This is a genomic window from Mucilaginibacter sp. BGA-UO-ETr-C110, assembly GCF_059567985.1.
In genome coordinates, this window is the sequence record NZ_JCAQPB010000002.1 from 1,382,949 (window position 1) to 1,498,291 (window position 115,343).

A 115,343-nucleotide genomic window follows, 5' to 3' on the forward strand; every position below is an offset into this window, starting at 1 on the left:
AACCGAAAAGCTCATGGGCAGCGAAACTTTTGATCTGAAGTTTCTGCAGGATCATTACCCGGCGGCTTATAGTATCGATCGTACCCAAGGTGCTAACCCCATACGGCAGGATCTGGATAATTTGAAAGATGCAGGTTCGTTGTATGGTAATATTATCTATCACAAAGCGCCCATCATGATGCAGCAACTGGAGCTGCTCATGGGGAAAGAAAAATTCAGACTGGGGATACAGGAGTATCTAAAGAAATATGCCTACGGCAACGCTACCTGGAATGATCTGATCGCTATTTTGAGTAAACACACCACTACCGACCTGTACGCCTGGAATAAGGTTTGGGTAAACCAACCCGGTCGACCGGTACTTGACGAAAAGATCATTTACACCGGTGGTAAGATCAGTAATTTTACCATCACCCAGCATCCTGAATTTGGCGCCATGCGTGTTTGGCCGCAATCATTCAACGTAACCATGGTTTACCCACTCTATACTAAAAACATCGCGGTGAATATGAAAGGTGCCAGTATCGATCTGAAAGAAACTGTGGGCCTTGATAAGCCATTGTATATGATATTTAATTCAAATGGGATAGGGTATGGCTTGTTCCCGGTAGATAAGGGGAGCACGGATAGTTTATACAGGATCAATAACCCTTTACAAAGAGCGTCGCTATACATATCGGCTTATGAGAATATGTTAGAGGGTCGTTACTTTAAACCACAGGAGCTGCTGAACATTTTTTCGAAAGGATTAGCTTTAGAAAAAGAAGAAACTAACCTGAGGTTGTTAACCGGTTACATCGGCAATATTTATTGGGAGTTTATCACACCTGCGGATAGAAATAGAATAGCATCTAACCTAGAGGAAAATTTATGGTCGGCATTACAGCAGCAGGAGAAACCGAATAATAAAAAGGTGCTTTTCAGGGCATACCAGGATGTTTATTTAACAGAGGCTGCTAAAAAGAATATCTATACCATCTGGCAGTTGCAAAAACCGCCGGTGGGTGTAAAGTTAAATGAGGATGATTACACCTCTCTGGCACTAAGTATAGCCCTAAAAGATGATTCGCCGACCGGCGTATTACAGATGCAAGAGACAAGGATAACCAACGCAGACCGTAAAAAACGATTGGAGTTTTTAATACCCGCCTTATCTTCAAATGAACAGGAGCGTGGCGCGTTTTTTAACGGACTTAAGGATGTGAAGAACCGACAAAAAGAGGCCTGGGTAACCACAGCTTTGGTTTACCTGCATCATCCTTTAAGACAAAAAACATCTGAAAAATACCTGGCTAAAAGCCTGGAAATGGTTGAAGACATACAAAGAACCGGGGATATTTTCTTCCCTCAATCTTGGCTGCAGGCCGTTTTTGGTTATTACCAGGATAAGCAGGCCGCTAAAACTGTTAATGATTTTTTAAACGCCCATCCTCATTACAATCCAAAGCTCAAAGCCAAAATACTACAGAATACAGACAATCTATTAAGAGCGCAAAAATTGTTATAAAGATCCGGGTGGGGTACCCTTTTTAAGGGTACTATTCCGGATAAACAGGAACGACATCAATGCACCTAAAAAAGCAAGCGAAGCGGATAGCTGCATCACCCGGGCATAAACACTGATAAAACCGGAATGATACAGCTTTTTAATAGCCTGCTGATCATGGGCATTAAAGCCTGCCGGGACTTTGGCGTCGCCCAGATTAGTGGCCTGTGCCATCACTACCTGTTTTTGTTTTTCATTTAGGGGGATATTCTGAATTTCCTGTTGCAGTGCACCAGTGAAAAATAAAACGGCCAACGCGCCTAAAATAGCGTTGGCGAAAACATTGGCAATACGTGTAAGGGCATTGTTCACGCCGGAAGCCGTTCCAGAAAAATGATCACTGACCGAACCCATAACCGCGGCCGTAAGCGGCGCCACCGTGAATGACATACCCGAACCGAAAATGATAATACCCGGAAAAAAGGTAGTCCAATAATCTGCGGGGCCATTAGTTTGTTTGACAAAGGATAAGATCAGCAAGCCAGCACCCGCCGCTGCCGGGCCGCCTATTAATAACAGTCGTGGGCCGTGTCTATCAGCAAGGCCACCTGCAAAACGTGCCATCCCGATCATCAGTATGGTAAAAGGCAGAAAGGTAAGGCCGGATTGTAACTGGCTATAACCCTGTACCTGCACCAGGTTGAGCGATAAAAATAACATCCCCGCGCTGAGCCCCGCATACAGAAAAAAAGTAAGCAGGTTAACACCGCTAAAAGTCATGTTAGTAAACAGTTTTAAGGGCATCATGGGGTGCTTGCTTTTACTTTCAATAAGAATAAAAGCGGTCAGCAATACTATACCTGCTGTTAACGTAATGTACACCTGCCAATGGCCAAATCCCATTGCAGGAGCTCGTAAAAAGCCGAAAGTAAGCGAAGCAAGACCCAATACTATGGCGATAGCCCCCGGAAAATCAAGGGCCTGATCAGCTTCTTCATCGCGACTCTCTTTTACCTTAAACCCAAGGATCAAAAGAGCTATAATACCTATCGGTACATTAATAAAAAATATATAACGCCACAAACCGGCATCGCCAAAAGCCCCACCCAAAATGGGGCCGCCCAAAGTAACCACCGTGGTAAAAGCCGACCAGGTGCCGATAGCTTTGCCCCGTTCTTTTTCATCAATAGATGAGGAGATCAGAGACAAGCTACCTGGGATCATCAGTGCACCGCCAATGCCCTGCAACATCCGGCAGGCGATGAGTATTTTAACATCGGGAGCAAAGCCGCAGGTTGCTGAGCCGGCGATAAAAATAAAAATCCCGGCCATAAAGATCTTTTTTCGGCCGAGCTTGTCGCCCAGGGCACCGCCTATCATGATGAGTGCAGCCAGCATCAACAGATAAGCATTCAGGATCCAAAATAGATCGGTACCGGTGGCATTCAGGCTTTGTTGCAGGGATGGCAACACCACATTAAGGGCGGTGCTATCAATAAAAGCCATAGCCGAGGCCATGATGGAGGAAACCATGATCCATTTGCCGGCAGAACTGCCCAATGCTACTGTTGCCATAGAAATAGGTTATATGTAAATGTAACAAACAGTAACCACAAAATGATTGAGTATTGTTGCAATCAGCCCCTTATTATGGCGCAATAACACCCTGTGTGCTAAAGTTTTTATACGGAATTTTACTGAACAGACATCTCAATAAAATCAATATGGAAAATTACCATAATGCAAGTATTGCGGCAATAAGTAAATTGATAAAGACTAAAAAAGTATCGCCGGTGGATCTTGTCGACGCTTGTTTGCAGCGAATAGAAGCGTATGATACCCAACTGAATACTTTTATAACCGTTTTGGGTGATGAGGCCAGGAAACAGGCCAAAATAGCTGCAGAAGAAATCAATCGTGGCGAATGGAAAGGGCCACTTCACGGCATTCCGGTAGCGGTTAAAGATTTTTACGATACGGCGGGCATCAGAACAACGGCAGGTTTTGTGCATTTTAAAGACCGTATACCCCAAAAAGATGCGGAGTTAGTGCAGAGACTAAAAGAAGCAGGCGCTGTATTGATAGGTAAAACCAACATGCATGAGCTGGGTATGGGAACCACATCGCTGGTGAGCTGTTTTGGTCCGGTCCACAATCCCTGGAATACCGAATTTATTGCCGGGGGATCATCTGGTGGTTCGGCAGCAGCGGTTGCCGCAGGGTTTTGTTATGCTACCATTGATACCGACGCGGTTGGCTCATGCAGGTTACCGGCGGCGTGCTGTGGCGTTACCGGTTTTAAATCAACCTACGGTCTCATTAGCGGCAAGGGGATCCTGGAAGGTGAGCAAGCCGACGAAACCATTATTAAACTGAGTCACGTTGGTATTACTACCCGTTACGCGGAAGATGCTGCTATTTTATTGAATATCCTTTCCGATCAGCAGCAGGCTACAGACTCAAGCGATCACAAAAGGATGACGATAGGATTTGTATCAAATTATAAGGTAAGCGATAAGGTAAATGCGGTATACTTTCAGGTTAAGGAAAAGTTTAACTCGCTGGGTTATCGTATTGCTGATATTTCGCTCCCTTTTGAATCAGCCTCATTTAGCATAGCTACAATTGATCGGGACCGTAAAACTATTTCTGAGCAGCTATTTAAAAATGTCGATGTGGTAGTTTTGCCGACACTTACCGATCAGGTTCCGGATATTCAATCGGCACAGGCAAAGGGGCCAATGATTCTTTCGGCGGACAATACTTTTTTCTTTAACTATTATGGCTTACCCGCTATCAGCATTCCCTGTGGTTTTGACGGAAATGGTATGCCGCAAGGTTTACAGATAGCTGGTCCTTGGGGAGGAGATAATAAGGTGCTGGAAGTTGCACATGTGTATGAGCAAGCGGCTAAGTGGAATGAAAAACATCCATTATTATAAAAGCAAAAATCCCTTAGCATATACTAAGGGATTTTTGTTGTCGCTACTTAACGGCCCACTCATGTATGCCGGAAGAATTATCCACAGGTAGCTGGATTTCCATTCTTAAGGCTGTGGTGTTAACCGGTTCAAAGGTTACTGTGTTAAAGCCATCTTTGCTGATGGTATATGGCGTAGTGTTTTTTACCGGTACCCATTGACCATCTTTTAGATACAATATTTTGTACGATGCCGGTATGCGGCAGCCACCCCATGGCCCATCATCAAACCAATAAACTTTTGATTCGCTGACTGTATGCGTGGTATCAAAATCGTATTGAACATACTCGCTGGTATTTTTGGCTGGCCACCAATGCAGGTAAGGGTAGTTGGTATCCTTAGAGTCGGCAGGTTCATATTGATCTTTGATGGCTGCGTACATCCTGGTGTTTTTTAAGGATGATGTTACCTTGCTGGTACTTGCTATGGTTGGTGCAGGTTTGGGTCGCGCAGCCGAAGCCTCGTAAGGGATCCATACGGTCATTTCGCTTGGTCCGCGGTTTGCCCAGGCATAGTAGGGAATAGCTTTTACCTGTTGGTTAGCTTCGATCAGTTGATCGCTGTTTAACTGGCGTTTAGTGCTTTTACCATCTGTGCTTATCACATCAATGCCATTTAACAGATCTGCATGATAATTTGCATTGGCAATAGCGTTTGTATCAACCATAATATTTTGTACCAGGCTGTCTTTATTATCAGGACCTTCCAAACAGTATACAACCGGGCCGCGTTCAAATGCAAAACGGCTTTTATCATCCTTAACCAATGAGTTGGCTAATACTTTTTCTGTTTTCATAGGCAGTAAAAGAGAAACCTGATCTCCCTTTTTCCAGGCCCGTTTTAATACCGCGTAGCCTTTTTCAGTAACAAATGATTGAGGTTTGCCGTTGATAGATAAAACAACCGGCAAGGTTTTTTTATCCATAAAAGTGTACAGATTACCCGGTACCGGCTCTTGTTTAGCCCAACCCGGTATGCGTATCCTTAAGGTAAACTCAAGGCTTTTCTCTGGATTAACCGTGATGTCAACTTTACCTTTCCATGGATAATCGGTAGTCTGCACAATGTTCACATTGCCCGAAGCCAATTTGATATTGCTGGAGTTGCCCATGAACAGATTGATATACAAATCGTTTTTGTTTTTGGCATAAACATAGCCCGGCAAGGATGGTAAAAAGCGGGTCATATTGCTGATACAGCAGGCACAGCTGATCCACGCGCTGCGCTGGTGCTGCGACATAGATGCCAGCGGATTGGGATAAAAGAAACGGTCACCACTTAAAGAAACACCCGAAAGCAGGCCATTATAAAGCGTTCTCTCCAGCACATCGATATATTTTGAATCGCCATGTAGCAAAAACATCCGGTTGTTCCAGTACACATTCCCAATAGCCGCGCAGGTTTCGGCATAGGCCGACATATTTGGCAGCTGATAAGCATCTCCAAAAGCCTCGCCATTACCGGTTGCGCCTATACCACCCGTGATATAGAGCTTTTTGTTGACTACATCACCCCAGATATCATCAATAGCGGCTAAATATTTGGTATCACCGGTTAAGGCTGCAATATCTGCCATGCCGGTGTACATGTAAGCCGCCCTTACAGCGTGCCCTTCGGCTTCATGCTGGTCGACTACTTTTTTGTTGGCTTGATTGTAGGCGTCGCCCTTAGGGCCACGTACATCCAGGAAAAATTTGGCCAGGTCAAGGTATTGCTTGTTGCCGGTAACCCGGTACATTTTTGATAGACCAATTTCTACTATCTGGTGCCCGGGATATTCTTCCAGCTTACCCGGACCGAACACCTTAACCAGCAGATCGGCGTTTTTTATGGCGATGTTGAGTAATGTACGTTTACCGGTAGCCTGGTAATGAGCAACAGCGGCTTCGTATAAATGCCCGCAATCATACAGCTCGTGGCTCAGCACTTCCTCTTGTACCCAGCGTTTGGCGCCAATCCATTCATGCGGTTTTTTGGCATTTACCGTACGGAAGGTGTACAGATAACCATCCGGTTCCTGGGCAGCGCCGATAATACTGATCAGCGTATCAATATATTTATCCAGCTGAGGGTTCGCTTTGTTTTGCATGGAGTAGGACGCCCCTTCAATAGCTTTATAAACATCGGTATCGTCAAATGGAAACTCACTTAGCTTATCGCCATCCAGTTTTTTTGCAGCTCTTAAAAAGTTATCCATGCGGCCGTTTGCCTTGCATTGTGCCAGTACATAAGGGATGGTAACATTGGCATTAACCTCCATTTTGGGTTGCCAGAAATTATCGTTCACGTGAACGCTGGTAAACGCCACAGGCTGTATAGGATAATCTTTTTGCTGCGAAAATAGCTGACTGGTAAATGCTATCATGGACAGTGATAGCACACAGGCTGCTTTTCTTTTATTGATCATATGCTTAATTTCTTCTAATCGATTAATTTAATTTTTTACCATCCTGCTTCCATAAACCGGGCCCGCGCTATTGTCTTTTTTGGGAAGTAGCTTAATAGTTACTTTTTGTTTGCCTTTGGTGAGCTCAATCGGAATGATATAGCTGATATCGTAAAAACGGCTTTCTTTATACTGGTTCAGATCTTCGGTGGTCAGTTTTACGCCATCAACCAATATGTCAAAAGTACGACCCCGGTTGTCCATTCCCCAATAAGTATTGATGAGGGTATTTTGGGAATTGGCATCAACTTTCATCTCGTATTGCAAGTAACCACCGTTTTCTGTCGACCTCCATTTTTTCTGATGGTCTTCGCCGGTAGTAGCATTTTCACCGCTGAAGTTATGATCGCGCTCGGGCTGCATTTCGCCAACACGTAAAATATCGGTAGTGCGGGCTTCCAGCTCCTGTTGTTTTTTCTTTTGCTCATCGTAAGCTTTTTGCTGTACAACCCAGGCCTGCGGTGTAAATACATCCCAATAAACGGAATAATATTCGTTTTTGGTTTGATTGAAAGGGATCAAAGTAACTTCTTCTGGTTTTGAAATGTTTACCGTACGGAAGCTTAACTGTTTTTTATCAACCATTTGCAACCACTGGTTAGGATCCGTCTCGCTGGTTACAAAAACAGGTACACCTTTCAACGGATCAGGCTCGGTAGTGCCCAAAACGCCGGCCAGTAGCACCGGACCGTAAAAAACAGCCCGCCTGTTAACGTTATCGGGCATGGCTTCGGTATAAAGTTTTTCGGGTGTTGTAAATTTAATTTTATCGTTATTGCTCCATTTACGGGTTAAAACAAAATAGCCTTGCGCATTGGGGCTAAGTTGCTGCTGTTTGCCATTGATGCTGATGCTTGCATTGCTGGTCCATTTGGGTTTACGGATACGGATAGTCATGATAACCGGCTTTTGGGTATTAACAGTAAAAGTGATATGATCATCGTTAGGGAAATTGCTTTCCTGTTTCACTGACAGTCCTTTATCTTTCCAGTTTAGTACCGATGGAATAAACAAGTTTACATAAAGACTACCATCAGCGCCCCTGAAATAAATGCTTTCGTTATACTTTACATGGTTTTCCATACCCGAGCCCACGCAGCAGGTAAAATCATCAAAAGGAGTGCTGTAGTGTTTTGTTCCGCCCATTCTGAGTGGTACAAAATAACACATCATACCATCCTGATGGTTTTGCGAGGCAAGGATGTGGTTATACAAAGCCTTCTCGTAATAATCCATCAATGCTGCCGATGGCGCTACCGCAAATAAATGACGGGTGAGCTTAAGCATATTATAGGTATTACAGGTTTCAGTGGTATTATCTGTCAGTTTATCATTCAGCTTATCCGGATCGCTCAGGTACTCATAGTTGCTGTTTCCGCCGGTGGCATAGGAGTGATGGCCTGTAACCGTTTCCCAAAAGAAATCGGCAATGGTTTTATCTTTTTTATCGCCGGTAAGCTCGTACCGCCTCGCACTGGCAATTATCTTAGGTATTTGTGTATTGGAGTGCTTGCCCGGCAAAACATCCTGCTGTTGGGCCAACGGATCTAAAATGCGTTTGTCGTAAAATTTGTACGATAGATCAAGATATTTCTTATTGCCGGTAATAGCATATAAATTGGTAAGGGTTTCTGCCATGCCTCCATATTCGCACAATAACATTTTCTGCAATTTATCATCGTCCAGGTTTTTAATGGTTTCGCCTGTCCAATCGGCCATGCCCTGGCATATTTTAAGCGCCTGGGTATTATGGCCATATAAATAGGCGTCCAAAAGGCCCCCCATAACTTTATGCACGGTGTACCAGGGCGACCAGCCCCCATTTAGATCAAAACCCCGGGAACGGATATCGCCTTTGGCAACTTCCGCCCATATCGTGTCTTCTTTAGGGATAGCGCCAACGTAGCCTGTTTTACGTGCGGTTTGGCATTCATTAAGTTCGGTAACTATATAGTTTATCCGTTTTAAAAATTGAGGGTCGCGGGTCGAAGCGTAATGCATGGAAATGGCCGACAGGTAATGCCCCAAAGTGTGGCCTGCCAAACCCGATGATTCCCAGCCTTCATACAGTTTACCCTTAGGTTTTAAGCCAGAATGGGAACGAAACCCGGATAATAAACGATCCGGCTCAATAGATAACAGGTAAGCGGCATCAACCTGCATCGCCTGTTTAAACGGGCTTTCCAGTAGTTGAACATCTTTTAAATCAAATGAATAAGCCTGTATCGCTACAACGGGTTTTATTTTTATCCGGCTATCCTTCCATTCAGGCACATATGATTGAGCCTTTACGCTTATTGCAGTTGTAAAGCAAATGATAAAGGATAAAGTCCATTTCATTAACAAAGCTGCAGAATTTGTGTGATTATAACAATTAAACATATAAAGTAAAGTTACCCGGATATCCTGAATAATTATTGATGATATTTTGCTGGTGATAGCCGGATTTTAACCGGTTTAGGATACTATACTGTTAGTTAACGGGCTATTTAATAATAAGTGCTGTATTTAAGGGTGTAAACAGATCTTATGGTGTTGTTATATTTAAAATGTTGTGATTTTTATAGGGTTTTATTTTAATAATGATAATATATGGGTAGTTGTGGTGAATTTTTGCTAAAAAATTAGCTCTTGGGGTAAATATTTTTACATGATCTGAAGAATCAGACTTAATTAATAATTTTTTAACCCCAAAAATTAATTTATGAAGCTAAAACGATTACTCAAAAGGCTTGTTTTGCTCTTTTTAGGCATTTTTGTATTTGGTTATAATGCCAAAGCACAAATAATTACATTAAAAGGGAAAGTATCAGACGAAAAAGGCCTGTCTATACCAGGTGCGTCTGTTAAAATAAAAGGTACGCGTAAAGGTACCATCACCAATACCGAAGGTATATTTACTATTGATAGTAATGGCCCTGTTATTCTCAGTGTCTCTGCTATTGGTTATACCGCAAAGGAAGTTAAAGTAAGCAACACCAACAATGTTAATATTATTTTAGCCGAGGACAGTAAAACACTCAGCGAAGTAGTAGTTACCGCGTTGGGGATTAAGCGCGACAAAAAAGTATTAACCTACAGCAGCCAGGAAATCAAAGGCTCAGACCTGGTACAGGGTAAAGATCCTAACCTGGTTAATGATATAGCCGGAAAAGTATCCGGTGTACAGATCACCAGCTCATCAGGTAGCCCAGGTAGTTCAACGCGTATAGTCGTTCGTGGTGCATCATCGTTTTATGGAAATAACGATGCATTAATGGTTGTTGACGGTATCCCGATCGATAACAGTGAAACCGGGAACCTCAATTCAGGGCCCGGCTCCAGTAGGGTAGCCGATATAGACCCTTCCATAATTGAAAATATCAACGTGTTAAAAGGTGCCGCGGCTACGGCTTTATATGGTTCGTTGGGTGCAAACGGTGTTATTATCATTACTACCAAAACAGGCTCAACCAATAAAAAACCAACCATTAATTTTACTTCTGATTTCTCCTTCGAAAACCCGCTGCTGCCGCAAATACAAAGCAAATATGCCCAGGGTACCAATGGTATTTATTATAATGGTGATGATATGAAAACCAGTACTTCCTGGGGCCCATTGATGGATACTTTAAAAATAAATGGTCAAGCGGCAAAAAAGTACAACCAGTCCGATCTGTTTTTTAAAACCGGACATACTTATAATAATGTGTTTAGTGTAAACGGTGGTGGGGCTGCTTCTAACTATTATGTATCTTATTCTAATTTTAATCAGCAGGGTACGGTGCCAACTACTAAGTTTCTGCGGAACGCGATATTTGCCAAATACAGCGCCCAGATCCTTCCAAATTTAACTACAACATTCCAGTTAAATTATACCAATTCGCAAAATAACCGCTTGCCCGAAGGTTATGCTTTAGAGAGCCCCGTATGGACTATTTTTACAGCCCCGATATCATACAACCTGCTACCTTATGAAAATGCAGATGGCACCCAGCGCTTGTATCGTTACTCCAGGAACAATCCTTACTGGGTATTGGATAATATTTCCAATAAATCAGGCGTAAACCGTTTTCTGCCGACCTTTTCTGCCGATTATAAACCATTAACATGGTTAACTGTAACTGAAAGATTTGGCGCCGATGTGTATACTGAACAGGATAGATACCATGAAGCTGCCCAGTCAGTATCTAACCCCACCGGGCGTATTGTAGTTAACAATACCAATTTCAGACAATTTAATAATGACCTGATAGTAAGCGCTAATCATCAGTTTGGTGATTTTAATATTGATGGCGTTATCGGGAACAATATTTATTCCCAATATACAGAAACTGCTTATGCCAATGGTGTTGGGCTTTCGGTAGCCGATTTGGATAATATCAGTTCGGCTTCAACGGTTACTTTTATTGAAAACCAATATAATATCCGGAAGATAGGCTTTTACGCGCAGTCAAATATTGATTATAAAAAATTCCTGATCCTGTCACTAACCGGCAGGTATGACGGAAGCTCGGTACTATCAACAGCGCATAATTTTTATCCTTATGGGTCTGTAGCTACCAGCTTTATTTTTTCTGAGTTTTTCTCCAAGGAATTTCAGGATATCATGAACCTGGGTAAAATCAGGTTATCCTATGCCACAGTGGGCGGTAGTAATGTGGGCGCTTATTCCCTTACCACGCCATACTACAGTCAAAGTAAAGACTACATTATTCGTAACATTTCATTCCCTTATCAGGGACAATCGGGCTTTTTATTGAGCCCTACGCTGGGTAACCCCAATTTAAAAAACGAACGGATAAATGAGTTTGAAGCAGGTTTTGAAACCGGTTTTTTTAATAACAGGATAAGTTTAGAGGCATCTTATTTTGCCAAAAAAACAAAGGATGGTTTGATTCCGGGGGTGAGTATTGCACCATCTACAGGTTATAATGGCACAACTGTAAATACCGGGATAATGCAAAACCGGGGTATTGAACTATTATTGAACGTGGCGCCAGTAAAAACAAAGGACTTTACCTGGAACGTGACCATTAACTACAGCCGTATCCGGAATAAGGTTCTGGCTATTGATGGCGATCTGCAACAGATTGGAAATGGCTTTACTACCATTATTGTAGGTCAGCCTTACGGAACCATATATGGTACACGCTATGCCCGCACCGCACAAGGGCAGTTACGCATTGATGCCAGCGGATTACCTTATGCTGATGCCGATCAGGGTGTTATAGGTAATATTAACCCCGATTGGACGGGTGGAATTGCCAATAATATCAGGTATAAGCAGTTTAATTTCAGTTTCTTCTTTGACGTTAAAAAAGGCGGCGATATCCAGAATAACGTGGATGGGTATGGCTATTTTTACGGAACACCTAAAGTAACCGAAAACAGGGGGCTAAGGGTGGTTCCGGGAGTGAGCGATGCAACGGGACAGGCTAATACCGTTGCTGTTGACGGACAGGCTTATTATCAGCGTATAAACGGCGTAACCGAATCTGTAATACAGGATGGTACCTATATTAAATTAAGAAACGTAAGCCTGGGTTATACTGTAAAACCATCGTGGTTAAGAGGTAGCCCTTTCAAAGCAGTTAACTTTAGCGTAACCGGGCGTAACCTGTGGATATACGCGCCACACTTTACTGGCGGCGATCCTGAGGTAAGTTCGTTCGGTTCATCAAATGGTTCGCAGGGTATTTATTCCTTTTCTGTACCCACATCAAGGTCTATCGATTTTAGCATGAAGCTTACCCTTTAATCATCATTTATCAAATAAAAATATCATGAAAAAAATATCAATGATTTTAATGTCATGTATCCTGATAAGTGTTTCAGGTTGTAAAAAATATATTGACGTAAATACCAATCCCAATCAGCCTCTTGATGTAGCCGAAGCGCAAATGCTTGCTCCGCTTGAGGTAGCTATATCATCAAAATTATATGCGGGCAATGCTGCCGTAATTGTGCAGGAATATATGCAGGTGGCCGCGCTGAACCAGGTTGCACCCAATGCAGGCACTTATTTAATGTATAATACGGATATTAATGATGACTGGAATACACTTTATGTAACCTGCTTAAATAACCTGGTAACGCTAAATGCAAAGGCCGTTGCCGACGGAAAAACAAACTATGCCGGTATTGCCAAGATCCTGACCGCCTATTGCCTGGGCACCGGAACAGATCTTTGGGGTGATATCCCGTACTCGCAAGCTTTTAAGGGAACTGCTAATTTTACACCAGTATATGATACCCAAAAAGATATTTATACTACTATACAAAGCTTGCTGGATGGAGGTATTGCTGACATTGCCAAGAACGGCACTATAACTCCGGGTGGGGATGATTTCTTTTACGCTGGCGACATGAGCAAATGGACAAAGCTGGCTTATACCTTAAAAGCCCGTTATTATCTGCACCTGACCAAAGCGCCTGGGTATACAGCTGCCACACAGGCGCAGTTGGCACTTACCGCGCTTACAAATGGTATGCAATCAAATGACGATGATTTGAAAATGGCCTACGGCGGCGCTGCCGGTGCAGAAAATCCGTGGCAACAGAATTTTATATCAGCCAGCACTATTGTAATGGCTAGCACCGCGGTTAATGGTTTTAAAACACGTAATGATCCGCGTTTAACCATTATGGTTGCCCCTGCAACCGCTACCGGTTTGTATACAGGGTTAGATCAAGGGTTAAACACTATTGGCCAACTGGAAGAATACTCGCGTCCGGGAAGCTTTTATGGCGCTGCAGGGGCAAGTAATTACATTGTAAATTACTCCGAAGCCTTGTTTATAAAAGCCGAAGCCACGCTTATACTTTCTGGTTTTAGCAGCGCGCAGTCCATTTATCAAAGTGCCGTATCATCGCACATGACAAAACTGGGGGTTAGCACAACTAATGCGAATACTTATATAGCTTCAAGGCCTTTGACTAACGCTAACGCGGAGCAGCTGATCATCGAAGAAAAAGGGATAGCGAATTTCCTTTCACTGGAAAACTTTACCGATTTCAGGCGTACAGGCTTCCCGGTATTGCCTGCGGTTAAAAATGCTTTATCAGCTATGCCGCGTAGGGTGCTATATCCGCAAACAGAAATTATATCAAACCCGCAACCTCAGCAAAGCGCTAAACTAACCGACAGGGTTTGGTGGGATGCCCAATAGGTATCGGAACAAACAGAAACTGGGCCTTTTATCCTGCTAATTAATTTAGTATATTTGTATAGGTAACGGCCCGGATGTATGTAAAAAATGCACCCGGGCCGTTTTAGTTAAGCTCCAAAAGGCCCCAAAATAGGCTGTTTTTAATGTAGTTATCTGATTATCAATATTTTAATACTTTTTAAAGTGAAAAAAACGTGTTAAAATTTGTTAAAAAGTGTTAAAATTGATGGTTTTGAGTAAGTTTTTGGCAGTTTTTGAGCCGTTTTCACCCCAATTTCGGCCTAAAAAGTGTTAAAATTGAAGCTTTAAAAAGTTTTATGCATCATGATTTATCACGATAGCGGTATTAAAAATGGTTTTGTTAGATAAAATATGGTTAGTACCTGTTAAATTACTGGCCTATTAATACTTGTTACAACGCTAATTTTGTAAAAAAAACATTTAGAAATGATAACTTTTGATTGGAAAGGCGTACTACCCGCCGTAACTACCAAGTTTACTAATAATGATGAATTAGATTTTGAGGCTTTTGATATCAACTTAAATGCCCAACTGGAAGCCGGCGTTGACGGATTTATACTGGGAGGCTCTTTAGGCGAAGCAAGCGTATTAAGTGATCAGGAAAAATATGACCTGCTTGCCCACACCGTGGCCTTTGTTGATGGTAAAGTACCTGTAATATTGAATATCGCGGAGCAAACAACCAAAGCGGCTGTTACCTGCGCGCAAAAAGCGTTGGATAATGGCGCTGATGGTTTAATGTTATTGCCACCAATGCGTTACAACAGTGAGGAGCGTGAAACTTTAACCTATATCACTACCATTGCAAAAAGCACGGAGTTACCTATCATGATCTACAATAACCCTGTTGATTATAAGGTAGAGATCACCCTGAATATGTTTGAGCAGCTTGCAGCTTATGATAATATACAGGCGGTAAAGGAATCAACCCGTGATGTTTCAAACGTTACCCGGATGATCAACCGCTTTGGCGACAGGTTTAAAATATTAACCGGTGTTGACCCCCTGGCTATGGAAAGCCTGGTTATGGGCGCCAATGGCTGGGTAGCCGGCCTGGTTGATGCTTTCCCTAAAGAAACCGTGGCTATATACCGTTTGGTTAAAGCCAAAAGATATGATGAAGCACTGGCTATTTACCGTTGGTTTTTACCGGTGTTGGAGCTGGATATCCACCCTAAACTGGTACAATACATTAAGCTGGCAGAAGTGGCTACGGGTATAGGTACCGAAAACGTACGCGCCCCGCGTTTACCTTTAGTGGGAGCAGAGCGTGAAAAAGTTCAAAAGATCATCAGTGATGCGCTTGCTGTTCGTCCGGTATTGCCTGTAGGTAGCTGGGGTAAAATAAGTGAGGTTGCGATATAATACAACATATGGCCAGTAAAACTTTTTTCTGTATAGATGCACATACCTGCGGTAACCCCGTAAGGTTGGTGGCTGGGGGAGGTCCAACTCTGAAAGGCGACAATATGAGCCAAAAGCGCCAGCATTTTTTGAAGGAATATGATTGGATCAGGACGGGCTTAATGTTTGAACCCAGGGGGCATGATATGATGTCGGGAAGTATCCTGTATCCACCTCATGATCCCGAAAATGATGTGGCGGTTTTGTTCATTGAAACCAGTGGATGTTTACCTATGTGCGGCCACGGTACTATCGGCACCATTACCATTGCTGTGGAAGAGGGGTTGATACAACCCAAAGTGCCTGGCATTATCCGCATGGAAGCTCCTGCTGGCCTGGTTTTAATTGAATACAAGCAGGAAGGCAAAAAGGTTACCTCCGTAAAGCTCAAAAATGTGGCTGCTTACCTTGCCGCCACAGATCTGCAGGTGGAGTGCCCTGATTTGGGTATGCTCACTATTGATGTATCCTACGGTGGAAATTACTATGCTATAGTTGATCCGCAACCAAATTTCGGTGGGATCGAAAATTATACTGCCGGGCAATTGATTGCCTGGAGCCAGGTGTTGCGCAAACGTATCAATGAAAAATATACGTTTGTGCATCCACAGGATCCTACCATCAATACCTGTACGCATATCCTTTGGGCCGGGGCTACATTATCTGCTGATGCCACAGCCAGGAATGCCGTATTCTATGGCGATAAGGCTATCGACAGGTCGCCTTGTGGCACCGGTACATCCGCCCGTATGGCGCAATGGCATGCTAAGGGGAAACTACAGGTTGGCCAGCCATTTATACATGAAAGCATCATTGGCAGTAAATTTACGGGTAGGGTTGAAGAGGTGGTCAAAATCAATGATATTGACGCCATTATTCCGAGTGTAGAAGGCTGGGCCAAAGTTTATGGCTACAACACCATCAAGATTGATGATGATGATCCTTATGCACATGGTTTCCAGGTGATATAACCTGTTTTATTTAAAAAAATCTAATAGTTCAAAATACATTATGGCTAAAGTGCTGATTATTGGTGGCGGGATCGTAGGCCTGAGTTCTGCTTATTATTTACATAAAGCCGGGCACCAGGTTACCGTGGTTGACAAAGGGGATATGACCGACAATTGCTCCTACGGAAATGCCGGTATGATTGTACCAAGCCATTTTATACCATTGGCCACACCAGGTATGGTAAGTCAGGGTATCCGCTGGATGTTTAGCAGTAAAAGTCCGTTTTATGTAAAACCTTCGCTAAATCCGGAATTAATATCATGGGGGCTTAAATTTCTGAAAAAGGCCAATGCGGCGCATGTAGAAAACTCGGCTATTCCTTTAACAGAACTTTCCTTGTTGAGTAAAAAGCTTTATCAGGAGCTGAGTAAAGAACCGGATTTTGAATTTGACCTGGTTGAAAAAGGCATCCTGATGTTTTATAAAACCGAAAAAGCCGGGGAGGAAGAAGCTCACATGGCCGAAAAAGGACGACAGTTGGGGTTAGATATGAAGATGCTTACTCCGGCCGATTGTATGAAGCTGCAACCCAAGCTTAATCTGGATGTATTAGGCGCTGTACATTATGCTTGCGACGCTCATCTTTCGCCCAATAAGTTAATGGCTGCTTTATTAAAGTATTTACGAACTGTAGGCGTTAACTTGATTACCAATAAAGAGGTTACAAAAATTGAAACTTCCAATGGCAAAGTAAGCCGGGTATGGTCATCCGGTGAAGAGTTTACAGCCGATGAATACGTAGTGGCGGGTGGCTCATGGTCACCCTCGATAGGTAAATTGTTAGGATTGAAAATTCTGCTGATGCCGGGCAAGGGTTACTCCTTTAATGTTCAGGATGATGCCGAAGTAATGCAGATCCCGGCCTTACTGGCCGAAGCCAGGGTTGCCATTACGCCCATGAACGGCGGTTTACGTTACGGCGGAACCATGGAGCTTGACCGGATCAATAACCGGGTGAATATGAATAGGGTAAAGGGTATAGTAGAATCTGTACCTCAATACTTTCCGGGACTTAAGCCAGCCGTTCCGCAGCAAAAAGATATATGGTTTGGCTTTAGGCCATCCTCAGCCGATGGATTACCTTATATTGGCCGCAGTAACAAGTACCCAAACCTTACCATAGCCACCGGGCATGGTATGATGGGTTTAAGCTTAGGCGCTGCAACAGGTTTATTGGTGACTGAAGTTATTTCGGGCAAACCAACATCCATCAATATCAATGAATTTGCTCCCGATCGGTAAGGCAGATTCAAAAAATCCTTACTATTTATACTTTTATTGGGGAAGTATCCGTTAATAGCCTGTTTATAATTGTTTAATTAACAGTTATAAACAGGTGTATTTGATATTCAGTAGTGCATATTTTAAAATTGTTTATTTAACAATTAAAAATAAATTGATGATCCATTTTTAAAGCAATTTTTATCTCCCTATCACAATAAATTATCAAATAGTAACCGGATATTATCCTATTATGCTCAATTATTAGTTTTTTAAGTTAAGTAAATGTAAATTCAAGAAGAATTAATTCATATCAAGATGAAAGTTTTACAATTTACCATCCCGTTGCCCCACGATAAAAGTGTGATAGTAGAAAAAGTTTGTCTGCCCCATCATTACCCATATCTACACCGGCATAAAGAGATCCAGATCACCTGGATAAAACAGGGTGAGGGAACTTTGATAGCTGGAAATAATATGCATGATTATTCGGCAGGGGATGTGTTTTTTTTAGGCGCCAACTTGCCTCATGTATTTAAAAGTAATCCTGAATATTTTGCTCAGAACACCAATAAACAAGTAGAAGCGTTAACTATATTTTTTGACCCGGAGGGGACTCTGGCCTCTTTTTTTGATCTGCCGGAGATGACCCATGGCAGGATCTTTATGCAGCAGCACCAGCAGGGGTTCAAAGTTCCTGTTGATAATGCCGATGAAATCTCACAAATAATGACCACCCTAAAAAATGCTTCAGGCTCCGATCAGCTTGTGCAGTTTTTATATCTGCTTAAGGGATTAACTAACATCAAAGATAAATTGGATCCATTATCCACCTATGGCAACCTCCCGGGCATCACCGAAAACGAGGGCATACGCATAGGGAAGATCTATAATTTTATCATGCTGCATTACAGTGATCCCATTACACTGGAGGACGTAGCCAAGGTAGCCTATATGACGCCGGAATCATTTTGCCGCTATTTTAAAAAGCATACCGGTCATACTTTTGTATCATTTCTAAATGAGATCAGGATCAATGAAGCCTGTAAAAAACTCATCGCCCATAAATTCGAAAGCATCAACTCCATTGCCTACAAATGCGGGTTCAACAGCATAACAAATTTTAACCGGGTGTTTAAGTACGTTATCGGTAGTTCACCACGCGGCTACATGGATACTTATAACAATAACCTGATAAGCCTGAACAGGGCCGCCAGCTAATAATCGCCAGAGAAAAATTTGCGTTCACCTTACCCTTTAATAAATAAACAGTGTTTACAACTCTTACCAAAAGCTATTTCATACTTCTAATTACACTTTGTTTAACTATAACGGCCTTTAAGGGTAAGGCGCAAACCCCCAATAATCTTTACGAACAAACCAGCGAAACGGCCGGCTTGGTTATCCGGTATGGGCAGGATATTAGCGCTATCAAAGATTTCTACTCCCCATATAGCGTTAACGAGCATGCCGAATATCAGTATAAAATTGATGTGCTCAATTCGCCCGAACAGCGGAAAAGATTGACAGAAGTTAATAACGATTATTTAAAACAGCTTGATCAAACGGACTTTTCTGCACTGAGTATATATGGTAAGGTTGATTATATACTGCTTAAAAAGAAGATCAATTTTGAATTGCTTGGTTTAAAAAAAGAAGATGAACAGTATAACCAGATCACTAAATATATTTCATTTGCTGATGGGGTCTATGCGCTGGAACAAAAACGGCGTCGCGGCAGTTACGTGGAGGGTGAAAAGGTAGCTGATGAACTTAATAATATACTAAAAGAACTAAAAACGGACTCCCTGGCCTATCATAATCTCCCTGGTTTAGATATGCCTCTGGCAAAAATGACCAAGGATGCATTACTGGGCTTAAAAGGCAGGTTAAAGGATTTTTATAATTTTTACAATACCTTCGACCCCAATTTTACCTGGTGGGTGCCCGAACCATACAAGGCCCTGGATAAAGCATTGCAAAAATATAGTGACCTTGCTTTGAGTAAAGGCAAAATTAACACTACTCAAAAGCCAGATAGCAGTGGTATAAAAGGAGTGCCGATTGGCAGGCAGGAATTGATCAATCAGTTACAGGCCGAAATGATACCCTATACTCCCGAAGAGTTGATTAAACTGGCGAACAAAGAGTTTGCCTGGTGCGATAAGGAAATGCTGAAGGCATCGCAGGAAATGGGCTTTGGCAACGATTGGAAAAAGGCGCTCGAAAAGGTAAAAAACAGTTATGTGCCTGTAGGGCATCAACCGGAGTTGATCGTGAAGTTGTATAATGACGCTATCAGCTTTATTAAAGAGCGTGACCTGATAACCATACCACCGCTTGCTGAAGAAACCTGGGGAATGGTGATGATGTCGCCGGAAAGGCAGTTGGTAAACCCTTTTTTTACAGGAGGGAAGGAGATCAGTATTTCGTACCCGACCAACACTATGCAGCTACAGGACAGGTTGATGAGCATGCGCGGTAATAACCCTTATTTTTCCAGGGGAACGGTACAGCATGAGCTTATCCCGGGTCATAACCTTCAATATTTTATGAATAGCCGGTACAAAGCATACCGTCAGGATTTTACCACTCCTTTTGCCATAGAGGGATGGGCATTATACTGGGAGTTGCTGCTCTATGATAAAGGTTTTGCTAAAACACCTGAAGAAAGAGTTGGTATGCTGTTTTGGCGGATGCACCGCTGTGCAAGGATCATATTCTCACTCAATTATCATTTAGGTAACTGGACACCACAACAATGCATTGACTTTTTGGTAGACAGGGTTGGGCATGAAAGGGCCAACGCCGAAGGTGAGGTAAGAAGATCATTCAAGGGCGATTATAGTCCGCTTTACCAGGTGGCTTATTTGTTGGGAGGTCTGCAACTCATGGAACTTAAAAAAGAGATGGTGGATAGTGGTAAAATGAGCTATAAGCAATTTCATGATGCGGTTATCAAAGAAAATCTTATTCCTGTTGAAATGTTAAGGGCCACGCTAATCAATCAATCTTTAAATAAAGATTTTACTACCAGCTGGAAATTCTATGATTTTAATAAATAACACTATACTAATCATCATCCCTCATTAAAACACTGACCGTTTAGTTATATGGATAACAGCACCTCGTTTAAACCATCACTAAGGCTGATTGATGCTACTATGCTGGTAGCCGGTAGCATGATCGGTTCGGGAATTTTTATTGTAAGTGCGGATATTACCCGTAACGTAGGCAGTGCAGGCTGGTTGATATTAGTTTGGCTCATCACCGGCTTTATGACCCTGACAGCGGCCCTGAGCTATGGCGAATTAAGCGCTATGTTCCCCAGGGCCGGCGGCCAATATGTTTATCTAAAAGAAGCCTACAGCCCCCTAGTTGGTTTTTTGTATGGATGGAGCTTTTTTACGGTGATACAAACTGCCACCATAGCAGCGGTTGGTGTTGCCTTCGCGAAGTTTACGGCTTACCTGCTGCCGCAGATCAGTGAGGACCTGGTGGCCATTGATCTTGGTTTTATAACCATATCGCCTGCCCAATTGCTTTCTATTTTGGTTATTGTGCTGTTAACCTATATCAATACCCGGGGTATCAATAGCGGTAAAATAGTGCAAACCATATTCACTATGGCTAAACTGCTTAGTTTATTGGGTTTAATTGTTTTTGGCTTGTTTGCCCTAAAGGCTTCTGTATGGAACAGCAACTGGCATGATGCCTGGAGCATACACCGTTTAAAAACTGACGGATCTATCGCATCGTATACCACAATAGCCGCACTGGGTGCTATTGCATCTGCTATGGTGGGCTCCATATTCAGCAGCGACTCCTGGAACAACGTAACTTTTATTGCTGGCGAAATAAAAAATCCGAAAAGGAATATTGGCTTAAGTCTAGCCCTGGGTACGCTCATTGTTACCGTAATATACATTTTAACCAATATTATGTATACAGGCGTTCTGTCGTTGCATGATATTGCTGTGGCAGAAAAAGATAGGGTAGGTGTTACCGCGTCACAGCAGATCTTTGGAAGCTCTGGTACCATAATTATAGCCTTGCTCATCATGGTATCCACCTTTGGCTGCAATAATGGCCTTATCATGTCGGGCGCCCGTGTATACTATTCAATGGCTAAAGACGGATTGTTTTTTAAGCGGGTAGGTACACTTAATAAAAATGCAGTCCCCGGATTTGGCTTATGGCTGCAATGCATTTTTGCCTGTTTATGGAGCCTAAGCGGCAAATATGGCGATCTGTTGGATATGATATCATTTGTAGTGGTTGTATTTTATGTATTGACCATTGGTGGTATATTTATATTGCGCAAAAAAATGCCCGGTGCTGAACGGCCATATAGAGCTTTTGGATACCCCGTTTTACCATTTATTTACATGATCATGGGGCTGGCATTCTGTCTGCTCCTCATTAAGTATAAACCTCAATACACCTGGCCAGGGCTGATCATTGCGCTTGCCGGTATACCCGTATATTATTTTATTGGCGGTAGTAAGCAGAGAACGATCTGATCTATCAATTTACCAAAACATACCATACAGTAAAAAGCTGACCTCCTGAAAAGACAGACAGGGATAGTGGATCCTTGAGCTATGGCTACATTAGCTTAAACCATTATAATGCTATACGATGAAGTTGACTCATATCTCTGTTTTAGAGACTGAATTGAAAACTTCCATCGTAAGGCTATTCCGTAATCTATTTTAATGAAAAACACCATCAGCAAAGTTTTTGGAGGATCTATCATCATTGGATTGATGTGCATTTGCACGCTAAGCTCTTTTCACAGTCAGAATAAACAGGAAATAACGCCCCCAGAAGATCAGCCAACGCCCCGGATTGTCAATATCGTCAATTTTATACGTTTACTGGAACCCCGTGATGCAGCGATTACAGAGGATGTGTTGTATCAGACTGTGGTTAAGCAAGTGGAGATCATGAAAAAATACAAGCTCGGAGGCACCTTTTTATTACAATATGACGCCCTTATTAATCCCAGATATCAAAAACTACTGAAGACTTTACCCCGCGACTCTTTTGAGATAGGAGCTTGGTGGGAAATTCCCCAACCCCAGGTAGAGAAGGCCGGATTACAATGGCGCGGACGATATCCCTGGGATTGGCGTGCTAATATTGGTTTCTCAACCGGTTACACACCAAAGGAGCGTGAAAAACTGATCGATGTGTACATGACCGAATTTAAAAAGATCTTTGGATATTACCCCAAATCGGTGGGTTCCTGGTTCATCGACAGTTATAGTTTGAATTACATGTATCAAAAGTACCACATTGTTGCCTCCAGCAATTGTAAAGATCAATACGGTACAGATGGCTATACTTTGTGGGGCGGTTATTGGAACCAGGCTTATTATCCAAGTAAGATCAACTCATATATGCCTGCCCAAAACGAAAAGAATCAGATCCCGGTGCCGATCTTCCGGATGCTGGGATCCGATCCTATACGCCAGTATGATAACGGCCTGGGTACAACCCGACAGGGCGTGGTAACATTAGAGCCCGTTTATAAATTCGGCGGAGGGGATTCTACCTGGGTCAACTGGTTCTTAAAATCGTTTACAGAAGATAAGTGCCTTGGGTTTAACTATACACAGGTGGGGCAGGAAAATTCTTTTACCTGGGACGCTATGGCTAAGGGGTTCGAGATCCAGATGCCTTTACTGGCCCGGTTGAGGGATGAGCATAAGATCAGGGTTGAAACTATGGAAACATCCGGGCGCTGGTTTAAAGAAAAATATAAAGTTACCCCGGCTACTTCATTTGCAGTAAGTAAGGATATCGAAGGCAGTGACCTTAAAACAGTGTGGTTCAATAGCCGTTTTTACCGGATCAATCTGCTATGGGAAAATGGTAATCTTCGTATTCGCGATCTGCATCTTTTTGATGAAAGCTTTCCCTCTGTTTATACCAAACAGGTAGCGACATCTAATGAATGCTCCTTTTTTACCTTACCGGTAATCGATGGGTATATTTGGAGCAAGCCTAATCAAATAGCTGGCTTAAGGTTAAAAGTATTAGTTGACGGTCAGGAAGTATTGATAAAGGGGAAAGATCCGGTATACAGCCAAACTCAATCCGGTCACTTACATGTATCCTGGCCATTAACATCTGTCAAGGGATCTTTTGAGATGGATATGGATGAAAAACAACTGAAAATGAGCTTAACTAGCGACCATCCCTATACTTGGTATTTTGATATGACTACCGCTACAGATGCAAAATTACCTTTTGAAAAAATGACTGATAACCAGATCGAGTGCGGTTTTGAAGGTATGGAATATATTTTTAAACCGATCAAAGGTAGTTTTTCAGAACCAGGGAACGGGGTTTTGTTCCGCTTAAAGCCCCAAATGAATACTATTCTTTTTGATCTTTCTGCCATCAAAAAGTCTTGAATTTTAAAGTTGTAACCTTATGTTCATCAAAAAAATACAAATTCTTTTCATTTATTCCCTGTTCGTTTTTTCGTTTACCCGCAGCATGGCGAAAACGACAATGGAAGAAGACAAATCGATCACCTTAAGTAATGCTCATATGTCAATGATAATTAACTATGGGGATAAAGCCAGCATTACTTCGCTTATTGTTAATGGGCAAAAGGTGGTTAGCGGAGTGGATGGTGCCTTTACATCGGTAAAGGTTGGCAGCATCACTTATTCTTCTTTGCATTTGAAAGGCAAACCGGTATTAACACGTTCTACGGCTGGCATCCGGATCAGTGGAATCAGCTATGGTGGTGAAGGGCTGACCATTAATGAAAATTGGATCTTCCTGAAACAAAAGGATGGCATTAAATGGGGTATTGAAAGATCTTTTTCAAAAGGGGTGAAGGTAGAAGAGACAGCTATGCCTGTTATTAATTTTGATAATATCAACACCTGGGAAGGTGCTTACCAGGGCTATGGTGGTATTGCCTGGTTTTACCTGTTTAATGAAAAACTATGTACCTATGGCGTTCATACCCGGTCATCAAGCTTTTGGAACAGTAAGACCGGGAATGGGTTAAACATTACTTTGGATGCGCCTGGTAAAGAGGTAGCAATGAAGTACACACGTACCAACGAAGACAAATTGGCTTATACCATTACTGTTGCTGATCAGGAAATGCTACCCCGCACAGATAGTGGAACCAACCGACGGCGGTTTATCAGGAAAGCTACAGATGTATGGGCTCCTTTTAATATAACCAGTGGCAAAAGCGCGCAAAGTTTAACATTCAGCTATTTTGATTATCATGAAAAGTATGGCAGGGGTAAACTTGTGGGTATAAACGGTGATCAGATGAATGCTGTATTGGGTACAATTGCCCGCATTGGTGTTATTGATTCACTCCATTTTGGTGGAAATAGTTGGGCAACACCCTATGGCCCGATATGCCTGCACGAACAATATATTGGCCAACTAGGCTTAGGTATTAACGACCCCAATTATCTTAACGGATATGAAAGCTGTCTTGATTTTTACCGGGATCACGCGATAAAGCCTGATGGACGGGTTTATCCGCGCTGGGCATATACCAATGAAGATGCCATGCCCAACCAGTGGAACAAAGATGGTTTTTATGAAGCCCAATGGGGTATACTAATGGATTCAAATCCGGATTTTGTTACCAATGTGGCCGAATTATATGACATGACCGGTGATCAAAAATGGGTAAAAACGCACCAGCTTTCCTGCGAAAAGGCCTTGGACTGGATCCTGAAAAGAGACAGCAACGGCAATGGCCTGGTTGAAATGATGACCAATGTTACAGGGCAAAAACAAAGTAGCGACTGGATAGATATCATTTGGGCATCCTATGAAAATGCTTTTGTGAATGCCAAACTTTATCACGCCCTGGTAAAATGGGCAACCGTAGAACGTTTGCTTCACAATTCGGTTAAAGCGGGTCAATATGAAGCCTTCGCGGCAAAACTCAAAGTAAGTTTCAATAAACCCACCACTGCGGGTGGTTTTTGGGATGAAGAAAAGAAATGTTACGTTCACTGGCGGGATAAGGATAACACCATACATGGCCGTAATATGGTTACCCCGGTTAATTTTATGGCCATCGCCTACGGTATTTGTGAAGATCGCCCCCGGCAAAAGCTTATACTGGATAATATAGAAGCACAAATGCAGCGGGAAAAACTTTTCTTCTGGCCATTAGCCATGACCTCTTACACCCCCGACGAAGGAAAGGAATATCAGTTCCCGTTTCCTGAATATGAAAACGGTGATCTGTTTTTATCATGGGGATCTTTAGGGGTTAAAGCCTACGCAGGCTATAACCCTGCTATAGCCATTAAATATGTAAAAAATGTATTGGCGCAATATGGTAAAGACGGGTTGGCTTACCAGCGGTATGGCCGTTTGAAACAGGATGGCCGGGGCGATGATATATTATCAGGTAACAGCCTTTCCATCGTGGGTTTATACCAGGCTATATATGGTGTAAGCCCTTTGTACAACCGCTTTTATCTCGAGCCTCATATCACGCCGGAGCTGGCGGGTACCCAACTGAAATATAATTTCAGAGGCCAGCGCTTAACCATAAATCTGGATAACGATAGTTACTCTGTATCCAACAAAACATTTAAGGTGATAAGCCCTGAAAATTTTGGTTTTAACGCCACTGTTAATCAATTGTCCTATTTTAATGGCGACAATCCACACGCAGCACTGCAGATTACCACAGATAAGCCCTTTACATTAAAGCTAAATAATTGGGGGAAAAAGAAAATAGAGTGGCAGCAGAGCATAATCAAGCTATCACCAACACCACTTACTTATCTCATCAGTCAGCTAAGTCCCAACACGCTGTATGTGATTTCTGTTAATGGACGTCTTTTACAAAAAGCAAGCAGTAATAGCAATGGAGAGCTGCTGGTGCATTACAAACCATTACATATAAAAGAGAAAATAAATATAGATGCCGGGTAGATAGATACCGTTACCGGTATAACGGGCCAATATAGTATTTATCGAAAAAAATTGATCGGCGCAAAAAAAACAATCTTATTATGAGTTAAATTTCTATTTTGTACTAACAAACATTTAAGTTTATAGGCAAACTATCTACTATGTCTTTTCCTCATTATAAGCAACCTGACCAAATGGACTGCGGTCCTACTTGCCTGCGGATGATCACCAAGCATTATGGTCGTAATTTTACGATACAAACCCTAAGGCGGCTTTGCGAGATCAATAAAGAAGGAGTATCCTTATTAGGTATCAGTGATGCTGCCGAAAAAATCGGCTTTCGGTCTATAGGTGTCAAGCTAAATGCTGTCCAACTAAAAGACGCCGAACTGCCTTGTATCCTTCATTGGCGGCAAAATCACTTCGTAGTATTGTATAAGATCAAAAACCATAAATACTATTTAGCTGATCCTGCCGACAGTTTAATAGCTTTAAGCGAAGCCGATTTTAATCGTAATTGGGAAAGTGACAAAGAAAGTACCGAGGGAATTGCCCTCTTACTTTCGCCTACACCAGTCTTTTATGAGCAGGAAGACGAAAAAGGCAGCGAAATCAGATGGTCGTTCCTGTTACGATACCTTATTACTTACCGCAAGCTGGTTATCCAACTACTGTTTGGCCTGGGTATTGGCAGTTTGTTACAGCTTATTGCTCCTTTCTTAACACAGTCAATAGTTGATATTGGTATCAATACCCGCAATCTTAATTTCATTTACATCATTCTTTTTGCGCAAATAGCACTCATCATAGGCCGGGTCAGCGTCGACTTTATCAAATCATGGATATTGCTGCATATCAGCACCCGGGTAAATGTGTCCATCCTTACCGATTTTTTGATCAAGTTGATGAAACTGCCCATGAGTTTTTTTGATACCAAAATGACCGGTGACATTATGCAGCGCATGAGTGACCAAAAAAGAATCGAAAGCTTTTTAACAGGATCCACATTAAGTACCATATTCTCCATGTTTAACCTGTTCATTTTTTCGGTGGTGCTGGCTTATTACAACGTAACGATATTCTTTGTATTCGCTGTTAGCAGTATATTATATACTGCATGGATAGTGCTTTTTTTAAAACGACGCAGGACGCTTAATTATAAAAGTTTTGAAGTATCGGCCAAAAACCAGAGCAGTATAGTGCAGCTGATAAGTGGCATGCAGGAAATCAAACTAAACAACTGCGAACAGCAGAAACGATGGGAATGGGAACACATTCAGGCGCGTTTGTTTAAGTTCAATGTGAAAACCCTTGCCCTGAGTCAATATCAGCAGGGCGGGGCTACCTTTATTAACGAAGGCAAAAATATACTGATCACTTTTTTAAGCGCCGAAGCGGTGATCAGCGGCAATTTAACTTTAGGAGCCATGGTTGCTGTGCAATATATTGTTGGCCAGTTAAATAGTCCTATTGAACAATTATTAGGCTTTATCCAGGGGTTCCAGGATGCCAAGATCAGTCTGGAACGTTTGAACGAAATTCACCAGATGGATGATGAGGAACCCGTAGACAGGGAATGGAGTCATTCCCTTCCAGAAAATAAAAGTTTATCCATTAGCAATCTCACTTTTCGGTATCCCGGTGCCGGGAACGAGCCGGTATTGGAAAATATAGACATGGTCATTCCTGAGGGTAAAACTACGGCCATAGTAGGCATGAGTGGCAGCGGAAAAACAACCATATTAAAACTACTCCTGCGCTTTTATGAACCCCAAAAAGGAGATATTAAAGTTGGTGGGCAACAGATCAGTAATATTGGTTTTAAAACCTGGCGCAGCGGATGCGGTGTTGTTATGCAGGATGGGTTTATTTTTTCCGACACCATAGAACGCAACATCGCCGTAGGTGATGATTATCCGGATAAAGCTAAATTGCGACATGCCATAAAAATAGCCAACATTCAGGACTTTATTGACGGGCTTCCTTTAGGTCTGAATACCAAAATAGGTTCTGAAGGAAATGGCATCAGCCAGGGACAACGCCAGCGGATGCTGATCGCCCGTGCTGTTTACAAAGATCCGCATTATATATTTTTCGATGAGGCCACCAACGCATTAGATGCCAATAATGAAAGGGTGATCATGAATAACCTGAATGAATTTTTTGAAGGACGTACCGTGGTCATTGTAGCCCATCGGCTAAGTACGGTGAGCAACGCCGATAATATTATCGTATTGGATAATGGGCGTATCATTGAACAGGGAACACATCATCAGTTAACCGCGCTTAAAGGTGATTATTATAAATTAGTTAGAAATCAATTGGAATTGGGGACTTAAGATCAGATGTGCAGATTACAAAAATTTAGATTATAAATCATCCTTAAATCTTGTTCATCATCAGTGAAATCATAATAATAACAACCATGCCAATAGCCCATATAAGCAATAACGAACCTGTCAGACATACCGACGATATGCAGGATATTATTACTACTGTACCCTCGTGGATATTACGCTGGGGTATCACCCTGTTTTTTGGTATTCTGATACTGATAGTTTCCCTGTCGGCGTTGATAAAATATCCAGACATTGTTAAAACAAAGCTTAAAATAGAATCACCAAATTCACCAAAACCCGTGGTTGCTAAAGTATCCGGGAAATTGATCAAACTATTGGCGAAAGAAAATGCCACCGTTGTTACAGGACAGGCATTAGCCTACATGGAAAGTACAGGTGATCACGATAAAATTTGGCGCCTGGCCATAAATTTAAAAGAATTGCAAACGCAGGTATTGCAAAACAAACCGGTTAGCCAGGTGCTTTTTTCGCAATCTGATAATATTCAGTTTGGCGAGCTGCAATCGGCTTATCAGATTTTTTACCAGGAATATTTGAATTATAAATCGGCTATTAATGACGGGTTTTATTTAAAAAAGAAGGGTTTTCTGCAAAATGATCTTTTGGATCTGGCCAAACAAGTTGAACAATTAAATCAGCAAAAGCAAATTCAGCAGCGCAGTTTTGTTATTGCTGATGATGATTACAAAATGCATAAAAAACTGGAGAAGGAGAGGGTTGAGACCCCCGCCGAACTGCGTCAACAGGAAAGTAAATATCTGTCGCAAAAATCCCCTTTGGTGCAAACCGAATCGGCTTTGATCTCTGCTAATAACAATTACTCTGCCAAGGAAAAGGAAATATTGGAGTTGGATAACCAGATCAGGGAAGAAAAGGCTAAATTTTTACAAGCGCTCAACAGCCTGATCAGTCAGGCCGAAGATTGGAAAAGCAAATATATTTTAATAGCAGCTCAGTCGGGCAAACTCTCGTACGCAGGGATTGTTCAAGAAAACCAGGTACTTAACCTGGGTCAGGAAGTTTTTTACATAAATCCGGGCAATGAAGCATTTTTTGGGCAAATGTCCATCCCTCAGGATAATATGGGTAAGATCAAAGAAGGACAGGAAGTATTGGTAAAACTAAGAAGTTTTCCCTTTGAGGAGTATGGCATGATCCGGGGTAAAATAAGTTATATTGCAGATGTCCCATACAAAGACAGTGTTTTTGTTTCTAAAGTTGATTTTAAAATACGAAACGCATCGGATATGAAAAGACCGATCCATCTTAAACAGGGGATGATGGCTGATGCCGAGATCATAACACAAGAGGCCACCATCCTGCAAAGAATAAGCCGGAGTATGTTTAAAATGATTGATAATAAGTAGTGCCTGTCTAAAAATTCCTTTTAAATTCTAATAGGACTAATCAGTATGAATTGCCGTTGGTTAGTGATTTATGTAAATTGCCCCGGTATCATACCCGGAAATATATTTTGAAGGAGCCAAACCATAAAGGTTACTGAAAGATTTGGTAAAATAAGCAATAGAATTAAACCCAACCTTATATGCAATTTCTGAGATATTATAGCTCGTTTTGATAAGCATTTCGGCTGCTTTTTTCAAACGGATGATGCGGATAAACTCTTTGACTGACTGACCTGATATGCTATCAATTTTCCGGTAAAGCTGCGCTCTGCTCATTCCAATGGCTTTGGCAAAATCATTTACTCCAAAAGTCGAATCATCAATGTTTTCCTCAACAATCCGATAGGCCTTTTTAATGAATTTAATGTCTGCGGGGATTATATCATAGCCATGTTCATTTAAGAAGTTTCTGCTTAATATCCTGCGTGTATTGATCAGATTTTTGATTTTTACAGGCAGGATATACGATGATAATGTTTTTGATATATAATCGTCACAACCGCATTCCAATCCTTCTAGTATTTGCTGGTCCGATGTGTTATCAGTGAGTAACACCACTGGAATATGACAGGTTCTGGCGTCATCTTTAAGCTTTTTACATAATGCAATCCCATTGATATGTTGCGCAGAAACATCAATTATAATGATATCTGGTTTTTTTGATGCCGCGTCTTCAAAGCCGTCGTCACCACATGCAGAATGGATAAGGTCGTACGTATCCATAAACATGTTTTTAACGAACAGGCTTTGTTGTGGATGGGTTTCAATAAAATGCAACACGGCTTTTGTACTGGATTTGTAATTGCGCATGCCGGCTTCATGATCAAAGCGCAGATGTGTTTCTGATTTTGAAGAATTGATGTCCATGTCTGATGCTTTTCTATGATGAATGCGTATTGCTTTATACCAGCAATATTGTTGTAGGCTGATTCCGGTAAAAAATAAATAGGCTGTGAACCTGATGTTATAATTGGTTTATCCTGCCCTGGTAACAATTAAAATCCCAGGTAGCTTGGTTGGAAATAAAATTACACAGACAGCTGGTCATTAATGTATATATATACACCCACAAATGTTAATGTTATTTTAACTTGTTTATTTTCAGCTTATTATAATATTTCTATTTTTCGTCAGAGGTTTTGTTGTGTTGAATTATTCAAAAAAGTATATCTAATTTTACCTGCCTATCAGAAGTTTACAGCAATGTCTCAGAAGAATATATTGAATGTTCCCGTTTTAATGTTATGTCTTATTATCCTTACAGGTTGCTCGAAAACAGAGTCGCCTCAAAACGACATACGGGAGGGAATGTTGGCTGCCGTAAATAAATTAAGACACGAGGGATGTACATGTGGTGACATATACATGCCGCCGGTTGGAGAATTAAAGTGGAATGCCTCCTTAGCAACCGCAGCCGATCAGCATGTAAAGGATATGGTGAGCAATAACTATTTCAGCCACATTGCGCCCGATGGCTCATTCCCTATTTTAAGAGCTCAAAAAGCGGGTTACACAGGTTTATATGTTGGTGAAAACATCGCACGTGGATATACAACCATTGCCACAGTGGTTAATGGCTGGAAGAATAGCGAAGAACATTGCAAGGCCATGATGGATACACTTTACTTAGACATGGGCGCCGCAAGATTAGATGACTACTGGGTGTTGGACTTTGGAAGAAACCAATAGTTATATATTATAAAAGAGGCATTCGGAGATATTAGTGTAAATAATTGAGAAACTGGTACAAACCTCAAGGCGTTTCGGCCATATATATTTGGTATTAATTAACCAATTAATTAATACCTCAAAATTACTTTATGAAAAAAACTCTTTGTATGCTGCTAATAGCGGCATTATTTACTGCTACTGCGTGTAAAAAAACTAATGTAGAACCAGCAATGGTCAATGGGCAGGTTGAAGCCAATTGGTCTTCCTCGGCTCAGTATGCTTCCTGGCAAAACGGTGGATATACTGTGTATAATAATATTTGGGGCAGTGGAGCTGGTTCGCAAAGCATTTGGGCCAACTCTTATAGCAACTGGGGAATATGGGCCAATCATCCTAACACAGGAGGTATTAAGTCTTATCCCAATTCGACCAAATATGTGGGGGTAGCGCTCAGCAGTTTGAACAGCTGTACCAGCAGTTTCAATGTGACCATGCCATCCAGTGGCGCATGGGAGGCTACATATGATATATGGGATAGTAATAATCTTTATGAAACCATGTTATGGATGAATTATACAGGTAATACCGATGGTAGCGGAAATGTTAAACCAATATCATATAACTGGAGCGCCGCGGGTAACCCGGTACCAGTATATACCAATTTATCGATCGGAGGTCAAACCTGGAACGTTTTCAGGGGTAACAACGGAAGCAATGACGTTTTTTCGTTTTTAAGAACGAGTAAAACAAACTCAGGTACAGTTGATGTGAAAGCAATTCAAAACTGGATAAAGGGCAAGGGCTGGTTTGGTAATATTACTTTAGGTAATGTGCAATTTGGTTTTGAGATCACCTCATCCTACGGAACCAATGGTGCAGGGTTGAATTTTACAACAAACAGCTATTCCGTAAGTTATAACTAATACGGTATATATAGGGGGTTATTTAAGCTATACTTTAAAAATTCATTAATGATCATGGCCGGTAGCGGCCATGATCATTTTTTTTACAGGTTTGGATGAATTAGATTTATAAATATTGTCCAGAGTATTTTTTGGATTTATATATTCAAAATTCGATATTTACGGAAGCCATATCTGAGAAATCTTCTATATATTACAAATAGACCATTTTCTATTTAATTGAATTTTTATGAATACCCCGATCTTCCGAAACTCATGAGGTATAAAATATCTTTATGTGTTCTTCTTATACTTTTTATAAGCCGTCATGTTTCCGCTCAAAGGGAACAATATCAATTTTCTCAGCTTAGTATTGCAAATGGGATGTCTCATAATCAGGTAACCTGTATTTATCGGGACAATAAAGGGTTTATGTGGTTTGGGACGCTATCTGGCCTAAACAGATACGATGGTTATAAATTCAAAATATTTAAGCATAATGATCATGATCCCGGGTCTTTGGATGATGATTTTATTGTGCGTGTTTTTGAAGGGCCATCTCATCAATTATGGGTACAAACACATAACGGGTTAAATATTTATGACCCCTTAACAGAGCACTTTGAACATAATGTATTAAAGAAACTATCATTTTTTTCAATACCTGATAGTCTGATCCGCACGATCAAAAAAGACCATTTGGGTAATTTTTGGTTTTTACCTACTAATCTTGGTGTTTATAAATTCAACGCTGTTACGAAAAAAGTAACACATTTTGTGCATAAGAGCGGTGATACAACTGCTCTTTATTCAAATGCCACTACAGATATAGCAGAAGATAGTTATGGTGACTTTTGGCTGGCACAAAGTGGTGGGGTACTGGAGAAATTAGATCACAAATCTGGTAAGATCACCCAAAGAGTTTATAATATCAGCAAGTTAAATCCCTATGAAAAAGTTAATTTGAGATTATTTATTGATAAACAGAACGATTTATGGGCGTTTGATACTAGTAATCCGGTGGGCGTATATTATATCTCTCCCTCAAAAAATGAATTTAAACATATCGATAAAAGCTCTCCCTCCAATCCCCTTAATGCAGATCTTATTTCAGACATCATACAGGATGATAAAAACATGATATGGATAGCCACTGATCACGGTGGTATCGATATTTTAAATAAAAGTGATTTTAAAATACAATACCTGGTAAATCGGGAAGATGATAGTAAAAGTTTGGGGCAAAATAGTACCATATCTATTTACAAGGATAATAGCGGGATCATTTGGGTCGGGACGTACAAACAGGGGGTAAGTTATTATCATGATAACATTATCAAATTTCCATTATATAAACATCATTTAACAGACCCGCATGGTTTAGCTTATAACGATGTAAACAAGTTTGCTGAAGATGATAAGGGCAACTTATGGATAGGAACCAATGGAAAAGGCCTGATCTACTTTAACCGGCAGACCGGGATTTTTACCAGCTACTTACATGATGCTGCAAATACCAACAGTTTGGCCAATAATGTTATCGTTTGTTTATGGATGGATCATCAAAAAAAGTTATGGATTGGTACCTATTATGGCGGCCTGGATTGTTATGATGGTAAAACTTTTACGCATTATAGGCACAAGAGCAATGATGAATCCAGCTTATCTGACGATAGGGTATGGGAACTCATGGAAGACTCCTCCAATAATCTTTGGGTAGGTACTTTAGATGGGGGGCTGAACCTGTTAAACCGCGAAAAGAATATATTTTTACATTATAAAGCCGATCAGCCTAACTCAGTTTCCTCTAACTATATTTCTGGTTTAATTGAAGATGAACATCACGATATATGGATCGCTACTTCAATGGGTGTATCAGTAATGCTTCACCAATCGCATCGATTTATATATTATCATCATAGTGATAAGGATAAGAATAGCTTGATAAACGACAATGTAAATAACCTTACCGAAGATTCACGTCACTTAATCTGGCTGGCGACGCGCGAGGGGCTGAGCATATTCAATCCGGCAACTAAAAAATTCACCAACTTTAAAAAAGATGATGGTTTACCTGATAATACCATCCTGGATGTATTAGAAGATAATAACCATAATATGTGGATCAGCACCACGAATGGTTTATCAAATGTTATTGTAAAAAGTACAAATAATAATTTAACGTTCAGGTTTGTTAATTATGATGAAACGGACGGTTTACAGGGGCGGGCGTTTAACGAGAATGCATCGTTAAAAACCACAGCCGGTGAGTTGATCTTCGGTGGTCCCAATGGTTTTAATCTGTTTAAACCTTCAATTATTAAGTCCAATAAAACAATACCTGGTCTTGTATTGACCGATTTTCAGATTTTTAATAAAAGTTTAAGTCCAGGAGAATATCTTGGCGGACACGTTATTCTTTCCAAATCTATTACCGAAACTACAGATATCACACTTAAATATAATGAAAATGCATTTGCTATTGAATTTGCATCACTAAACTTTTTTAATCCTGGTAAAGTTAAGCTGAAATATAAGTTAGAAGGCTTTGATAAGGGCTGGATCACAAGTGACATCAAAATAAGAAAAGCTACTTATACCAATCTTGACCCTGGTGATTATGTTTTTAAAGTTAAAGCAGCGGGTGAAGACGATATATGGCGATCTGAGCCATTAACATTAAAAATAAAAATATTACCTCCTTTCTGGAAAACGGGGTGGGCCTATTTTATATATGCCTTGTCATTTATTGGTGCCCTGTTCTATATGAGGTATAGAGGAGTGAAAAAAATTGAGACGAAGTACGCTCTGGAACACGAACGCCAGGAGGCTCAGCGTATGCATGAACTGGATATGATGAAGATCAAGTTTTTTACCAATGTAAGTCATGAGTTCAGAACGCCGTTATCGCTTATTATAGCCCCGGTAGATAAAATGTTAAAGCATACAGCGGGGGCAGAACAACGGGAACAACTACAAATGGTGAACCGGAATGCCCGGCGCTTATTAAATATGGTCAACCAGTTGCTTGATTTCAGAAAGATGGAAGTACAGGAACTCAAACTGCACGCCAGGAGTGGTGATATCATTAGTTTCATTAAAGAAATGGCTTATTCCTTCTCGGATATTGCTGAAAAAAAGCATATCCGGTTTGTTTTTGATTCGGAAACTGAAAGTATGGTGATTAATTTTGATCAGGATAAAATAGAGCGGATCATATTTAACCTGCTCTCTAATGCGTTTAAATTTACACTAGAGGGTGGCCATGTGAGCGTTTTATTAACAAAAATTGAAAAAACACCCGAGGGGCAGTTCCTGGAAATAAAGGTTATGGATACCGGTATAGGCATTCCTTTGGATAAACAGGATAAGATTTTTGAACGCTTTTTTCAGAGTGAATTGCCCGGTTCTATGGTTAACCAGGGTAGTGGTATTGGCTTATCAATTACAAGGGAATTTGTAAAATTGCATCATGGTGAAATATCAGTGGAGAGCGAACCTGGCCAGGGTAGTTATTTTACCGTTTTGTTGCCGGCAAGTTTACCAGCTGAAGCAGATACTCAAACACTGTTTGCGCAATCCGATATAACTGAAACAATTAAGGTTGAAGATAAGGATGGGCAGCGACCAGAAGTTAACCGTACAGCCAAAAAGGTAACTGTTTTATTGGTTGAAGATAATGAAGACTTTCGCTTTTATCTAAAAGACAATCTAAATGATATCTTTCATATTATCGAGGCCAGTAATGGTAAAGAAGGGTGGCAAAAAACGCTGGCCCTGCACCCCAACTTGGTAGTGAGTGATATTACTATGCCTGAAATGAGTGGTATTGACCTTTGCCGCAAAATACGCAATGACAAACGTACATCGCACATTCCTGTGGTATTACTTACCGCGTTAACAGGCGAAGAACAGCAATTACAGGGACTTGAAACGGGCGCCAATGATTACCTAACTAAACCTTTTAATTTTGAGATACTGCTCTCCAAATTGAAAAATATACTGGCCATACAGGAGGATATGCGCAAAACCTATCAAAAGCAACTGGATGTTAAGCCAACAGCTGTAGTAGCTGAATCATTTGATGAGGCTTTTATTAAAAAGGTATTGCTGCTTATAGAGAAAAATATGGCTAATGGTGATTTTTCGGTAGAGGAGCTGAGCAGCGAGTTATGTGTAAGTCGAGTTACACTATATAAAAGAGCACTGGCTTTAACCGGGAAATCACCCGTTGAACTTATCCGGTCTATTCGTTTAAAACGTGCCGCGCAATTGTTGGAAAGCGGACATTTAACCATATCCCAAATATCATATAAAGTTGGGTTTAAAAGTCAGAAGTACTTTGTGCGTTCCTTTAAGGCTGAATTTAATTGCCTGCCTTCAGCCTATATCAACAATAAGAATAAACAGCATCTTAATGAAACCCATTAAAATGAGGATGAATAAAGCAATATTCATTTGAATTTCGGTTTTTTTAGGCCAATTTTGTTAACCACCTCCACCTGTATTTTTCGCTCTCATAGGGTTAAATCGCTTTTGTTTTGTATTAAATATCTGTAAATCAACTAATTAATTCGTGTTAACATTTGTGCCCCTATTTATAAACAATCGATTGCAGCGCTACCCGTAACTTCACCCTCATTAATGGACGAATAGTGAATTTTTTAATGCCGTCTGAAGGTATTAAAGCAGTAGCTCATCGGCTATAACCAATTTTAATATTATAACCTATTTAATTTGACTATGCTAAAACGTGTACTCCTTAGTACCTGTACAGTTTTTTTTGCCACTATTTTTACTCATGCGTATGCACAAAACATTTATAAAAAAGTGGCTGAGGGAATCATTGTTAACCTGCAGTGGAAATCAACGCAGGATGCCCCCCTGCTCCAATTGAAGGTGACTTCTGATAAAATCATCCGGATTACAGCCACTCCTGAAAATTCTTTTTCTACCGTTAAAACTAAAGCGCTAACCACTAATCCAATTTTATGAACCAATTATTTACTAACCTAAATTCATTTTAAACATGAGAAAAAAATCAAAAAGAGGAACAACGGCCCGTTGCTGGCTCTTTGTTATTACGTTGTTTTTTTCTTTTACCAGTTTTGCACAAACCCACCGTATTGTCGGTAAAATAACCAGTGCTGATGATTCACAGCCATTGCCGGGTGCAACAGTGAAAATTAAAGGAACAGCAGTTGTTGCAAATTCAAATGCAAGCGGCATGTATGGTATAGATGCCAAAACCGGCGATGTGCTTGTTTTTTCGTTTACGGGTTTCAAACCGAGTGAGGTTACTGTTACCGCTGCTAATACTATAAATATATCGCTCACCAACTCGACCAATGCACTAAACGAGGTCGTTGTAATTGGCTATGGTACCGCAAGGCGCAAGGATTTAACTGGGGCTATCGCTTCGATCTCATCTGCCGATATCGAAAAAACGGTATCTACCACGTTTGATCAAGCTTTGCAGGGGAGGGTAGCGGGAGTTAGTGTTATTCAAAACTCAGGCCAGCCAGGTGCGGGTGTATCAATCCAGGTACGCGGTTTGGGCTCCATCAATGCCGGTGTCGATCCCTTATATGTTATTGACGGGGTGATCATTCCGCCGGGGCAGCCCTCATCCACAGGAGGCGTTTATATGGGTAACAGCGGTACCCGCAATAATCCACTATCCACTATTAACCCCAATGATATCGCATCAATTGACGTTTTAAAAGATGCGTCGGCTATTGCAATTTATGGCTCACAGGGCAGCAATGGGGTTGTAATCATTACCACCAAAAGAGGTAAAGCGGGAGCCCCTAAAATAAGTTTCGATAATTATTATGGCGTTCAGCAGGTGCCAAAATATTTGCCGATGATGAATTTACAGCAATATGCTACATTTTTAAATGCCAGGGCAGCCGTTACAGGTGCTACACCCAATCCAGACTTTGTAAATCCCCAGTACTTAGGTACGGGTACAGACTGGCAAAGGGCTATATTTAAAAACGCGGGTATGTACAATGCCAATCTATCTGTGAGCGGTGGTGATGACCGGACAACTTATTACATTGGCGGCAGTTATTTAACCCAGGATGGTACCGTTTTAAGTTCCAACTTTAAAAGAACTGCGCTTAAGGTTAATCTGGATAATAAAACCAACAACTGGTTAAAAATAGGAACCAGTTTAACATTTTCAGGTATTAAAGAAAACGTCAATGCCAGCGTTTATGATCTGATCAATGCCACGCTTAATCTTCCGCCAAATGTGGCCCCGGTTAATCCCGACGGCAGTATAGGGGCCATTTCGACTCCGGGTCAAACGGTAGCCAATACTTATAACCCTAATCCGATAGCCGCAGCTGCTATTAATACCAACAAGGTACAACGTTCGCAGGCTTACGGTAATTTTTATGGTGACATTATTTTTACCAAAGACCTGAAATTACACAACGAAGCAACCGGTAATTTTGATTATGGCAATGTTAACCAGTTTTATCCAACGTTTACCATCAACGGAATATTAAACCCTGTTAATAGCGCCGCAGTTACGGCAACTAATAACAAAAGCTTCACCATACGTAATTATTTTAGTTATGATCATTACGCGGCCAGTTACAGTATTAACGCAACCGCCGGACATGAAGCAAGTTCAGGTACTTATACCTATTTAAGCGGTGGCCGTACCGGTTTTTTTGCCAACAACCCACAGGACCTGAGCTTGGGTAATGCAGCGACAGCATCAAACTCCGGGGGATCAAACAACTATTCCAACGAGTCGTACCTGGCGAGGGTAACCGCGGGCTATTTGTATAAATATAACCTTACTGCCACTTACCGTAAAGATGGAAACTCCAATTTTGCAGATGGGAAACGATGGGTGGGTACCTATGCTTTTGGCGGATCATGGAATGCCGAAAAGGAAAACTTTTTGAAAGGAGTTAAAGCCATTGATCAGCTCAAACTCAGGCTTAGTTACGGACTCACCAATAATGCCAACTTACCGGCTTATACCTATGGTTCATCCATTGCTACGGGTACTGTGGGCCTGGGGCAGGGTGCTTTAGTGTTAAATATAGCTAACCCAAATGTGCAGTGGGAAACCTCTAAAAGTTTAGATGCCGGGCTTGATATCAGCTTCCTGAAAAACCGTATACAACTAACTGCCGACGTTTATAATCGCAAAACCAATAACCTGTTGCTTCAAATCCCATTGCCGGGCTATGCCGGTACAAATGGAGCAGGCAGTTTAAGCGCGCCATGGGGTAATATAGGATCTATCCAGAATAAAGGATTTGAGTTTACCTTAAATACACGGAATATACAAAACAACGCATTTTCATGGAATACAACCCTGACCTTTTCTTTAAACAGGAATAAAATATTATCACTCAATAACGCCAACGGTGCATTGTATGGTAAAATCAATAACGCAAGTGTTATAGTCAGCAGAACCGCTGTAGGTAGTTCCATTGGTGATTTTTATGGTTATGTAGCCCAGGGTGTTTTTAAAAATGCTGCTGATTTAAAATCATCGGCTTTGCCCGCGGGTTCAATTATTGATTATACGCAGGGGATCTGGGTTGGTGACACCAAGTATAAAGATTTAAACAAAGACGGTGTAATTGATGCCAATGATATGACCAATCTGGGCTCGCCGTTACCCAAATTTACTTACGGTATCAATAACTCATTCAGCTTTAAAGGGTTTGATATGACTATATTTTTTACTGGCAGTTACGGTAACAAAATATTAAACTACAATAAGGTTTTGCACGAAGATCCTAATAGCGGTACAACCGGTTATTTCTCCAGTTTGACCAATTATGCTCAGGTTGCTTTAATTGACCCTACGGGGTCAAAAACAGATGTAAATAATGTATCTGTCACCAATCCAGGCACATCGGTACCAGGATTCAGGGTATCTGGTGATCCTGACCAGAATTATCGTATTTCTTCGCGTTTTATTGAGGATGGCTCTTACCTGCGCCTTAAAAACTTAGCAATAGGTTACAATTTGCCAACAAGCATAGTGGCTAAGCTGCATGTGCATTCATTAAGAGTGTACAGTAATATCCAAAACCTGTTTACCATAAGCAAATATACCGGATACGACCCCGAAATAGGTACTAACGTTCCAAATCAGTCAGGTCAAGGTACCAATGCATTAACATCAGGTATTGATTGGGGCAGATACCCAACCCCGCGTATTTATACATTCGGATTTAATGTGGGCCTCTAATCATCATTTAAAAAGAAAAAACATGAAACACGTTAATAAAATACTGGTCTTTTCTTTACTTGCAGTGTTTAGTCTAAATGGCTGCAAAAAAGACTTTCTGAATAAAGGGATCCCAACAGATAAGCTGGTTGCTAATACTTACTATCAAACCAATGCTGAACTCAGAGCTGCCACAGCCGGTTTGTATACCAAGCCCTGGTTCGACTTTAATTATCCGTTTATAGTATATGTTGGAGATATTATGTCGGGGAATACGGTTAGTAATCCTTACAACACCAATGCTTCACAGTTTTCAAACTTTACCATCGCCAATGGTTATGGTGGGTTAAGCTATGGTTGGTCGTCGTTATACAATGTGGTTGCACAATCCAATACAACCATAAATAATGTTACCAATTTTAGTCCGGCATCACTAGGATCGGCCAGGACTGCAGCGATTGGCGAAGCCCGGTTTATGCGTGCCATAGCTTATTTTTACCTGGTACAATTATGGGGGCCGGTGCCTATTGTGGAAAGTAGCGATAAGCTGGTAACTAATCCCTTATTGCACCGTAATATTCAGAGTGATATTTATAAATTTATTATCAATGACCTCCACTATGCGGCGTCAAACCTTCCTGCAACCGATGATCCGGGCCGGGTTACCAAATGGTCGGCCAAAGGCTTATTAGCCAAAGTTTTTTTAACAAAGGCAGGAATTACCGGCACGCGTGTTCAGGCAGATCTGGACAGCGCCAAATACTACGCTGCTGATGTGATCAATAATAGCGGTCTTTCGCTTTTTCCTGATTATTACAATGCATTTTTAACTCTCAATAAAAACAATTCCGAAATGCTGTTTGGCTTGCAATTTACCGTAGCAGCGGGCGCCGATTGGACAACTAACGATTTCAGGCAAACAGCTATTGAAGGTGACCCGAACATTGATGGTGTGGGCGGCGGGGGATGGGATGGCCTGCGGATAAGCAAAGATATGTTTGATGATTACGATTTAGCTGATAAACGTCGCAAAGCTACTTTCATGCTAAACGGAGATATTTACCCGGAGCTGATAACCACCCAAAACCCTAATGGCTATAGCATGACCGATGCGACCGGGGCCTATATCAAGAAGTATGTTATTGGAGGCCCGCTGGCCAACCGGGGAGATAATATAACCCTCATGCATGGTGATTTGCCCAATTATTTGTTGAGGCTGGCTGATGTGTACCTGGTGTACATTGAAGCCGCTTTGGGTACCAGCGCAAGCACAAGTGATGCTACGGCCCTAAACTACTTTAATTTGATACGAACAAGGGCCGGTTTGGCCTCCGCAACTTCGTTAACCTTTGATGATGTATTTAAAGAGCGGAGAATTGAATTGGCATTAGAATATCAGTTTTGGTTTGATCTGAAAAGACTGCATGATTATAACCCGGCAAAGGCCGATGCTTTTATAAAAGCGCAGCACCGCAATGCATTTACCTATACAGCGGGTACAGCCACTGAACCGGCAATTACCCAGGTTACACCCGCATATTATACTCTGCCTTATCCGGCAGTGGAGGTTACTGCTGATCCGTTATTAACCCAGGCCCCTGTACCTTATTATTAGACAGGCAGAAAAACTAAAAACGGTATATGAAACAATTTAAAGTTTTTGAGATGAAAAAGATCTTACTAAATATAACAAACATTATAATGATGCTGGTTTTAGCCGGTACCGTGTTTATGTGGTCATCTTGTAAAAAGGATAGCACCACCAAAGGTTCAGGTAACCCTGTTATTACAGGGCTGAGGGCCTACAAAGCGTCTTCGGGTGATAGTGTGTTGACCAAAGCTAATCCCGGCGATTACGTGGTTTTGCAGGGTAGTCATTTAACCGGCATAACGGCAGTATATTTTGATGGGACTAAGGCAGCCATTAATACCGCTTTAGGTTCTGATGTCAATTTTCCGGTAGTCATACCCGCCACTATACCATTTGCTACGGTTACTAACGACCAGCTTAATACCATAGTGGTAACCACGGCTACCGGTACGGTAACCTATAAGTTTCCGATCACCGCGCCATCACCTCATATTACCTCTATCTCTAACGAAATGCCTAATGAGGACGATGTAATTACCCTCAATGGAACAGGTTTATTTGCGATAACCGGCATTACTTTCCCCGGAAACATAGCCGCTACTACTTTTGCCGGTAATGCCGCCGGGTCATCAGCAACGGTCACTGTTCCGGCAGGTGTTACTGCTTTGGGGCCGGTAGTGGTGGTTACCAAATACGGTACATCAACATCGGTTACTGATGCTGTATTGAATGATAACGCTGATGTGTTTTTAAACTTTGATGATAAGAACGGTTTTACACCGTGGAGTGCACTGCCGGTTGTAGTGTCTTCTGTTTCCAGCCCGGCCATAAAAGCAAGCAGAAATAAGTTTTTATATTGGAATGCCCAGGGTATTACCGCCGGAACTTATTATGTTGGCGACCTGGCAACGCCAACGGACGGAAGTCAGTTAGCTTATCCCTCAACCATCAGCAGCAGTGAACCTGCAGCCAACCTGGCTGTTAAATTTGAGGTTAATGTGCCCCTTGGCATGAGCTCGGGTGAAATAGACTTTGAGGTTAATTATAGCCATATTTATGCCTGGAGTCCATGGTTGATCAATGGCTCAACCCGGGTTACATTCACTACAACGGGCTGGCAAACCATATCAATTCCATTAAGCTCGTTCCCCGGTATTTCGACATATGGCGATATTAAAGGGCAGCCTATACAGCTGTTTTATATTAATAATGGCAGCGGTATTACCCAAAATGTAAACATGGGATTTGACGATTTCCGCATTGTAAAAATTAAATAAAAGAATGTTTTAGTTGATGATGCCCGCGACCGCCGAGCGTGGAAGCGGGTATTTTTTACTCAAGATATTCCCTTTGTAAATCTTGATAAGAAGGGCGAAGTCCCTTTTTGGATGATTAAAATTTAATCATAAAATAAATTTATGCTATTGATGTCTTCTATTAAATACTACTCTTTTTGTTTGCTTGCCTTAATGGCTTGCAAGAATAATAGTAAAACCGACGTAACACCTGTTAAAACGGATACAAGTACCGTAAAAATAAGCCCTCAAACAGATCCGGCAATTGCTAAATCCGCAGGTTTTTTTTTAGACGATTGGGAATCTAAAACGTTTACAGCCCCCACCTATACCAATGTAGCTCAGCCTGGTGCTGCTGCTACGGTAACGGTAAATGTGGACTATAGTGCTGTTATTACCAAGGTGCCTAAGTATCTTTTTGGTAATAATACCAACCCTTACATGACCCAGATCGTAACGGAACCCGTTTTAATGAATAATATCAAAGCCTTGTCTCCAAATATTCTTCGTTTTCCGGGTGGTAACATAAGCAGTGTTTTCTTCTGGGATGGAAAAATACCGGCTGATGTACCGGCTAACTTATATGATTCGAACGGGAATAATGTTGCCGCTACCTATTGGTTAGGTAATAATACAGCTGGTTGGACACTGTCTTTAGATAATTATTACAGCGTTCTGCAGCAAACAAACAGTACAGGTATCATTACGGTCAATTATAGTTATGCGCGATATAGTACAAGTGCCCATCCCGATCAGGTTGCTGCGCACCTGGCAGCCAACTGGGTACGTTATGATAAAGGGCGTACCAAATACTGGGAAATTGGCAACGAAAGTAACGGACCTTGGCAAGCTGGATGGAAAATTGATGTTTCTCAGAATAAAGATGGTCAGCCGCAGGTCATCACCGGAGCTTTATATGGGCAGCATTTCAAGGTATTTGCTGACTCAATGCGCAAAGCAGCGGCTGATGTAGGTGCTCAGATCAAGATCGGAGCCCAACTGGTGCAAACCGACCCCGTTAATGCATGGAACGCTGTTGATAAAACATGGAATTCGGGTTTGTTTGCTTCTGCTGGTGATTATGCCGATTTCTATATCGTGCATGATTATTTTACCGGATCTGACAATGAAACCGCGGCAACCATCCTGAATACACCAGCAACCGAATCAAAAGCCATTATGGATTGGATGAAGACCACCACCACACAAGGAGGAGTGTCTTTAAAACCAATTGCACTTACCGAATGGAATTTGTTTGCCACTGGCTCCAAACAAATGGTATCCAATATTGCTGGTATACATGCCACCATGGTTTTAGGCGAATTGTTGAAAAATCAGTTTGGTATGGCCAGCAGATGGGATCTGGCAAACGGATGGGCCAATGGCGATGATCAGGGTATGTTTAGCCAGGGTGACGAGCCCGATGGTATCAATAAGTGGACACCGAGGCCCTCATTTTATTACATGTATTATTTCCAGAAATATTTTGGTGACAGAATGGTTAGCTCGTCGGTTCAAAATAGCGCGGATATACTGAGCTATGCGTCATCCTTCGGTTCGGGTGAAGCAGGAGTGGTTATTGTAAATAAAGGAGTCTCAACGCAAACGGTAAATGTTAATATAAAAAACTTTGCAGCAGGTAGCCGGTTCTATTATTATACGTTTACCGGCGGGAGTGATAATGGGGAATTTTCGCGAAAAGTGTATATTAACAATAACGGACCAGATGGAGCTGCCGGCGGGCCATCAAATTATTCAAAGCTCGTAGCTAATTCATCAATCTTGCAAAACGGCATTAAAATTTCGGCACCACCTAGGTCGGTTGTGTTTATTGTTGCCGATGGTAAAAAATAACGGAGATCAAAATGCACAGAACAACCCTGTAAATACAGGCACAGATCGGGATTGAATGTTACTGCCAGATTGAATTTATATCTGATACCTGTTAGGGAAATTATTTAATACAAAATCTAAAAAAAGCCTGTCATCATATTTTGTGGCAGGCTTTTTTTAAATATCGTTATTTTAGCCATTGTGAATAACTGTACATTCACAATGACTAGCACTTATCTGAAAATGAACGCCTCCTCCAAAATAACAAACCGGCTTGCTTGTATTGCCCTGCTGGCATTTCCATGGCCGGTTTTTGCCCAGAATTTGGTTAAATATGTACAACCAATGGCGGGTACGGCTACTGCTACTACGGCCTCGGCATTGAAGCATGGCCAGGCGGCCGATACACGGTTTGCCAATACTATTCCTGCGGTTACTTCTCCCTTTGGGATGACACAATGGACACCCGAAACCCAAGCTGGTGAAAATAAGTGCATACCACCGTATTATTACAAAGACAGCGTGTTTTACGGCCTGCGAGGTTCGCATTGGCTAAGTGGGTCATGCACACAGGATTATGGCAGTTTTACCATTATGCCCATTACGGGTGTACTAAAAACAACTAATTACGGTTTAACATTCAAACATGCCGATGAACTATCCTCACCTTACCTTTACAATATCAACCTTAACCAATTGAAAGCGGCGGTAACTGCTACGGAGCGCTGTGGTACGATGCAGTTTACGATGGAAAAGGCCGATAGCCTTTATTTATTGATCAAAGCTAACAGTGATTATCATGAAGGCTTTGTAAAAGTGGATAAACAAACCGGCGAAATATCAGGCTATAACCCAGTACATCGTATTTACCAGGGCTGGGGGAAAAGCGCAGGTTTCAGCGGTTTCTTTGTGATCAGGTTTGAACGAGATTTGGATAAAACCGGCACCTTTTCGGGTGATAAGATATTTACTGCAGACAGCATCAAAAATAATGCAGGTGCCGGTATTTACGCTGGGTTCAAGCTAAGTAAGGGCGAAAAGTTGATTATCAGAATAGGTACTTCGTTTACTAGTTTAGATGGTGCCCGCAAGAACTTACAGGCAGAGATGCCCGGGTTTGACTTTGATAAGGTTGTGACAAACAGCAAATCAACATGGGAAAAGACTTTGGGGCAGATCAGTATTTCAACTAGCAGCGAACAGGATAAGCGTATATTTTATACAGCCTTCTATCATGCTATGCAGCAGCCGCGTCTTTTTAATGATGTTGATGGGAGGTACCCGCGTTTTGCCGGTGATTACCAGACTGAACATTTAGCAAGCGGTAATTATTACGATGATTTTTCGATGTGGGATATTTACCGGGCTCAACTGCCCTTGTTTGAGATCCTGAACCCTCCTTTGATCAATAACCTGGCAAAATCATTGATCCTGAAAGGTAAACAAGGCGGGTGGATGCCTATCTTCCCGTGCTGGAATAGCTATACATCTGAAATGATCGGCGATCATACAACTTCTGTGATTAGTTCGGCATATTTAAAGGGGATCACTGATTTTGATGCTAACGAAGCGTACCAGATTTTAAGGCATAATGCTTTTGATATGCCCGTTAACCGGGCCGACTATGTAGAAGGCAAAGGCCGCAGAGCACTGGATAGCTATTTGAAATATCAATACATCCCGGTAGAGGATAGTGTATTGGATGCCTTCCATAAAAGGGAACAGGTAAGCCGTACGTTGGAATATGCCTATGATGATTACGCACTCGCACAATTTGCTAAAGCGTTAAAAAAATCTACTGATTATACTATACTTAGCAAACGGGCAAAATATTATGCCAGTGTATTTGATCCCTCAACGGGATTTGTTCGTGGCAAACATGCTAATGGCGCCTGGGTATCCCCCTTTAATCCGGATAAAAAAGAAAGCTATATCACAGAGGGAACAGCACGTCAATACACATTTTATGTACCACAGGATGTACCCGGTCTTGCAAAATTAATGGGTGGTACCAATAAGCTTGAACGATCATTGGATAGTCTGTTTGAAAAAGGCGAGTACTGGCATGGTAACGAGCCCGGGCACCAGATTCCCTTTATGTACAATTATTCTCCGTCGCCATGGAAAACACAGGCAGCTGTGCGGAAAATATTGGCCACAGAATATAGTGACGGCCCCGGCGGCTTAGGGGGGAATGATGATGCGGGACAAATGTCAGCCTGGTACATGTTCGCCTCTATGGGCTTTTATCCGGTAAATCCCGTGTCGGGTGAATATCTATTATGTTCGCCGTTGTTTGACAAAGTGGTAATCAATTTAGCAAATGGTAAATCATTTGAAATAGCTTGTCACAAAACAAGTAAACACTCGCAATACATTTATGCCGTAAAGCTGAACGGTAAATTCATGCCACAAAACTTTATCAGTTATCGCAATATCATGGCCGGCGGTAGGTTGGAAATCTATCTTCAGGATAAACCGAATACGAAATGGGCCTCCAGCGCACAATACCAACCAGCAGGAATGTAAGCAATTATGGGCCAGATTATTATTTATGTCGGTTTAAGAAACTTGAGTTTGTGAATGCGTTGGATTGTAAATTTCATATAATCAGATTTTTATAAAATGTGTAGATATATTGTAGACGCCAGGCTGTAGATGAGTAGACGTTTTGTAGAATCCTCAAATTAGGTATCCTGTGCTGGTTGTCTGCAATTTTGTTGTTACACTTAGTATTCAATAAAAAAATCATATGCAGCAACAACAAAGCATGGTAGATATTGAGCATTTACAATCAATTTATAACGAAGGCAATTTCCAGGAATGCCTTGAAGCTGTAAACCTTTTCCTGCTTTTTAATCCTCAAAATTTGGATGGCCTTTTACTTAAAGCAAAGTGCGCGTATCAGTTATCTTATAATAACGAAAACGCGGATGAGCTGTTAGCTACTGCCATTAACAGTTTTGAAGAACTGCTGAAACTGACGCCTGATCATGAGGAGGCCATGTTGTATTTAGCTTATATCAACATTTTCATAAAGGGCACAAATTTACCAGGATCTATAATGTACTGCGATCAGTTAATGGCATCAATCCATCTTGATACCAGGATTAAGGCTATTACTTATCGGCAGGAAGCCCATTATCAAACGGGCGACATAGATAGCGCTTTGAAGGACTTGGATCTGTTAATAAAACTAAACAAGGCACACATTGTTGAAAACCGTAGTTTGGCAGATCATGAGCAGGGCTTGTTATATGCTAAAAAAGCAAACCTTTATCTGTACCATAAAAATGACCCTGCTAAGGCCCTGGAAACCTTTAAAGAAGGATTAGTACATCGATATAAGGATGTGAACATTTATTGCCTGATCTCTAATCTTGCGCTTGACCACCAGGAATATGAATTGGGTGGAGAGGTAGCCCATATAGCTTTGTTTTCGGGCAGTGCCGATGCTGATATTGATGAAAATTTAATAACGTTGTATTACAGGTTGAATGAGTTGACCAGGCGAGGTGTCGTCAATCAACCCATCATATACGCTATGTTTATCGCGCTCAAAATATATCCGGAGCGCCTGGAATGTGATACAGTTGAAATGTTGAATTTTGCACAGCATTATATCAAGATATATCCCGATTGGCTTATTCCTTATCACTATGCCGGTGCCACATTGTATGAGGCTAAAAGCTACGATGAGGCTTTTCCATACCTACAAAAGAGTGTGGAATTGGGCGGCTTGGCACTTGGTTTACAACGCTTCATTGAAGTATCATACCGGATAAAAGGCCAACTGCCAACAATAGAAAAATGGCCTAAAGACTCACCTGTGATGTACTATAATGCAGGGGTAAGCTTTTTCTATGAATCTGAAAGTAGTATCAGCAATGCGGTTATTGCCCGGGAGCTGCTGCAGATAAGGGCAAATTTTTATAAAATTGCTTATGATGGCTTTTATGATTACTTCTATAATGATAAAGGCGACGGCGCTGCCAATGAGCCACATATTTTTGCCATGTGCTGCAACAATTATGGTATAGCTTTAAGTGAGCTGGGAGAATATGAAAGCGCGATTGAAGTACATAAATTGGGCTATTCTTTATCACCTTTCTGGGAACAGTTGTCCAGTTTGGGAACCGCGTTGTTGGCTCTTCAAAGATATGAAGAAATCATTGAGGTGGTGGAACAGTTAGGCGCTTACAGCAGTGAGTATTTAGGATTTGAAGATTATATCGATCTAAAGGGTAAGCAACTGACAGCCGTCTATGAGTTGGGTCGAAAGGATGAGGCCCGGGAACTTTTAACCACGATAGAAGAGGAGTATAACAGCTTTATTAATACTTACGGGAGCGAACTGGACGAGCAGGAGTTGTTTATATTAAGTCAAAGGTACATTGTGGTTCAAAATATACGCCAGGACTTGTTAGATGGAGAAAGCCTGGAAGATGCCACCCAGACCTGGAAGGAGCAGCTGAATAAAAACCCCGACGACAACTCATCATGGTATATGTTGATGCAAAATTATTATCAACTGGAGGAGTATAAGCAATGCATAGCGTGTGCCAATAATTATCAGTCGGTAAAGGGTGACGCGATCACGGTTGATTCTATTCAAAAGGTATATTTTATGCGAGGCATGTCATACCTCAACCTGGAAGATTATAACAGCGCCAAAGAAAATTTAAATATCTTGCTCGGTACCTGCCAGCCAGGAAATGAAAATGAGGAAGGCATCATCTGTGATACCAATATGAGCCTGGCGCAGTGCAGTTATGCTTTGAAACAGTGGGACGAATGTATAGATTTTTCATTGGCAGCGATAGCTTGTTATGATAGAAATGGGTGGAAGTGGGATGAAACATGGATAAAAGCTGCACTACAATATGCAGATGCGTGTAAAGCAACCGGTGAAGCTGATGCAGCTATGGAGACCGTAAATAATATTTTGAAAGTGGCACCCGAAAATGAGGAAGCATTGAAAAGAAAACAGGAATGGAAATCGGGTGGGCTGTTCTCTTTCTTTAAAAGATGATTAAAAAATAAACCAACCATTTTTTAATTAGTTATCATTTTACCACAAATATTTTAACTCCTAAAACATGGCATTACCTTTTGCCAGTGTTGTCCCCTGGCCACAATTGATTATAGCTATCTAAGCGCTATGCCGGACTATATTGGATTAGATAAATGATCGGACTAGTATCGCCAGACGCTAAGGAAGTGAGATTTTATTTAATTGTAGTTTATACAAGTTATGTTATCCATATCTGTTATAACCATACATCACGCCATTAAAGTTAAAACAATATCAGGCGACAGCATTTGATCGCCTTTACCTTTAATCTTTACTCTTTCGCAAATCGTGAAAAGTATGGATGAGATAATTAATTATAGTTATTTGTATGTAATTTGTTGTTTATAAATAATTTATGTGTTAATAGGAAAATTAATTCTCTGTGTTTATTTCGTCGAACGCAGCTGCCCGGCCATGTGAATTAAATAATGTGTTTACGGTATATATTTTGTGGATAAGGAATATTTTCGGCATGAAAAAAAAGACAATAAAAATTTAATTGTATATTTAACAATTAACTAAGCTGGATTGTAATCAGAAATTGCCAAATTTGTTACAGACCTTCGATGAACCAATTAATATAAACAACGCCTCTAATAAGCGACTAACACTAATGAAAGGGTATCCCGAACTTTCAGATGAAGAACTTACGGGTTTAATCCAAAGTGATGAACTCGTAGCTTTTAAAGAAATATATAACCGGTATTGGTATAAACTGTATGTTTTTACTAATAAAAGGCTCAGATGCAGGGAGGCTTCAGAAGAAATAGTACAGAACTTTTTTACTAAATTTTGGCAAAACAGAAGTACTATCAGGATTAACGAATCCTTAAAAGCCTATCTATTTTCATCTATAAGTTATTTGATCATCAATCACCTCAAGAAGGAAGCCCATAAAAACCAGTATTTGCAATTGTCCTATATTGCTGTTGCAGAGCAGCTTGATACTTCAACGGAGGATATGGTGCATTTAAATGATCTGCAAGGCATTATTAATAAAGAGCTGGAGAAGCTTCCTACACGTTGTCGTTCTGTATTTGAGCTTAGTCGTATCGGGAATAAGTCCAATAAGGAAATTGCCCGTCTCTTAAATATATCCGAAAAAACTGTGGAGAACCACATTACCAATGCCATCCGTTGCCTCCGTATTAATTTGAAGAGCTCGCTGCTGCTGGCCATTCTGGTACTCAGAAATCATATATAAGCGCTGTTCGCGGCTCTCATGCTGTCGGTTACAATACCATGTCGTATGGGTTCATTTTTGTCAGGAAATTTTTTTCAGATTTATTTAGGGGGTACGGCTACTTTAATTGACTTCACTTAATAATAAACCAAGAGTAAGCCATTTTTAATAATCCTTTTTAATGGAAAAAAACATTTCAGTTGAAGTGATTGAAAGATACCTGTCTGGAAATTGCACGCCTGATGAGATCAGGGAGGTATATCAATGGTTCAGGTCATTTGATAATACACCTGAAAGCCTTGTTGCACTTCGGGATGATGAGAAAGATCTTGTTAAGGAGAAACTATTTGCGCAAATTTTAAACGAAATCAACGATAGTAATAATACAGTACCATTGAATATTGATGCTGTAAACAGACAGAGGCCTGTCTTAAATATTGATGGGACGCAACAAAGTGGTGTGGATAAAACTTTTAGGTTATGGCCTAAAATTGCTGTGGCAGCCTCCGTTGCACTGATTATAGGTTTTTCGCTTTATTCCATGTTCTCCAGTCGTCATAAAGTTGTATCTGAAATAGCCAAGTTACAACTACATGATATTCCGCCCGGAGGTAATAATGCCATATTGACGCTAGCTGATGGCTCTAAAATTATTTTGAATAACGCGAAAAAAGGTTTGTTAACCAGGCAAGGCAATGTTAAGGTGTCTAAAACCACAGAAGGATTGCTGGTTTATAAGGTTAATAGAGATGGTGCTACTTCTGGTAATGACCAATTCAATATCATCAGCACACCCAAGGGCGGACAGTATCAGGTGATTTTACCTGATGGAACCAAAGTGTGGCTGAATGCATTATCTTATTTGAAGTTCCCAGCCAGTTTTAGCGGTAGAACAAGACAGGTGGAAATTAGTGGGGAGGTCTATTTTGAGGTCGCCAGGAACCCTGCGAAGCCATTTATTGTAAAATCAACACGGGCTGAAATTACCGTTTTAGGTACGCATTTTAATGTAAATGATTATCCGGATGAAGCGTTCTCCAAAACAACGCTGTTGGAGGGTTCGGTAAAAATAAAAGGTAAACAAGCAGTTGGCACTTTAAAGCCCGGCGACCAGGCCCTGTTAAACGAAAGCGATGAAATGAACATTGCCGCAGATGTGAATATAGAGGAAGCAGTGGCCTGGAAAAACGGAATTTTTGAATTTAATAGAGCCGATATCACATCAATCATGCGGCAGGCTGCCAGGTGGTATGATATTAACATTATTTACGCTGGCCCACCCACCCATATCTTGTATAGAGGGAGGATATCCCGAAATGTAAACCTTTCTGAAATGCTTACGATGATCAAGTATATGGGAGTAAATTATACGCTTGATGGGAAAAACCTGATCATAAAAGATTAAGGTGTAATTACGTGTAAGATGAGCAGGCAGAACCAATTAAAACCAATATAATAAAATTATAACCAACTAATTTTTAACCTAAAATGATGAGCTAATGAAAGAAGAAATACAAATTTAACTCTGCCCTTAAAAGGCACCCCACTTTATAATACCCAGATCCATTGATCTTAGATTTTATAAAAAAGCCGAAAAGTGTTCGAACCACTTCCCGGCAGTATTTGGGTGCCTAAAACCAATTGACGAATTGACATTATTACTTACCCAAACATTGTAAAAATATGAAATTAAATCATAAGGTAATGCCCACGGCATGGCCTGATTGTACCTCAATAATATTAACCATGAAACTCACTGCTATTTTCCTGATCGCAGCATTTATACAAGTGAGTGCCAAGAGCTTTAGCCAGCAGGTGACCATACGTCAAAAAAACATTTCGATAGAAAAGGTTTTGAAGCTCATTGAAGATCAAAGTAGTTACCATTTTCTTTTCAAAATAAATGATCTGTCATCTTCACGCCATGTAAGTCTGGAACTAACTAATGCTTCCGTTGAACAGGTACTTGACCAATGTTTTAAAAACACACCGTTTACTTATAAAATCATTAACCGTACTATTTTGGTGAAAAAGGCGATTGACCTGACTGACCCGGGGGCCAACAATAGCCTGGTGTTACAAAAGATACAGGGTATTGTCACCGATGAAAAAGGGATCCCGCTCCCTGGAGTAACAATCAAGGTTAAAGGCACCACAACCGGTACCGTTACTGATGTTAACGGTAAATTCCTACTGGATATTCCCGATGCAAACAATACGTTGATCATCAGTTTTGTAGGTTTCACTTCGCAGGAGGTTTCCACTCGTGGCCAGGATATATTAACTATTCATTTAAGGGAGGCGCCAAAGGATCTGAGCGAAGTAGTAGTGGTGGGGTATGGCACAGAAAAAAAGGTAAATCTTACAGGGGCTGTTAATACCGTTAATATGGAAGACCTTGGGTCAAGACCTTTAACCAGTTCAAGTGCGGCACTACAAGGGCAGGTTCCCGGCGTTTATGCATTGCAGGCATCAGGTAAAGCCGGTGGAGATGGCGCCACTATTAATATAAGAGGTGTCGGAACACTAAATAACAGCGACCCTTTAGTACTTATTGACGGATTGCCCGGAAGTATGGATGATGTCAATCCGGCCGATATACAATCGTTCTCCGTGCTGAAAGATGCGGCTTCTTCAGCTATATATGGCAGCAGGGCGGCAAATGGGGTTATTATTGTTACTACCAAACGGGGTAGTAATAAAAAAGTGAAATTATCATACGATACTTATTGGGGTGTTCAAGACCCTACGGCGCTGCCTAAAACCATGAACTCGGTACAATATGCTACATTGTATAATGAAGCAGCCATTAACACCGGCCAACAGGCAAAATACTCTGCTTCAGATATAGCGAAATATGCGAATGGTTCAGATATTTTATATCCCAACACCAACTATTTAAAGGTTTTTTATAATAAAGCCAATATGCAGAACCACCATTTGAATCTTTCCGGGGGAACTGACAATCTTAATTACGCCTTTATGCTCGGATACCTTGATCAGGATGGCATTCTGGTAGGTAATACCTATAATCGTTATACTTTTCGGTCAAATTTAGATGCCTACTTTTTAAAGGATAACAGGCTTAAGCTATCCGCCAATATATTTGGTAGCAGGGGAACCACACAAACATCCAGTAATGAATGGCAAGCTAAATGGTATGCCAATAATGCACCTATATGGCCGTTAAAAAATGCCGCCGGCGAATATGTAGCCGTAAATGGTGAAAATAATTATTACGGGGAAATCATGACGGGGAGTTTGAGTACTAACCTTAAATCCCAGATCAATACCATATTTGGTGCTAACTATAGATTACTAAATGGTTTGACGGCCGAGCTTTCATACGGGTATAGCTGGACACAGAATCATGGTAAATCTTTTAACCCCAATTTTACTACAGCTAAATTGGGTGGTGGTTACAACGTAAACGTAGCTAATCTTACAGATCAGAATGCGCAGGATTCGCAAACCCAGCTTACCGCCTTGCTTCGCTATGTGAAAAATTTTAAGAAACATAATATAAATCTTTTAGCAGGTTACTCCCAGGAGGAGTTTGATTCTAATTGGGTAAGTGCTTACCGGAGCGGTTTTGTTAACAACACGCAGCAGGAAATTGCTTTAGGAGATGCTTCAACCCAAACTAATAACAGCAGTGCCAGCGCACTGGGTTTAGAATCATATTTCGGCAGATTAGGGTATTCCTACGCCGACAAGTATTTATTTGAGGCTAATGTGCGCCGTGATGGCTCATCACGTTTTGCCAAAGGTAAGCAGTGGGGTGCATTTCCTTCGTTTTCGGCTGGTTGGCGGCTAGGGCAGGAGGATTTTATGAAAGGTGTTTCATGGGTCAGTAATCTTAAAATCCGAGGTTCATGGGGTAAACTGGGTAACCAGAACATCAATTCCCGGTATGCTGCCAGTCAGGTACTCTCATCCGGACAAAACTATTCCTTAGGGGGAACATTAGCCCCAGGCGTAGCGGTGACTTCCCTGGCCAATGTAAACACTACCTGGGAAACCACCACACAAACCAACATTGGTATTGATGCATCGCTTTTTCACAACTTCACTATAACAGCCGATTATTTCTGGAAATACACCGATAACATACTATTGCAGGTTCCTATTCCCATAACTATGGGAGCCTACGCTCCACCTTATCAAAACGTTGGAAAAGTAAAGAATCAGGGTATAGAGTTTATGGCTTCATATAAAAAGGTTTTTGATAACCATATGAAGCTGAATGTTACCATGAACATATCGCACATTACTAATAAGGTTACCGATTTATACGGTACAAGTCCAATCATCAATGGCGTAAAAGCACTGGTTGAAGGAAGCGCGGTTAATGCCTTTTATGGTTACAAAGTAGCGGGTTTGTACCAGATATCTGATTTTACATGGCAAAATAATAGTGATCCGGGTATAACTCCTTCAAGCAGGCAATATGTTTTAAAGCCGGGTGTTGTGTCGGTTGATAATTATTCGGCATTACCCGGAGATTTGAAGTTTGCCGACCTTAATGGCGATGGTAAAGTAACGATGGATAAAGATCGTACGGTTATTGGCAAGCAATTTCCGGATATAGCGTATTCGGCACAAGTGAACCTGGCCTGGAAAGGTTTTGATTTTACATTATTCCTTCAGGGTGTCCAGGGTATTAACGGATACCAAAGTCTCGAAATTTTTGAAGAATTCTCAGGGTTTAGTAATACTGGGATTTGGTGGCTGAACAGATGGACACCAGATCATACAAACACCAACATCCCACGGCTAACATTGGATGATGCCAGAAGAACCATAGCATCGTCCTATTATATGGAAAACGCGTCTTATCTGCGTGTTAAAAGCATTGAATTAGGTTATACGCTGCCTGCAAAGCTATTGCAACGAATGAAAATAGGCAATTTCAGGATTTATGGAAATGTGCAGAATGCATTTACGTTCACCAAGTTTAAAGGTTACGATCCTGAGCAGCCCGTAGGTGAAACCAGGGCCGAAGCTTACCCCCAAACCCGCATTTTTACTATAGGTGGCAACGTGAATTTCTAAACTAATTGTGTGTTAAAATGGATAATTCAATAGGATTATCATCCATAAAAAAAAGATTATGAAAATTAAGAATATCATAGGCGCAGTCCTCATCTTGATGATGATGTCGGCGTGTAAAAAAAATATATTAGACAAAACGCCATTAGACCAGTTTGATACCCAAACTTTCTTTACCGGACCTACACAGGCAAAATTGGCTTTAATGGGTATTTATTCTGCCTATAACGATAACTGGTATCAGTACGATTTCATGTCTGACAATAATTATTGTCAGGATAGCTGGCAGGGTTCGCTTGACTTTAGTGCATGGCAACAAAATTCCAGCAGTTGGCGGGCAACCAATAAATGGACAATAGCTTACCAAACTATTGCGCGCGCCAATACTTTTCTGGAAAACATTGGCACAGTAACCATGGATGCGTCATTGAAAAATGCAATGAGAGGGGAGGCCCGTATGCTTCGGGGAGTGATGTATGCCGATCTGGTTCACTTTTATGGCGATGTACCTTTAGTACTTAAAACGCTTCCTTTATCAGAAGCTGCAGTATCTCGGACTGCCAAGCAAACCGTATTGGATTCGGCCCTGGCTGATTTTAATTATGCAGCCTCGGTGCTTCCCAATAGCTATGCATCAACTGATGTAGGCCGGGCTACCAAAGGGGCTGCACTATCTTTTAAAACCCGGGCGCTATTGTACAATAAAAATTGGGCCGAGGCGGCTGCTGCTGCCAAGCAAGTGATGGATTTAGGGGTGTATTCCCTTTTTCCTGATTACGGAGGATTGTTTACGGAAGCTAATGAAAACAACAGCGAGGTGATATTTGATATACAATACCTGGAAAACAGCCGTGCACAACCCTGGCCAAGCTTTACCCTTTCATTTGTTGTGTGGCCAACACCTGGAGTTACTGCCGATATTATTGACACTTATTATACACAATCGGGGCTTCCCATAAGTTCTGCCGCATCAGGCTATAACAGTCAACAACCATTTGTAAGCAGGGATCCGCGACTGGCTGCTACATTTGTTTTGCCGGGCTCACAGTTCGGGTCGGTTATTTATATTCCGGCAAGTGATGGACAATTGACCGGTGCGCGACCAAGAAAATATGCCAACATAGGCACCGACCCTTATAATGCTGGTCTTAATTTTATATTGATGCGCTATGCTGATATTTTGTTGATGCGTGCAGAGGCCTTGATTGAAAGTGGCAGCACTTCTCAGGAAGTTTATGACTTGATAGATCAGGTAAGGCAACGGACTTCGGTAAACATGCCTAAAGTTGAAATTATTGAAGGAACGGGTTTATCGCAGGCTCAGTTAAGAGCTGTAGTAAGACATGAGCGAAGGGTTGAGTTTGCTATGGAAGCCACACGGTATTCTGACATGCGGCGTTGGGAAGATGTAAGCACTGTGCATGATGTTTACGGATATGTCATTTCAAAACTGTCAAATCCTGCTTCAGCTGCCACCTGGCAGTTTGAGCGCGAAAAGAAAACCACTCGTGTTTTTGATACCTCAAAAGGATGGCTATGGCCAATACCCCAGGTTGAACTACAGAATAATAAAAATCTGACACAAAACCCAGGCTATTAATCAGTAATAACATATAACCAATAATTGATTGCCGATTCTTTTGGTTGTGAGGGTTTTCTTACAACCAAAAAGATTGGTATAGGAAGAGAACATTCCAAACTTAAATCAAATACAATAAACCTTAAACTTAAAACCAATGAAAAGAAACTTAATTCTTCAGGGAGTATGCTGCTTGATAGCCATTTCAGCGGGCTGTTCAAAAGATGCTTTAAAAAAATCTACTACGGCAGCAGGCGCAGCTTCGAAAAGTCATCTTGCTGTGACAGCAACCGGAACAGATAATACGAACCCTTTTCGGGGCATCAACTGGGCCGATCCTAATGGTAATGAGGGGGATGGAAGAGTTGTTCTGCCTAGTGGTATGACCGCATCGCTGACTACAACACAAGCCGCCGCGGTAGGTACCCGTATTTCCAGCGCCGTTAAAGTAAGCGGTGGAACTACTATCAGAATGCCCATAAATCCATGGACAGCATCAAGTTCTACTTATTGGCCCGTATACCAGGCTGCCATAAATGCTATCGTATTGAATGGGTGTAAGGTGATACTTTGTTATTGGCCTGTAGGCGTGCATCATGTACCTGATGCCACACAATGGACTACCATGTGGCAAACGGTGGACAATGTATATAAAAATAATACTTCGGTATTATATGAACCCATTAACGAGCCGGTTGATTATTCAAGTACTGATTTAAATAATTTATATGCTGGTTTTCTGACCACATTTAGCCCCGCTAACGGGAAATGTATCCTGGATGGTACAGGCTACGCCGCTGATGTCACTACCGTTGGAGCCGATACAAGATTGACCAATCAATATCTGGGGTTACACTGTTATTGGTGGTTTTGGGGCTCCTATGATGTTTGGTCAAGTTATTATAGTATTATGTCGGCCAGAACGGGTTCTTATGCGGCCCGTACCGTGGTCACAGAAATTGGTATCGAGACATTCAGGAACATGAGTTTCTGGTGGCAGTGGGATACTGGCGTGTATGTTGACCAGGCATTTTTAACCGGAACACTTTCCTATGCCAAAGATAATTCTATGGGCACAATAGCATGGTCGGGTGTTAATGACATTGATACCTATCGTTGGTATAAGGCAAATGACACGTTGATAGAGGTTAGTCCGGGTACTGCAAATATGTACAGGTGGTCATGGAAACTGACTGCATCACCAGTTTGGCTGGGGCCAATTGCTGACGGCCGGTACAAGCTTCAAAACCGAGCATCCGGCCTTAATCTTGATAATTTAGGTAGCACAACTGATGGTGCAACTATAGCTCAATGGGCTGATGGTACAAGTTCTAACCAGAAATGGAACGTGAGCTACACCAATGGCTATTATACTTTGAGCTGTGTAACGGGAAAAGAATGTGTGGATACAGGAGGTAATACTGCAGATGGATCGTCTGTTAAACAAAATACAGTAAATACCAATAGTACGCAGCGCTGGTCAATAGTTTCCGCAGGAGGCGGTTATTATAAGATCATTAACCTTGCAACAGGAAAGTGTCTTGATACAGGAGGTCTGACGGCCAATGGATCTGTTATGCAACAGTGGACGAGCGGCTCGAGCTATAATCAGCAATGGAAGCTTATTGCTCAATAAAAAAATCAGGAGTGGTTCACTAGGAACCGGGCAAAGAACGAGGTGTAATAGTTTGCACCGGTCGGCTATCAATTCATAGTGCCACCCGGTCTGGATTGATTACGAGCTGTCCGACTGGGAGGGATAAGGCGCGAAGATTCACGCTTTATCCCTCTTTTAAAAAGCGTCCTCAATTTATTTAACGCTTTACTTACTAATCACAACTAATTAACAGTCTCTTTTTACTATCAATTCAGATAGTCATGAAGTTATTTAGGATTTGTATTTGGCAGGTTTGAATTGAACCGAAAACTAAAAAAGTAAAAACCCTCTCTACATCATCGTAAAGAGTTTTTTTAATTATTACAATAAAGTTCGGTAGCACCTAACTTTTCCAGTACACAAAGTCAGGCCAATGTCGAACCAATTTATAGAAGATTTGAAGCAGATTGCTCTTTTATGTGATTATAGGACACATTAAAGATAATCAAAGCGGGATTGAGGTCGAACCACTGCCCCTCAATTTAACCCGGTATTGAAGTGTTTCAAACCCGCTGATTTAAATTATCAGCAATGCACCTTAATGTTGACCCTCGTTACCCTTAAAATCTTTTAATGTTCTTTCCATCATAATGATACACTCCGCCATCAGCTCCAAACCAAATACTTCCATCGTTAGCTTCCAAGATCCCCAAAAAAGCTGGTGGTCCTGACATAATTTCGGTTACAGTGAGCTTTTTATTGTACAAGGACTTTGCATCATAACGGGACAGTGCCCATATCTTCCCAATAGGAGGATTTACTACACCAGTAGTCCAGATGTTTCCTTTTTTATCTTCGATTATAGCATAAACACCTCTCTGCGATACCTTGGTAAAGGTTCTTCCGTCATAGCGCCAAAGGCCATTGTCACCGAACCAAATATTGCCTCTTCTATCTTCGATTATCGACCAAACGTTGTTAAAGCCTTTACCGTCTTTATTGGTGAGGGTGGTAAATGTTTTTCCATCATAAATGAAGGCCTCGCCCCTTGTGCCAAACCATAATTTCCCGGTTTTGTCTTCCATAATAGTAGTAATATTATTACTGGGTAGTCCTTCTTTAGTTGTAAAATTTCGAAAAGATTTTCCATCGTAACGGCTTACTCCACCTCCGGTGCCGAACCAAATAATGCCGGCCCTATCTTCATAAATAGAAAAAACCTCATTATTGGCAAGCCCCTCCCTGGTTGTGAAATTCTGAAAGGATTTCCCGTTGTAATAATAAACGCCTGAATCAATAGAAGTGAACCAAATATTTCCGCGTCGATCTTCCAGGACATCCCAGAATCTGTGCGAACCTAATTTACTAGTGAGATTAGTAAATGATTTTCCATCGTATCGAAAAACATCACCAAATGATGTGCTGTTTGAGCCAGTCATCAAAATGGTGCCATTTCTGCCTTTTTTTATATTACGAATCATTTGTTGGGTAGGCCCATGAGAAGTGATTATGTCTTTGGTTTCGTACTTGATATTATCTTTTGGCAGGTCTGTTTTGACATGCCCCCTACAAGAAGTGCAAAAAACAAGCGTCAAGAACAAAGCATAAATCTGTGCGTAGGTTTTCATTTTTTCTTTGTGTTATCTTACAATAATTTCTTAGTAAATACCAGTTCCAGGCTCACCGAGATGTCATCGTCAACAAGATGGTCTTTCAGGCTGTCAAATGGGTTCCAGGATTTCGGCTTCTGTTGAAGATCGATATTCCAATTTTCGCGGTTAATGTTCGTGTTTGCCGTTGCTGTGATGGTATTGCCGTTTTGCTTCATAATAGTTGTAAATTCAATAGGTTTGGTCAGATCTTTAATCGTCAGGTCACCGTAAACCTTGTAGGTTGTTCCATCAGGTTCCGGCAGTATTTTATTAATTACCATGGTGGCAGTAGGGTGTTTTGAAACAGCAAAGAAGCCTTCGCTTCTCAGCTCATCGTCAACCTCTTTTCTTTTGGTAACTGAAGTTTCGTCGGTAGTCCTCATACTGTTCATATTAATACTGAAAGTACCTCGTGTTGGCCTGCCGGCAATAAAGCTGCTAAGGGTGCCCGAATTAAATAATATAAAACCCTTATGGCTGTTTTTGGGAACTTTCCAGAACAGTTTGCTTTTTTTTATATCGAGCTGATAAACAACATCCTGAGCGCCCGGTTTTTGCTGAGCCTGCACGGGAAAGTAGATTACTGCTGCCAGCATGATGATCAGGCAGGACAAAACGTTTCTCTTATTTTTCATATCATATCAAAATTAATTCAGCGAAACTACTTTGATATTTTTCGGCTTGAGAGATTTGGATTGTAAATAAAAATGTAAACTTTGTAAATAAAAACTTGACACTATGCATCTTAGTCGATATCTCTTCTTCGGAAAACGCAAATACCTGTGCGGATTGATATTACTCTCGTTTATCTCCGTAATCTGCGTGGCCTTTAGTATGGGAGGCAGTGACGACTTTGATATCGCCAGGAGGGAAGTTTTGCTCCGCAGGATCGGACATGAACTACTCTTACAGTCGGGCGACAGTACATCAAGGGTGCTTCCGGTAAAAAAGATCGCAGAAAATGAATACCAGATCAGGTTTGAGAACGATCTTACTTTTCGACCGGACTCCCTGGTGAATACTACTGGGCGTTTATTGGCCAAAGACCCGTTAGCACATGATTATGTCGTTAACGTTCTGACCTGTGGCAACTCTAGTGTGGCCTATGGATACGCTATATCCAAAAATAAAAAAGATGATATTGTACCATGCAAAGGAAGAACGCAACCCAGAGCATGTTACATGATCAACATTAAATTCAAACCGACAGGAATAAATATAGCAAAGAATGGATATCTTCTGGGCAGTCTGCCATTTTTAGCATTTGTTGGTTTTGTATTTTTGAGATCGGTTAAGCCACGAAGAGCCTTACCTGCCAGTCAGTATGCTGACATATTAACTTTAGGCGCTGTGTCGTTCGATGCGAAGAATCGGAAGCTCATAATAAACGGAAAGACAATAGATCTGACCGGAACGGAAACCCGTGTATTGCTCATTTTCGCATTGTCTCCCAATGAGACCATAGAGAGAAGCCGGCTGCAAAAAGAGATATGGGAAGACGAAGGTGTTATTGTGGGGCGCAGTCTGGATATGTTCATATCAAAACTTAGAAAAAAACTGGAATTTGATCCGAATATTAAAATTGTTGTTATACGCGGCAAAGGATATAAGCTAGAAATTAGCTCTTAAGAAGAATCAGCTCGCCCCAAACCGACCTTATTAGACTTCAATCTGGCATTTGTAAGACTTTATCGTGAACTACTAAAACGATATCATAAAAAGAATCATCCTTACCGTAGATCGAACCAAAAACAATGCTTTCCGAGCGATAAAGCCATTTATTCACTAAAAACTAAACCCTCTCTACGCATTGTAAAGGGGGTTTGTACCCACTGAGCGGGAATACTTTCAACATTTAGAAAGCTTTTTATGGCTTATAGAGCCCATAATCCAGGATTTAAAAGTGAAAGGATTTATAAAATAGTTGTTTTATCAGAAGATTTTATAGTTTAAACTGTATGTGATTTATAGTTACCAGGCTTGAATTGAACCAGAAATTTGCACTTGTCAAAAAAAGTTATGCATAGTTTTAGAAACGTTTTAACTAAATAGCCTTTATTGTACATCAATAGTAAAGTTAGATATATTATCTCCCCTATAGCGGCGTACCACAGTGGCAGTTGTATCTCCCTTTACTGTTGTTTTGTTTGCATATCCAATAGCCTTTATATAATACCTTCCAGGTGTCAGGTTACTGAAGGTAGTAATTCCGCTGCCATCTGTAGTGAGGATGCCGTCATACTGGCTATCTGTAAAGTTGGGATTGGTGTAAACACCCATTTTTAAATATACTTTGGCTCCCGCTACGGGCTGGTTATGATAATGCACCGTAATATTTAGACTGCCATTACCACTGGGGTCTTTTTCACAGGAATAAAACAAGGTCAAAAAGAACTGCGATAAGCAGATTAAGTAAATTTGCTTTTTCATGATTCGGTTGATTATTGTAAATCCCAGATGCCAGCTGAGCGCTCCAGCGTAATCAGGGCCGATGCATAATTAAATAAAGCCTGGTAGTAATTCTGCTGTACATCATTATAGGTACGTTGGGCATTCAAAACCTCCAGTAGCGAGGTTTCCCCACGCTTATAGCTGTAGGTTTTACCGTCCAGCACTTTTTGCGCTTCGGTTAATAAGCCATTCTTAAACTGCGTGGCCTGTTTCTGCGCGGCTTTGTAATTCATCCAGGATTGCAATACTTCTGTTTGGATTTGCAGCAATACCTGGTCATATTGTACTGCCGATTGTTTGATGGTATACTGCGCGGCTTTAATATCCCCTTTATAATGATTGGAGAATTTCAGTGGGATGGATAGTCCAGCATTCAAACTACGGTAGGCTGGTGTTGGCGCTATTTCATTGGTAGCTGCCGCATTATAAGTACCTCCCAGGTTAATGCCAAGGTCAATTGTCCGGTTGGCCTTAACCAGTTGCAGGCTTTTTTCAGCAGCAGTTTTGGTGTTTAAAGCCACCACCAGGTCTGCCCTGTTATTCTGCGCGTTTGCTATCAGGTTACCTAATGAAAAGTCCCTGTCCAGTTTGTCAAAATCGCCTGAAGGCATAAACAATGTATCGGCATGAGCTTTTCCGGTCAGTAAATTGAGTTGTACAAGGGCTGTTTTCCAGTCGGCTTCATTCTGGAACAAGGTATTTCTTAATGTGCCAGCTTCCAGTTTGGATTGCCGGGCATCTGTTTCTGTAATAGCGCCCAGTTTAAAACGGATAGAATTAGCCTTGGCCAGCTTATCCATATTCTCCCAGGAGTTTTTCTGAACTTGGAAAATATAAAAGTTCTGCATGGCGGTGTAGTAAGCCAGTGACGCATCTGCCCGCAGGTTACGGAAATAATCTTCCAGCATGGCTTTATTTAACTCTACCTCACTTTTGGCCAGATCTATCCTTGATCTTCTTTTTCCGCCTAATTCCAGCGTGGTGCTCAGGCCGGCATTATAACCGTAGCCCAGTTTTTTACTGGCATTCTGATTATCAAATGCCCCGAAAGATAATTCAGGATCGGGAAATACTTTCGCAGATTCTATTCCGGCTTCGGCAATACTTACATTGTATTTTTGAGCCTGATAATCCAGGTTCTGTTTTCCCACCAGACTTAAAAAAGTAGTAAGCGGCAGTTTGATCTTTGCAAAAGAGGTATCAGCGCTTTGCTGCGCTAATGCTTTTGTATTATTCATCACTACGATGAATAATAACAGATATATGATATTGAATTTCTTAATTTTCATGTCTTTATAGCTTATTTCTGAGGTTCTGCCGGTTTAAAATCATCCTTTCCCCATTTGCTTTCCAGCATGTAATACAGGGCAGGCAGCACAAAAAGGGTGATAGCTGTTGCTACAAACAATCCGTATACAATTACTGTAGCCAATGGCCTTTGTACATCAGAACCGATGCCTGTTGCCAGCGATGCGGGCAGCAAACCCAATGCTGCAACAGTGGCGGTCATTAATACTGGTCGAAAACGGTCTTCGGCTCCCTCTACAACAGCTTTTAGTAAATCGTATCCTTTTTTCCTCAGGTCATTGATGTGCGAGATCAGTATCACGCCATTCTGTATGGCTACACCAAACAAGGCGATGAACCCTACGGCCGATGACACATTCAAGGTCATTCCCCTGATGTTCAATGCCAGCATACCGCCGAATAAAGCCAACGGTACAATAGATAAGATCAGCCCAGCCTGGCGGAATTTGCCGAATGCCCCGTACAGTAATAAGAACATGATAGCCAATGCCAGCGGTACAATCACCATCAGCTTGGCATAGGCCCGGTTCTGGTTTTCAAATTGCCCACCCCATTTGATCGTATACTTGTCGTGATCGTATTTGATGGTATTTTCAATTTTGCTTTGCGCTTCATTTAAAAAAGCGGTCAGATCAGTCCCACGCAAATTGAGTTTAACGGTCAAATGACGTTTATTTAATTCCCTGGTAATAGTACTTTCACCTGTTGCAGTTTTTACGGTTGCAATTTGCGACAACGGGATTTTGGCACCTGTTTGAGAAGTAAGCATCAGGTTAGCAATTTTCTCTGGTGTATTACGGCTTTCTTCATTATAGCGGCAGATCACGTCATAAACCTTATTGCCGGAAAACACCTGTGATATAGCTTTGCCACCAATGGCTACTTCGATCAGTTCAGATACGTCGCTTACATTAAGGCCGTAACGGGCCACGGCATCACGATCAACAGATATCTGCAATTGGGGTAATGGCGGCTCCTGGTCAATGGCCACATCGGCAGCACCTTTGATGCTTTTAATCGTGGTCATGACATTTTCTGCAATACGGCGGGTTTCTTTAAAATCTTCTCCATATATTTTTACCACCAGCTCGCTGTGCGCGCCTGCAATTTTATCCATTACGCCATCGATCATCGGTTGACTGAATCCGACCGTATAGCCCGGCATAGTTGCATATTCTTTGGCCAGATCGTTGATCAGGTCGGCTTTTGTCCTGCCGTTCTTCCATTCGCTGTAAGGTTTAATGCCAATACTGCATTCAAAGTGCGAGGCTGTCCAGGGATCGGTACCGTCGTCATTACGCCCGGCCTGCACCATCATATAGGTTACTTCGCTATACTTCATGGTATGCTGCCGTAAAGTATCGCTCATTTCTTTCGATTTCTGTAAGGATACGCCGGGAGGCAATTGCACCTGTAACCATATAGAGCCTTCGTCCAGTGGGGGTAAAAAATCTTTACCTACGGTGATGGAAAGGATTACTGCGCCAATTAAGGCAATGGCCAATGGAATAAAAACTTGTTGTGGTTTTTTCATCACCTTTTTACCGCCTTCAAAATAGGCTGTGGTTAATTTTTCCAGCCATTTGTTGTGGAACAGTTTACGGGGTTTCCGGTAAACGGCATAAGCCAGCCCCGGTATCAGCAACAGCGCGACCGCCAATGCACCCAGCAATGCAAAACCCACGGTGAAAGCCATCGGGGTAAATAATTTCTTTTCTACCCTTTCAAAAGAGAACAGGGGCAGGTAGGCGGTAATGATGATAACGGTAGAGAACAAAATGGGTTTGGCAACAGCCAAGGCCCTTTGCCCAATTGTTGCTTCGTGCAATTCTTCCGTAGGGCTTTCCTCCCGCTTTTTCAAAATGGTTTCCATCATCACAATGGCCCCGTCTACAATGATCCCAAAGTCAATGGCACCAAGCGAAAGCAGGTTAGCCGGGATATGGGTAAAGTGCATCAATATAAAAGCAACCAGTAAGGCCAGCGGAATAGTGATGGCCACGATCAATGCGCCGCGCCAGTTACCCAGAAAAACAATCAGCACAATAATAACCAGGGTCATGCCTTCCAGTAGTGTATGCGATACAGTATGCAAAGTGGTGTCAACCAGACTCGTCCGGTCTATATATGGCCTGATCCGTACACCTTGGGGTAATATATTTTTATTCAGGTCTTCTACAGCGGCATGGATGCCCTCTAATACTTTTGATGGGTTTTCGCCTTTTAACAGCAGCACGATGCCTTCATCGCCTTCGCTGTAGTTTACTTTACGGTCGGTATAACCTAAAATGCCTTTGCGTTCCAGGTTGCCGTATTTCAAAGTACCTACGTCCTTTAAAAAAACAGGTACGCCATTTACCGACTTAACAACGACGTTACCCAAACCCTCCAGCGTTTTTACCAGGCCGATGCCCCGTACTACATAACCCAGGTCGCCCCGTGTGAGTACACTCCCGCCTGCGTTGGCATTGTTATTATTGATAGCAGTTTGTATATCGGTAAGGGAAAGTTTGTATTGTTCCAGCTTACCGGGATCAACTTCCAGCTGGTATTGCGTGGTGATACCGCCAAAGTTGGTCACATCGGCAACACCTGCTACTTGTTTGATGCGGGGAATAATTGTCCAGGTTTGCAGGTCGGTGATCTCACGCAGGTCATGATTTTTGCTTTCGATGATATAACGATAGATCTCCCCGATGGGTGAGGTAAGCGGATCAAGACCGGGCTGCGCGCCATAGGGCAGCGTGACATCGCCCAGGCGCTCGGTAATGCGTTGCCTGGCCCAGTAATCCTCAATTCCATCTTCAAAAACAATAGTGATGATAGAAAGGCCGAATGTACTTTTGCTACGCATCACGTGCATACCCGGCATTCCGTTTAAGGCCCTTTCTACGGGAATGGTGATCTGTTGCTCCACCTCTTCGGCAGCAAGGCCGGGTACCTGTGTCACTACCTGTGAAGTAACGTCGGCAATATCAGGATAAGCCTCTACGGATAATTGTGTCCAGGAATAATAGCCAAACATGGCCAGCAGGACGAACAATGCTGCGAAAAGCCAGCGCTTTTTTATAGCGGTAAAAATTAGTTTCTTCATAATGGCTGTATTTTATTTAGCATCCAACAGGTAAAAGCCACCAGAGGTCAGGATCCGGTCGCCTGGTTTTAAACCAGATTTGATCACTACCTGGTCATGATCAGTATTGGCTGTTTCAATTTTTCGTTTTACATATTTGCCAGGTGCCGGTTCTGTAAATACAAAGCTTTCATCGTTCATTTGCAATACGGCGGTGGTAGGGATCAGGATAACCTGGGAAGGTGCATTGTCAAAATCTACAGTAACATACATACCCGGTTTTAGTGTACGATCTGCATTGTTACATTCGATCAATACCTGTACACTGCGCGTGTCTTCATCCACCATATCATTCACATGATAAACTTTGCCCTTAACCTGTTTTTCGGGTAAGGCGGCGATCTGAATGGAACATTCGTCCAATTCATGGATAAAGCGGATATCTTTTTCCTTGATCTGCCCAGCCACCCAAACCTTGGATAGTTCGGCTACGGTTGCCACGCTGGTCGCATCATTTTTGATGAATTGACCAAGTACCACCTTGTTTTCGATCACCTGCCCGGCAATTGGCGAACGCACCACCAGCGGTTGGCCCAGTACCAGCTGATCAGGATCGGCCTTGAATATCTTTATGCCAATCACCGCGTTTTCATATTCCTTTTTTTCTACCTCGTAAGCGGTTTTGGCTTCTTCCATGTCTTTTTGCGTGCCCACACCATGCGCCGTTAGGTCCTGTTGTCTTTTCAATGTTTTTTCTGCCAGCTGCAGCTGTGATTTCTCCTGGAAAAATATCTTTTGCGCGGTGATAAAATCGGGAGAACTTACTTCAAACAAAGGCGTTTCCGGGGTGGTACGCATCCCCAGCTTTAAATAGGATTTGGTGATCCGGCCCGAAAATGGCGGGGCGATCTCGGCATACTGCGTTGGGATAGCTTTTACTGTACCCGCTGTCAATAGTTGTAAGCGATACGATTGCTCTTTCACCACATCGTTTTTAAGCTTGCCCGCGAGTTTGGAGTTTGGCATTACCTGGATCGTATCGCCGGATAAAGTATAATCGCTTGTTTCTTTGGCTGCTTCCGGTTGATGGCAGGCAGCCATGATGAGTAGACAGCCAATAAGCGCTATAGGGGAGAACACATTTTTTTTCATAATGACCTTGCTTTTAATCAATACATAGTTACTGCCTGAGACAGCGATTATTTACGACGCAAAGGTAGATGGCCGTTTTAGCAAGGTCCGTTAGAGGACTATTAGAAAAAAATTAGAAATTCATTAGAATTATAGCATCAGAAGCATGGAGCAAATGATGTTTCATAAGTGAGGCAGTTCAATAGTAAATGTGGTGCCTTTGTTAATCCCGGATGCTACCGAGATACTTCCTTTGTGCAACTCGATGATCTTCTTGGTGAGCGATAGCCCTATGCCATTTCCCCCGGCAAATTGCTGATTGGCCCCCCGGTAAAAAGCATCAAAGATGTGCTGCAATTCCGGCTCAGCTATCCCGATACCGTTATCCCGGAAATGCAGAATGGTTTTATCTTTAAAATAGGAGATCGCTACAGAAGTCTCCCGCTCTGCCGAAAACTTACAGCCGTTTTCCATCAGGTTCATAAATGCTACCTTTAACAGATATTCATTGCCCCTGACAGAAACATCATTATCGTCATCCATTTCCCCTTCAAACAAGATATTGATCTTGCAATTCGGCTGGTCGTGTAGGGCATCATTCCGGGCATCAAGGATCACCTCGTCCAAACGCAGTTCCCTAAAAGCGATTTCTGTATGGTCATAATTGGCTTTAGCCAGGTCGAGCAGGCTATTGGATAAGCGTACCAGCTTTTGCGCGTCGCTGATGGCATGATGAATGGATGCTTTATAGGATTCGTTACTCCTTTCTTTTTCTACCGCAACCTGCAATTCAGTGAGCATAGCCGTAAGCGGAGTACGCAGTTCATGCGAAATATTGGATACAAACTCCTTTTGCGCGTCAAAAGATTTTTCCAGCCGGTTGAGCATTTCATTAAAAGTAACCGCCAGTTCGCTGATCTCATCTTTTTCTTTTCCGGTATCGATACGCAGGTCCAAATTGGTAGCCGTTATTTCCTCTACCTTATCTACCATATCAGAGACCGGTTTTAAAGCTTTGCTCGAAAAAACATGACCAGCTATATAGATCAGGAATACCGCTACAAAAAACGAGATGATCAAGGTATATTTTAGGTTGCGAAGTTTTACATAGCCTCCCTGGTCATTGGCTATCGCTGTGATCACATAATCCTGGTCATGGTGATGGTAAAAAATACCTACAACCTGCATCTCCCCCTGGTAAAACCTGATCTCCTTTTTTTGGACAATCTCATCTATCATCCGCCGGGTTTCCTTTACCTGGTCGATATCCACCGCATCATGATATAATAGGTTAAAGGAGGTGTCATAAATGGCTACTTCTTCTTTAAACAAGGAGTTTTCAGCGTTTCGGTAGATCAGTTGTAATACCGAAGGGGCAACTTTGGCATCCAACAAGAGATTCGCTTTATTGATGGCAGTGTGGCGTAAAGAGTTGTAATATTCATTCTCTCTGTTTTTTGAAAAGGAGAAATAGACCACCAATGCAAAGGCCAATAACAAGGCGGCGATAATGGAGGTAAACAGCAAAGTGAGTTTATTGCGTATGGTCATGTTTCTTCTTTAAAAATAAAGCCCAAACCGGATTTAGTATGGATGAGCTTGCTGCTAAAGTCCTTGTCGATTTTTTTTCGCAGGTAATTGATATAGACATCAATGAAGTTTGTTCCTGTATCAAAATGGGTGTCCCATACCTTTTCCGCAATTTCCACCCTGGATAAAACCCTTTCGCTATTTTGCATCATGTATTCCAGCAGTTTCAATTCTTTTGGTGTAAGGCTAATCTCCTTACCCGAACGACTCACAATTTTGGTCTGGTTGTTTAATTCCAGATCGGCGTATTTTAAAATAACTGGTTGGGTAGTTGATTTGCCGCCTTTACGGTTCATTACCGCCCTTATACGTACTAACAGTTCGCGGAAGTCAAAGGGTTTTACTAAATAATCGTCTGCCCCGGCATCAAAGCCATCCACCTTATCGTCAGTTGTTCCTAAAGCCGTAAGCAGAATAACAGGAAGGTCAGGCTTGGCCATCCTAATTTCCCGGCATAGTTCGATCCCTGTGAGGTGAGGTAAAATAATATCTGAAATTACCAGGTCATAATCGTTTTGCAAAGCCAGCTTCTTACCACTCAGTCCATCGTAAGCCACAACGGCAATATGGCCCTGTTCTTCCAGACCCCGCCTTACCAAACTGGCTATGCGTTCTTCATCTTCTACGATCAGTATTTTCACAATTAATTTGTAACCTACTGCAAATTAAAACAATTAATTATTTGCAATAGGATTGGATCATTAAATATAAAATATTCGGCACCATGATTTAATATTTTAGTTATATAGAAGCTTTCAATTATACAATTTCAACCAATTGAAAATAAGTAAATAATAGGATTTATAGTGAGTTAGATAAAGGTCAGTAACCGCTCAGGTTTTGCCTTCGGCGGGTTTGACTTGAATCGAAAATTGGTAATTTATATATGTGTTATTTCCTGTATGTAAAGTCAAGAATAAAAATCGGCCATCAGCTTTACAAAGGCCGTACTTAATTAGCAATATTAAACGGCATTTTTTTAACAAATTTCCTTTTTTATTTAATCCTCAGCTGGAGAAGATCTGCTTGAAAACCTTTCACTTTTGATTGATAGAATGGAGTCTGAAAAAGCAAAAACCGATATCAATAAAAATTGGTCAACGATACGATGTTTCCAGTATGGTGTTGTATTAATTTTCTTAACTTCCCAATTAGGTACTAACTGGCATTCACTTTGGGATATCAGTTCGATATAAATTTTAATTGGGAAGCCAGTTTCAAACCGGCTTCCCAATTAAATACGGTATTACTGACCCCTAATTTATCTGGTACACAAAAATGATCAACGCAACGAATACCCCTATTGCTTCATAGAATTGTTTACGGGCTGGCTATCAACAAATTGCTCAAAGCTGTTAATTTTCCCGCCTTTCAATTTCCAAACGTGAGCTACCCTTGCCTCAAAATACTTACCTGTAGCTTTGTTGGTTCCCGTGTAAGTGCCGTAGGCAACTACCTTATCATCGCCGGCAACATAGTCTTCGGGCGTAAATTTATAATCTATCCATTCGCTGCCTAAGCGGTAAAAGACGTTCCTGGTAACTTCTTCTAAACCAATGTAAGTACCAGCATAAGGAAAGCCCTTAGCTTCGGTCCAGCTGATGTTTTCTGATACATACTTAGCTAGGTTTTTGCCGTTTTCTTCGGAGGTTCCCCCTTCATAAGTGCTCCTTACGATCTCTAAATTTGTCATTTTCCTTTTTATTTAAGGAACAACCTGACAGCGCGATAAACATTGCCAGGTTGAACAAGGTTGATAATTTTACCATTTCATTTCGCCCGTGTTTACTTTTGCGCCTATTTGCAAAGCGATATCAAAAGTAAGCGAAGGGTATTTTGCTTTTAACGCAGTGATCAGGGCTGGTGATGTTTTGTCGGTTTTCAAAGCTTCTTCGTAGAACTGGATATAATCTTTTGTATGTTTCACTGCGCTCTCGTCGAACGGGCTTGCAGAATTAGCGTGTGCGGGAACCACGATAGCAGGATGTAATGCCTCAATTTTGTCTAAAACGCTGACCCATTCTTTACGGGCTTCAGCTGTTTGTGCATCAGCCATCCAAAGATGAAAAGTGGTTCCAAATACGTTGATACCACCTATCACGGCTTTGATGGAAGGTATCCAGACAAAAGTTTTAGCCGGAAATTCTTCTAAACCTATGATCTCTAGTTTCTGGCCTTCCAGGTCAATGCTGTTTCTTTTTAACACCTGCGGTAAAATAACGTTTGACGTAACTTTATTACCTAATTGGCCACCCCAAACATCTAATTTCTTTTGAGCCGTCGCTTTAATATGTTCTACGGTTGCCGGTGAAGCATAAGCCGTTACTTCAGGGAAATATTTTTTGAATACTTCCAATCCGAAGTAGAAATCAGGGTCCCCATAAGAAACATAAATAGCGGTTAATTTTTTACCTGAATTTTTGATTTCCTGGGCTACCTTTTCAGCGTCTGCCAGGGTAAATTGTGCGTCGATCAGAACCGCATCGGTTTTTCCGGATACGATGACCGAAGCTACACCAAAACTATTTTCTGATGCGTTGTAAACCTGTAGTTTAAGATTGTTTGCTTCAATCGTTTTAAAGCTTTGTGCCTGTACGTCCATTTTGAATAAGATTAAAATAATTAAAAAAGCTGCTGAAATAAAAGGTTTCATTTTTTGTTGTTTTTAATGACACAGCAAAGATGCGGTCATCAAAAGCCTAAAAAGGTTGAACAAGTTCAATAAATGAAATTCAGCCTATTTTTTTATGAGCGATCTTATTTCTTATTTTACTCAAAAACTCGTGACTGATGCCAAGGTAAGCTGCAATTTGAAGATTAGAAAGGCGCCTGAAGAGTTGGGGATATCTTTCTATAAAATCAGCATAGCGTTGATCGGCTGTTTTACCTAAATTATCTATCATTCTTCTTTGCAGGGCAACATGGGTTTTTTGGGTCATTACCCGGAATAACTTCTCTATTTTTGGTAAATTAGCATAAGCAAATTCCTTGTCCTTTTTTGAAATTACAAGTACCTCACTATCTTCAATTGCCTCAATAAAAAGCTGTGATGGCCTTTCATTGGTAAAGCTGTCAATATCCGTGATCCACCAGTTTTCTATGGCAAAATAGAGTATTTGTTCTGCCGCATTTTTGTCAATATGATAAACCCGGAACATACCCTTTGTAACAAAGCCTTCAAACCTGCAAACTTCGCCCGCTTTTAGAAGTATTTGTTTTTTACTGATGTTTTTCAATTCAAACAATGTCGTAAAGCCGGAAAGTTCCGCCTCAGTAAGATGGACATGTTGTTCAATATGATTGCATAACAATTCGTACATATTCAAAATTAATTAAAAAACCCTCTTTACATATCGTAAAGAGGGTTTTTTAATTATTACAGTAAAGTTAGGTAGTACCTAAACTTTCCTGTACCCAGCGCCGGAGTCGAACCGGCACGGTTTCCCACAGGTGTTTGAGACCAGCGCGTCTACCAATTCCGCCAGCTGGGCATACTCTACTTGTATTGGTATTCCTTACAAGCGGGCTGCAAATGTATCTAAACTCTCTTTAATTCGCAACAGATATTTTTGTCTATAATAAATTTCTGCTATTTCATTACGCCTGCTTTCCTGGGCGGTATGATCCAACTGCTCATAACCGGAAGTAAGACTGGCGAGTTTGTCATTAATATCTCCCTCAATAGCAAGTACTTCTGTAGTAACCGCAGCCAGCTGTTCAGCATCATCAACTTCCATCAGGCGTTCATTAATATCCATCATTTCCATTAAAAAATCTGCCGGAAGTTGTGGTTTTGCCCCTTCAGATACCAGGTCATGCAGCTTTAAAATATATTCCATACGGCGTGCCGGGTCCGAAAGTACCTGGTAAGCCTTGTTATTTAGCGTAGATAATTCCAATATTTCCTGCTGTTTGGCCTCATCTTCGCCGGCATAAAAATCCGGATGATATTGCTTGCTTAATGCATAAAATTTCTTTTTCAGCAGGGCCGCGTCGATATCAAAAGATTCAGGTATGCCGTAAAATTCAAAATAATTCATAGCACGAATTTCAAGAATGTTATTGAATTAACACGAATTTAGTAAGCACTATTACATGAATATTATCAAATGACTTGAATTATTACCAATTGTTTTGACCGGTGAAATCTGTGTCTGTTTTTTAATTCATGCTTATCACTATCTTTGCCTCTTATACTATAAAATACCACATCATGTTGTTTGAACAAATGCGGCAAAAGCCGTTCTTTATATTAGGACCCTGTGTAATGGAAAACCAGGAGCTGTTATACCAGGTAGCCGAGAAAGTTGCCGAGGCAGCTGAGCGTTATCAAGTTCCGGTAATATTTAAATCGTCATTTGATAAGGCCAACCGTACGTCTATCCACTCGTATCGTGGTCCCGGTATCGAAAAAGGAATGGAAATGCTGCAAAATGTAAAAGATCGTTTTGGCTTACCGGTAACTACCGATATTCACGAACCGGGTCAGGCTGCTATAGCCGCCCAGGTGGTTGATATATTACAGATCCCGGCTTTTTTATGCCGTCAAACCGATCTGCTGGTAGCGGCTGCTCAAACAGGTAAAATAGTGAACATAAAAAAAGCCCAGTTTTTGTCGGGACAGGACATGTTTTACCCGGCGCAAAAGGTTTTAGAAGCAGGTAATGATCAGGTGATATTAACCGAACGCGGTAATATGTACGGATACAATAACCTGGCTGTTGATTTCAGGAACATTTATGATATGAAAGCTTTTGGACATCCGGTTTGTATGGATTGTACCCACTCTGTGCAACGTCCGGGTGGAGCAGGAGGCAAAACCGGTGGCGACCGCACCTTTGTACCGATGATGGCCTTAGCAGCTAAAGCTTTTGGGGCCGATGGCTATTTTATGGAGATACATCCCGATCCGGATAATGCGTTAAGCGATGGCCCAAATATGGTTAAGCTTCATGATTTGGATAAAGTATTAGCGCCGTTATTGTCTTGATGAGGCATTCATATGCATTATTTCACATACATGGCGGAATGAAAATCAAAATTCAATAATTCACTAATTCAATAATTATCTTCGGATGAAAGATATTGCCAAAAGGGTTTTTGATATTGAGATTGAGTCGTTACAACACGTGGCTGGCTTAATTGATGATGAGTTTACCAAGGTAGTTAATGTTATACTGGAATCTACAGGTAAACTGGTGGTGATCGGGATAGGCAAATCGGGTCTTATTGGTAAAAAAATAGCCGCTACGCTGGCCAGCACGGGCACACCCAGCTTTTTTCTGCACCCGGGCGAAGCTTTTCATGGCGATCTGGGTATGGTAAGTTCTAATGATATGGTGATGCTGATATCCTATTCGGGAGAGACGGATGAGGTGCTCAGGATCATCCCGTTTTTAACCTGGAACAAGAACCTCGTTATTGGTGTTACAGGCAACCCGAATTCAACAGTGGCGAAGAACAGTCACCACCATTTGAACATAAAAATTTCAAGAGAAGCTTGTCCGCTTGAACTGGCACCTACTTCATCAACTACGGCTGCCCTGGTCATGGGCGATGCCCTGGCCATAGCCCTGATGGAATCACGTGGCTTTCAGCAACATGATTTTGCCCGTTTCCATCCCGGTGGAAGCCTGGGGCGTAAGCTACTGGTTAAGGTAAAGGACCTCATGCGTACGGATAAGCTGCCTTTTATAAATGAGAATGCCTCTTTTATGGAGTTATTGCTCAGTATGTCTGCAGGGCGATTGGGGATGGTGATGGTAGGGGATGCTACTTTTATTAAAGGAATAGTTACCGACGGCGATTTGCGCAGGGCATTATTACAACATCCGGATACTTCGACATTAACCGTGGCCGAGATCATGACCTCAAATCCCATTATTATTGATGGTGAAGAATTTGTGAGCCGGGCCGAACAATTAATGATCGAAAAAAAGATCACCACTTTGCTGGTGGGCTCTGCCGCAGATAAAACTATTCAAGGGGTTTACCAGATCTATAATCAATAGAACGGATTTGGCATCATAAAAAATAAATTATATTTACGATCTACAGCTATAAAAAATGATTGATCAATCGTCAAATCAATTCTCTAAAAAATTTGTACCACCAGCCAGTACTCATATCGCGATTATCGGATTAGGGTATGTTGGTTTGCCCTTAGCCGTAGAGTTTGCCAAAAAATATCCTGTAAAAGGCTTTGATATTAAGCAAAGCCGTGTTGATGAGTTGAATAAAGCCTTTGATCGCACCCTTGAGACAGATTCTTCTGTATTATCATCAGTATTAACAACAGATGCAGGGGCGGGTAAAGGCCTAATATTTACATCTTCCGTACAGGATATTGCCTCATGTAATATTTATATCATCGCCGTACCAACCCCGACTGATCAATATAACCGCCCGGATTTGAGCTTGCTGGTTAAAGCGAGTAAAAGTGTAGGGAGTGTACTTAAAGCCGGCGATGTAGTGATATATGAATCAACCGTGTATCCTGGTGCTACAGAAGATGTTTGTATCCCGGTATTGGAGCAAACATCCGGACTGAAATTTAACAACGATTTTTTTGCAGGATATTCACCGGAACGTATAAATCCGGGCGATAAAGTACACACACTTACCAATATTTTAAAAGTAACCTCAGGCTCAACAACCGAGGCCGCCGATTTTATTGACGGACTTTACAGGTCCATCATAGCGGCAGGAACGCATAAGGCTCCCAGCATAAAGGTGGCTGAAGCGTGCAAGGTTATCGAGAATTCGCAACGGGATATTAATATTGCCTTTGTAAATGAGCTGGCTAAGATATTCAACATGATGAATATTGATACTCATGCTGTTTTAGAAGCTGCCGGTACTAAATGGAATTTCCTGAATTTTAAACCAGGACTGGTTGGCGGGCATTGTACCGGTGTTGATCCTTATTACCTGGCACAAAAGGCGCAGGAGGTAGGTTATCATCCCGAGATCATACTGGCAGGACGCAGGCTTAATGACGGTATGGGCAATTACGTAGCCCTTGAAGTGATAAAACTGATGATAAAAAATGATATATCAGTTAAGCACTCCAATATATTGGTATTGGGTTTTACTTTTAAAGAAAATTGCCCCGACGTTCGTAATACCCGGGTTATTGATATTGTGAAAGTTTTAAGCGGCTTTGAGGCTCATTGTGAAATATATGATCCCTGGGCCGATCCACTTGAAGTTAAACAGGAGTATGATGTTGATACAGTAAAAGATATCCATAAATTGCGCGGAAATTACGACGCTATAGTTATTGCCGTAGGGCACCGGGAGTTTCTTGAATTGAATTACAGCGGGTTAAAGAAAAACGATTTATCAGTTATATACGATATCAAAGGAATTTTAGAAAAAGATCTTGTAAACGGGCGCTTATAATTCTTGCTTTTTTTATAAAAAAAGCTGTTTATAGTATTGCAATGTCTTTTGTTTTTGGTTAATTGTTTTATATTTGGTTTTGTATGGATTTTCTTAATTTATAATTTTGCGGGCAGCAACTTTACAGCTTTATTACCCGTTTAACATTCAACCTTCAGGTTGCTATATAAATAAATTATGCTAATTTTAGCGTGTGTTTTCTACTATAATAAGCTCTAATAAATGATTCACAGATACGCTACTTTTATTAAAGCAGTGAACCTTACCATTGACTATATTATACTTAATATAAGCATGGTGATTTCTTACTTCATCGAAGACAGATCGTATATTTTTTGGATAAGTAACAGGAAATATCTGCCTATTGTATTGGTGTTTAATTTAATCTGGTTACTATCTGCTAACATCACCGGTTTATATGAACATGTTTTAAACAAAGATTCTATAAAAACCTATCGTGGTGTAATTAAAACCTATCTCTTGTTTGTAAGTTTTATTTGTTTCACCATCATTATATTGATAGGGACAAAGGCTTATTTTATAACCCGCGAGTACCTGTTTTATTCGCTGGCATTGTTTGGCTTTTTGCTAGGGCTGTGGAAACTGGTGTTCCTCACCATACGTAAAAGTGACCGTGCTTCATTGATTGATACAAGGGCGGTAATTATTATCGGCGGTGGCAGGATAGGGTCAGATCTGTATAGTTTTTTTAAGCAAAACCCAGAACGTGGCTACAGCCTGGTTGGTTTTTTTGATGACAGCGCCGAGCATATTATGGATAGACGCCTTTATTTAGGCGGAACCGAGGATTGCATTAACTGGGTGCTCAATAATAAGGTTGATGAGATATTTTGCACCCTTCCCAATTCTGAAGCCCAAACTATCGAAAAGTTGATGCTTGATGCAGATAAAAATTTAATCAGGTTTAAATTTATCCCCGAGTATTATGATTATGCCAAGAAACCAACCTTTATACAAAGTTTTGGGCACATCCCGGTAATATCAGTAAGACCAGAACCTTTAGAGAATATGCTGAACCGGTCAATCAAGCGATTATTCGACGTAGCTTTTTCCCTGTTCATCATTTTGTTTGTTTTTAGCTGGTTGTTCCCTATACTGGCTATTTTGATCAAGCTGGAATCAAGTGGCCCTATATTCTTTGTTCAGGAACGCTCAGGCCGCGATAATAAGCCATTTAAATGTTACAAATTCCGTAGCATGCGGGTAAATAATGATTCCGATAAAAAGCAGGCTACACGTGGCGACTCACGTATCACCAAAACAGGGGCATTCATCCGTAAAACAAGCATTGACGAATTGCCACAGTTTTTTAATGTGCTTTTAGGTAATATGTCTGTAGTAGGGCCAAGGCCGCACATGATCAGCCATACGCAACAATACTCGCAACTGATAGATACTTTCATGGTAAGGCACTTTCTTAAACCTGGTATTACCGGTTGGGCCCAGATCAAAGGGCTAAGGGGCGAAACACAAACCACCCAGGCCATGTTGGAACGTGTTGAAGCTGATGTTTGGTACCTGGAAAACTGGTCGTTCCTGTTAGATATGAAGATCATCTTCCTAACTGTTTGGAATGTGGTGAAAGGCGAGAAAAACGCGTTTTAACATGGCTGTTTTTCACGATCAGCTCAATCGTGTGGTTAGTTTGCCGGCAGTTCCTAAAATGATCATATCTATAGTACCGTCACAGACAGAATTGCTGTTTCATTTAGGGCTTGATACCGAGGTTATTGGCGTTACCAAATTCTGTATTCATCCGGAGGATAAATTTAAAGCCCGAACAAAAGTAGGGGGTACCAAGCAATTAAATATTGATCAGATCAGGGTTTTACAGCCAGACCTGATCATTGCCAATAAGGAAGAAAATGAGCGTAGCCAGGTAGAAGAGTTGATGAACATTTGTCCCGTTTGGATAAGTGACATCTATGACCTCGATAGCACGCTGCAGATGATCAGTTCTATAGGCTCCCTTATAAACCGTGAAACGGAGGCCAATGCTTTATGCAGCGATATTGTTAGTCGCTTTAATAACTTGGCATTACCTGTTACAAATCTCAAAGTAGCTTATTTTATTTGGCGCAAGCCTTATATGGTTGCGGGTAGCGGCACTTTTATTGACAGTATGCTTAAAAAGTGTGGACTAACTAATGTCATTAATAAAGACCGGTACCCGGAAATAACTTCTCAGGAAATAATAGCAACTGATCCTGATCTGATCTTTTTATCATCAGAACCGTATCCCTTTAAGCAAAAACATATAGACGAATTTCAAACGCTGTTACCTAATGCTAAGGTCATCCTGGTTGACGGTGAAATGTTTTCGTGGTACGGCAGCCGTTTGCTATATGCCCCGGATTACTTTAGGACTATTATGCAAGCCTTAACATTAAATTAATGGCAACGAAATGAGGGGGATAGCTAAAAAACTAAAATTTTGTTTTAAAATTTAGCATTAAACACTATCTTTGCGACCTGTTAAAAATCCTAATGCGGAAGTGGCGTAATTGGTAGCCGCACCAGACTTAGGATCTGGCGCTTCACGGCGTGGGGGTTCGAGTCCCTTCTTCCGCACAACAGCTAAAAACCCGGTCAATTTGATCGGGTTTTTTTTGTTTGAAATAATGTGGGGATCGACTATAAGATAAATCAAATTAATTCCGGTCTCTTAGCGAGATACCCGCCTATGCCAGAGGATAGGAGCTGTAGTTTTAATTATAAATGCCTTATTAGCAAATAAATAACTTCTTTAGTGTAACAATTATCTGATAAATTATTTTTACATTTAATCTGCAATTAAACCGACATTATTATGAACAGACATGTCACTCTCGCATTTATTGCAGCCTCTCTTTTTATTGTAAGCTGCTCAAAAAAACATACCGCCGAACCGAACCCGCCACCGCCGCCACCTCCACCGCCGGCAAGCAAAGTTTATCTGCCAGTAAGTGTTTATGAATCATCAAACCGCGATACTACCAAACGTTTGATTTACACCCTTAGCTATGATGACAGAAACAGGATTGTACAAAACACCTATGGAACGAATGATACTGTCGGCTTCAAGTATGACGGAAAAGACCGTCTAATAGAATATGATCAGTACGACACTCATCAAACAATATTTAGCGCCTTGAAATTTGAATATACAAACGATAGTATAACAACGGTTTCAAGTTATATATCCGGCAAATTTAATGGTAACATTATCTATCACTTGCATAACGGTTTGCTTGTTTTAATTGATTATGGTAATGTGCGTCCAACCAATTATAAGTATGATGACAGGAAAAATGTTATTGAGTCGATGGGGTTTAGCTATACTTATGACACCAATAAGTCGCCATTTTCAATGGTTGCAGGCTTTTATCCTTTTTTTATGACCTATCATTTTGGATTAACCTATCCAGGATCAAATATCAATAACAAGCTTACTGATCCCCTAAATCAATGGACCCTAACTTATGCTTTAAATAAAGATGGTTTTCCAGTACAGATGCGTGTAGTGCAGGCAGGTACAATTACAATCCTATATTATTGGTATAATTATATTGTAAAGTGATCGCGGATGAAAATGAATATTACTACAAACCGAACCGTTATGGATCCGTACGGAAATTTGTAGGGGGAATAAATAAGTATTTATAATAATTAAACAGACAACATTTTTTTCTGTTAACGTTATTAAAGTTGATTATTAAACCATAACCAACAAATTGTGGTTGATCAGCAAACTATACTTTATGAAAATACAGGTAAAAAAATTATTCCTCTTAGTTTTAGTACTGACACAAATCAATTGCCTTGCAACTCCGGTAAAGAAAGTAAAGCGTGCCAAAAAAGCGCTTCATTTCGGGGTCTTTTTTCATTATTTAAACGGGTTGCAGAATACAAAGGCTCCATGGAACCAGGGCAAAGTAACCAGTTGGAATGATTGTGTAAATGATTTAAATGTTAAAAAAATAGCCGAAGAATTGGCCGCAATTCATGCAGATTATATGGTGATTACCAGCGAGCAAATTGATAAATATTTCTGCTTCCCCAATTCTACATACGAACAGCTAACCGGTTATAAACGTGGCGAAGCCACAAGTCAAAGGGATTTGATTTCTGAGCTGTATGCCGCGTTAAATAAAAAGGGTATAAAGCTATTTTTATATGTAACCGGTGATGGCCCCCGTGCTGATAACAAGGCAAGTTTAGCGCTGGATAATCCGAGTAGCAGGGCAGAAAATAAAGGGCAGTTTAAGGCAGATGAACGATGGGTGAAAAGTTGGAGCAGAGTAATAAAGAGCATTAGCCTTCAATATGGAAAAAAGGTAGCCGGATGGTGGTTTGATGGTAGTTATAATTTTATTGGCTACAACGATGCTTTATTGAAAAACTATCTGAACGCGGCGAAAGCCGGAAATAAGGAGGCGCTGGTTGCATTTAATTTTTTAGGTCCCAAAGATGTAGTCGGTATCAATACTATTGGCAATTATATAGGGGGTGAATCAGATAAATTTGAAAGTTTGCCTGCACCAGAATTTAAAACAAGTAATATAAAATGGCATATACTATCCTACTTAGGCAATGGCTGGGCTCAACCAGGTTTAAGATACACTGGCGACTATATGTCAAACTATATCAAAAAAATAAGATCGCTTAACGGAATGATAACTGTTGATGTATGTTTATTACGTGATGGAACAATAGATGCTACACAATATGATTTTCTGAAAAGATTAAAAATCTAATAAAGGTTTACTAAATAAACTTTATGATTCTTTATAAAATCCCTTAATATTGACGGTTCGAGCTTTAATTTTAGGTGATTAGCAAAGTTAATCTATCTTTGGGGCTTAAATTTTCTAATTATATTTTCATGGCAAAAGCATCCGAAATCAAAGTAGGTAATATACTACGCTTCAACGGCGAACTGGTAACCGTAACAGAAGTACTGCATCGTACACCAGGCAAAGGCGGAGCATTCTATCTGGATAAGTTTCGTAACATAAAAACAGGAAAAATTGTTGAAGCCCGCTTGGCTACCGACGAACAGGTTGAAATTTGCCGTGTAGAAACAAACGATTTTCAATACCTGTATGAAGATGGCGACGCCATGGTGATCATGGATAACACCTCTTTCGAACAGCATAATATCCCGAAAGCGCTTTTCGGGCCCGCGGTGAAATTCCTGAAAGAAGGAATGAGTGTGATCGTTTCGTTTGAAAGCGAAGAACCGATCATGGCCGTAGCACCCAACTTTGTGGAGCTGGAGATTACCTATGCCGAACCTGCCGTTAAAGGTGATACCTCATCTGGTGCGTTGAAAACAGCAACTACAGAAAACGGAATAGAAATTAAAGTACCTCTTTTTGTTAATCAGGGCGATAAAATAAAAGTTGATACCCGCACCGGCGAGTACGTTGAGCGGGCTAAATAGGTAAACACCCATCAATTTAAATTAAAACATAAAAAGCTCCTTAAGTAATTAAGGAGCTTTTTATGTTCAGCGGGGTTGAAGGGAGGAGACACCTGTAATCGCATAGGTAATATCTTCTCTTTGCCGTTTTACAGCCGAGCAAAAAAATCATTAACTTTAAACAAATCTTGCAGTTTATGAATAAAGCATTTTATCTGTGCGTTGCGTTAGTCGTTTTGAGCGCATGGAATTATCGGAATGATCACAAGAAAAGTTTTGTTGATGTAGCCGGAATTGACTCCCTGACAAAACCAGGCGACAATTTCTTTCGTTATGTTAACGGGCGCTGGTATGACACCGTCAAAATTGCCGGCGATCAAGCAGGCGTAGGTTCATATAGTTTCATGAACATCCCCCAAAGACAACTGTTGCAAAACATCCTGGACAGTGTTTCGAAAACCAAGAATAATATGGGAAGCGTTGAACAGAAGGTAGGTGATTTTTACGCTTCAGGCATGGATATGGCTATCATGAACCAACGTGGATACCAACCCATTAAGCTAATACTTGCGCGTATTAACGCCATTAACGACATACCATCGCTGACCAAATTCGTAGCAGCGGAACTAAAAAACGGGAACAGCTCGGTTATTAGCTTTGGTATTTATCCCGATAACAAAAACAGCAGCATCAACATTGCCCATGTTTCTCAAACTGGTATTGGTTTACCAGAAAGGGATTATTATTTTAAAACAGATTCATCTACGCTACTTATTCAGCAAGCCTATAAAAGATACATCCGCACCTTATTTCAATTAACCGGTAGTGATGTTGCCAAAGCTACTAAGGATGCAGATGTTACTTACAGCATCGAAAAACAAAATGCTGCATCGCATAAAACAAATATTGAACTAAGAGATGTAAACGCAAATTATCATAAAGTAGCAGTTGCATCCATCAGCAAAACACAAGCTAATATAGGTTGGGGAACATTGCTTGCCGGCTTAGGCGCAACAACCGACTCTATTGATATGGCTCAACCTGCTTATTACGATAAGTTAAATGAACAATTGAAATCAATATCCATAAATGACTGGAAAATCTATTTAAAAGCAAGTACACTCCAAAACTACGCAGAAACGCTTAGTAGACCATTTGTGGATGCCTCATTTGAGTTTAATAAAGTATTATCGGGACAAGCCAAACAAAAATCTCGCAGGCAGATCATGACCGAAAACGTTGACAATTATTTAGGGCAAGCCTTAGGACAATTATATGTAAAACGATATTTTAATGAGGACGCAAAAAAGCGTGTGCTTGCATTAGTAAATAATTTGCAAAAATCTTTCGAAAACAGGATCAATCATCTTGATTGGATGAGTGACAGTACCAAACAAAAAGCAAAAGAAAAACTATATGCTATTACCAAAAAATTAGGTTACCCTGATAAATGGCGGAATTACGATAAGGTGCAGATTAATAGAACCAAATACTTTGAAAATATCCTTTCGCTTAACCAAAACAGTTATAATTTTGAATTGGCAAAATTGAACAAGCCGGTTGATAAAACAGAATGGGGTACAACACCGTCTACGGTTACAGCTTACTATAATCCATCTTTTAATGAAGTTGTTTTCCCCGCCGGTATTTTGCAATTCCCTTATTTTGATTTTTCGGCAGACGATGCCATCAATTATGGCGGCATAGGGATGGTGATTGGCCATGAGATGACGCATGCCTTTGATGACCAGGGCGCACAGTTTGATAAGGACGGTAACGTAAAAAACTGGTGGACAAAGGAAGATTATCAAAAGTTCAGGGCGAAAACAAAACAGTTAGTTGATTTATACGGCTCATTTACCGTTTTAGATACTGTTCATATAAAAGGGGGCCTTACATTGGGTGAAAACACTGCCGATAATGGTGGCATTGCTATTGCCTATGATGCATTTAAGATGACGGAACAGGGAAAAGGCTCTGTAAAAATTGATGGTTTTACTCCCGATCAGCGCTTTTTCCTATCTATTGCAAGGATATGGAGGGTGAAAACAAGAGATGCATTTCTTCGCACCTACGTGAACACTAATCCGCACTCACCGGCTATGTGGCGTGTAAATGGCCCTTTAATGAATTTTGCCCCTTTTTATCAGGCATTTAATATACAGCCTGGTGATAAAAATTACAAACCAGAAAACCAAAGGGTAAAGATTTGGTAGTTAGCACAACCCATTCTGCACTCTAATCCGATAAAACATGCAAAGGTGTCAGCAAATCCAACAGATCTTCTCTGGATAGGGCTTTGAGGATGTTGGTATCTGTTTTAACCAAATCATGAACAAGATCTTTTTTGTTTTCCTGTATCTGCATGATCTTTTCTTCCACTGTTCCAGGGCAAATGAGTCTGATGGCCACAACTCTTTTGTTTTGCCCTATGCGGTGGGCACGGTCAATGGCCTGGTTCTCGACAGCCGGGTTCCACCAGGGATCGATCAAGTAAATATAATCGGCCTCGGTTAGATTAAGCCCTGTGCCGCCGGCTTTCAGGCTGATCAGGAATACCCTGCAGCTATGATCTTCTTGAAAAGATTGTACTACAGCTTCGCGGTTCCGGGTTTTGCCGGTTAACTGTACAAAGGAGATCTTCCGGCTGAGGAGTTCTTTACTCACCAGGTCGAGCATGCCGGTGAATTGCGAGAATACCAGTATTTTATGCTCTGGAGATTTACTTTCTATCTGCTCAATCAGGGTATCGATCTTAGCCGACTCTTTGCCCGGCAACCGGTCGCCACTCAATAAAACAGGCGAGTCACAGATCTGGCGGAGTTTGGTAAGCCCTTTTAATACGTTCATCGGGCTTTTCTTCAGTTCTTCATTGTTGATAGCCGAAATATATTCCCTGAACTCTTTTTCGTAAGCATCGTAGATCCGTTTTTGTTCGGCACCCATCTCACAATGCAGTACCATTTCTGTTTTCTCCGGCAAATCGCTGGCAACCTGCTCCTTGGTTCTTCGCAGGATAAAGGGTTTTATCTTTTTCTGTAATTCGGCAGCACGGATATTGCTCTTGAACTGATCAATAGGCGTGGAGTAAATGTCCTTAAAATATTGCTTACCACCCAACAGACCCGGACAAGCAAAAGATAGCTGACCGTAAAGATCAAAGGTGTTATTTTCAATAGGGGTGCCCGTCACTGCAATTTTGTTGCGCGATTTTAGTAAACGTGCAGCCTTATACCTTTGCGATGACGGATTTTTGATGTTTTGTGACTCATCAAGAAAGATATAATTGAAATGGTAGTCCTTCAGGAAACGAACGTCTGAAAGCATGTTTCCATAGCTCGTGAGAATAACTTCGTACCGGTCAAAATCATGTATTTCTTTTACCCGGTCGGCCCCATAAAGGGTATGTAAACGGATGGAAGGGGCAAATTTCTGTATTTCCTGCTGCCAGTTAAAGATGAGGGAAGTAGGTACGACGATCAGGTTGGTATTTTGGCTAACTTTTTTACGTTGCGACAGGATAAAGGCGATCACCTGGATTGATTTTCCCAGCCCCATATCGTCGGCCAGGCAGCCGCCAAAATTAAAATCGTCCAGGAAATTAAGCCAGTTTAATCCCTGCTGTTGATAGGGGCGAAGGGTACCCAATAGCTCAGCCGGTACATCAACAGGAGTAATGGTTTCAAAGCTGGTAAACTTCTCGCGGTAGCTTCTCAGATCCTGCTTGACTTCTTCTGCCAATACTTCGGCATCATAAAGCTCTTCAATGGCAGTAAAATTTATTTTAGGCGTATGTAAAGTATCATCGGTAACTACTTCGCCGGCGTTAAAATAACTTTCAAATTTGGCTACCCATTCGGCGGGGAGGATGCCCAGTGTGCCATCATCAAGTTGTACAAACTTACTTTTGTTGCGGATGGCTTTATGCAGGGATTTTAAACTCGCCTTTTTTTGACCATACTTGGCCTGTATAATGGTATTGAACCAGTTCATGCCGCTCAGCACTTTAATATCTATACTAATTTTGTAAGGACTAAGCCGGTTACCTTCTATCTCATTAAAACCCAATACGGTGATCTGTTGATTACGCCATTGTTCAAAAACATCCAGAAACCAATCCTCATTCAGGAAATGCTTTTTGTGCAGATAAAAATAGTACAGGTCATCATCAGCCTGTTCCTCAAAATAAGGATGCTGCCTGATCAGGCTGGCTATAAAGGCCTTTTCTGCAGGTTCATTACGCTGTACCAGGAACTCTTTCCCTTTGGCATCGGTAGCATAGATATTTCTTTTGGTACGCACCTGTATTTCGGCTTCCCCGTACCGCATTACCGGGATCAGCATCACATGGCTCCCAAAATCCGACAGGTAGATGATCTTTTCAGGATCCTGGTTAAAGCCCAACTGCTCCAGCTGCTTAGGTGTGGCAGTCTGGATATGCTGATATTTTACATCAATAGTATCCTCCAATTTACCCAGCCACTGGCTTTTGATCAAAGGATATTGGGATTGATGAACCAGGAGATTGCCTGGCCTTTGTTTCAGGAAACTCATCACATTCAGAGCCTGTAGGTTATCGGCCAGGTATAAGGTATCACCGTTCAGCAGAAAATAGCTGAACATAATGCGCTGGTCTTTCAGCGTGTGGCGTTCGCCATTTATATTGATATCAAGCGACAGTTCAAAAAAAGAACCGTCGGGTTTTACACGTAATTGCACTCCCTGAGGAAGTTGGGCTACATTGACCGGTATCAGGGAGGAAGCGTTTACCTTTTCGCCTTTCTCGGTATCCTGATAATAAAATGGATAACCCATTGGATTTTTGACGATAGCCCGCAAAGCAGCCAAGTCTGTTTCTGTTCTTTTACCGGTAAGGTTATTTTGAAACTTGCTGATACCGGTATAGAACTTCAGTTCCTCGTGATCGGTAGTTTTCCAGACCAGGTCCATAGGCTCCAGTCGGTTCAGTGGGTTTTTGAGCTTCCCTTCTTTGGTCAAGGCCGAAGTAAAAAGCTCAACATGTAGATATTTATAGTATTTGTGCTCACGGATGACCACAAAATATGTTTGTTCATTATCGGTTGGAGAAGAAACCGGTGCCTGTTCCGGCCCCGAAGATATCATCGTACGCAGGGTGTTCAGGCTTTCTTTGGTCACCGGGAAAAGATCGGGAGAGTGCGGACTGATCACCAGTTTATTAAAGAGCAGCTCGATCCGGAAAAACTGATCGGGGTCGGGCTCGTTTTCCAAACCATAAGGTATGGCGGCATTTTTTAATTTTTGATGGCGCAGCCGGGAATTGAAAAAAACGGCAAATTCTTCCTTTCGCAGAATGGTTTGTAATACCAGCGCTTCATGTTCACATAATTTCCCGGGCTCGCTTGTACAAGCGCAGGTGAGCAGCAATTGTTCGGCATCCTGTGATACCGTTACGGTAGGGAAGGCGGCATTTTTAGGTTGATGAAATACACCTTCGTTAACAGCTAAACTGATAGGTGAAAGGTATTGTCCTGCATCATCATCGGTATAGAAACCGGCCGGGTTGTGTTGCGCAATATCCCTGCTGGTCATCGATTCCAGGTTAGTGCCTCTGAAAATAAAATGATGGTTCCCGTCCTGTGTTTCTGTATCGCTCAATGTTTTGCCCTGTATAAAATTAGGAGAGCGAATTTAGGATAAAAAATAGATGTGCAGATGTGCGGATATGCAGATGTGCAAATGACACTAGGAAAATGACAAACTTATTTAATCACATGAAATACTTAGCCCCGAGTGGGTTTACATGTAAACCCACTATATGATGGTGAAATTTATTTAATTTATTGATTATCAGTTAAATAAATCAATATTAACCATGAAATGTGTAAATTATGTAAACCCAGTTTGTAACAAAATCTCCCGCTTGTTCAGGGGTTATGCCTAATCCCATTTTTCAAGCTGTATTTTTCATTTTTAAGATATGGTTCCATCAGGTGCAGGGCCATTTTACTTCTTTGGCCGCTCTGGCAAACGAATACCAGTTTTTTGTCGATAGGTATCATATCCGCAGATTCCTGTAATTCATACAATGGAATGTTTATCCCGCCTATATTATAATCATCAAATTCATAGGTTTCCCGCACATCAATGAGACAGATCTCATCAGGGTTTTCTGCCAGCCAACTGTTTAAAGTATCCATACTGATCTCGCGATCGATTAATATCGGCTGATTAATCGCCGGTGCTGAAATGGTTTGCTTTTGCTTGGTTATTTTATAAACACTTATACTGTTATCCAGCGCATTCATGCTGAACAGCTTGCCGGATAAGGTTTCGCCTATGCCGCAAATGATCTTGATAGCCTCATTGGCCATGTAAGCACCGATGATGCCAGGAAGCACACCGATAACTCCTGTTTCGGAACAATTGGGCACTTCGTTTTCGGGAGGAGGCTCCGGAAACAGATCACGGTAATTTGGGCCCTCCTGGTAATTGAACACGGATACTTGTCCTTCAAACTTAAAAATAGAACCAAATACCGAAGGCTTGTTTAAAGCCATACAGGTATCATTCACCAGGTAGCGTGTATTAAAGTTATCAGAGCCATCAACTACTATATCATATCCGCTGATCAGTTTTACTGCGTTATCGGGACTTACCCGTTCCTCATAAGCTATTAGCTCTACAAAAGGGTTTAACCATTCCAGCTTTTGTTTAGCCGTTTCGGCCTTGGGTTTTCCCACATCCGCAATAGAGTACAAGATCTGTCGGTGCAGGTTGCTGATATCTATCATGTCATCATCAACAATACCTATATGACCAACCCCGGCAGCCACAAGATATTGCAAAACCGGACAGCCTAAGCCGCCGGCACCGATCATCAGTACCCGGGCGGCTTTTAATTTTTCCTGACCAGTTATGCCTAATTCGGGTAATATGATCTGGCGGTCGTATAATTTCAGTTCTTCACGTTCCAACATTTTTTTAAATTTTGAGCCCCTATGTTAAACAATTATCCCAATCCTTCCATACCGGTTCATAGCCCTGCTGTGTGATCACTTTGGCAATCTCAGCAGGACTCCGTTCGTCCGAGATCTCAAACTGCTCTAATGATTCCGGTTCAACGGCATAGCCCCCGGGATTGGTTTTTGAACCCGCGCTGATGGAGGTGATGCCCAGTTTGATAATATTGTTTCTGAAATGGGGTGATTCGCGGGTGGAGATGGACAGTTCCACTTCCTCATTAAACAAACGGTAAGCACAGATCAGCTGAACTAGCTCGCGGTCGTTCATCTCAACTTTAGGTTCCAGTCCGCCACTAAAAGGTCGCAACCGGGGGAACGACAGGCTATATTTGCTTTGCCAGTATTTCTTTTCAAGGTAATTTAAGTGCAGGGCGGTAAAAAAGCAATCCGTCCGCCAATCCTCCAGTCCAATCAACACGCCCAGGCCCATTTTATGGATGCCTGCCTGTCCAAGCCGATCGGGCGTTTCCAGGCGGTACTTAAAGTTGGATTTTTTTCCTTTGGGGTGATGTTTTTTGTAATCTTCCCGGTGATAGGTTTCCTGGTAAACCAGTACCGTATTTAAACCATAGGGTGTCAGCTGCGCATAGTCTTCCAGATCCATGGGCTGTACTTCCATAGAGATATGCGCAAAATGCGGACGGATAAGCTCCAGTACTTTTTTAAAGTAATCTACATGAACCGTAACGTTGTCCTCGCCGGTCACTAAAAGTACGTGCTCATATCCCATATCCTTGATCACCGCCACTTCCTGCATAATTTCCATGGGCGACAGCGTTTTCCGCCTCACCTTATTGTCATAGCTAAAGCCGCAATAAGTGCAAATATTGCTGCATTCGTTGGACAGATAAAGCGGCACATACATCTGGATCACCTTACCAAAACGTTTAAGCGTAAGTTGCTGACTAAGCTGCGCCATTTGCTCCAGGTAAGGGGCAGCTGCAGGTGAAACCAGCGCTTTAAAATCCTCCAGCGTACGTTTATTACTGGACAAAGCCTTTTCCACATCAGCACCGGTTTTGGCGTAGATGCTGGCTTTTACCTCATCCCAGTTATAGGTTTCAAAAATATCGTTAAAACTATGCATCTAAAAAAGAGGTTAAAGGACTGCTGGCAATAGCATGGGAAACGGGGGAGGCCAGTTTGGCCTCAAAAGCCATTCGGCCTGCTTCCACAGCCATTTTAAAAGCGGCGGCCATCCGCACCGGATCACCGGAAACGGCTATAGCAGTGTTAACCAATACGGCATCCGCGCCAATTTCAAGCGCCCAAGCAGCATCAGATGGTGAACCTATCCCGGCATCAATAATAACAGGCACATTGCTTTGTGCTATGATGATCTCTAAAAAATCAATGGTTTTTAAACCTTTATTACTGCCAATCGGTGAACCAAGGGGCATCACGGCGGCTGTACCCGCATCTTCCAGGCGTTTGCACAAAACAGGGTCGGCATGGATATAGGGAAGCACCACAAAACCCATTTTGGCCAGTTCTTCCGTGGCTTTAAGGGTTTCGATAGGGTCTGGCATCAGGTATTTGGGATCGGGATGGATCTCCAGTTTTATCCAGTTGGTTTCCAGCGCTTCACGGGCCAGTTGTGCCGCAAAAATAGCTTCTTTGGCATTGCGTACACCAGATGTATTGGGCAGCAGGTTGATATGTGGGTATTTTAAACGGATCAGCAGATCGTCCTGCTCATTGTTTTTGACATCAACGCGCTTTAGGGCTACCGTTACCAGTTCGGAACCCGAAGCCACCAAGGCTTCCTCCATCAATGCAGATGAGCTAAATTTCCCTGTCCCCGTAAACAGACGGGAACTGAAAGTTTTATCGGCTATTTTTAACATTTATACTTCTTTTAAAACGTTCATATGTAACTGCCGGTAGATATGTTGGGTAGTTTGTGCCGCATCGACAGCGTATGTGATTGCTCCAGAAATGGCCACACCATGTACGCCGGTTTGCATGATAGCCGGGATATCATCCGGTTCAATTCCACCAATGGCGATGATCGGGATGTTGATCCCGGCCGATCTCACCCGTTCCAAAATTTCCCGATAACCTTCCAGTCCTAAAATCGGACTCAACTTTTCTTTGGTTTTGGTAAACCGGTAGGGCCCCAGTCCAATATAATCGGCACCTTCGGTAACTCTTTGTTCAATGTGCTCAAAAGTGTTAGCTGTCCCGCCGATGATCATTTGATTGCCCACTATTTGCCGCGCCTGGGCAATAGGTATATCCTGTAAACCGAGGTGCAGACCGTAAGCGCCGGATTTTAGCGCAATTTCCGGATGATCGTTCACGATCAGCTTTGCGCCAAATTCTTCGCATAATGCCCGGGCTTCCAGCGCGTATTCCAGGATCAAGTTTTCGGGCTGATCTTTTACCCGGAGCTGGATCCATTTACAGCCGGCGCTTAGCGAGGCTTTTATAGCCGTAAGGTGCGTTCCGTTTGGCGGTTGTTGCGATATATAATGAAGTTTATCAATCATGGTTGTTTAAGCTAAAAGTAAAAGGCATAAAGCCTAAAGCGTTGGTCGTTGGTGTTTATTTGGAAGATATTCTTGTAATATGTTGAAATTGGTGATGGCGTGCGCAGGATCATTCCATATTGTACCCAAAACAGCTGCGCCGTCAAATCCTGTGTGCATTAGTTTATCCAGGTTCGAAAGTTCCACACCACCTAATGCGATAATCCTGGGATGAGTGTCATCTCGATTTATTCGAAAATCTTCTGTCAGGTTACTTTGATACCCTGGTTTGGATATGCTGTTAAATACAGGCCCGAAAAAGGTATAATCAAATGACTTTAATGAGCTCAAGTCAGTTATATCATGAATCGATGTGCTCAACACATAACCTTCTTCTTTTTGATGACCCAGTTTATCCTGTTCGGTAGCCAATCTGTCCCTTTCTGTATAGTGCAGTCTTCTGATAGCAAAATCTATAGCGATGTGATGGTGTTGATGTAAGGCGATATGAGGATAATATCGTTCGTCAATTTGTCTTAATAAGCCTGATACCTGTTGTTCATCCCAATCGGGTTTTCGCAAATGAAAACGCGTTAAGCCTGCCTCGAGTAATTGGTTAATTATCCAGGTTTCATTCGCTACCGCATCGGGATGTGAAATAACTATCAGTTGCATATTTTAATAACAATATTGTAAAAAGGGCCTGTCAGTCTGAGCCTGTCGAAGACTCGTGTGTAGAAGCCCGCCCGCCATGCTTCGACAAGCTCAGCATGACACCCAACTCCCATGTCATTGCGAGGAGGAACGACGAAGCAATCTCCTCGCGTGCTTCTACTATGGATGAGATTGCCGCGCTGCGCTCGCAATGACATACTTTATAAAAGATTGAATTTTGCCCATAATTTAATAGGTTATTCCTCTTTCAGAGCCCTTTTTAATTCTCAGCATTACATCCAATATCTACAGGTATATTTCGCTTCCTTTCTCCGTAAACTCCTTTGATTTTTGCTCCATACCTTTGGCCAGCGCGGCTGCCTCATCTACACCATTTTCTTTGGCATACTCCCGTACATCCTGTGTGATTTTCATCGAACAGAAGTTAGGGCCGCACATGGAGCAGAAGTGGGCGATCTTCGCGCCATCGGCAGGCAGGGTTTCATCATGAAACTCTCTGGCTGTATCGGGATCGAGGGACAGGTTAAACTGGTCTTCCCACCTAAACTCAAAACGGGCCTTACTTAAGGCATTGTCCCGGTATTGCGCGCCGGGATGACCTTTAGCCAAGTCGGCAGCATGGGCCGCTATTTTATAGGTGATCACCCCATCTTTCACATCCTTTTTGTTGGGTAAACCCAGATGCTCTTTAGGCGTAACATAACACAACATAGCGGTACCAAACCAACCGATCATGGCAGCGCCAATGGCCGAGGTAATGTGGTCGTAACCGGGGGCAATATCTGTAGTCAGCGGACCTAAGGTATAAAAAGGTGCCTCACCGCAATGTGCCAGTTGCTTATCCATGTTTTCCTTGATCATGTGCATTGGGATATGACCAGGGCCTTCAATAATGGTTTGTACATCGTGTTTCCATGCAATTTTGGTGAGCTCGCCCAAGGTTTCCAGTTCGCCGAACTGCGCGGCATCATTAGCATCGGCAATACAGCCTGGTCGTAGTCCATCACCTAAAGAGAAGGCAACATCATAGGCTTTCATGATCTCACAGATCTCTTCAAAATGGGTATACAGGAAATTCTCTTTATGATGAGCCAGGCACCATTTGGCCATGATAGAGCCGCCCCGTGATACAATACCGGTAATGCGTTTAGCGGTCAACGGCACATAGCGCAATAACACACCGGCGTGAATGGTAAAATAATCAACGCCTTGTTCTGCCTGCTCGATCAGGGTATCCCGGAATAATTCCCAGGTCAGGTCTTCAGCTTTGCCGTTCACTTTTTCCAGTGCCTGGTAGATAGGTACGGTACCAATGGGTACGGGCGAATTACGGATGATCCATTCGCGTGTTTCGTGGATGTTTTTCCCGGTAGATAGATCCATAATGGTATCCGCTCCCCAACGGCAGGCCCATACCGCTTTTTCTACTTCTTCTTCAATACTGGAAGTAACGGCCGAGTTGCCAATGTTGGCATTGATCTTCACCAAAAAGTTGCGACCGATGATCATCGGCTCAATTTCGGGATGGTTAATATTAGAAGGGATCACGGCACGACCAGCGGCAACTTCTGAGCGTACAAATTCGGGTGTGATATATCCTTTTGGTGTATTTGCTCCAAAACTATGGCCCAGATGCTGATGGCTCATCACCTCGTATTGCCCGTTCAATTGTTCTTTTAACAGATCGATACGCTGATTTTCGCGAATGGCAATGTATTCCATCTCGGGTGTAATGATGCCTTTTCTGGCGTAATACATCTGCGATACGTTCATGCCAGGTTTCGCCCGCAAAGGTTTGCTTACATAAGCAAAACGCAGCTCATCCAGGCTGCTATCATGTAAGCGCTGCTGCCCGTATTGAGAGGATATTCCTTCCAGCTGTTCCACATCGCCCCGGTTCATGATCCATTGTTCCCGCAAACGGGGGAGACCTTTTTTAACGTCGATAACCACATCAACATCAGTATACGGGCCGCTGGTATCATAAACGGTAACCGGCGCGTTAGGTTCTGTTTCGCCAAAACGGCCATGCAGTTTGGTATCGCTTAAACTGATCTCGCGCATGGCTACCTGTATGTCATGGAGCTGACCTTTCACAAAAACTTTCTTGGAGGCCGGGAACGGATCGGTAGTTAGTACCTGATCGGTTGGAATTTTTTCTTGCTTCATCCTTATACAATTATTGATTTAGTGATTTTTTATTGTTGAGGGGCGTTTTTATGGCTGTTTCATCTACACATCCGCACATCTGCTTTTACCCGCCTTGTGTTGCTTTGATAATGACGATTTGATCGTGGGGGCTGATGTGGTGATCGGCCCAGCTGGCCCGTGGAATAATGGCCTGGTTGATGGCTACGGCGATACCTTTGGGCAGCGCATTAAATACAATAGCCAGCATTTGCTGCACATTGCACACATCGGTAACCTGGTAAGTTTGTTGATTTACGGTGATTTCCATTCTGTTTCTAAAATCTTGACTTTAGGAATGGCCCCGTTACATGGAGGAAAGAAAAAATAACCCCACAGGGTTATCGTCACTTTTCCCTTCGGCAGTACTAACTGCATCAGGTTCAAAGGGTATTATCTCAGTCCATTAAAGGACACCCCTAAAGTTGCGGTAAACTTATAAAAAAATAGATAATTCAAAGAATTTCCATTTTTTTTAAATTTCTTTTGACACTACTGACATAAGGTTGTCACTGGCCCATGGTTTCTTTGTCATACAAAATCAAAACAAAAGAAACCATGGAAACAAACGCAATTCAACAACAAGTAAACAATTCAGCCGCTCAGCTTATTTCACCAGAAGCTTTATTAAACCACTGGCAAGGCCATCGCAAATTAACCCGGAAAGTTATTGAGGCCTTTCCGGAAGATAAATTATTCGGTTATTCCGTTGGAGGGATGCGTTCATTTGGTGTGATGGCTATTGAAATTATGGATATAGCTCATTATGGCATTGATGGTATCATCACCGGCAAGTGGAATAACCTGCTTGATCATTCTTCAGGTACAATACCGGCACAATCCAAAGCTGAAATTTTGAAGCAATGGGATCAGATCACAGATCAAATTAATGAGTACTGGCCTCAAATTTCCGTAGAGCGTTTTTTAGAAGTTGAACTGGCGTTTGGAGCTTATGAAAATCAAAATATTGGCACTATACTTTATGCTATTGATAACGAGATCCATCACCGCGCGCAAGCCTATGTTTACCTGCGCACCTTAGGTATTGAACCACCGGCATTTTGGGACAGGTATTAAGCTGACCCCATAAATCAAAAAAGCAGCCGGTTGAGGCTGCTTTTTTATTGTTCTTATAGAACCTATTTCTTAGTCACTGGTAAATTTCTGTTATAAGTATGAACCATCACCCTGATCTTATTAAAATTATAATCTTTATTCTTATCCAGTTGTGTCGCTACCTTCGGTTTATCCTTTAAACTTACGACATCCATTGCCAATATTTTCTATAATTTTACAGGCTCAGTAAAATCAACAATAATAAATTGTACTCAAAAGACGAGGCATCACAGATCAGGCAGGCTTTTTGGACCGCATTTGGGCAATATATAGCACCACAACTATCGGCCGATGGTTTAAGAATCAACTGGATCAATTATAAAACCGGTATTAAACACCTGAGCTTTAAAATGCAAACCGGTAATCGTCAGGCTTACATCGCTATTGAAATATCCCACCCGGACGCCGGTATGCAGGAACTGATGTTTGAGCAGTTCAAAGAGCTGAAAACAATATTGGATAGCAACCTTAACGAGGAGTGGGAATGGGAACTGCATACCCGCGACGAAAGCAATAAACTGGTAAGCCGCATCATCAAAACATTGCCATCTGCAAGTATCTTTAACCGTAACGACTGGCCAGCCCTGATCTCCTTTTTTAAACCCCGTATCATAGCCCTTGATGAATTCTGGAGCGTAGCCCAGTATAGTTTTGAAGTGTTTAAGTAAAATCAGATGTGCAGATGAGATCGAATGTGCAGATATGCAGATTTCAGATGTGCAGATTTAAAAATTCAATCATTAACCAATTCCTTCATCTGCACATCCTCACATTTGCATATCTGCACATCTAATTCTACATATCGTCTCAATTAATCGTCAATTTAACGCTTTTTGTAGTGGTGTGCCTGTTTTAAGCCGAAAAATGCAAATATTTACGGCTCTATAATAAACCATTTATAAAAACATGAAAAGGTTCCCATTTGTTGTTTGCCTAGTGTTAGCAGGCTTTTTGGCCCGGGCACAGGTTACCAAAGCGCCTGCTTATCCGCTTATTACGCACAATCCTTATTTCAGTATCTGGTCGTTCACAGATAACTTGAATGAATCTACTACGCACCACTGGACCGGCAAAGATCAATCGTTGGTGGGCCTCATTAAAGTCGACGGTACCGTTTACCGTTTTATGGGTAAGGAGCCGGTGGAGTATAAAACCGTACTGGCCACGGCCGACGAAAAACCTTATACCTGTAAATTTACGGAGGCAGAGCCTTCAAAAGATTGGGCATCCGCCAAATTTGATGACAGTAGTTGGAAAACAGGCACAGCACCTTTCAGTAACGATAAACAGGCTGCCAAAACCTTATGGACAGGTAAGGAAATCTGGGTGCGCCGTACTTTTACATTGAATGATCTTAACTTTAATAAACTTTGGCTGAGGCTACACCATGATGATGAAGCCGAGGTCTACATCAATGGTAAAAAAGTAAGTGAACAAGGCGGGGCCAATGGCGATCTGCAATATTTCACACTTTCTAATGATGCTGTAAGCTCCCTGAAAAAAGGTGAAAATGTACTGGCCTTACATTGTACCAACACTGGGGGAGGTGCATGGTTGGATGCCGGTTTGGCCGATGAGCTAAAACCTACCGGTCATGCGGCCCTTCAACTGGCAAAACAAACCAGTGTAACCTTAAATGCCACACAAACTATTTATAACTTTAAATGCGGTAAGGCCGACCTGCAATTGACTTTCACTTCGCCATTGCTGATGAATGATCTGAGCATTCTATCACGCCCGGTATCCTATATCAGCTATAAGGTAAAATCAAATGATGGCGCCTCGCATGATGTAAAGGTTTACTTCGGCGCATCTGCAGATATTGCGCGTAATACACCGCAGCAACCTGTAACCACGCAACAATACACATCAGGCAAGCTATCTGTTTTAAAAGCTGGTACAATAGAGCAACCGGTACTGCAAAAGAAAGGTGACGACCTGCGCATCGACTGGGGGTATATGTACGTGGCTGTGCCTAAAACAGCAAACGCCCAGCAATATGTAAGCACTGGTAAACAATCGGTCGATTCATTTTTTAGCGGCGACAGCAAATCAACGGCAAAGGAGGGGAGTAACCTGATTTTAAATACCGTGATACCTTTTGGCAAGGTGGGCAAAACCGCTGTAGCAAAATTTGTAGAACTGGGTTATGATGATATTACACCAGTGCAATACTTCCATACCAATTTAAAACCATGGTGGCAAAACGCGCAAACCAAAATTATAGAACAGGTATTAGCAAAAGCCGCTGCGGAATATCCGGCAGTGCTGCAAAAATGCGCCGCGTTTAATACTTCCATGTATAAAGATGCTCAAAATGCCGGTGGCACACCATACGCTAAACTGTGTGTGCTGGCTTACAGGCAGGCTATCTCAGCTCATACACTGGTGAAAAGTCCGCAGGGTGAAGTTTTGTTCCTGTCGAAAGAGAATTTTAGTAATGGTTCTATCAATACCGTTGACGTAACTTATCCATCGGCGCCTTTATTCCTGCTTTACAACCCTAAATTAATGGAAGGTATGCTGAATGGGATCTTCTATTTTAGCGAGACCGGTAAATTCGCCCATGATTTTGCCGCACATGATCTGGGTACCTATCCTTTAGCCAACGGACAAACCTATGGTGAGGGAATGCCGGTGGAAGAATCTGGTAATATGCTGGCCTTAACCGCGGCTATAGTAAGAGCCAATGGCAATAACCCGGCTTATGCCAAAAAGCATTGGAAAACACTAACCACCTGGACAAATTACCTGGCTAAAGAAGGTTTAGACCCTGCCAATCAGTTATGTACAGATGATTTTGCCGGTCACCTGGCGCGCAATGCCAATTTATCGGCTAAGGCCATTGTGGGTGTTGGTTGTTATGCTCATTTGGCCGAGTTGCTCGGTCAAAAGGATGTAGCTGCAAAATACCGTGCGATGGCTAAGGATATGGTGGCCAAATGGATGAAAATGGCCGATGCCGGCGATCATTATTCGCTGGTGTTTGATAAAAAAGACACCTGGAGCCAGAAATATAATATTGTTTGGGATAAAATATTGGGCTTAAACCTGTTCCCGCAATCGGTTTATGATCGTGAGATAAAATTCTATCTGACCAAACAAAATCAATATGGTATACCATTGGATAGCCGTAAAACCTATACCAAAAGCGACTGGATCATCTGGACGGCTACTTTAGCCAAAAACAGGGCCGATTTTGAGGCGTTGGTTAATCCGGTTTATAAATATGCTATGGAAACACCAACCCGCGTACCTCTGAGCGACTGGCACGAAACTATCAACGGCAAACAGGTAGGTTTCCAGGCCCGCAGTGTGGTAGGCGGATACTATATCAAGCTATTACAACAAAAATGGAGCGGTAAATAAACCCAACCCAAATCCTCTCCAAAAGAGGGACCATAAATAAAAATACACGCGTCATTGCGAGGTACGAAGCAATCTCTATGCTGTACAGAGCAAACATGCATAGTTGACCTGCCTGTGTAGAGATTGCTTCGTACCTCGCAATGACGCTTTTTGATTCTGGTCTAAATTTCCTACCTACATCCCCGAAGGCACCCCCCAGGTATCCGCATTAAACATCGGGTTGATCTCGAAGCTATCATACTGGATAACGAGTTTTTTTATTCCCGATGTTACCACCTCATGAAATGGGATCATGATACCCTGTACCGGGCGCAGATCTGACAACACGGATATAGACGTACGGCCGAATGTTTTATTAGCTTCGGCCACCAATTGGTTTTGATCGTTGATAGCAAAAATATAGTCGTTACCATCCAATTTACATAAAACCGAGTAGGTGTTGTTTTTGAGCTTTTGCGCATTCAGTACCTGCATCTGGTTGATGGCCGGTTTGCGCAAGCCCAACAATCCCGAATAGAATGTGCTTTTCATTTCCGCTATCCGTGCTGCCGGCATAGGGGCTTTTCTACCGTTAAGCCATTGCCATCCATCACCATTTTCTTCCTGTTCAACAGAAACCATTTTGCCATTTTCCCAAAGCTCTATCCGTATCTTATTGCCGGGGATATCCACATAGGATATCGCTTTAACGCCCATAATAGTGGCCGAATAACGCATTGTTTTGATCATGTCGAGCTTACTGTCGCCATGAATGCTGTTGGCTTTTAAAAGCAACGCTTTCGCGTCGGTATGATGGGATATATCTGTAGTTATTGTGCTTGTTTTACCGGTTTCATTCATAGCATTAGTAGTTTTGGCCGATCCCATTCACCTATTAACTTCTCTGGATCGTCAGCATTGGTTTCCATACCAACTGATTTGTAAAAAAGATGTATTTCAATTGCTGCACACAATCTTGAAAATACTAAAATGTCCTTTTCCCTCAAAAATTAAACCAGTATTACTCCACACGCCGATAATCATGGTGTGTTTTTATACGCTATGTTTGGTCCCCTTTTCGCAAATAGCAAAATTTGTATACTTTTATTGTTCAATGGAAACCAAAAACAATAAGAAAACCATCAGGGCCTGGGCCTTTTTTGATTGGGCCAATTCTGCCTACAACCTGGTCATTACTTCCACCATCTTTCCGGCTTATTATGTGGCTATTACCAAAGCCAATGGGGGTAGGGTGACTTTCTTCGGCAAAAGTTTTGTTAACACGGCGCTTTCTGATTATGCTTTGTCCGCCGCCTACCTGATCATTGTTTTATTGTTGCCCATACTATCGTCCATTGCCGATTATAAGGGGAATAAAAAGATCTTCATGCAGTTTTTTACGGCCATTGGTGCCTTAGCGTGCTGCGTGCTGTATTTTTTCGATGTAAATCATATCGAACTGGGCATTATAGCCTTCGCACTGGCTGCTATAGGCTACAGCGGCGGCTTTGTATTTTATAACTCATACCTGCCCGAAATTGCTACTGTTGACATGCAGGATAAGGTGAGCGCCAAAGGGTTTACCTATGGCTATATCGGCAGCGTATTGCTGCAGCTTATTTGCTTTGTATTTGTGATGAAACCCGAGTTGTTTGGTATTGTTGATGCAACATTCCCGGCCCGTTTATCATTCTTGTTGGTTGGTTTATGGTGGATGGGTTTCGCTCTTATACCATTCATCGTACTACCCAAAGGGAGTCCCAATGCGGTTAGTCACGACCATAACATCATTAAAGGAGGCTTTATAGAATTAGGAAAAGTTTGGAAAAAAGTGAAGACCATGCCTTTGCTCAAAAGATATCTCCCCGCGTTTTTCTTTTACTCCATGGGGGTACAAACCATTATGCTGGTAGCCACAGGTTTCGCGGCCAAAGAACTGCATATGCCTACGTCGGCGTTAATCACCACCATTTTAATCATTCAGTTGGTGGCCATTGGCGGGGCTACTTTAATGTCCAGATTATCCGGAAAGTTCGGCAACGTAAGGGTATTGATCGCCGTGGTGATCATCTGGATAGGGGTATGCGCCGCAGCTTATCTAACCACTACAGCTACAGAGTTTTATGTGGTAGCGGCAGTGGTGGGTTTGGTGATGGGCGGGATCCAGTCCATGTCACGTTCCACCTACTCTAAATATTTACCCGAAAACATTACCGACACTGCATCGTTCTTCAGTTTTTATGACGTTACCGAAAAGTTGGCGATAGTGGGCGGTGTGTTCAGCTTCGGCTTTTTTGAAGAACTGACCGGCAGTCCGCGTAATTCGGTGCTGGTACTGGCCATCTTTTTTATAATAGGTTTAATATTATTGTTTTCTTTGCTATCGGCAGAAAATAAGCTTAAGAAAAATTCGGAGCTTAGCGCCGTGTAATTTGGTGTAAGAGATGAAGATTGAGTTATTTGTACCCTGTTTTATTGATCAGTTATTCCCGGATACCGCTTTTAATACCGTAAAGGTATTGGAAAAAGCAGGGTGTAAAGTAAGCTTTAACCCTAACCAAACCTGCTGCGGTCAGCCGGCCTTTAACGCCGGTTTTTGGGACGAAGCCAAAGCCGTGGGTAGTAAATTCCTGAATGATTTTTCGGACGATAGCGTGATCGTAACTCCATCGGCTTCCTGTACCGGCATGGTGAAAAACTATTATAACGATCTGTTTACCAATACCGCGGTTCATAATAAATGCCGGGCTGTACAGGGCAATATCTACGAACTGTCGGATTTCCTGGTGAACATCCTGCAATTCGACTATTTCGGCGCCGAACTTGACGGCAAAGCCGTTTATCATGACAGCTGCGCCGCACTGCGAGAGTGTAAAATAAAAGATGAGCCCCGCCAGCTGCTCTCCAAAGTATTGGGCCTGGAACTGCTCGATCTGAAAGACAGCGAAACCTGCTGTGGTTTTGGCGGTACATTTGCCGTTAAATTTGATGGCATATCCACCGCTATGGCTCAGCAAAAGGTTGATAATGCCCTGGCCGTAGGAGCAGAGTACATCATCTCTACCGATGCTTCCTGTCTGTTACATCTGCAAAGCTATATCGACAAAAACGGTCTCCCCATTAAAACCATGCACCTGGCCGATGTACTGACGCTGGGCTGGGGGAATGTTTGATTATTGATTTGGGAATTGGGATTTTGGATTTTTGTTAACAGAGGACAAGTGCGAGTGCTCCCGCAAGCGTCCCGCTTGTGGTTCTTTATATATCGAATATCTTAAAATTTCCGCATAATTACCACAAGCGGGACGCTTGCGGGAGCGGAGGATTTGGGATGTTCGATTTCCGATTTTGTAATGAATCGAACAGGGAAGTAGTATTATAGGTCTTAGTTCAAACCATAAGAATATAGTGTTTTGAAAGTGATTCTTTATTTTAACAGATATCTTTCCAAAATAATACAATGAAAAAACTTTTCTTCCTGACTCCGATATTGTTTTTCCTGTTCAATAAGCCCAAGACCACTATCGACAATAATTCAGCTAAACTTAATCAAATAGCTGCAAAATATGTGACACTCGGCCTTACGATAAGTCAGTATGACGTTGATTTTCTTAATATTTATTATGGCCCTGATTCCTTAAGGCCAACGCAGATCAAGGCTGAAATTTTCCCTAAAGATAGTTTGCTAAAAGAAGTAGATAAGTTACAGGCAGGTTTAAAAGATATTGAAATATCAGCAGCAGATACTGACCTAAACCGCGCTAAATGGATATCGGCACAGTTATTAGCCTTTAGTCGCCGTATTAAGATATATTCACATGATTACAACTCTTTTGATGAAGAATCAAAAGAGTTGTTTGGCCTGGTGGCTCCTGTTTATTCCGAAAATTATTACAAAGGCATAGTGGCCCATCTTGACAGCTTGTTGCCTGGTAAAGGATCAGTGGAAAGGCGTTTTAAAACTTTGGCCAGTAAATTTATTATTCCAAAAAACAAAGTGGATGTGGTTTTTAAGGCTGCTATTGCCGAGGCCAGAAAACGCACTTTGAGCCATTGTAAATTACCCGATGCAGAAAACCTTACATTAGAGTATGTGACAAATAAGCCCTGGCTTGGCTATAACTGGTACAAAGGTGGTTATAAAAGCGTTGTACAAATAAATACAGACTTACCAATATTTATTGATGAGGCCATTAATACAGGAAGTCATGAAAGTTATCCGGGGCACCATGTGTACAATACACTGCTCGAAAAGAATCTTTATCATGATAAAGGATTGGTAGAATTATCCATATTTCCGGTTTATAGTCCTCAATCTTTGATTGCTGAAGGAAGTGCTAACTATGGTATTGAACTTACTTTTCCGGGAGATGAAAAGGTTGTTTTTGTAAAAAATGTTCTATTACCATTGGCCGGAATTGACACAACTGGTATATCCATCTATTTTAAAGCCTTGGAAGTAGGTAACAAATTAAATTATACTACCAACGAAGCCGCCAGAGCGCTATTGAATGGCGCTAAGTCTAATTCTAAAGCATTAAAATATTTAAGTATGAATACCTACGGAAGAAGAGAGATTAGCTTTATAAAAAAATATCGGAGTTATGTGATTAATTACAATTATGGAAAAGATATTGTAAAAAACTATATTGAAAGTAAAGTCGGTACAACGAAAAATACTGAAAAACGATGGGAATTGTTTGGGGAATTATTAAATAATGAGGTGTTGGCAAACAACCTTGTTAATAATTAAGATTAGAATGACTTGCGAAAATTCAATCAACTGATTTCCCGTAAATACGATTGGACAATTTGTAATTGAATTCGCAAATTTGATCATGAAAATAATACCACCACCACAACCAGGAGAATACCCACCATACGCTATCATGTACATGAAATTACTGCCTACGGATGGCTTGATATTAAAGCACCTGCAGGATAATTTTGATATGGTGAAGCAGCTGATGTATTCCTTGCCCGAAGATGTCTTATATCATCGCTATGCTCCCGGTAAATGGAGCATAAAAGAAACATTGGTGCATATTATTGACGACGAACGCATTTTTGCCTATCGTGCCCTGCGCTTCGCCCGTAACGAAAAAAACAACCTCATCGGTTTTGATCAGGACGCCTACGCGCTTTATTCCGAAGCCGACAGCCGTTCGCTCGATAATATTTTTGAAGAATATGAGGCGGTGAGGAGAGCAACTATTGCTTTATTCAATGGTTTACCTGATAATGCCTTTGGTAGGATGGGGCATGGCACCGGTACCGCTAATGACGCCACCGTAAGGGCACTGGCTTATCATATTGCCGGGCACGAGTTGCATCATGTCAACATTATTAAAGAGAAGTATCTGAACCTGGGGTATTGAAAAAGCATTAATTTTTAAAACAGGGTTGAACTTGCTGGCAAGTACTCCGCTGTTTAACTTCCGGCGAATGGCGTACCGAAGATGCCAACAGCAAGTTCCAGCCAAACAAGGACGAGTGCTGTCAGAACCATCGCGCAGGCAGCTATCCGGTACCCTGTCTTTTTTACCTTCCTTATCACAAGCTCGCACATCAATCCCGTGCCGAGCAGTAATACAGCGGCCACAATAAAGTCAGGAAATGACCATTTCACTTCGTTTGTAAATTGCATAGCTATCAATGGTATCAGCAATAAAAGCACAACTGTGAGTACTATGCCAAGGAGTCGTTTGTTTTTGGTGATCATCATGTTCGGTTTTAAATAGTAGCACAAATATAACATAAAGTACTTTGTAATACAAAGTAAAATATTAAAAATATTTCCATCATCGTTTATTTGCCCATTCAGGCGTTTTCGCTTCAATGATATTTTACTTTTTGATGCAGTAATTGTAAGCGGGTAGGGTAGTTGAAATTTGCCGGTCTGCTCCGGATTTCGTATCTTTATATTCAATAACAGCCCGCTGCTCTTTTATCAGAGTAGCGGGCTGTTTAGTTAAGGTCAAATCAAGGCCAAAAATAGATAGTTTTTTGTTACTTATTTGAATATCAGTTATTTAGTACTTTTTAAACCTTTCAAAACCCATCAAAAATTTGTTAAAAAGTGTTAAAATGGCGTTAAAACTTTGTTAAAATGAGAAAATCCAACGCTTTTTTGCCCGTTTTCGACTAAAAAAGTGTTAAAATTTAAGGTTTAAAAAGTTTTCGAAAAGGGTGAGGGAATTTTGAAAATCTAAATCAAAATAAAATCTTAATTTAGCGCCACAAAAATAAAGATCACTTTGTAGGTGATCGGCAAACGTAATTTTATAAAAATTTAAATCATAGTTGTAGATGATTAGTATTACACTTCCTGATGGATCCGTTCGTCAGTATGACAAAGGGATCACTTCCTTGCAGATCGCCCTATCGATCTCCGAAGGATTAGCACGTAACGTATTAGCCGCCGAAGTTGATGGACAGGTTTGGGATGCCAGCCGCCCCATTGAACAGGACGCACACGTTAAATTATTAACCTGGAACGATACTTCGGGTAAATCAACCTTCTGGCATTCATCGGCCCACTTAATGGCCGAAGCTTTGGAAGCACTGTATCCGGGTACCAAATTCGGTATCGGTCCGGCTATTGAAACAGGCTTCTATTATGATGTTGATTTTGGCGACCGTGAATTCTCTTCAGACGAGTTTAAACAGATTGAAGATAAAATCATTGAGCTGGCCAAAACCAAAGAAGAATATATCCGCAAACCGGTAAGCAAAGCCGATGCGATTGAATATTTTACTGAAAAGGGGGACGAATACAAGCTTGATCTGATCAAGGATCTGGCCGATGGTTCCATCACCTTTTATACACAGGGTAACTTTACCGATCTGTGCCGTGGGCCGCATATCCCTAATACAGGCTTTATAAAAGCTGTTAAACTGATGAGCGTTGCTGGTGCTTACTGGCGCGGCGATGAAACACGTAAACAGCTTACCCGTATTTACGCGGTTACATTCCCTAAAGCCAGCGAGCTTACTGAGTATCTGCACATGATCGAAGAAGCTAAAAAGCGCGATCACCGCAAACTGGGTAAAGAACTGGAATTGTTCACTTTCTCCGAAAAAGTGGGTATGGGCCTGCCATTGTGGTTACCAAAAGGTGCAGCCTTACGCGAACGCCTGACCAACTTTTTGCAGAAGGCGCAGGTTAGGGCAGGGTATGAGCAGGTAATTACACCACATATTGGGCATAAAAACCTGTACGTAACGTCAGGTCACTATGAAAAATATGGTGCCGATTCGTTTCAGCCGATAAAAACACCGCAGGAAGGAGAGGAGTTCTTCTTAAAACCGATGAACTGCCCGCATCACTGCGAAATATACAAAAGCAAACCGCGCTCATACAAGGATCTGCCAGTACGTTTGGCAGAATTTGGTACAGTTTACCGCTATGAGCAAAGCGGCGAGTTGCACGGCTTAACCCGTGTACGTGGCTTTACTCAGGACGACGCGCACTTATTTTGCCGCCCTGATCAGGTAAAAGAAGAGTTTAAAAAGGTGATCGACCTGGTATTATACGTGTTCAAGGCATTAGGCTTTGATAACTATACCGCGCAGGTATCACTTCGCGACCCGGAAAATAAAGCCAAATATATTGGTACTGATGAAAATTGGGCTTTGGCGGAGTCGGCTATCATTGAAGCTGCTGATGAAAAAGGTTTGATCACCGTTCAGGAATTAGGCGAAGCTGCTTTTTACGGTCCTAAGCTTGATTTTATGGTAAAAGACGCCCTGGGTCGTAAATGGCAATTGGGTACCATACAGGTTGATTATAACCTTCCGGAGCGCTTTGAACTGGAATACACTGGCAGCGATAATCAGAAACACCGCCCGGTAATGATTCACAGGGCGCCGTTTGGTTCTCTGGAACGTTTTATCGCCGTATTAATTGAGCATTGCGCAGGTAATTTTCCACTTTGGTTATCGCCGGAGCAGTTTATTATTTTACCCATATCAGAAAAATTTGAGGAATATGCAAAAAAACTTTCTGATGTGTTAAAAGATTCCGATATTTGCGGGCTGATTGATTTTAGAGACGAGAAGATAGGGCGTAAGATACGTGATGCTGAAGTCAAAAAGATCCCTTATATGTTGATTGTGGGTGAAAAAGAAGCTGCCGAAGGCTTGGTTTCTGTAAGGAAACATGGTCAGGGCGATTTGGGAAGTATGAGCATAGAAGATTTTAAAGAACAAATAACTAAAGAAATAAAAGTATAACTTGGCATTAAACAAACCCTTCAATAGAGGACCAAGGCTTCCTTTTAAGAAAAAAGAAGCTGAACACAACATTAATCAATTCATCAGGGCTCAGGAAGTTCGTCTTGTAGGCGACAACGTTGAGCAGGGAGTTTACTCCTTAAGAGACGCACTGGCAATTGCACAGGAGCAGGAGCTTGACCTGGTTGAAATATCTCCAAACGCTGTTCCACCAGTTTGTAAAGTAACGGACTATAACAAGTTCATTTACGAACAAAAGAAAAAGCTGAAAGAGATAAAAAACAATGCCAAGCAAACGGTTATTAAAGAGATCCGTTTCGGACCGAATACCGATGATCATGACTTTGAGTTTAAACTAAAGCATGCTATGAAGTTTTTGGAAGCCGGCGAAAAGGTGAGAGCCTACGTACACTTTAAGGGCCGTGCCATTGTGTATAAAGAGCAGGGTGAAATCCTGTTATTACGTTTTGCACAGGCGTTGGAAGATAATGGTAAAGTAGAACAATTACCAAAGCTCGAAGGAAAAAGGATGTTTTTAACCCTGGCTCCTAAAGCAGTAAAGAAGTAAATAAAACAGGCTGATGTGTAAAGTTAAAATGCACGGAAGCAACAAAAGGAAAACGTTGAGAAACGTTAATATCTAAAAACAAATAAATAGAGTTATGCCAAAAATGAAAACCAATTCCAGTGCAAAAAAGCGTTTTAAGCTTACTGGAACCGGTAAAATCGCAAGAAAAAACGCATACAAAAGCCACATCTTAACCAAGATGTCGACAAAACGTAAGCGTGCCCTTGGTCACACCAGCTTAGTATCTAATGCTGACATGGGTAACGTTAAACGTATGCTTTGTATCGGAAAGTAATTCACAAATTTTTTAACCAGGTATTAGAGTTTTAAGTTCTGTTATAAAAGCAGGCACTCACTACCAAAATCAAACAAGATGCCACGTTCAGTTAACGCAGTAGCGTCGAGAAGACGCAGGAAAAGGATCATGAACCTCGCCAAAGGTTATTGGGGTTCACGTAGCAAGGTTTATACCGTTGCAAAAAACACAGTTGAAAAAGGTTTACAGTACGCATATCGTGACCGTAAAACCAAAAAAAGAGAGTTCAGAGCTTTATGGATACAGCGTATTAACGCAGGTGCCCGTCAGCACGGAATTTCTTACTCTCAATTAATAGGTAAATTAGCAGCAAAAGAAATCGGTTTAAACCGTAAAGTATTAGCTGATTTAGCGATGAATCATCCTGATGCTTTCAAAGCCGTAATTGATGCAGTAAAATAATATAAAATACTAATAATTAGTATTTTACAAAACAAAAGAGGTCGCAATTTGCGGCCTCTTTTGTTTTGTTGGTAGTTAAAGTATGATCACCGTTGGTGTAAATTCTTCACTGTCGTTATCAAGATCCATGTACTGTTTAAAGTTTTGTACATCCTTATCAACCATCCTTTTAAATACGGGGTTTAATATTTTAGCAATGCCTGTACCCAGTCCACCGGCAGGTGGCTGATAGCTGATAACGACATCAACAATAGTTCCCATACCATCCGGCGTATCCTGAAAACGTACTTTACCTGCGTTGTTGATCATAGAATCAGGCAGGGAGCTCCAGCCGATCATCTCATTGGGTTCATCCTTTACAATTTCGGCATGCCAGCTTACCGTTGCCACACCGGCAGGGAGTTTTAAAACCCAATAGGAGTAGGTGGGGTCTATGGTTTCTACACTTTCCAAATGTTTCATAAACAGAGGTAAATTATCCAGCTTACGCCAAAAATCATATACCTTATGCCGGGGTTTATCAACTGTAAACGACGAGCGGATATTGATATTAACCGGGTTGGTTGAAAGTTTGCCTATGCGCTTGTACAATTCACAATGACCGGTAATGCCACGGCTTAACAGGTAACCACCAGCTCCCAATTTAACAACACTGCTTAACGGACTGGAGAAAAGATTTTTAAAACCGGATAAACCCAATTTTACACCACCAATGATAGATGTATATCGCTCTGGCCATTTCAGGTTTACGCGGTCATCACCGTAAAGTACAGGGAAATTATCAGTATATTTTACAATTGTAGTTGCCATAGTATTGTTTAAATGATTGTAGAATTTAAACAGTATACCCCAAGCTAAGTTTTTTTTAAATGAAGTTATTTTACCGGAACGTAATTAAATTTAAACTGAGTTAAATTAGGTTGGTGCTTTTTGGGTCTTTTCAACTCATACTGATATATAGCACGCCCCAGGTTTTTTAAAAATGGAAGGCAAACTGTAGCATATTCATATTTATTATCGTTATAAACCCCATCCTCGTTTGATTGTACAACCGCAGTAAGTAAAAACTCTACATTGTTTTTAAAGTCGATGAAGTAGGCGTTATCAATATCATATCCATAACTGTCACCCACCTTATTAAATATCCTGATATTGGGTTCAATTGTGGCAGTGCTGTCGCCACCATAATATAAGAACTTGCAGTATGCCGGGAAATATTCTGGTCGGTTGTAGGTTGGTTTTATGTTTTCGGTAGGAAACGTACTCATGTAGCGATATATAAAGGCGTAATCGGCAGGAGTAAGGTTGTACCGCTGATCTACCGGGAATGTTTGCGGGAAAAGCAATCTTTTTAAGACTTGTTGCTGATCGGCAATGGAGTATACATTCTTTTCGCTCAGATTAAAAGGCTTATTCACCAGGCGATCGCTGCTATCGAGATAGGCCTTACCCATGATCATATTATCCAGATGCATGGGATAGCTCAAGCTATCATATAAGGCTTTTTTGTGATAAACTGCCTGGTTTCCATTATAAAAAGTGATAGGGTTAGTGTGCCGGGTATTTTCGCCTGCATCGCCTACAGAAAGTCGTCCTACAATACGGGTATGATACAACTGGTATTTTTTAAGTTTACGATTGATCTCCTCGCGGCCAACAAATTCATATAAGCGATTGAAAGCGTCGTTATCACTCACCAGCAATATCTTTTTGATATAATTCGCAATACTGGGCAATCCATTAGCTGATGAAGTGTCTGTTTTTACCCTGGTTTGCTTGGCAAAGGCACTGTCGGTGATCATGACTGATTTTTGGGTTAAGCCTTTAATGTGCAGCTCATGAAGCTTTTCGAGCGCGAAAATGGCCGTTGGTAATTTAACTGTGCTTGCAGGATAAAAATAATGTTTAGCGTTTAGGTGATAACTATATGATTTAAAATGAGGTATATTGTTTTTATCCCGATCGATCTGCGTGTAAAGTATTTGTACCTCATTTTGGGTAGGGTGGTTCAGTATTCCACTAAATAGCTCTGGACGACTCTGTAAAAGTCCCTTTAAAAAAATGGTATCAGGTTGCTGGGCAAAGCAGGGAATAACAGTGATTATGAATAGCAGAAGTGTAGTGTACAATTTCATTATCATAAATATACAGATTGTTACTTTGTGGTTGTTAATACTTATCCTACTTTTGTTGCGCTTTAGGTTTCATATGGTTTATTCCCATAAATGAATTAAAAGGGAATACGGTGAAGAATCCGTAACTGTCCCGCAGCTGTAAGCTCTTTAACCATTGTCCATTCTTATTGCCACTGTCCTTGAAATAAAAGAGGATGGGAAGGCAGGACAACGTGGGGAGTAAGTCAGAACACCTGCCCAGGCACTTATATTATTCACAGCTTTCGGGGATTGAAGCTTGAATGTGAATGCTCTTCGTTTAGCGTATTTTCATTTGACTGATTCGTAGCTGTTGTATAATGTAAGTTGATAGCAAACATTATTTAATTATTATATCAGGTTATATGAAGAAAATTTACTTTAAAAGTATTTTAGGAGTTGGACTATTGCATACTACTTTGCTGGCGGCTACGGTGCAGGCACAGGATACTACCCGTTTGCTAAATAACGTAGTAGTTACCGCCACCCGCTCACCCAAAAAGCTGTCGGATATTGGTAGGGTAGTTACAGTAATCTCAGCCAAACAGATCAGCCAATCACAGGGAAAATCGTTGCCGCAGTTATTAAATACGGTGGCCGGTCTGTCATTTCCCGGAGCTCAGAATGCGCCGGGTATCGCTACCTCAATTTTTCTCCGAGGCGCTTCTACAGGAAATACGTTGATTTTGGTTGATGGCTTCCCGGTAAACAACGCCTCAGGTATAGATGGTAGTTATGATCTGAATGCTTTTTCATTGGATATGATAGACCATATCGAAATTCTAAAAGGAAGCGAATCAACCTTATATGGTTCAGACGCGGTAGCTGGTGTTATCAATATCATTACTAAAAAAGCAATGGGCCAGGGACTTAAAGGTAGCTTGCAATTAATGGGCGGTAGTTATAATACCTTCAAAGAGTCGGCATCTTTAAATGGAACTGTAAATAGAACTGGGATAGCTGTTAATATTTCCAATTCCGATTCCAGAGGTTTTGCAGCAGCAACAGATACAACAGGCAAAGGCAATTTTAAAAAAGATGGCTTTCATCAGCGCTCTGCAAGTATCAATATCAACCAGGCGATTTCCAGTAAATTTAGCCTGAATGGAAATCTGCAAACAAGTTATACATCGGGTGATTTGCCTTATGGAGCATTTACCGACGATCAAAATTACACCTATAATAACACGTTTTTATTTGGTGGAGTAGGAGCTAAACTCCTATTGCCCAAAGGAACATTGAATTTCAAGGTATCACAAAATACAGTTTGGAATAATTTTAAAAACTGGCCTACCGACAATGATTCTACACATCAGGTAACTAAAAATATAGGGCGAATTACCAATGCCGAAGTTGTTTTAAACCAGGAATTGGGCAGATATTTTGATATTACCAGTGGAGCAAGTTTTAAGTATAGCAACACTACGCAATATAGTTTATATGAATCAACTGGCTATCACCCGGGTGCCAGTACCATTGCTGATGATTTAGCTCATAATAATATATTCAGCGCTTATACCTCCCTGTTTTTTAAGAGTGACATTTTCCACATGGAATTGGGTGGACGATATAACCACCATAGTACTTATGGCGATAATTTTACCTATACCATCAACCCGTCTTTGTTCCTGGCCGACCAATTTAAAATTTTCGGGTCAATAGCTTCGGCTTATAAATCACCAACATTGTATCAATTATACTCTCAGTACGGTAATTTAAAGCTAAAACCTGAAACTACTACATCATACGAGGCCGGTTTCGATTGGGAGATCGTAAGAGGCGCTCTGACATTCAATACCCAATTTTATAAACGCAATGCCAAAGATGTGATCTATTTCTTTACAGAGTCTGTTTCTCCTTTTGCTTCTTTTTATCAAAATGGTCAGTTTCAAAAAGATAAAGGCTTTGAGAGCGAATTGAATTATCATTCCCGCTATTTTAACGCTTCCGCTTATTATTCTTATGTAACCGGCAAGCTAACGGATGAAAACGGTCTACAAACAGCTAATCTTTACCGGAGGCCAAAAAGCACATTCGGGCTTAATTTTACCTATCAGGTTATTGATGATTTCTCCTTTGGTGTAAATTACAAATATACCGGTAACCGTACCGATCAAAACTTTGCTACTTATCCCTCTACCATAGTTACTTTAAAACACTATAATCTGGCCGACTTACATCTGGAGTTAAAGGCAACCAAGAATTTGCGTGTGTTTGGTGATTTAAATAACGTATTAGATCAGAAGTATACCGACTGGCTGGGCTACAATACCATGGGTATCAATTTTATGCTTGGAGCTAAATACCAGTTTAATTAACGGCTTTTTATTTAGTACATTTATAAGTAATTTTACGGCATAAATTTGAATCATGAACTCAAAAGATAATACAACCCGCAATATTGTGCTGATACTAACCATTGTAGTG

At 41.5% G+C, this 115,343-nt stretch carries 80 protein-coding genes, 2 tRNA genes and 2 riboswitches (2 of these 84 cut by a window edge); of the genes, 53 read left to right on the plus strand and 29 right to left on the minus strand.

The annotated features are described in order from the left end of the window. A protein-coding gene (locus AC57BQ_RS06925; RefSeq protein ID WP_496405577.1) for a M1 family metallopeptidase crosses the window boundary here: on the plus strand, positions 1–1,507 show its 3' portion. The gene continues 1,061 nt to the left of window position 1, outside the view; the window shows 1,507 of its 2,568 coding nt (coding positions 1,062–2,568); its start codon lies off the left edge, out of view; its stop codon occupies positions 1,505–1,507. Here AC57BQ_RS06925 and AC57BQ_RS06930 read toward each other — a convergent pair. Beyond that, complete coding sequence (locus AC57BQ_RS06930) at positions 1,502–3,061, minus strand: MFS transporter (RefSeq protein ID WP_496405578.1); 1,560 nt, start codon at positions 3,059–3,061, stop codon at positions 1,502–1,504. The genes AC57BQ_RS06925 and AC57BQ_RS06930 overlap by 6 nt on opposite strands. Before the next feature lie 149 nt (positions 3,062–3,210). On the opposite strand from AC57BQ_RS06930, the gene AC57BQ_RS06935 reads away from it, so the two are divergent. Beyond that, entirely contained in the window at positions 3,211–4,428 is a 1,218-nt protein-coding gene (locus AC57BQ_RS06935; RefSeq protein WP_496405579.1) for an amidase, read from the plus strand. Positions 4,429–4,471: 43 nt separating this feature from the next. Here AC57BQ_RS06935 and AC57BQ_RS06940 read toward each other — a convergent pair whose 3' ends face one another. Beyond that, positions 4,472–6,874: a glycoside hydrolase family 127 protein gene (locus AC57BQ_RS06940; RefSeq protein ID WP_496405580.1), complete on the minus strand. Its 2,403-nt coding sequence runs from the start codon at positions 6,872–6,874 to the stop codon at positions 4,472–4,474. Between the two features lie 27 nt (positions 6,875–6,901). Next, positions 6,902–9,253, minus strand: a complete 2,352-nt coding sequence (locus tag AC57BQ_RS06945) for a beta-L-arabinofuranosidase domain-containing protein (protein ID WP_496405581.1) — start codon at positions 9,251–9,253, stop codon at positions 6,902–6,904. A 364-nt stretch (positions 9,254–9,617) separates the two neighbouring features. Here AC57BQ_RS06945 and AC57BQ_RS06950 point away from each other — a divergent pair, with 364 nt between their 5' ends. From AC57BQ_RS06950 to AC57BQ_RS07005, 12 genes are all read left to right on the plus strand, one after another. After that, positions 9,618–12,653: a SusC/RagA family TonB-linked outer membrane protein gene (locus AC57BQ_RS06950; protein ID WP_496405582.1), complete on the plus strand. Its 3,036-nt coding sequence runs from the start codon at positions 9,618–9,620 to the stop codon at positions 12,651–12,653. A gap of 25 nt (positions 12,654–12,678) precedes the next feature. After that, positions 12,679–14,064, plus strand: coding sequence for a SusD/RagB family nutrient-binding outer membrane lipoprotein (locus AC57BQ_RS06955; protein ID WP_496405583.1), 1,386 nt, complete (start codon positions 12,679–12,681; stop codon positions 14,062–14,064). A 447-nt stretch (positions 14,065–14,511) separates the two neighbouring features. Continuing rightward, the gene (locus AC57BQ_RS06960) at positions 14,512–15,450 is read left to right on the plus strand and encodes a dihydrodipicolinate synthase family protein (RefSeq protein ID WP_496405584.1); all 939 of its coding nucleotides are present in this window, start codon (positions 14,512–14,514) and stop codon (positions 15,448–15,450) included. A gap of 8 nt (positions 15,451–15,458) precedes the next feature. Continuing rightward, the gene (locus tag AC57BQ_RS06965) at positions 15,459–16,460 is read left to right on the plus strand and encodes a 4-hydroxyproline epimerase (RefSeq protein ID WP_496405585.1); all 1,002 of its coding nucleotides are present in this window, start codon (positions 15,459–15,461) and stop codon (positions 16,458–16,460) included. 40 nt (positions 16,461–16,500) lie between these two features. Next, complete coding sequence (locus AC57BQ_RS06970) at positions 16,501–17,742, plus strand: NAD(P)/FAD-dependent oxidoreductase (protein ID WP_496405586.1); 1,242 nt, start codon at positions 16,501–16,503, stop codon at positions 17,740–17,742. A gap of 297 nt (positions 17,743–18,039) precedes the next feature. Further along, positions 18,040–18,942 carry an AraC family transcriptional regulator gene (locus AC57BQ_RS06975; protein WP_496405587.1) on the plus strand — a complete coding sequence of 301 codons (903 nt, stop codon included), beginning with the start codon at positions 18,040–18,042 and terminating at the stop codon, positions 18,940–18,942. 50 nt (positions 18,943–18,992) lie between these two features. Continuing rightward, positions 18,993–20,786: a DUF885 family protein gene (locus AC57BQ_RS06980; protein WP_496405588.1), complete on the plus strand. Its 1,794-nt coding sequence runs from the start codon at positions 18,993–18,995 to the stop codon at positions 20,784–20,786. Between the two features lie 48 nt (positions 20,787–20,834). Beyond that, the gene (locus tag AC57BQ_RS06985) at positions 20,835–22,244 is read left to right on the plus strand and encodes an APC family permease (protein ID WP_496405589.1); all 1,410 of its coding nucleotides are present in this window, start codon (positions 20,835–20,837) and stop codon (positions 22,242–22,244) included. 195 nt (positions 22,245–22,439) lie between these two features. Beyond that, complete coding sequence (locus AC57BQ_RS06990; protein WP_496405590.1) at positions 22,440–24,146, plus strand: DUF3863 domain-containing protein; 1,707 nt, start codon at positions 22,440–22,442, stop codon at positions 24,144–24,146. 85 nt (positions 24,147–24,231) lie between these two features. After that, positions 24,232–26,673 (plus strand): glucosidase family protein, encoded by a 2,442-nt coding sequence (locus AC57BQ_RS06995; protein ID WP_496405591.1) that lies wholly within the window; start codon positions 24,232–24,234, stop codon positions 26,671–26,673. A 140-nt stretch (positions 26,674–26,813) separates the two neighbouring features. Continuing rightward, on the plus strand, positions 26,814–28,991 hold the full coding sequence (locus AC57BQ_RS07000; RefSeq protein ID WP_496405592.1) for a peptidase domain-containing ABC transporter: 2,178 nt from the start codon (positions 26,814–26,816) through the stop codon (positions 28,989–28,991). Positions 28,992–29,077: 86 nt separating this feature from the next. Then, positions 29,078–30,379: an HlyD family secretion protein gene (locus AC57BQ_RS07005; protein ID WP_496405593.1), complete on the plus strand. Its 1,302-nt coding sequence runs from the start codon at positions 29,078–29,080 to the stop codon at positions 30,377–30,379. A 60-nt stretch (positions 30,380–30,439) separates the two neighbouring features. Here AC57BQ_RS07005 and AC57BQ_RS07010 read toward each other — a convergent pair whose 3' ends face one another. Further along, complete coding sequence (locus AC57BQ_RS07010; protein WP_496405594.1) at positions 30,440–31,285, minus strand: response regulator transcription factor; 846 nt, start codon at positions 31,283–31,285, stop codon at positions 30,440–30,442. Positions 31,286–31,726: 441 nt separating this feature from the next. Between AC57BQ_RS07010 and AC57BQ_RS07015 the strand changes: the two genes are divergently transcribed. The 15 genes from AC57BQ_RS07015 to AC57BQ_RS07085 all read left to right on the plus strand — a co-directional run bounded on the left by AC57BQ_RS07015 (position 31,727) and on the right by AC57BQ_RS07085 (position 60,446). Further along, entirely contained in the window at positions 31,727–32,107 is a 381-nt protein-coding gene (locus AC57BQ_RS07015) for a CAP domain-containing protein (protein ID WP_496409461.1), read from the plus strand. 131 nt (positions 32,108–32,238) lie between these two features. Continuing rightward, positions 32,239–33,012, plus strand: a complete 774-nt coding sequence (locus AC57BQ_RS07020; RefSeq protein WP_496405595.1) for a GH12 family glycosyl hydrolase domain-containing protein — start codon at positions 32,239–32,241, stop codon at positions 33,010–33,012. 363 nt (positions 33,013–33,375) lie between these two features. Beyond that, positions 33,376–37,422 carry a hybrid sensor histidine kinase/response regulator transcription factor gene (locus AC57BQ_RS07025; RefSeq protein ID WP_496405596.1) on the plus strand — a complete coding sequence of 1,349 codons (4,047 nt, stop codon included), beginning with the start codon at positions 33,376–33,378 and terminating at the stop codon, positions 37,420–37,422. Positions 37,423–37,734: 312 nt separating this feature from the next. Beyond that, the gene (locus AC57BQ_RS07030; protein ID WP_496405597.1) at positions 37,735–37,986 is read left to right on the plus strand and encodes a hypothetical protein; all 252 of its coding nucleotides are present in this window, start codon (positions 37,735–37,737) and stop codon (positions 37,984–37,986) included. Between the two features lie 34 nt (positions 37,987–38,020). Continuing rightward, positions 38,021–41,224, plus strand: coding sequence for a SusC/RagA family TonB-linked outer membrane protein (locus AC57BQ_RS07035; RefSeq protein WP_496405598.1), 3,204 nt, complete (start codon positions 38,021–38,023; stop codon positions 41,222–41,224). 22 nt (positions 41,225–41,246) lie between these two features. Further along, positions 41,247–42,818, plus strand: a complete 1,572-nt coding sequence (locus AC57BQ_RS07040; RefSeq protein ID WP_496405599.1) for a RagB/SusD family nutrient uptake outer membrane protein — start codon at positions 41,247–41,249, stop codon at positions 42,816–42,818. Positions 42,819–42,844: 26 nt separating this feature from the next. Beyond that, a complete protein-coding gene (locus tag AC57BQ_RS07045) occupies positions 42,845–44,071 on the plus strand; it encodes a glycan-binding surface protein (RefSeq protein WP_496405600.1) in 1,227 nt (408 codons plus the stop codon). A gap of 150 nt (positions 44,072–44,221) precedes the next feature. Beyond that, entirely contained in the window at positions 44,222–45,943 is a 1,722-nt protein-coding gene (locus AC57BQ_RS07050) for an alpha-L-arabinofuranosidase family protein (protein ID WP_496405601.1), read from the plus strand. Between the two features lie 201 nt (positions 45,944–46,144). Next, positions 46,145–48,451, plus strand: a complete 2,307-nt coding sequence (locus tag AC57BQ_RS07055) for a GH92 family glycosyl hydrolase (RefSeq protein ID WP_496405602.1) — start codon at positions 46,145–46,147, stop codon at positions 48,449–48,451. Positions 48,452–48,674: 223 nt separating this feature from the next. Beyond that, a complete protein-coding gene (locus tag AC57BQ_RS07060) occupies positions 48,675–50,954 on the plus strand; it encodes a tetratricopeptide repeat protein (protein ID WP_496405603.1) in 2,280 nt (759 codons plus the stop codon). 655 nt (positions 50,955–51,609) lie between these two features. Continuing rightward, complete coding sequence (locus AC57BQ_RS07065; RefSeq protein WP_496405604.1) at positions 51,610–52,200, plus strand: RNA polymerase sigma-70 factor; 591 nt, start codon at positions 51,610–51,612, stop codon at positions 52,198–52,200. Positions 52,201–52,360: 160 nt separating this feature from the next. After that, positions 52,361–53,584, plus strand: coding sequence for a FecR family protein (locus AC57BQ_RS07070; protein ID WP_496405605.1), 1,224 nt, complete (start codon positions 52,361–52,363; stop codon positions 53,582–53,584). A 278-nt stretch (positions 53,585–53,862) separates the two neighbouring features. After that, positions 53,863–57,234 carry a TonB-dependent receptor gene (locus AC57BQ_RS07075; RefSeq protein ID WP_496405606.1) on the plus strand — a complete coding sequence of 1,124 codons (3,372 nt, stop codon included), beginning with the start codon at positions 53,863–53,865 and terminating at the stop codon, positions 57,232–57,234. Between the two features lie 58 nt (positions 57,235–57,292). Further along, complete coding sequence (locus AC57BQ_RS07080) at positions 57,293–58,831, plus strand: RagB/SusD family nutrient uptake outer membrane protein (protein WP_496405607.1); 1,539 nt, start codon at positions 57,293–57,295, stop codon at positions 58,829–58,831. A gap of 136 nt (positions 58,832–58,967) precedes the next feature. Then, positions 58,968–60,446, plus strand: coding sequence for an RICIN domain-containing protein (locus tag AC57BQ_RS07085; protein ID WP_496405608.1), 1,479 nt, complete (start codon positions 58,968–58,970; stop codon positions 60,444–60,446). 581 nt (positions 60,447–61,027) lie between these two features. Here the strand turns inward: AC57BQ_RS07085 and AC57BQ_RS07090 are convergent. Together AC57BQ_RS07090 and AC57BQ_RS07095 are read right to left on the minus strand one after the other, a co-directional pair. Further along, positions 61,028–62,035 carry a ligand-binding sensor domain-containing protein gene (locus AC57BQ_RS07090; protein ID WP_496405609.1) on the minus strand — a complete coding sequence of 336 codons (1,008 nt, stop codon included), beginning with the start codon at positions 62,033–62,035 and terminating at the stop codon, positions 61,028–61,030. Between the two features lie 17 nt (positions 62,036–62,052). Beyond that, positions 62,053–62,694, minus strand: coding sequence for a YceI family protein (locus AC57BQ_RS07095; protein ID WP_496405610.1), 642 nt, complete (start codon positions 62,692–62,694; stop codon positions 62,053–62,055). Positions 62,695–62,797: 103 nt separating this feature from the next. Between AC57BQ_RS07095 and AC57BQ_RS07100 the strand changes: the two genes are divergently transcribed. After that, positions 62,798–63,688, plus strand: a complete 891-nt coding sequence (locus tag AC57BQ_RS07100; protein ID WP_496405611.1) for a winged helix-turn-helix domain-containing protein — start codon at positions 62,798–62,800, stop codon at positions 63,686–63,688. A gap of 426 nt (positions 63,689–64,114) precedes the next feature. On the opposite strand, the gene AC57BQ_RS07105 is transcribed toward AC57BQ_RS07100, so the two are convergent. The 11 genes from AC57BQ_RS07105 to hscB all read right to left on the minus strand — a co-directional run bounded on the left by AC57BQ_RS07105 (position 64,115) and on the right by hscB (position 75,652). After that, positions 64,115–64,489 (minus strand): hypothetical protein, encoded by a 375-nt coding sequence (locus tag AC57BQ_RS07105; protein WP_496405612.1) that lies wholly within the window; start codon positions 64,487–64,489, stop codon positions 64,115–64,117. An 11-nt stretch (positions 64,490–64,500) separates the two neighbouring features. Continuing rightward, entirely contained in the window at positions 64,501–65,799 is a 1,299-nt protein-coding gene (locus AC57BQ_RS07110) for a TolC family protein (protein ID WP_496405613.1), read from the minus strand. An 11-nt stretch (positions 65,800–65,810) separates the two neighbouring features. After that, the gene (locus tag AC57BQ_RS07115; protein WP_496405614.1) at positions 65,811–68,912 is read right to left on the minus strand and encodes an efflux RND transporter permease subunit; all 3,102 of its coding nucleotides are present in this window, start codon (positions 68,910–68,912) and stop codon (positions 65,811–65,813) included. Between the two features lie 12 nt (positions 68,913–68,924). Beyond that, positions 68,925–70,043 (minus strand): efflux RND transporter periplasmic adaptor subunit, encoded by a 1,119-nt coding sequence (locus AC57BQ_RS07120; RefSeq protein ID WP_496405615.1) that lies wholly within the window; start codon positions 70,041–70,043, stop codon positions 68,925–68,927. A 162-nt stretch (positions 70,044–70,205) separates the two neighbouring features. Further along, a complete protein-coding gene (locus AC57BQ_RS07125) occupies positions 70,206–71,573 on the minus strand; it encodes a sensor histidine kinase (protein ID WP_496405616.1) in 1,368 nt (455 codons plus the stop codon). After that, positions 71,570–72,253 (minus strand): response regulator transcription factor, encoded by a 684-nt coding sequence (locus AC57BQ_RS07130; protein ID WP_496405617.1) that lies wholly within the window; start codon positions 72,251–72,253, stop codon positions 71,570–71,572. The genes AC57BQ_RS07125 and AC57BQ_RS07130 overlap by 4 nt, the downstream gene beginning before the upstream one ends. A gap of 659 nt (positions 72,254–72,912) precedes the next feature. After that, entirely contained in the window at positions 72,913–73,305 is a 393-nt protein-coding gene (locus AC57BQ_RS07135) for a nuclear transport factor 2 family protein (RefSeq protein ID WP_496405618.1), read from the minus strand. Positions 73,306–73,374: 69 nt separating this feature from the next. Next, positions 73,375–74,265, minus strand: coding sequence for an MBL fold metallo-hydrolase (locus AC57BQ_RS07140; RefSeq protein WP_496405619.1), 891 nt, complete (start codon positions 74,263–74,265; stop codon positions 73,375–73,377). A gap of 79 nt (positions 74,266–74,344) precedes the next feature. Then, positions 74,345–74,932 (minus strand): Crp/Fnr family transcriptional regulator, encoded by a 588-nt coding sequence (locus tag AC57BQ_RS07145; RefSeq protein ID WP_496405620.1) that lies wholly within the window; start codon positions 74,930–74,932, stop codon positions 74,345–74,347. A gap of 91 nt (positions 74,933–75,023) precedes the next feature. Then, positions 75,024–75,103 (minus strand) — tRNA-Leu (locus AC57BQ_RS07150). Positions 75,104–75,127: 24 nt separating this feature from the next. Continuing rightward, positions 75,128–75,652, minus strand: coding sequence for a Fe-S protein assembly co-chaperone HscB (hscB, locus tag AC57BQ_RS07155; RefSeq protein WP_496405621.1), 525 nt, complete (start codon positions 75,650–75,652; stop codon positions 75,128–75,130). 128 nt (positions 75,653–75,780) lie between these two features. Here hscB and kdsA point away from each other — a divergent pair, with 128 nt between their 5' ends. The 10 genes from kdsA to AC57BQ_RS07205 all read left to right on the plus strand — a co-directional run bounded on the left by kdsA (position 75,781) and on the right by AC57BQ_RS07205 (position 86,657). Further along, a complete protein-coding gene (gene kdsA / locus AC57BQ_RS07160) occupies positions 75,781–76,602 on the plus strand; it encodes a 3-deoxy-8-phosphooctulonate synthase (protein WP_496405622.1) in 822 nt (273 codons plus the stop codon). Between the two features lie 85 nt (positions 76,603–76,687). Continuing rightward, positions 76,688–77,623, plus strand: coding sequence for a KpsF/GutQ family sugar-phosphate isomerase (locus AC57BQ_RS07165; protein ID WP_496405623.1), 936 nt, complete (start codon positions 76,688–76,690; stop codon positions 77,621–77,623). A 55-nt stretch (positions 77,624–77,678) separates the two neighbouring features. Continuing rightward, on the plus strand, positions 77,679–79,016 hold the full coding sequence (locus AC57BQ_RS07170) for a nucleotide sugar dehydrogenase (protein WP_496405624.1): 1,338 nt from the start codon (positions 77,679–77,681) through the stop codon (positions 79,014–79,016). Between the two features lie 222 nt (positions 79,017–79,238). Further along, positions 79,239–80,642, plus strand: a complete 1,404-nt coding sequence (locus AC57BQ_RS07175; protein WP_496405625.1) for an undecaprenyl-phosphate glucose phosphotransferase — start codon at positions 79,239–79,241, stop codon at positions 80,640–80,642. Between the two features lies 1 nt (position 80,643). After that, a complete protein-coding gene (locus tag AC57BQ_RS07180) occupies positions 80,644–81,432 on the plus strand; it encodes an ABC transporter substrate-binding protein (protein WP_496405626.1) in 789 nt (262 codons plus the stop codon). A gap of 94 nt (positions 81,433–81,526) precedes the next feature. After that, positions 81,527–81,608: transfer RNA gene (locus AC57BQ_RS07185), tRNA-Leu, on the plus strand. A gap of 238 nt (positions 81,609–81,846) precedes the next feature. Beyond that, a complete protein-coding gene (locus AC57BQ_RS07190; RefSeq protein WP_496405627.1) occupies positions 81,847–82,596 on the plus strand; it encodes a hypothetical protein in 750 nt (249 codons plus the stop codon). 181 nt (positions 82,597–82,777) lie between these two features. Further along, the gene (locus AC57BQ_RS07195; RefSeq protein ID WP_496405628.1) at positions 82,778–83,773 is read left to right on the plus strand and encodes an alpha-L-fucosidase; all 996 of its coding nucleotides are present in this window, start codon (positions 82,778–82,780) and stop codon (positions 83,771–83,773) included. 128 nt (positions 83,774–83,901) lie between these two features. Further along, positions 83,902–84,462: an elongation factor P gene (efp, locus tag AC57BQ_RS07200; protein ID WP_496405629.1), complete on the plus strand. Its 561-nt coding sequence runs from the start codon at positions 83,902–83,904 to the stop codon at positions 84,460–84,462. A 176-nt stretch (positions 84,463–84,638) separates the two neighbouring features. Beyond that, on the plus strand, positions 84,639–86,657 hold the full coding sequence (locus AC57BQ_RS07205; RefSeq protein WP_496405630.1) for a M13 family metallopeptidase: 2,019 nt from the start codon (positions 84,639–84,641) through the stop codon (positions 86,655–86,657). Between the two features lie 22 nt (positions 86,658–86,679). Here the strand turns inward: AC57BQ_RS07205 and AC57BQ_RS07210 are convergent, their stop codons facing one another. From AC57BQ_RS07210 to thiS, 8 genes are all read right to left on the minus strand, one after another. Next, entirely contained in the window at positions 86,680–90,078 is a 3,399-nt protein-coding gene (locus tag AC57BQ_RS07210; protein WP_496405631.1) for a DEAD/DEAH box helicase, read from the minus strand. 269 nt (positions 90,079–90,347) lie between these two features. Continuing rightward, positions 90,348–91,400 (minus strand): molybdopterin-synthase adenylyltransferase MoeB, encoded by a 1,053-nt coding sequence (moeB, locus tag AC57BQ_RS07215; RefSeq protein WP_496405632.1) that lies wholly within the window; start codon positions 91,398–91,400, stop codon positions 90,348–90,350. 19 nt (positions 91,401–91,419) lie between these two features. Further along, complete coding sequence (gene thiH, locus AC57BQ_RS07220; protein ID WP_496405633.1) at positions 91,420–92,532, minus strand: 2-iminoacetate synthase ThiH; 1,113 nt, start codon at positions 92,530–92,532, stop codon at positions 91,420–91,422. Beyond that, on the minus strand, positions 92,525–93,292 hold the full coding sequence (locus AC57BQ_RS07225) for a thiazole synthase (protein WP_496405634.1): 768 nt from the start codon (positions 93,290–93,292) through the stop codon (positions 92,525–92,527). Before AC57BQ_RS07225 ends, thiH begins: the two co-directional genes overlap by 8 nt. Further along, positions 93,293–93,937: a thiamine phosphate synthase gene (locus AC57BQ_RS07230; RefSeq protein WP_496405635.1), complete on the minus strand. Its 645-nt coding sequence runs from the start codon at positions 93,935–93,937 to the stop codon at positions 93,293–93,295. 33 nt (positions 93,938–93,970) lie between these two features. Further along, on the minus strand, positions 93,971–94,591 hold the full coding sequence (locus tag AC57BQ_RS07235; protein WP_496405636.1) for a thiamine phosphate synthase: 621 nt from the start codon (positions 94,589–94,591) through the stop codon (positions 93,971–93,973). A gap of 285 nt (positions 94,592–94,876) precedes the next feature. Next, a complete protein-coding gene (gene thiC / locus AC57BQ_RS07240) occupies positions 94,877–96,760 on the minus strand; it encodes a phosphomethylpyrimidine synthase ThiC (protein WP_496405637.1) in 1,884 nt (627 codons plus the stop codon). A gap of 85 nt (positions 96,761–96,845) precedes the next feature. Then, a complete protein-coding gene (gene thiS / locus AC57BQ_RS07245) occupies positions 96,846–97,049 on the minus strand; it encodes a sulfur carrier protein ThiS (RefSeq protein WP_496405638.1) in 204 nt (67 codons plus the stop codon). A gap of 66 nt (positions 97,050–97,115) precedes the next feature. Beyond that, positions 97,116–97,209, minus strand: a riboswitch (TPP riboswitch). 127 nt (positions 97,210–97,336) lie between these two features. Here thiS and AC57BQ_RS07250 point away from each other — a divergent pair. The 3 genes from AC57BQ_RS07250 to AC57BQ_RS07260 all read left to right on the plus strand — a co-directional run bounded on the left by AC57BQ_RS07250 (position 97,337) and on the right by AC57BQ_RS07260 (position 101,263). Further along, a complete protein-coding gene (locus tag AC57BQ_RS07250; RefSeq protein ID WP_496405639.1) occupies positions 97,337–97,855 on the plus strand; it encodes a DinB family protein in 519 nt (172 codons plus the stop codon). Positions 97,856–98,100: 245 nt separating this feature from the next. Then, complete coding sequence (locus tag AC57BQ_RS07255) at positions 98,101–98,562, plus strand: DUF4268 domain-containing protein (RefSeq protein WP_496405640.1); 462 nt, start codon at positions 98,101–98,103, stop codon at positions 98,560–98,562. A 238-nt stretch (positions 98,563–98,800) separates the two neighbouring features. Next, complete coding sequence (locus tag AC57BQ_RS07260; protein ID WP_496405641.1) at positions 98,801–101,263, plus strand: glutaminase family protein; 2,463 nt, start codon at positions 98,801–98,803, stop codon at positions 101,261–101,263. 174 nt (positions 101,264–101,437) lie between these two features. Here AC57BQ_RS07260 and AC57BQ_RS07265 read toward each other — a convergent pair whose 3' ends face one another. Continuing rightward, positions 101,438–102,130: a hypothetical protein gene (locus AC57BQ_RS07265; protein WP_496405642.1), complete on the minus strand. Its 693-nt coding sequence runs from the start codon at positions 102,128–102,130 to the stop codon at positions 101,438–101,440. A gap of 226 nt (positions 102,131–102,356) precedes the next feature. Here AC57BQ_RS07265 and AC57BQ_RS07270 point away from each other — a divergent pair, with 226 nt between their 5' ends. From AC57BQ_RS07270 to AC57BQ_RS07285, 4 genes are all read left to right on the plus strand, one after another. After that, complete coding sequence (locus tag AC57BQ_RS07270; protein WP_496405643.1) at positions 102,357–103,673, plus strand: MFS transporter; 1,317 nt, start codon at positions 102,357–102,359, stop codon at positions 103,671–103,673. Between the two features lie 13 nt (positions 103,674–103,686). Next, positions 103,687–104,415 carry a (Fe-S)-binding protein gene (locus tag AC57BQ_RS07275; RefSeq protein ID WP_496405644.1) on the plus strand — a complete coding sequence of 243 codons (729 nt, stop codon included), beginning with the start codon at positions 103,687–103,689 and terminating at the stop codon, positions 104,413–104,415. 287 nt (positions 104,416–104,702) lie between these two features. Then, complete coding sequence (locus AC57BQ_RS07280; RefSeq protein WP_496405645.1) at positions 104,703–105,995, plus strand: hypothetical protein; 1,293 nt, start codon at positions 104,703–104,705, stop codon at positions 105,993–105,995. 85 nt (positions 105,996–106,080) lie between these two features. Further along, entirely contained in the window at positions 106,081–106,620 is a 540-nt protein-coding gene (locus tag AC57BQ_RS07285) for a DinB family protein (protein ID WP_496405646.1), read from the plus strand. Between the two features lie 53 nt (positions 106,621–106,673). Here the strand turns inward: AC57BQ_RS07285 and AC57BQ_RS07290 are convergent, their stop codons facing one another. Next, positions 106,674–106,967, minus strand: a complete 294-nt coding sequence (locus tag AC57BQ_RS07290) for a hypothetical protein (RefSeq protein WP_496405647.1) — start codon at positions 106,965–106,967, stop codon at positions 106,674–106,676. Positions 106,968–107,551: 584 nt separating this feature from the next. On the opposite strand from AC57BQ_RS07290, the gene thrS reads away from it, so the two are divergent. The 4 genes from thrS (at position 107,552) to rplT (ending at position 110,763) form a co-directional block, all read left to right on the plus strand. Next, a complete protein-coding gene (gene thrS, locus AC57BQ_RS07295) occupies positions 107,552–109,477 on the plus strand; it encodes a threonine--tRNA ligase (protein ID WP_496405648.1) in 1,926 nt (641 codons plus the stop codon). Between the two features lies 1 nt (position 109,478). Then, positions 109,479–110,045 (plus strand): translation initiation factor IF-3, encoded by a 567-nt coding sequence (gene infC, locus AC57BQ_RS07300; RefSeq protein WP_090470682.1) that lies wholly within the window; start codon positions 109,479–109,481, stop codon positions 110,043–110,045. 94 nt (positions 110,046–110,139) lie between these two features. Further along, positions 110,140–110,340: a 50S ribosomal protein L35 gene (rpmI, locus tag AC57BQ_RS07305; protein ID WP_076369190.1), complete on the plus strand. Its 201-nt coding sequence runs from the start codon at positions 110,140–110,142 to the stop codon at positions 110,338–110,340. Between the two features lie 78 nt (positions 110,341–110,418). Beyond that, positions 110,419–110,763 (plus strand): 50S ribosomal protein L20, encoded by a 345-nt coding sequence (rplT, locus tag AC57BQ_RS07310; protein WP_076369188.1) that lies wholly within the window; start codon positions 110,419–110,421, stop codon positions 110,761–110,763. A gap of 75 nt (positions 110,764–110,838) precedes the next feature. Here the strand turns inward: rplT and AC57BQ_RS07315 are convergent, their stop codons facing one another. Both AC57BQ_RS07315 and AC57BQ_RS07320 read right to left on the minus strand, forming a co-directional pair. Continuing rightward, complete coding sequence (locus AC57BQ_RS07315) at positions 110,839–111,573, minus strand: SRPBCC family protein (RefSeq protein WP_496405649.1); 735 nt, start codon at positions 111,571–111,573, stop codon at positions 110,839–110,841. A gap of 65 nt (positions 111,574–111,638) precedes the next feature. After that, positions 111,639–112,898, minus strand: coding sequence for a serine hydrolase (locus tag AC57BQ_RS07320; protein WP_496405650.1), 1,260 nt, complete (start codon positions 112,896–112,898; stop codon positions 111,639–111,641). Positions 112,899–112,945: 47 nt separating this feature from the next. Continuing rightward, positions 112,946–113,153, plus strand: a riboswitch (cobalamin riboswitch). 128 nt (positions 113,154–113,281) lie between these two features. On the opposite strand from AC57BQ_RS07320, the gene AC57BQ_RS07325 reads away from it, so the two are divergent. Further along, a complete protein-coding gene (locus AC57BQ_RS07325; protein ID WP_496405651.1) occupies positions 113,282–115,234 on the plus strand; it encodes a TonB-dependent receptor plug domain-containing protein in 1,953 nt (650 codons plus the stop codon). Positions 115,235–115,286: 52 nt separating this feature from the next. Then, positions 115,287–115,343, plus strand: partial view of a DUF6580 family putative transport protein gene (locus tag AC57BQ_RS07330; protein WP_496405652.1) — the start only. The gene runs 522 nt beyond the window's last position; 57 of the gene's 579 nt are visible here — the first part of the coding sequence; it begins with the start codon at positions 115,287–115,289; its stop codon lies beyond the right edge, outside the window.

What these genes read in the sequence shown, in the direction of transcription:
- AC57BQ_RS06930 (WP_496405578.1), bottom strand. Translation starts at nt 3,061, where the DNA reads ATGGCAACAGTAGCATTGGGCAGTTCTGCCGGCAAATGGATCATGGTT.
- AC57BQ_RS06935 (WP_496405579.1), top strand. Translation starts at nt 3,211, where the DNA reads ATGGAAAATTACCATAATGCAAGTATTGCGGCAATAAGTAAATTGATA.
- AC57BQ_RS06940 (WP_496405580.1), bottom strand. Translation starts at nt 6,874, where the DNA reads ATGATCAATAAAAGAAAAGCAGCCTGTGTGCTATCACTGTCCATGATA.
- AC57BQ_RS06945 (WP_496405581.1), bottom strand. Translation starts at nt 9,253, where the DNA reads ATGAAATGGACTTTATCCTTTATCATTTGCTTTACAACTGCAATAAGC.
- AC57BQ_RS06950 (WP_496405582.1), top strand. Translation starts at nt 9,618, where the DNA reads ATGAAGCTAAAACGATTACTCAAAAGGCTTGTTTTGCTCTTTTTAGGC.
- AC57BQ_RS06955 (WP_496405583.1), top strand. Translation starts at nt 12,679, where the DNA reads ATGAAAAAAATATCAATGATTTTAATGTCATGTATCCTGATAAGTGTT.
- AC57BQ_RS06960 (WP_496405584.1), top strand. Translation starts at nt 14,512, where the DNA reads ATGATAACTTTTGATTGGAAAGGCGTACTACCCGCCGTAACTACCAAG.
- AC57BQ_RS06965 (WP_496405585.1), top strand. Translation starts at nt 15,459, where the DNA reads ATGGCCAGTAAAACTTTTTTCTGTATAGATGCACATACCTGCGGTAAC.
- AC57BQ_RS06970 (WP_496405586.1), top strand. Translation starts at nt 16,501, where the DNA reads ATGGCTAAAGTGCTGATTATTGGTGGCGGGATCGTAGGCCTGAGTTCT.
- AC57BQ_RS06975 (WP_496405587.1), top strand. Translation starts at nt 18,040, where the DNA reads ATGAAAGTTTTACAATTTACCATCCCGTTGCCCCACGATAAAAGTGTG.
- AC57BQ_RS06985 (WP_496405589.1), top strand. Translation starts at nt 20,835, where the DNA reads ATGGATAACAGCACCTCGTTTAAACCATCACTAAGGCTGATTGATGCT.
- AC57BQ_RS06990 (WP_496405590.1), top strand. Translation starts at nt 22,440, where the DNA reads ATGAAAAACACCATCAGCAAAGTTTTTGGAGGATCTATCATCATTGGA.
- AC57BQ_RS06995 (WP_496405591.1), top strand. Translation starts at nt 24,232, where the DNA reads ATGGCGAAAACGACAATGGAAGAAGACAAATCGATCACCTTAAGTAAT.
- AC57BQ_RS07000 (WP_496405592.1), top strand. Translation starts at nt 26,814, where the DNA reads ATGTCTTTTCCTCATTATAAGCAACCTGACCAAATGGACTGCGGTCCT.
- AC57BQ_RS07005 (WP_496405593.1), top strand. Translation starts at nt 29,078, where the DNA reads ATGCCAATAGCCCATATAAGCAATAACGAACCTGTCAGACATACCGAC.
- AC57BQ_RS07010 (WP_496405594.1), bottom strand. Translation starts at nt 31,285, where the DNA reads ATGGACATCAATTCTTCAAAATCAGAAACACATCTGCGCTTTGATCAT.
- AC57BQ_RS07015 (WP_496409461.1), top strand. Translation starts at nt 31,727, where the DNA reads ATGTTGGCTGCCGTAAATAAATTAAGACACGAGGGATGTACATGTGGT.
- AC57BQ_RS07020 (WP_496405595.1), top strand. Translation starts at nt 32,239, where the DNA reads ATGAAAAAAACTCTTTGTATGCTGCTAATAGCGGCATTATTTACTGCT.
- AC57BQ_RS07025 (WP_496405596.1), top strand. Translation starts at nt 33,376, where the DNA reads ATGTCTCATAATCAGGTAACCTGTATTTATCGGGACAATAAAGGGTTT.
- AC57BQ_RS07030 (WP_496405597.1), top strand. Translation starts at nt 37,735, where the DNA reads ATGCTAAAACGTGTACTCCTTAGTACCTGTACAGTTTTTTTTGCCACT.
- AC57BQ_RS07035 (WP_496405598.1), top strand. Translation starts at nt 38,021, where the DNA reads ATGAGAAAAAAATCAAAAAGAGGAACAACGGCCCGTTGCTGGCTCTTT.
- AC57BQ_RS07040 (WP_496405599.1), top strand. Translation starts at nt 41,247, where the DNA reads ATGAAACACGTTAATAAAATACTGGTCTTTTCTTTACTTGCAGTGTTT.
- AC57BQ_RS07045 (WP_496405600.1), top strand. Translation starts at nt 42,845, where the DNA reads ATGAAACAATTTAAAGTTTTTGAGATGAAAAAGATCTTACTAAATATA.
- AC57BQ_RS07050 (WP_496405601.1), top strand. Translation starts at nt 44,222, where the DNA reads ATGTCTTCTATTAAATACTACTCTTTTTGTTTGCTTGCCTTAATGGCT.
- AC57BQ_RS07055 (WP_496405602.1), top strand. Translation starts at nt 46,145, where the DNA reads ATGACTAGCACTTATCTGAAAATGAACGCCTCCTCCAAAATAACAAAC.
- AC57BQ_RS07060 (WP_496405603.1), top strand. Translation starts at nt 48,675, where the DNA reads ATGCAGCAACAACAAAGCATGGTAGATATTGAGCATTTACAATCAATT.
- AC57BQ_RS07065 (WP_496405604.1), top strand. Translation starts at nt 51,610, where the DNA reads ATGAAAGGGTATCCCGAACTTTCAGATGAAGAACTTACGGGTTTAATC.
- AC57BQ_RS07070 (WP_496405605.1), top strand. Translation starts at nt 52,361, where the DNA reads ATGGAAAAAAACATTTCAGTTGAAGTGATTGAAAGATACCTGTCTGGA.
- AC57BQ_RS07075 (WP_496405606.1), top strand. Translation starts at nt 53,863, where the DNA reads ATGAAATTAAATCATAAGGTAATGCCCACGGCATGGCCTGATTGTACC.
- AC57BQ_RS07080 (WP_496405607.1), top strand. Translation starts at nt 57,293, where the DNA reads ATGAAAATTAAGAATATCATAGGCGCAGTCCTCATCTTGATGATGATG.
- AC57BQ_RS07085 (WP_496405608.1), top strand. Translation starts at nt 58,968, where the DNA reads ATGAAAAGAAACTTAATTCTTCAGGGAGTATGCTGCTTGATAGCCATT.
- AC57BQ_RS07090 (WP_496405609.1), bottom strand. Translation starts at nt 62,035, where the DNA reads ATGAAAACCTACGCACAGATTTATGCTTTGTTCTTGACGCTTGTTTTT.
- AC57BQ_RS07095 (WP_496405610.1), bottom strand. Translation starts at nt 62,694, where the DNA reads ATGAAAAATAAGAGAAACGTTTTGTCCTGCCTGATCATCATGCTGGCA.
- AC57BQ_RS07100 (WP_496405611.1), top strand. Translation starts at nt 62,798, where the DNA reads ATGCATCTTAGTCGATATCTCTTCTTCGGAAAACGCAAATACCTGTGC.
- AC57BQ_RS07105 (WP_496405612.1), bottom strand. Translation starts at nt 64,489, where the DNA reads ATGAAAAAGCAAATTTACTTAATCTGCTTATCGCAGTTCTTTTTGACC.
- AC57BQ_RS07110 (WP_496405613.1), bottom strand. Translation starts at nt 65,799, where the DNA reads ATGAAAATTAAGAAATTCAATATCATATATCTGTTATTATTCATCGTA.
- AC57BQ_RS07115 (WP_496405614.1), bottom strand. Translation starts at nt 68,912, where the DNA reads ATGAAGAAACTAATTTTTACCGCTATAAAAAAGCGCTGGCTTTTCGCA.
- AC57BQ_RS07120 (WP_496405615.1), bottom strand. Translation starts at nt 70,043, where the DNA reads ATGAAAAAAAATGTGTTCTCCCCTATAGCGCTTATTGGCTGTCTACTC.
- AC57BQ_RS07125 (WP_496405616.1), bottom strand. Translation starts at nt 71,573, where the DNA reads ATGACCATACGCAATAAACTCACTTTGCTGTTTACCTCCATTATCGCC.
- AC57BQ_RS07135 (WP_496405618.1), bottom strand. Translation starts at nt 73,305, where the DNA reads ATGACAAATTTAGAGATCGTAAGGAGCACTTATGAAGGGGGAACCTCC.
- AC57BQ_RS07140 (WP_496405619.1), bottom strand. Translation starts at nt 74,265, where the DNA reads ATGAAACCTTTTATTTCAGCAGCTTTTTTAATTATTTTAATCTTATTC.
- AC57BQ_RS07145 (WP_496405620.1), bottom strand. Translation starts at nt 74,932, where the DNA reads ATGTACGAATTGTTATGCAATCATATTGAACAACATGTCCATCTTACT.
- hscB (WP_496405621.1), bottom strand. Translation starts at nt 75,652, where the DNA reads ATGAATTATTTTGAATTTTACGGCATACCTGAATCTTTTGATATCGAC.
- kdsA (WP_496405622.1), top strand. Translation starts at nt 75,781, where the DNA reads ATGCTTATCACTATCTTTGCCTCTTATACTATAAAATACCACATCATG.
- AC57BQ_RS07165 (WP_496405623.1), top strand. Translation starts at nt 76,688, where the DNA reads ATGAAAGATATTGCCAAAAGGGTTTTTGATATTGAGATTGAGTCGTTA.
- AC57BQ_RS07170 (WP_496405624.1), top strand. Translation starts at nt 77,679, where the DNA reads ATGATTGATCAATCGTCAAATCAATTCTCTAAAAAATTTGTACCACCA.
- AC57BQ_RS07175 (WP_496405625.1), top strand. Translation starts at nt 79,239, where the DNA reads ATGATTCACAGATACGCTACTTTTATTAAAGCAGTGAACCTTACCATT.
- AC57BQ_RS07180 (WP_496405626.1), top strand. Translation starts at nt 80,644, where the DNA reads ATGGCTGTTTTTCACGATCAGCTCAATCGTGTGGTTAGTTTGCCGGCA.
- AC57BQ_RS07190 (WP_496405627.1), top strand. Translation starts at nt 81,847, where the DNA reads ATGAACAGACATGTCACTCTCGCATTTATTGCAGCCTCTCTTTTTATT.
- AC57BQ_RS07195 (WP_496405628.1), top strand. Translation starts at nt 82,778, where the DNA reads ATGAAAATACAGGTAAAAAAATTATTCCTCTTAGTTTTAGTACTGACA.
- efp (WP_496405629.1), top strand. Translation starts at nt 83,902, where the DNA reads ATGGCAAAAGCATCCGAAATCAAAGTAGGTAATATACTACGCTTCAAC.
- AC57BQ_RS07205 (WP_496405630.1), top strand. Translation starts at nt 84,639, where the DNA reads ATGAATAAAGCATTTTATCTGTGCGTTGCGTTAGTCGTTTTGAGCGCA.
- moeB (WP_496405632.1), bottom strand. Translation starts at nt 91,400, where the DNA reads ATGTTGGAACGTGAAGAACTGAAATTATACGACCGCCAGATCATATTA.
- thiH (WP_496405633.1), bottom strand. Translation starts at nt 92,532, where the DNA reads ATGCATAGTTTTAACGATATTTTTGAAACCTATAACTGGGATGAGGTA.
- AC57BQ_RS07225 (WP_496405634.1), bottom strand. Translation starts at nt 93,292, where the DNA reads ATGTTAAAAATAGCCGATAAAACTTTCAGTTCCCGTCTGTTTACGGGG.
- AC57BQ_RS07230 (WP_496405635.1), bottom strand. Translation starts at nt 93,937, where the DNA reads ATGATTGATAAACTTCATTATATATCGCAACAACCGCCAAACGGAACG.
- AC57BQ_RS07235 (WP_496405636.1), bottom strand. Translation starts at nt 94,591, where the DNA reads ATGCAACTGATAGTTATTTCACATCCCGATGCGGTAGCGAATGAAACC.
- thiC (WP_496405637.1), bottom strand. Translation starts at nt 96,760, where the DNA reads ATGAAGCAAGAAAAAATTCCAACCGATCAGGTACTAACTACCGATCCG.
- thiS (WP_496405638.1), bottom strand. Translation starts at nt 97,049, where the DNA reads ATGGAAATCACCGTAAATCAACAAACTTACCAGGTTACCGATGTGTGC.
- AC57BQ_RS07250 (WP_496405639.1), top strand. Translation starts at nt 97,337, where the DNA reads ATGGAAACAAACGCAATTCAACAACAAGTAAACAATTCAGCCGCTCAG.
- AC57BQ_RS07260 (WP_496405641.1), top strand. Translation starts at nt 98,801, where the DNA reads ATGAAAAGGTTCCCATTTGTTGTTTGCCTAGTGTTAGCAGGCTTTTTG.
- AC57BQ_RS07265 (WP_496405642.1), bottom strand. Translation starts at nt 102,130, where the DNA reads ATGGGATCGGCCAAAACTACTAATGCTATGAATGAAACCGGTAAAACA.
- AC57BQ_RS07270 (WP_496405643.1), top strand. Translation starts at nt 102,357, where the DNA reads ATGGAAACCAAAAACAATAAGAAAACCATCAGGGCCTGGGCCTTTTTT.
- AC57BQ_RS07275 (WP_496405644.1), top strand. Translation starts at nt 103,687, where the DNA reads ATGAAGATTGAGTTATTTGTACCCTGTTTTATTGATCAGTTATTCCCG.
- AC57BQ_RS07280 (WP_496405645.1), top strand. Translation starts at nt 104,703, where the DNA reads ATGAAAAAACTTTTCTTCCTGACTCCGATATTGTTTTTCCTGTTCAAT.
- AC57BQ_RS07285 (WP_496405646.1), top strand. Translation starts at nt 106,081, where the DNA reads ATGAAAATAATACCACCACCACAACCAGGAGAATACCCACCATACGCT.
- AC57BQ_RS07290 (WP_496405647.1), bottom strand. Translation starts at nt 106,967, where the DNA reads ATGATGATCACCAAAAACAAACGACTCCTTGGCATAGTACTCACAGTT.
- thrS (WP_496405648.1), top strand. Translation starts at nt 107,552, where the DNA reads ATGATTAGTATTACACTTCCTGATGGATCCGTTCGTCAGTATGACAAA.
- rpmI (WP_076369190.1), top strand. Translation starts at nt 110,140, where the DNA reads ATGCCAAAAATGAAAACCAATTCCAGTGCAAAAAAGCGTTTTAAGCTT.
- rplT (WP_076369188.1), top strand. Translation starts at nt 110,419, where the DNA reads ATGCCACGTTCAGTTAACGCAGTAGCGTCGAGAAGACGCAGGAAAAGG.
- AC57BQ_RS07315 (WP_496405649.1), bottom strand. Translation starts at nt 111,573, where the DNA reads ATGGCAACTACAATTGTAAAATATACTGATAATTTCCCTGTACTTTAC.
- AC57BQ_RS07320 (WP_496405650.1), bottom strand. Translation starts at nt 112,898, where the DNA reads ATGAAATTGTACACTACACTTCTGCTATTCATAATCACTGTTATTCCC.
- AC57BQ_RS07325 (WP_496405651.1), top strand. Translation starts at nt 113,282, where the DNA reads ATGAAGAAAATTTACTTTAAAAGTATTTTAGGAGTTGGACTATTGCAT.